Source organism: Streptomyces olivochromogenes, from assembly GCF_001514115.1.
In the GTDB taxonomy this organism is placed as follows: Bacteria; Actinomycetota; Actinomycetes; order Streptomycetales; family Streptomycetaceae; genus Streptomyces; species Streptomyces olivochromogenes.
Genome location: NZ_KQ948451.1, coordinates 1,054,268 through 1,169,610, shown reverse-complemented (window position 1 = coordinate 1,169,610; position 115,343 = coordinate 1,054,268). Strand labels below are relative to the sequence as shown.

89 protein-coding genes and 3 pseudogenes (1 of these 92 cut by a window edge) are annotated in these 115,343 nt (G+C 70.9%); 58 read left to right on the top strand and 34 right to left on the bottom strand.

Translation table 11 applies throughout. The annotated features are described in order from the left end of the window. Window positions 1-257 precede the first annotated feature (257 nt). Together AQJ27_RS05310 and AQJ27_RS05305 are read left to right on the top strand one after the other, a co-directional pair. Window positions 258-1,877, top strand: a complete 1,620-nt coding sequence (locus AQJ27_RS05310; RefSeq protein WP_067362202.1) for an ABC-F family ATP-binding cassette domain-containing protein — start codon at window positions 258-260, stop codon at window positions 1,875-1,877. A gap of 218 nt (window positions 1,878-2,095) precedes the next feature. Continuing rightward, window positions 2,096-2,332 carry a DUF6158 family protein gene (locus AQJ27_RS05305; protein WP_067362199.1) on the top strand — a complete coding sequence of 79 codons (237 nt, stop codon included), beginning with the start codon at window positions 2,096-2,098 and terminating at the stop codon, window positions 2,330-2,332. Window positions 2,333-2,590: 258 nt separating this feature from the next. Here the strand turns inward: AQJ27_RS05305 and AQJ27_RS05300 are convergent. After that, window positions 2,591-2,860, bottom strand: a pseudogene (locus tag AQJ27_RS05300) (DJ-1/PfpI family protein); the annotation flags it as partial. Between the two features lie 143 nt (window positions 2,861-3,003). Here AQJ27_RS05300 and AQJ27_RS05295 point away from each other — a divergent pair. Together AQJ27_RS05295 and AQJ27_RS05290 are read left to right on the top strand one after the other, a co-directional pair. Further along, a complete protein-coding gene (locus AQJ27_RS05295; RefSeq protein ID WP_067362195.1) occupies window positions 3,004-5,016 on the top strand; it encodes a hypothetical protein in 2,013 nt (670 codons plus the stop codon). A gap of 202 nt (window positions 5,017-5,218) precedes the next feature. Continuing rightward, on the top strand, window positions 5,219-6,013 hold the full coding sequence (locus tag AQJ27_RS05290) for an RNA polymerase sigma factor SigF (protein WP_067362192.1): 795 nt from the start codon (window positions 5,219-5,221) through the stop codon (window positions 6,011-6,013). A gap of 45 nt (window positions 6,014-6,058) precedes the next feature. Here the strand turns inward: AQJ27_RS05290 and AQJ27_RS05285 are convergent, their stop codons facing one another. Beyond that, window positions 6,059-7,186: a PAS domain-containing protein gene (locus AQJ27_RS05285; RefSeq protein ID WP_067362190.1), complete on the bottom strand. Its 1,128-nt coding sequence runs from the start codon at window positions 7,184-7,186 to the stop codon at window positions 6,059-6,061. Between the two features lie 311 nt (window positions 7,187-7,497). On the opposite strand from AQJ27_RS05285, the gene AQJ27_RS05280 reads away from it, so the two are divergent. From AQJ27_RS05280 to AQJ27_RS05265, 4 genes are all read left to right on the top strand, one after another. Next, complete coding sequence (locus AQJ27_RS05280) at window positions 7,498-8,085, top strand: ANTAR domain-containing response regulator (protein WP_382007699.1); 588 nt, start codon at window positions 7,498-7,500, stop codon at window positions 8,083-8,085. A gap of 157 nt (window positions 8,086-8,242) precedes the next feature. Next, on the top strand, window positions 8,243-9,286 hold the full coding sequence (locus tag AQJ27_RS05275) for a hypothetical protein (RefSeq protein WP_067362187.1): 1,044 nt from the start codon (window positions 8,243-8,245) through the stop codon (window positions 9,284-9,286). A 94-nt stretch (window positions 9,287-9,380) separates the two neighbouring features. After that, entirely contained in the window at window positions 9,381-10,628 is a 1,248-nt protein-coding gene (locus AQJ27_RS05270) for an aminotransferase class I/II-fold pyridoxal phosphate-dependent enzyme (RefSeq protein ID WP_067362183.1), read from the top strand. Next, on the top strand, window positions 10,625-11,791 hold the full coding sequence (locus AQJ27_RS05265) for an MBL fold metallo-hydrolase (RefSeq protein ID WP_201264220.1): 1,167 nt from the start codon (window positions 10,625-10,627) through the stop codon (window positions 11,789-11,791). Before AQJ27_RS05270 ends, AQJ27_RS05265 begins: the two co-directional genes overlap by 4 nt. A 74-nt stretch (window positions 11,792-11,865) precedes the next feature. Here the strand turns inward: AQJ27_RS05265 and AQJ27_RS05260 are convergent, their stop codons facing one another. Beyond that, on the bottom strand, window positions 11,866-12,540 hold the full coding sequence (locus AQJ27_RS05260) for a DedA family protein (protein ID WP_079064823.1): 675 nt from the start codon (window positions 12,538-12,540) through the stop codon (window positions 11,866-11,868). Window positions 12,541-12,554: 14 nt separating this feature from the next. Next, window positions 12,555-13,328 carry an MBL fold metallo-hydrolase gene (locus AQJ27_RS05255; protein WP_067362180.1) on the bottom strand — a complete coding sequence of 258 codons (774 nt, stop codon included), beginning with the start codon at window positions 13,326-13,328 and terminating at the stop codon, window positions 12,555-12,557. Between the two features lie 85 nt (window positions 13,329-13,413). On the opposite strand from AQJ27_RS05255, the gene AQJ27_RS05250 reads away from it, so the two are divergent. The 6 genes from AQJ27_RS05250 (at window position 13,414) to dnaK (ending at window position 21,596) form a co-directional block, all read left to right on the top strand. Then, a complete protein-coding gene (locus AQJ27_RS05250) occupies window positions 13,414-13,848 on the top strand; it encodes a hypothetical protein (RefSeq protein ID WP_067362177.1) in 435 nt (144 codons plus the stop codon). An 88-nt stretch (window positions 13,849-13,936) separates the two neighbouring features. Continuing rightward, window positions 13,937-16,021, top strand: a complete 2,085-nt coding sequence (locus AQJ27_RS05245) for a phage holin family protein (RefSeq protein ID WP_096239621.1) — start codon at window positions 13,937-13,939, stop codon at window positions 16,019-16,021. A gap of 151 nt (window positions 16,022-16,172) precedes the next feature. After that, on the top strand, window positions 16,173-17,234 hold the full coding sequence (locus AQJ27_RS05240) for an ATP-binding protein (protein ID WP_067362174.1): 1,062 nt from the start codon (window positions 16,173-16,175) through the stop codon (window positions 17,232-17,234). 71 nt (window positions 17,235-17,305) lie between these two features. Further along, on the top strand, window positions 17,306-19,042 hold the full coding sequence (locus tag AQJ27_RS05235) for a vWA domain-containing protein (protein WP_096239689.1): 1,737 nt from the start codon (window positions 17,306-17,308) through the stop codon (window positions 19,040-19,042). A gap of 129 nt (window positions 19,043-19,171) precedes the next feature. Then, on the top strand, window positions 19,172-19,597 hold the full coding sequence (locus AQJ27_RS05230) for an OsmC family protein (RefSeq protein ID WP_060901013.1): 426 nt from the start codon (window positions 19,172-19,174) through the stop codon (window positions 19,595-19,597). Window positions 19,598-19,727: 130 nt separating this feature from the next. Beyond that, a complete protein-coding gene (gene dnaK, locus AQJ27_RS05225) occupies window positions 19,728-21,596 on the top strand; it encodes a molecular chaperone DnaK (protein WP_067362167.1) in 1,869 nt (622 codons plus the stop codon). Window positions 21,597-21,672: 76 nt separating this feature from the next. Here dnaK and AQJ27_RS05220 read toward each other — a convergent pair whose 3' ends face one another. Both AQJ27_RS05220 and AQJ27_RS05215 read right to left on the bottom strand, forming a co-directional pair. Continuing rightward, entirely contained in the window at window positions 21,673-22,539 is an 867-nt protein-coding gene (locus AQJ27_RS05220) for a helix-turn-helix domain-containing protein (RefSeq protein WP_067362164.1), read from the bottom strand. Between the two features lie 55 nt (window positions 22,540-22,594). Continuing rightward, window positions 22,595-23,434 carry a helix-turn-helix domain-containing protein gene (locus AQJ27_RS05215; protein ID WP_067362161.1) on the bottom strand — a complete coding sequence of 280 codons (840 nt, stop codon included), beginning with the start codon at window positions 23,432-23,434 and terminating at the stop codon, window positions 22,595-22,597. Between the two features lie 210 nt (window positions 23,435-23,644). On the opposite strand from AQJ27_RS05215, the gene AQJ27_RS05210 reads away from it, so the two are divergent. Continuing rightward, a complete protein-coding gene (locus AQJ27_RS05210; protein WP_067362158.1) occupies window positions 23,645-23,950 on the top strand; it encodes a 4a-hydroxytetrahydrobiopterin dehydratase in 306 nt (101 codons plus the stop codon). 5 nt (window positions 23,951-23,955) lie between these two features. Then, on the top strand, window positions 23,956-24,714 hold the full coding sequence (locus tag AQJ27_RS05205) for a class I SAM-dependent methyltransferase (protein WP_067362155.1): 759 nt from the start codon (window positions 23,956-23,958) through the stop codon (window positions 24,712-24,714). Here the strand turns inward: AQJ27_RS05205 and AQJ27_RS05200 are convergent. Continuing rightward, on the bottom strand, window positions 24,683-25,153 hold the full coding sequence (locus AQJ27_RS05200; protein ID WP_067362152.1) for a hypothetical protein: 471 nt from the start codon (window positions 25,151-25,153) through the stop codon (window positions 24,683-24,685). The two genes, AQJ27_RS05205 and AQJ27_RS05200, sit on opposite strands and share 32 nt — an antisense overlap. Beyond that, on the bottom strand, window positions 25,150-25,602 hold the full coding sequence (locus AQJ27_RS05195; protein WP_201264247.1) for a hypothetical protein: 453 nt from the start codon (window positions 25,600-25,602) through the stop codon (window positions 25,150-25,152). The genes AQJ27_RS05200 and AQJ27_RS05195 overlap by 4 nt, the downstream gene beginning before the upstream one ends. A 148-nt stretch (window positions 25,603-25,750) precedes the next feature. Here AQJ27_RS05195 and AQJ27_RS05190 point away from each other — a divergent pair, with 148 nt between their 5' ends. After that, on the top strand, window positions 25,751-26,695 hold the full coding sequence (locus AQJ27_RS05190) for a helix-turn-helix transcriptional regulator (RefSeq protein WP_067362149.1): 945 nt from the start codon (window positions 25,751-25,753) through the stop codon (window positions 26,693-26,695). 98 nt (window positions 26,696-26,793) lie between these two features. Continuing rightward, entirely contained in the window at window positions 26,794-28,668 is a 1,875-nt protein-coding gene (locus tag AQJ27_RS05185; RefSeq protein WP_067362146.1) for a rhamnogalacturonan lyase, read from the top strand. A 43-nt stretch (window positions 28,669-28,711) separates the two neighbouring features. On the opposite strand, the gene AQJ27_RS05180 is transcribed toward AQJ27_RS05185, so the two are convergent. Together AQJ27_RS05180 and AQJ27_RS05175 are read right to left on the bottom strand one after the other, a co-directional pair. Continuing rightward, window positions 28,712-31,366 (bottom strand): cellulose binding domain-containing protein, encoded by a 2,655-nt coding sequence (locus tag AQJ27_RS05180; protein WP_067362143.1) that lies wholly within the window; start codon window positions 31,364-31,366, stop codon window positions 28,712-28,714. Between the two features lie 235 nt (window positions 31,367-31,601). After that, window positions 31,602-34,523 (bottom strand): glycoside hydrolase family 48 protein, encoded by a 2,922-nt coding sequence (locus AQJ27_RS05175; protein ID WP_067362140.1) that lies wholly within the window; start codon window positions 34,521-34,523, stop codon window positions 31,602-31,604. Between the two features lie 256 nt (window positions 34,524-34,779). Between AQJ27_RS05175 and AQJ27_RS05170 the strand changes: the two genes are divergently transcribed. Continuing rightward, complete coding sequence (locus AQJ27_RS05170; protein ID WP_079064781.1) at window positions 34,780-36,252, top strand: cellulase family glycosylhydrolase; 1,473 nt, start codon at window positions 34,780-34,782, stop codon at window positions 36,250-36,252. A 123-nt stretch (window positions 36,253-36,375) separates the two neighbouring features. Beyond that, window positions 36,376-38,091: a glycoside hydrolase family 6 protein gene (locus tag AQJ27_RS05165; RefSeq protein WP_067362137.1), complete on the top strand. Its 1,716-nt coding sequence runs from the start codon at window positions 36,376-36,378 to the stop codon at window positions 38,089-38,091. Window positions 38,092-38,119: 28 nt separating this feature from the next. Here the strand turns inward: AQJ27_RS05165 and AQJ27_RS05160 are convergent, their stop codons facing one another. Further along, the gene (locus AQJ27_RS05160; protein WP_201264221.1) at window positions 38,120-38,890 is read right to left on the bottom strand and encodes a phytanoyl-CoA dioxygenase family protein; all 771 of its coding nucleotides are present in this window, start codon (window positions 38,888-38,890) and stop codon (window positions 38,120-38,122) included. A 139-nt stretch (window positions 38,891-39,029) separates the two neighbouring features. Between AQJ27_RS05160 and AQJ27_RS05155 the strand changes: the two genes are divergently transcribed. After that, window positions 39,030-39,926 (top strand): class I SAM-dependent methyltransferase, encoded by an 897-nt coding sequence (locus AQJ27_RS05155; protein ID WP_067362134.1) that lies wholly within the window; start codon window positions 39,030-39,032, stop codon window positions 39,924-39,926. A 10-nt stretch (window positions 39,927-39,936) separates the two neighbouring features. Here AQJ27_RS05155 and AQJ27_RS05150 read toward each other — a convergent pair whose 3' ends face one another. Beyond that, a complete protein-coding gene (locus AQJ27_RS05150) occupies window positions 39,937-41,325 on the bottom strand; it encodes a glycosyltransferase family 39 protein (protein ID WP_235613374.1) in 1,389 nt (462 codons plus the stop codon). A 256-nt stretch (window positions 41,326-41,581) separates the two neighbouring features. Here AQJ27_RS05150 and AQJ27_RS55515 point away from each other — a divergent pair, with 256 nt between their 5' ends. Both AQJ27_RS55515 and AQJ27_RS05140 read left to right on the top strand, forming a co-directional pair. Then, the gene (locus AQJ27_RS55515) at window positions 41,582-45,193 is read left to right on the top strand and encodes an nSTAND1 domain-containing NTPase (RefSeq protein ID WP_159064325.1); all 3,612 of its coding nucleotides are present in this window, start codon (window positions 41,582-41,584) and stop codon (window positions 45,191-45,193) included. Window positions 45,194-45,279: 86 nt separating this feature from the next. Next, the gene (locus AQJ27_RS05140; RefSeq protein WP_067362128.1) at window positions 45,280-45,981 is read left to right on the top strand and encodes an SDR family oxidoreductase; all 702 of its coding nucleotides are present in this window, start codon (window positions 45,280-45,282) and stop codon (window positions 45,979-45,981) included. Window positions 45,982-46,036: 55 nt separating this feature from the next. On the opposite strand, the gene AQJ27_RS05135 is transcribed toward AQJ27_RS05140, so the two are convergent. Both AQJ27_RS05135 and AQJ27_RS05130 read right to left on the bottom strand, forming a co-directional pair. Continuing rightward, on the bottom strand, window positions 46,037-46,732 hold the full coding sequence (locus tag AQJ27_RS05135) for a glycoside hydrolase family 75 protein (protein ID WP_067362125.1): 696 nt from the start codon (window positions 46,730-46,732) through the stop codon (window positions 46,037-46,039). A 236-nt stretch (window positions 46,733-46,968) separates the two neighbouring features. Next, window positions 46,969-47,760, bottom strand: a complete 792-nt coding sequence (locus AQJ27_RS05130) for an aldo/keto reductase (protein ID WP_067362829.1) — start codon at window positions 47,758-47,760, stop codon at window positions 46,969-46,971. A 366-nt stretch (window positions 47,761-48,126) separates the two neighbouring features. Here AQJ27_RS05130 and pqqA point away from each other — a divergent pair. From pqqA to AQJ27_RS05085, 8 genes and pseudogenes are all read left to right on the top strand, one after another. Continuing rightward, a pseudogene (pqqA, locus tag AQJ27_RS60765) lies at window positions 48,127-48,222 on the top strand (pyrroloquinoline quinone precursor peptide PqqA); the annotation flags it as partial. Between the two features lie 75 nt (window positions 48,223-48,297). Beyond that, window positions 48,298-49,008 (top strand): annotated as a pseudogene (pqqC, locus tag AQJ27_RS05120) (pyrroloquinoline-quinone synthase PqqC); the annotation flags it as partial. A gap of 575 nt (window positions 49,009-49,583) precedes the next feature. Then, window positions 49,584-49,838 (top strand): pyrroloquinoline quinone biosynthesis peptide chaperone PqqD, encoded by a 255-nt coding sequence (gene pqqD, locus AQJ27_RS05115; RefSeq protein ID WP_067362120.1) that lies wholly within the window; start codon window positions 49,584-49,586, stop codon window positions 49,836-49,838. After that, on the top strand, window positions 49,835-50,920 hold the full coding sequence (gene pqqE, locus AQJ27_RS05110) for a pyrroloquinoline quinone biosynthesis protein PqqE (RefSeq protein WP_067362117.1): 1,086 nt from the start codon (window positions 49,835-49,837) through the stop codon (window positions 50,918-50,920). Before pqqD ends, pqqE begins: the two co-directional genes overlap by 4 nt. Further along, window positions 50,917-52,116, top strand: a complete 1,200-nt coding sequence (locus AQJ27_RS05105) for a glycoside hydrolase family 88/105 protein (RefSeq protein ID WP_067362114.1) — start codon at window positions 50,917-50,919, stop codon at window positions 52,114-52,116. The genes pqqE and AQJ27_RS05105 overlap by 4 nt, the downstream gene beginning before the upstream one ends. 7 nt (window positions 52,117-52,123) lie before the next feature. Further along, window positions 52,124-52,909 (top strand): heparin lyase I family protein, encoded by a 786-nt coding sequence (locus AQJ27_RS05100; protein ID WP_067362111.1) that lies wholly within the window; start codon window positions 52,124-52,126, stop codon window positions 52,907-52,909. An 11-nt stretch (window positions 52,910-52,920) separates the two neighbouring features. Further along, the gene (locus AQJ27_RS51800) at window positions 52,921-58,416 is read left to right on the top strand and encodes a glycosyl hydrolase family 28 protein (protein ID WP_235613375.1); all 5,496 of its coding nucleotides are present in this window, start codon (window positions 52,921-52,923) and stop codon (window positions 58,414-58,416) included. Window positions 58,417-58,428: 12 nt separating this feature from the next. Next, window positions 58,429-60,456, top strand: coding sequence for a PQQ-dependent sugar dehydrogenase (locus AQJ27_RS05085; RefSeq protein WP_067362109.1), 2,028 nt, complete (start codon window positions 58,429-58,431; stop codon window positions 60,454-60,456). 24 nt (window positions 60,457-60,480) lie between these two features. Here AQJ27_RS05085 and AQJ27_RS05080 read toward each other — a convergent pair whose 3' ends face one another. Then, window positions 60,481-62,307: an AMP-dependent synthetase/ligase gene (locus AQJ27_RS05080; RefSeq protein WP_067362106.1), complete on the bottom strand. Its 1,827-nt coding sequence runs from the start codon at window positions 62,305-62,307 to the stop codon at window positions 60,481-60,483. Between the two features lie 343 nt (window positions 62,308-62,650). Then, on the bottom strand, window positions 62,651-64,135 hold the full coding sequence (locus AQJ27_RS05075) for an MFS transporter (RefSeq protein ID WP_067362103.1): 1,485 nt from the start codon (window positions 64,133-64,135) through the stop codon (window positions 62,651-62,653). A 121-nt stretch (window positions 64,136-64,256) separates the two neighbouring features. On the opposite strand from AQJ27_RS05075, the gene AQJ27_RS05070 reads away from it, so the two are divergent. After that, a complete protein-coding gene (locus AQJ27_RS05070) occupies window positions 64,257-65,237 on the top strand; it encodes an Lrp/AsnC family transcriptional regulator (RefSeq protein WP_067362100.1) in 981 nt (326 codons plus the stop codon). On the opposite strand, the gene AQJ27_RS05065 is transcribed toward AQJ27_RS05070, so the two are convergent. Then, window positions 65,212-66,105, bottom strand: coding sequence for a LysR substrate-binding domain-containing protein (locus AQJ27_RS05065; RefSeq protein WP_067362098.1), 894 nt, complete (start codon window positions 66,103-66,105; stop codon window positions 65,212-65,214). The two genes, AQJ27_RS05070 and AQJ27_RS05065, sit on opposite strands and share 26 nt — an antisense overlap. 180 nt (window positions 66,106-66,285) lie before the next feature. Here AQJ27_RS05065 and AQJ27_RS05060 point away from each other — a divergent pair, with 180 nt between their 5' ends. Continuing rightward, the gene (locus AQJ27_RS05060) at window positions 66,286-67,299 is read left to right on the top strand and encodes a bile acid:sodium symporter family protein (protein WP_067362095.1); all 1,014 of its coding nucleotides are present in this window, start codon (window positions 66,286-66,288) and stop codon (window positions 67,297-67,299) included. On the opposite strand, the gene AQJ27_RS05055 is transcribed toward AQJ27_RS05060, so the two are convergent. From AQJ27_RS05055 to AQJ27_RS05045, 3 genes are all read right to left on the bottom strand, one after another. Next, window positions 67,232-68,476 carry a DUF4185 domain-containing protein gene (locus tag AQJ27_RS05055; RefSeq protein WP_067362091.1) on the bottom strand — a complete coding sequence of 415 codons (1,245 nt, stop codon included), beginning with the start codon at window positions 68,474-68,476 and terminating at the stop codon, window positions 67,232-67,234. The two genes, AQJ27_RS05060 and AQJ27_RS05055, sit on opposite strands and share 68 nt — an antisense overlap. Before the next feature lie 10 nt (window positions 68,477-68,486). Beyond that, window positions 68,487-70,394 carry a sialidase family protein gene (locus AQJ27_RS05050; RefSeq protein ID WP_067362088.1) on the bottom strand — a complete coding sequence of 636 codons (1,908 nt, stop codon included), beginning with the start codon at window positions 70,392-70,394 and terminating at the stop codon, window positions 68,487-68,489. A 162-nt stretch (window positions 70,395-70,556) separates the two neighbouring features. Beyond that, window positions 70,557-71,480: a quinone oxidoreductase family protein gene (locus AQJ27_RS05045; RefSeq protein ID WP_067362084.1), complete on the bottom strand. Its 924-nt coding sequence runs from the start codon at window positions 71,478-71,480 to the stop codon at window positions 70,557-70,559. A gap of 117 nt (window positions 71,481-71,597) precedes the next feature. Here AQJ27_RS05045 and AQJ27_RS05040 point away from each other — a divergent pair, with 117 nt between their 5' ends. Together AQJ27_RS05040 and AQJ27_RS05035 are read left to right on the top strand one after the other, a co-directional pair. Beyond that, the gene (locus AQJ27_RS05040) at window positions 71,598-72,038 is read left to right on the top strand and encodes a MarR family winged helix-turn-helix transcriptional regulator (RefSeq protein ID WP_067362081.1); all 441 of its coding nucleotides are present in this window, start codon (window positions 71,598-71,600) and stop codon (window positions 72,036-72,038) included. Window positions 72,039-72,057: 19 nt separating this feature from the next. Beyond that, the gene (locus AQJ27_RS05035; protein WP_067362078.1) at window positions 72,058-72,600 is read left to right on the top strand and encodes an isochorismatase family protein; all 543 of its coding nucleotides are present in this window, start codon (window positions 72,058-72,060) and stop codon (window positions 72,598-72,600) included. On the opposite strand, the gene AQJ27_RS05030 is transcribed toward AQJ27_RS05035, so the two are convergent. Then, on the bottom strand, window positions 72,587-72,967 hold the full coding sequence (locus AQJ27_RS05030) for an SDR family oxidoreductase (protein ID WP_235613376.1): 381 nt from the start codon (window positions 72,965-72,967) through the stop codon (window positions 72,587-72,589). The genes AQJ27_RS05035 and AQJ27_RS05030 overlap by 14 nt on opposite strands. Window positions 72,968-73,028: 61 nt before the next feature. Between AQJ27_RS05030 and AQJ27_RS05025 the strand changes: the two genes are divergently transcribed. Further along, entirely contained in the window at window positions 73,029-73,865 is an 837-nt protein-coding gene (locus AQJ27_RS05025; protein WP_067362075.1) for a LysR family transcriptional regulator, read from the top strand. Between the two features lie 91 nt (window positions 73,866-73,956). Here the strand turns inward: AQJ27_RS05025 and fdhD are convergent, their stop codons facing one another. The 8 genes from fdhD to AQJ27_RS04985 all read right to left on the bottom strand — a co-directional run bounded on the left by fdhD (window position 73,957) and on the right by AQJ27_RS04985 (window position 82,740). Beyond that, on the bottom strand, window positions 73,957-74,814 hold the full coding sequence (gene fdhD / locus AQJ27_RS05020) for a formate dehydrogenase accessory sulfurtransferase FdhD (protein WP_067362072.1): 858 nt from the start codon (window positions 74,812-74,814) through the stop codon (window positions 73,957-73,959). Window positions 74,815-74,821: 7 nt separating this feature from the next. After that, window positions 74,822-75,682: a 2Fe-2S iron-sulfur cluster-binding protein gene (locus tag AQJ27_RS05015; RefSeq protein WP_067362069.1), complete on the bottom strand. Its 861-nt coding sequence runs from the start codon at window positions 75,680-75,682 to the stop codon at window positions 74,822-74,824. Beyond that, window positions 75,679-77,511 (bottom strand): NADH-ubiquinone oxidoreductase-F iron-sulfur binding region domain-containing protein, encoded by a 1,833-nt coding sequence (locus tag AQJ27_RS05010; RefSeq protein ID WP_067362824.1) that lies wholly within the window; start codon window positions 77,509-77,511, stop codon window positions 75,679-75,681. The genes AQJ27_RS05015 and AQJ27_RS05010 overlap by 4 nt, the downstream gene beginning before the upstream one ends. 4 nt (window positions 77,512-77,515) lie before the next feature. Beyond that, entirely contained in the window at window positions 77,516-79,435 is a 1,920-nt protein-coding gene (locus tag AQJ27_RS05005; RefSeq protein WP_067362066.1) for a molybdopterin oxidoreductase family protein, read from the bottom strand. After that, window positions 79,432-80,403 (bottom strand): 2-dehydropantoate 2-reductase, encoded by a 972-nt coding sequence (locus AQJ27_RS05000; protein WP_067362063.1) that lies wholly within the window; start codon window positions 80,401-80,403, stop codon window positions 79,432-79,434. The genes AQJ27_RS05005 and AQJ27_RS05000 overlap by 4 nt, the downstream gene beginning before the upstream one ends. Before the next feature lie 266 nt (window positions 80,404-80,669). Beyond that, complete coding sequence (locus AQJ27_RS04995; RefSeq protein WP_067362060.1) at window positions 80,670-80,876, bottom strand: hypothetical protein; 207 nt, start codon at window positions 80,874-80,876, stop codon at window positions 80,670-80,672. 259 nt (window positions 80,877-81,135) lie between these two features. Beyond that, window positions 81,136-81,546, bottom strand: a complete 411-nt coding sequence (locus tag AQJ27_RS04990; RefSeq protein WP_067362058.1) for a hypothetical protein — start codon at window positions 81,544-81,546, stop codon at window positions 81,136-81,138. A 90-nt stretch (window positions 81,547-81,636) separates the two neighbouring features. Continuing rightward, window positions 81,637-82,740: a class I SAM-dependent methyltransferase gene (locus AQJ27_RS04985; RefSeq protein ID WP_079064778.1), complete on the bottom strand. Its 1,104-nt coding sequence runs from the start codon at window positions 82,738-82,740 to the stop codon at window positions 81,637-81,639. 289 nt (window positions 82,741-83,029) lie between these two features. Here AQJ27_RS04985 and AQJ27_RS57855 point away from each other — a divergent pair, with 289 nt between their 5' ends. The 22 genes from AQJ27_RS57855 to AQJ27_RS04875 all read left to right on the top strand — a co-directional run bounded on the left by AQJ27_RS57855 (window position 83,030) and on the right by AQJ27_RS04875 (window position 107,858). Beyond that, window positions 83,030-83,320, top strand: a complete 291-nt coding sequence (locus tag AQJ27_RS57855) for a hypothetical protein (protein ID WP_067362052.1) — start codon at window positions 83,030-83,032, stop codon at window positions 83,318-83,320. Between the two features lie 184 nt (window positions 83,321-83,504). Then, on the top strand, window positions 83,505-83,681 hold the full coding sequence (locus AQJ27_RS04970) for a hypothetical protein (RefSeq protein WP_341866060.1): 177 nt from the start codon (window positions 83,505-83,507) through the stop codon (window positions 83,679-83,681). Between the two features lie 417 nt (window positions 83,682-84,098). Next, window positions 84,099-85,436, top strand: coding sequence for an OFA family MFS transporter (locus AQJ27_RS04965; RefSeq protein WP_067362049.1), 1,338 nt, complete (start codon window positions 84,099-84,101; stop codon window positions 85,434-85,436). Beyond that, window positions 85,402-85,575: an MFS transporter small subunit gene (locus AQJ27_RS60760; RefSeq protein ID WP_425275184.1), complete on the top strand. Its 174-nt coding sequence runs from the start codon at window positions 85,402-85,404 to the stop codon at window positions 85,573-85,575. Before AQJ27_RS04965 ends, AQJ27_RS60760 begins: the two co-directional genes overlap by 35 nt. A gap of 180 nt (window positions 85,576-85,755) precedes the next feature. Continuing rightward, a complete protein-coding gene (locus AQJ27_RS04960; protein ID WP_067362046.1) occupies window positions 85,756-86,703 on the top strand; it encodes a beta-ketoacyl-ACP synthase III in 948 nt (315 codons plus the stop codon). A 182-nt stretch (window positions 86,704-86,885) separates the two neighbouring features. Further along, window positions 86,886-87,560, top strand: coding sequence for a GntR family transcriptional regulator (locus AQJ27_RS04955; protein WP_067362043.1), 675 nt, complete (start codon window positions 86,886-86,888; stop codon window positions 87,558-87,560). Window positions 87,561-87,820: 260 nt separating this feature from the next. Further along, window positions 87,821-89,002 carry an ROK family transcriptional regulator gene (locus AQJ27_RS04950; protein ID WP_067362040.1) on the top strand — a complete coding sequence of 394 codons (1,182 nt, stop codon included), beginning with the start codon at window positions 87,821-87,823 and terminating at the stop codon, window positions 89,000-89,002. Window positions 89,003-89,189: 187 nt separating this feature from the next. Continuing rightward, the gene (locus AQJ27_RS04945) at window positions 89,190-90,707 is read left to right on the top strand and encodes a sugar ABC transporter ATP-binding protein (RefSeq protein WP_067362037.1); all 1,518 of its coding nucleotides are present in this window, start codon (window positions 89,190-89,192) and stop codon (window positions 90,705-90,707) included. Next, window positions 90,704-91,726, top strand: a complete 1,023-nt coding sequence (locus tag AQJ27_RS04940; protein ID WP_067362034.1) for an ABC transporter permease — start codon at window positions 90,704-90,706, stop codon at window positions 91,724-91,726. Before AQJ27_RS04945 ends, AQJ27_RS04940 begins: the two co-directional genes overlap by 4 nt. 64 nt (window positions 91,727-91,790) lie before the next feature. Continuing rightward, on the top strand, window positions 91,791-92,849 hold the full coding sequence (locus tag AQJ27_RS04935; RefSeq protein ID WP_067362031.1) for a substrate-binding domain-containing protein: 1,059 nt from the start codon (window positions 91,791-91,793) through the stop codon (window positions 92,847-92,849). 52 nt (window positions 92,850-92,901) lie between these two features. Next, window positions 92,902-94,236, top strand: a complete 1,335-nt coding sequence (locus AQJ27_RS04930) for a Gfo/Idh/MocA family protein (RefSeq protein WP_067362028.1) — start codon at window positions 92,902-92,904, stop codon at window positions 94,234-94,236. A gap of 13 nt (window positions 94,237-94,249) precedes the next feature. Further along, window positions 94,250-95,254 (top strand): sugar phosphate isomerase/epimerase family protein, encoded by a 1,005-nt coding sequence (locus AQJ27_RS04925; RefSeq protein ID WP_067362025.1) that lies wholly within the window; start codon window positions 94,250-94,252, stop codon window positions 95,252-95,254. An 80-nt stretch (window positions 95,255-95,334) separates the two neighbouring features. Further along, window positions 95,335-97,839, top strand: a complete 2,505-nt coding sequence (locus tag AQJ27_RS04920; protein ID WP_067362022.1) for a PQQ-dependent sugar dehydrogenase — start codon at window positions 95,335-95,337, stop codon at window positions 97,837-97,839. 15 nt (window positions 97,840-97,854) lie between these two features. Further along, the gene (locus AQJ27_RS04915) at window positions 97,855-99,198 is read left to right on the top strand and encodes a ThuA domain-containing protein (RefSeq protein WP_067362816.1); all 1,344 of its coding nucleotides are present in this window, start codon (window positions 97,855-97,857) and stop codon (window positions 99,196-99,198) included. 115 nt (window positions 99,199-99,313) lie between these two features. Beyond that, window positions 99,314-100,447, top strand: a complete 1,134-nt coding sequence (locus AQJ27_RS04910; protein ID WP_067362809.1) for an inositol-3-phosphate synthase — start codon at window positions 99,314-99,316, stop codon at window positions 100,445-100,447. Further along, window positions 100,444-101,427: an SCO3242 family prenyltransferase gene (locus tag AQJ27_RS04905; protein ID WP_079064777.1), complete on the top strand. Its 984-nt coding sequence runs from the start codon at window positions 100,444-100,446 to the stop codon at window positions 101,425-101,427. The genes AQJ27_RS04910 and AQJ27_RS04905 overlap by 4 nt, the downstream gene beginning before the upstream one ends. Then, on the top strand, window positions 101,424-102,410 hold the full coding sequence (locus AQJ27_RS04900; RefSeq protein ID WP_067362019.1) for a sugar phosphate isomerase/epimerase family protein: 987 nt from the start codon (window positions 101,424-101,426) through the stop codon (window positions 102,408-102,410). The genes AQJ27_RS04905 and AQJ27_RS04900 overlap by 4 nt, the downstream gene beginning before the upstream one ends. After that, on the top strand, window positions 102,407-103,111 hold the full coding sequence (locus AQJ27_RS04895; protein ID WP_201264222.1) for an EboA domain-containing protein: 705 nt from the start codon (window positions 102,407-102,409) through the stop codon (window positions 103,109-103,111). The genes AQJ27_RS04900 and AQJ27_RS04895 overlap by 4 nt, the downstream gene beginning before the upstream one ends. Beyond that, window positions 103,111-103,959, top strand: coding sequence for a TatD family hydrolase (locus AQJ27_RS04890; protein ID WP_067362016.1), 849 nt, complete (start codon window positions 103,111-103,113; stop codon window positions 103,957-103,959). Before AQJ27_RS04895 ends, AQJ27_RS04890 begins: the two co-directional genes overlap by 1 nt. A gap of 3 nt (window positions 103,960-103,962) precedes the next feature. Further along, window positions 103,963-105,132, top strand: a complete 1,170-nt coding sequence (eboE, locus tag AQJ27_RS04885) for a metabolite traffic protein EboE (RefSeq protein WP_067362013.1) — start codon at window positions 103,963-103,965, stop codon at window positions 105,130-105,132. Then, window positions 105,129-106,529, top strand: a complete 1,401-nt coding sequence (locus AQJ27_RS04880; protein WP_067362010.1) for an alkaline phosphatase family protein — start codon at window positions 105,129-105,131, stop codon at window positions 106,527-106,529. Before eboE ends, AQJ27_RS04880 begins: the two co-directional genes overlap by 4 nt. A 156-nt stretch (window positions 106,530-106,685) precedes the next feature. Next, window positions 106,686-107,858, top strand: a complete 1,173-nt coding sequence (locus tag AQJ27_RS04875) for a sugar phosphate isomerase/epimerase family protein (RefSeq protein ID WP_067362007.1) — start codon at window positions 106,686-106,688, stop codon at window positions 107,856-107,858. 134 nt (window positions 107,859-107,992) lie between these two features. On the opposite strand, the gene AQJ27_RS04870 is transcribed toward AQJ27_RS04875, so the two are convergent. The 5 genes from AQJ27_RS04870 to AQJ27_RS04850 all read right to left on the bottom strand — a co-directional run. Continuing rightward, complete coding sequence (locus tag AQJ27_RS04870; protein ID WP_067362004.1) at window positions 107,993-109,393, bottom strand: OFA family MFS transporter; 1,401 nt, start codon at window positions 109,391-109,393, stop codon at window positions 107,993-107,995. A gap of 1 nt (window position 109,394) precedes the next feature. Then, on the bottom strand, window positions 109,395-110,783 hold the full coding sequence (locus AQJ27_RS04865; protein ID WP_067362001.1) for an OFA family MFS transporter: 1,389 nt from the start codon (window positions 110,781-110,783) through the stop codon (window positions 109,395-109,397). Window positions 110,784-110,907: 124 nt separating this feature from the next. Further along, window positions 110,908-113,052: an acetate--CoA ligase family protein gene (locus tag AQJ27_RS04860; RefSeq protein WP_067362806.1), complete on the bottom strand. Its 2,145-nt coding sequence runs from the start codon at window positions 113,050-113,052 to the stop codon at window positions 110,908-110,910. A gap of 3 nt (window positions 113,053-113,055) precedes the next feature. After that, window positions 113,056-114,315 carry a formyl-CoA transferase gene (gene frc / locus AQJ27_RS04855; protein WP_067361998.1) on the bottom strand — a complete coding sequence of 420 codons (1,260 nt, stop codon included), beginning with the start codon at window positions 114,313-114,315 and terminating at the stop codon, window positions 113,056-113,058. Between the two features lie 10 nt (window positions 114,316-114,325). Continuing rightward, window positions 114,326-115,343, bottom strand: partial view of a thiamine pyrophosphate-binding protein gene (locus AQJ27_RS04850; RefSeq protein WP_067361995.1) — the 3' portion only. The gene runs 668 nt beyond the window's last position; 1,018 of the gene's 1,686 nt are visible here — the last part of the coding sequence; the start codon falls outside the window, past its right edge; its stop codon occupies window positions 114,326-114,328.

Here is a 115,343-nt window from a genome sequence, read left to right as displayed (position 1 = left end):
GCGCCCCTGGGCGGGGGCTTCGCCCCGCGGCCCCCGTCCACCGGATTCGGTTGGCTGCGGGCCGGTGGGGGCTGGTCGCGCAGTTCCCCGCGCCCCTTGAGGGTGCTGGCGCGCGTTTTCAGCCTGTCCGGCGTTTGAGGACGAGCCTTTCGGGCGATCGGGGTCGAAGGGGCGGAGCCCCTGGGGGATGGGGCGGCGGGGGCTCGGTGGGGTTATGCGTTTGCTCCGTGGGCCGGGGGGCCGGAGAATGCCTCCCCATGGGACATCTCGAAGCCGCACATCTTGAGTACTACCTTCCCGACGGGAGGGCGCTGCTCGGCGATGTGTCGTTTCGGGTGGGGGAAGGGTCCGTCGTCGCCCTGGTGGGCCCCAACGGAGCGGGCAAGACCACGCTGCTGCGGCTGATCTCGGGGGAGCTGAAGCCGCACGGGGGCACCGTCACCGTGACCGGCGGCCTGGGCGTGATGCGTCAGTTCGTGGGGTCCGTGAGAGACGAGACGACCGTACGGGAGCTGCTCGTCTCCGTGGCGCCGCCCCGCATACAGGAGGCCGCCAAGGCCGTCGACGCGGCCGAGCACGCCATGATGACCGTGGACGACGAGGCCGCCCAGCTCCGCTACGCGCAGGCACTCTCCGACTGGGCCGAGGTACGCGGATACGAGTCCGAGACGCTCTGGGACATGTGCACGATGGCCGCGCTCGGCGTCCCGTACGAGAAGGCGCAGTGGCGACAGGTACGCACCCTCTCCGGAGGAGAGCAGAAGCGGCTGGTGCTGGAGGCACTGCTGCGCGGCACCGACGAGGTACTGCTCCTCGACGAGCCGGACAACTACCTCGACGTCCCGGGCAAGCGCTGGCTGGAGGAACGGCTCAAGGAGACCCGCAAGACCGTTCTCTTCGTCTCTCACGACCGGGAGCTGCTGTCCCGCGCCGCCGAGAAGATCGTCAGCGTCGAGCCCAGCCCCACCGGCGCCGACGCATGGGTGCACGGCGGCGGCTTCGCGACGTACCACGAGGCGCGACAGGAGCGGTTCGCCCGCTTCGAGGAGCTGCGCAGGCGCTGGGACGAGAAGCACGCCCAGCTGAAGAAGCTCGTGCTGAATCTGCGCCAGGCGGCCTCCATCAGCCATGAGTTGGCGTCCCGGTACGCGGCGGCGCAGACCCGGCTGCGGAAGTTCGAGGAGGCAGGGCCGCCGCCGGAGCCGCCGCGCGAGCAGGACATCAAGATGCGACTGCACGGCGGGCGTACCGGCGTACGGGCCATCACCTGCAAGGGACTTGAGCTCACCGGGCTGATGAACCCGTTCGACCTGGAGGTCTTCTACGGCGAGCGGGTCGCCGTGCTCGGCTCCAACGGCTCCGGCAAGTCGCACTTCCTGCGCCTGCTCGCCGGTGACACCGTCGCGCACACGGGCGAGTGGAAGCTCGGCGCGCGCGTCGTGCCCGGACACTTCGCCCAGACGCACGCCCACCCGGAGCTCCAGGGCCGCATCCTTCTCGACATCCTGTGGAGCGAGCACTCCCAGGACCGGGGCGCCGCCATGTCCCGGCTGCGCCGCTACGAGCTGACCGCCCAGGCCGAGCAGCGCTTCGAGAAGCTCTCCGGCGGCCAGCAGGCACGCTTCCAGATCCTGCTGCTGGAGCTGGAGGGTTCCACGGCCCTGCTGCTGGACGAGCCCACCGACAACCTCGACCTGGAGTCGGCCGAGGCGCTCCAGGAGGGCCTGGAGGCATACGAGGGGACGGTGCTCGCGGTCACCCACGACCGCTGGTTCGCACGCTCCTTCGACCGCTATCTGGTCTTCGGGTCGGACGGCAGGATCCGGGAGACGGCGGAGCCGGTGTGGGACGAGCGGCGCGTCGAGCGGGCCCGGTAGGACTCGGGCCCGGTACGGCTCGGGCCCGCCAGGACTCGGTCCCGGCCCCCGGTCCTCCGGTGCTTCCCGGAGGACCGGGGGCCGGGAAGTTCGTAGAGTGGAGTGAGGACGCGAGATCCACGGCTCCCTCCCGGACGCCGCTCGGGCGCCGCGCACGGCAGCGCCTGCCCGGCGGCCACCCGGACCGCGCCGCAGGACACGACGAGCGGGGTACCACCATGACCGGAGTCGACCCGGACCGACTGGACGACCAGCAGCTGATGAAAGAGCTGGAGACGATCCACCGCACCCGCCACGACACACTGCTGCACGGTTCGAACGAAGCCCTGCGGACCCACAACATGCGCATGGCGCAACTGGAGGGCGAGTACCTGCGCCGCCATCCGCGCCGCCCCATCGCCGCGGGCCGTACGCGCGAGGGGGCCCGGGAGCGGGGCCTCGCGGCGGAGTGCTGAACGACGAGCCGGGGCGACATGACGGGTCGGGGCGACATGACGGGTCGGGGCGTCAGGGAGCGCATGAGTGACGACGTCGTGCGGCGCCGAGCCGGCGACCCGCGGAGCACGCGGCGGTGTCGACGTCGGCTCGAACTCACCCGGCCCGCACACCCGTTGCCGCGCGCACCCGTCGACCTCGGTCCCCGCTGTCCCCGGTGTCGCCGGTGAACCGAGGTGCGCCGGATGGTGCCGGATTCCGCTGGGGCGGACACTCCGTCAGGCGGCCTGCCGCGCGAACGCTTCCAGGAACGCCTCGTCGAACGCCTCGAGGTCACCCGGCTCGCGGCTGGTGATCAGGGTGTTGGGCCCCTGCTCGCACACCTGCACCTGCCGGTCGACCCAGGTGCCGCCCGCGTTGCGGATGTCGGTGCGCAGACTCGGCCAGGACGTGAGGACCCGGCCCGAGACCACGTCCGCCTCGACGAGCATCCAGGGGGCGTGACAGATCGCGGCGACCGGACGGCCGCGCTCGAAGAACGACATGACTCCCTCCAGGGGATCGGGGACGGTGATCGCGTACCCATGGACCCGGGGGCGACACGTCCGTGGGAAAACGGCACGACGAGCTCCACCGCCAGGCGGCATGATGACGGCCGGAGAACCGGTTCTCCGAGGTCATGGGGGTGGCAGTGACGGGGATATCGCTCGAGGCGCTGGACGCGGTGCCGTGGGACCGGCTCGAATCGGCGCTGCCCCGGCACCCGGTCGAGGAGGTGCCCCGCGCGCTGCGGCGGCTGGCGCTCGCGGGCGGGGCCGCGACGGAGGAGCACTTCTACCCGCTGTACTCCTGCCTGTTCGCGGGCAACGGCCGGGTGCCCTCCGCGGCGACCGCCGCACTGCCCTTCCTGGTCGCGCTCGCCGCCGACCCGGGGACGGGCGCGCGCTTCGACCTCGTAGGACTGCTGGTGTCCCTGAAGCGGGCGGCCGAGCAGGCCCGGCCGGACCTGGTGGACGAGGGGTGGCCGGCGCAGTGGAGACGCCACCGCGGCGCGGTCCTGGCGCTGCTCGCGGACCCGGACCCCGATGTGCGGCGGGAGGCCATTCCCCTCGCGGACGGTGTCGTACCGCTCCTGGAGCGGTGGCGGGCCGAGACGGACCCGGCGATGCGTCTGCCGGTGCTGCTGCGGCTGGGATGGGTGGCCGCCGAGGCGGCGGGAGCGGATGCCCGGTCGGTCGAGGAGGTACGGGCGGTGCTCGACGGCGTCCTGCGTGACGGCGAGCCCGTCATGAAGGTCGCGGCCGTGATCGCCTGGGCGCAGCTCGACCCGCAGGAGCCGGTCCGGCGGATCGACCTGCTGGTGGAGACACTCTCCGACCTCGCCGTACGGCCCAGGTTCGAGGAGATCTGGTACGTGTCGGACGTCGAGGAACCCTTCAGCCGTGAAGCGGTCGTCACCTGGGCCGCCGAGCTGTTCGACCACGACCCTCGGACGGCCGCCTCCTTCGTGGTCCGGCTGGCCGACGCGGCGGCCCGCACCGGGGACACCGAACTGTCCGGGGCGGTGCTGGACGAGGCATGGCGGCTGCTGGTGCTCAGGCCGTCCGCGGCGCCCGCGCTGCTGCCGGTGGCGGGCCGGCTGCTGGACGACCCGGCCGACCCCGTGCGTCTGCGGGCGGCACACCTTCTGGCGGTGCTCGGCCGGCAGTCCGCCCGCTACGCCGACCGGCTCGCAACGCTGCTCGACGACCCGGGGGAGGATCCCTGCCTGGAGGGGACCGTCGGTGACTACGCGCGCTGGGCGCTCACCCGGATCGGCGACCCGTGCGCGATGCCGGGGCTCGTCGAGCGCCTCTACGAGCCCTATCGGGAGTTCTACGGACGTGGCTACTGCGTCAGCGACCCGCGACTTCCGGACGTCGACGCCGTGCTGGTCCCGCTGCGGGCGCACGCCGACGTCCTGCTGCCCGCACTGCGGGAGGTGATGCGGCACCACGCGGCGCACAACGGCGACCACGGCCCGCTGACCGGCGCCTTCCTGAAGGTCCTGAAGGCGTGGGGGCCGGACGCGCTGCCCGCGCTGCCGGAGGTACTGGCGCTGATGGACGACGACAGGGGCTCGCTTCCGATCGTCGAGGTGCTGGCCGCGATGGGGCCGGGCGCCGCGTCCGCCGAGGCCGCCCTGCGCGCCTGTCAGCCGCTCAACTGGCCGGGGTACCACTGGAACGCGGCGTGGGCCGCCTCGCAGATGGGCGGAGACCGTACGGCGGCGCTGCGGCTCATCGGCGACGCGGTGCTGACCGAGGAGGGTCCCTACTACGGGCCTGTCCACCTGCTGACCGAGTTCGGTCCCGCGGCCGTGCCGTACGCCGACCGGGTGCGGCACATCATGGAGAACACCGGCGGCCTTCGCCGGATCGAGGCCGCGCTCGCCCTCTGGTCGTGCACGGGCGAGCCCGAGCCGAGCATCTTGGTCCTGGAGGAGTTCGTCCTGCCGATCGCCGACGGCGGCGACGACTATTGGCTCTTCGGAGAGGCGCTGCGAGCGCTGGCCCGGATCGGCACCCTCACTCCCGCGACACGCGCCGCACTGCGGACGGTACGGGGCTTCGACGGCCGCCTGGCACAGGAACGGAACTACGAGGCCTTCCTCCAGGACGAGGAGCTGCGAGCCGTGATCGAGTACCTGCTCGCCCTTCCCTGAGCCCAAGGCGCCGACAGGCGCGGGTGTTTGCCTCGGTGTTTGCCTCGGACAGGCGGGGGCAGGCGGAATTCAAGTGCTTCGGACAGGAGGCACGTCCGTGGGAGCGGGGAAGTCCTCGCCACGGGTGTGCCGTTCGACGCACCCGTGCGCTCCCTCGGTGACCGTCCAACCCAAGGCACCTGCAAGGGAGTTGCGACGCACCATGCGAAACCAAGTGAGCGCGAAACGCCATCCGCACGACGACGCCCCCGACACCACGGAGGCATTCCGCAGGCTCGCCTCGCTCCCTCCGGGCCGGCAGCACGACTCGCTCCGCGAGCAGATCGTCGAGGCCTGGCTGCCGATGGCCAACCGGCTCGCGGGCCGGTTCCGCAACCGCGGTGAGAGCCTGGAGGACCTGCGCCAGGTCGCGGCGCTCGGTCTGGTCAAGGCCGTGGACCGGTACGACCCCGAGCTCGGCAACGCCTTCGAGAGCTACGCCGTGCCGACCGTCACCGGCGAGATCAAACGGCACTTCCGCGACCACATGTGGACCCTGCACGTGCCGCGCCGCGTTCAGGACCTGCGCAACCGTGTGCGGTTCGCCGTCCAGGAACTCTCGGGGACCATCTCGGGCCGCAGGCCCACCGTCGCCGAGATCGCCGAGCACGCCCGGATGAGCGAGGAGGACGTCCGGGCCGGCCTGGAGGCCCTGGAGAGCTTCACCGCGCTCTCCCTGGACGCCGAGGTCTCCGGCAGCGACGACGGCTACTCGCTCGGCGACGTCCTCGGCTCGGCCGACCCCGCGCTCGACGTCGTCATCGACCGCGAGGCCGTCAAGCCCCGGCTGCGGGCCCTGCCCGAGCGTGAACGCACCATCCTCTACATGCGGTTCTTCGGCGACATGACGCAGAGCCGGATCGCCGACGAACTCGGGATCTCGCAGATGCACGTGTCGCGGCTGATCAGCCGGTGCTGCCACCGGCTGCGCGACCAGGTGATGCGCGACGCGGCCTAGTAGGCCCTGTCCGGCGGATCATGTCGCGGACGCGGACTCCAGCCGCTACCGGGGCGTGCTCATCGCAAGGGACAGGTGGCGGGACATCATGTCCATCGCCTGGGCCTCCGCCATCGAGAACGCCCGGCGGGCGCCGCTGCGGAACAGGGTCAGCACGCCTTGTACGGGACCGGGCGCGGTGGTCAGGGGCACGCACAGCAGCGACGTCACGTTCGCGCGTACGAGGATCGGGGCGCCCGAGGTGTCACGGCCGAAGGCGTCCGGATCCTCGGGGCGCACCGGGAGCGCCGTGGATCCGCCCCGGGCCGCCTCGACGACGAGCGGACACACGGCGGGATCCTGAGCGGCCACGTCCCGGGCCCCCTCCCCGCTGTCGGAGGGGGCCAGCACCGTCGTACGGGACAGCCGCGCCGCTCCCGCCACGTCGGCCACCACCCAGTCGGCGAACCGCCCGTGCAGTACCCCGGCCGCCCGCTCCAGTACCCCGGCCGGATCGCCGACCGGACCGCTGAGCAGCGCCGTGGTCATGGCGTCCACCAGGTCCATCAGCGCCGCGTGCCGGGTCGTCTCGGTCAGGGTCGGTACCGGGCCCGGTACGCGCTCGGGGGACGGCACCCGGCTGTCCGCGGGCTGCAGGACGACGAGGACGGCGGTGCGGGGTTCGCCGCTGGGCCGCAGCGCGGTGAGCGTCGCCCGCACCGGCACCGCGGGCTGCTGCTGGAGGTGCACGGTGAGACTGCGGTCGCCCTCGCCGCGCGCCACCGCCGCCGCCTGCGAGCGGAACGCGGCACGGTCGGCGTGCGCGAGGAATCCGGTGAGCGGCCGCCCCGTCGCGTAGCCGGCGCGTACGCCGGTGAACGAGGTCGCCGCGAGGTTCAGCCTGCGCACCACCGTCTCGCGGTCCACCAGCGCGACAGGCACCGGCACCCGCTGGAAGAGCGCCTTGAGGAGCTGTTGCTCCTGGCGGTCGACCGAGGCGACGCCGGACGGGCCCGTCGAGGACAGACTCTCGTACCAGGGCCACAACTTGCCCGCCACGTGGTCGAGTTCGAAGATCGCCGCATCGAGCACCGTCGGCAGGTCGTCGGCCGGTACCGATCGAGCCGCCTTGAGCTCCGCCACGCGGCGCACGAAATCCGCGAGTTCTTCACCGAATTCGTCCGTCTGCGCCATGCGATGAACGTAACCCGAAGGATTGGTTCCGGGTGTGGCGGGGGTGTAACCCGTCGGGCCTGTTTTCCGCGCAGGTGAGCGGGAAGGCGCGGAGGAAGGAGGGGTGAACCATGCTGGATGCGGGGCGACTTGAGCAACGCGGTCAAAACGATCGGCGCGGCGCGGGCGGTCGAGGGGGCCAAGGCGGCCAAGGCGGTCGACTCGGGCACCTGGGAACGCGGTCGCCGGAATCCACGCTTCCGGGCAGGCGGCTGTCGGAGCTCGCCGAGCAGGCCGCCCGCTGCACCACCGACTGCTGCGGCGCCAGCTGCATGGTCTCCGAGGGCGGCCCGGAACGCCCCGCCGCGGTCACCCACCCCGACCTCGCCGCACTCGTCTCGGTCCAACTCCGCTCCGGAGACGGTCCGATCCCCGCCGCGCTGGAACGCGGTGAGCCCGTCGACTCGGCGGACCTGCTGCGCGAGGAGCGCTGGCCGGCGTACCGCGCGATGGCCCTCGACTCGGGTGTCCGCTCCAGTGTCACGATTCCCTTCCGGCGTTCCGGGTTGACCGTGACCCTCAGCCTCTACAGCTTCCGGCCCGGCGCCCTGGAGGACGCCCCGCACGGACCCGCCCGCGCGCTCGGCGACCTCGCCGTCACCTGCCTGGTCCGTGACCGCTCCTACCGGGCCGCGCTCACCGAGCTCGACCAGCTCGGCGCCGCGCTGCGCACCCGGCCCGTCGTCGACCAGGCGTGCGGGATCGTCATGCACGTACTGGGCTGCGACGCGGACGCGGCCTTCGGCGTACTGCGCCGCGTCTCGCAGGCGACCCAGCGCAAACTGTCCGACGTGGCCTCGGCCGTCGTGGACAAGCGCGGCCGCGGCCTGGAACGGGAGCTCGTCTCCCTGGCGAACTGACCCGGTCTGCCGAGCTGCCGCTGTCACCCGCTCGGGCGCCCGTGTCGCGCGAATGGTGTCCGGCCGCGCGCGCCCCGCGCCGGGGCGGGCTGTGATGGGGTGGGGGCGCGACGGCCGTGCCCCCTTCAGACAGTGTCTGTCCGAAGGAGTCCGACCCATGTGCCGTACCGTCCGTGTCCTGTCCGCCACCGCCCTGGCCTGCGCCGCCCTGGGGGCGGCCGCCACGGCCGCGTCCGCGGATCCGGGCGCGGAGGTCGATCCCCGTTCCGTGGGCCCCGGGGGTCTCCTCTCCATCTCCGTCACCTGCGACGCGATCAGCGGCACCCAGCCCGAGTCCATCGACGCCCACTCCCAGGGCTTCGAGGGGGGCAAGGCCCAGCTGCACCGGGTCACCGGCGGCGACGAGAAGACGGGCGGCGCCACCTCGTACCGCGGGACGGCCCGTATCCCGGCGGGTGGGACTGCCGACGCCGGATCCGGAGTGGTTGGTGGATCCGGAGCGGTCGGTGGGTTCGGAGTGGCAGCCGGGGCCGGCGAGCAGTTCAACAGCGATTCCGTCGCCGGGGACCGTGAGGCCCAATGGGGCGTCAACGGCGTGTGTCCCGTCGCGCCGGGCGGCCAGGAGCGGCCGTGGAACGCCTCGTACACCGTGTCCCATGGCGCAGGCGCAGGCGCAGGCATCGGCACAGGAACGGGCGCAGGCACCGGCACCGGCATCGGCTCGGGCGCGGGCATCGGCCCGGGCGCGGGCACAAGTGCCGGACGTGACACGGCTGCGGGGCGCGAGACCGGTGCGCCTCGTGACACCGGTGCGCCACGTGACACGGGCGCGGGTCGTGACACCGGGGCGACCCACGACACCGGTACGGGTCGTGACACGGGTACGGGTCGTGACACCGGGGCGACCCACGACACCGGTACGGGTCGTGACCCCGGTGCGACGCACGACACCGGTACGGGGCATGACACGGGCGCCGGGCGCGAGACCGGTGCGGGTCACGACACCGGCACCGGGCGTGACACCGGCGCGGGTCACGACACCGAGGAGCGCCCCACCGGTGCCCAGTACGGAGTGCAGGGCGGCGAGGGCGGCACCTTCACCGATTCCGTCCCGGCCCTGATCACCGGCGGCGTCCTGATCGTGGGCGCGCTGGGCGCGGCCGCCCACCGGCTGCGCCAAAAGGGCTCCTCCCACCGCTGACGCTGTGACGGGCGCAACCCGGCCGGGCGCCCATGGCGGGGCGGGAGCCCCGGTAACGACAGGGCACGGCACCATGGACTGCACGGAGGCACGTATGCGGCGGACGGTTCCGGAAGGACACGGTCCGGTCCGCTACGGGCCGCCCCTTCCCGATCAGGGCCTGCCGGTACTGGCCGAGTTGCGCGCCGTGCTCGCCGACGCGGCGGGCCACGCCCACGCCGAGCCCTCCGGCGGCGGCCCCGCGCTCCTCGACGCCGCCTGCGGCTACTGGACCCGGCGGGGCCTGGCCGCCGACCGCGACCGGGTGGTCGCCGCCCCCGGCGCCCCGGCGCTGCTCCTCGCGCTGACCGGCGCACTCGGCGGCGACGTCATGGTGCCGCGCCCGTGCGCCGCCTGGTGGGCACCGCAGGTCCGCCTCCTGGGCCGGTCCGTGTTCCACGTGCCGACGCCCGCGGAGTGCGGCGGCCTGCCGGATCCGTACGCACTCCTGGAGACCGTCCGCCGGGTCCGCGCCGAGGGCGGCGACCCGCGCCTGCTCGTGATCTCCGTCGCCGACGACCCCACCGCCACCGTCGCACCGCCCGAGGTGGTGCACGAGACCGTGGAGGCCGCGGTGGGCGAGGGACTGCACGTGGTCAGCGACGAGACGTGGCGCGACACCCTGCACCGGCCGCACGACACCGTGCTGCTCAGCCCTGCCGAGATGCTCCCCGGCGAGGTCACCGTGCTCACGGACCTCGCGGGCGCCTTCCTGCCGCAGGGCTGGCCGGCCGCCGTCGCCCGCTTCCCGGACACCGACGAGGGACTTCGGCTGCGCGCCCGCGTCCTCGACGTGCTCACCGTGCTCGGTGCCCGGGTCGCCGAACCGGTCGCGGCGGCGGCCGCGTACGCCCTCGGGGAGCCGGACGCGGTCACGGAGCGGCTGACCGCCGCGGTACGCCTGCACGCGCGTGTGGCTCTCGCCGCGCACGGCGCGGTGATCGGGTCGGGGGCCCTCGCACGGCCGCCGCAGGCCGGCCGGCATCTGTACGTGGATCTCGGTCCGTTGAGCTCCGCGCTGACCGCCCTCGGCGTCGGAGACGCACAGGAACTGGAGGACTTCCTCACCGCCCGGCTCGGCATGCCCGCGCCGGGCGGCCACCGCTTCGGGGACGACCTCGAGGCGCTGCGCGTGCGGTTGGAGACCGGTGCGCTGCTCGGCACCACCGACGAGGAGCGGGCGGAATGCCTCAGTTCACCCTCACCGTTGGAACTGCCACAGGTGCAACGCGCGTTGACCCTCCTGGGGTCGGCGTTCGACGATCTCCGTGACGACGCTCAGCGATGGGAGCCTCCTCGATGACGCAGCAGTCCCAGTCGACCACGAGCACGAGCACGCGCATATCCCCGAACACGTCCATATCCACGAGCACGTCCATATCCACGAGTACGTCCGTGTCCACGAACACGCAGGACGCCGAGGAGCCGGCGTCCTCCATGGCCCCGCCGGCGGGGCGTTCCCCACTGGTCGGTCCTCTCCGTCCGCCCGTCGAGCCCCCACCTCTCGCCGAACCCCGTCCGCTCGGCGAGCGCCGTGCGTGGCCGCGGTCGTTCGTCGACCGGCTGACCGCGCCGCTGCCGGGACTGCGGGCCTTCGCGCGGTTCGCCCGTGAGGGGGCGCCGCGACCGGGGCCCGAGGGGCTCGCCGACATTCCACTGCTGCCCTTCGAACCGGGGCCGCTGCCTCGGGTGGGCACCCGCACCGTCGCCGTCTCCTGGGCGGGGCACGCGAGTTGGGTGATCCGCATGGGCGGCCTCACCGTCCTCACCGACCCGGTCTGGTCCCGCAAGATCCTCGGCACCCCGGCCAGGATCACCCCGGTCGGCGTGGCCTGGAGCGCGCTGCCGCGCGTCGACGCGGTCGTCATCAGCCACAACCACTACGACCATCTGGACGCGCCGACGCTGCGCCGACTCCCGCGCGACACACCGGTGTTCGTGCCGGCCGGACTCGGGCGCTGGTTCCGGCGCCGCCGGTTCACCCGGGTCACCGAACTGGACTGGTGGGAGGCGGTCGAACTCGCCGGCGTGCGCTTCGACTTCGTCCCCGCCCACCACTGGTCCAAGCGCGGTCTCACCGACACCTGCCGCACGCTGTGGGGCGGCTGGGTGCTGACGGCGCCCGAAGGACAGCGGGTGTACTTCGCGGGGGACACGGGGTACGGGCACTGGTTCGCGGCCATCGGGCAGCGGTACCCGGGGATAGACCTGGCCCTGCTCCCCATCGGGGCGTACGACCCCCGGTGGTGGTTGAGTGACGTCCACTGTGACCCGGAAGAAGCTGTTCGGGCGGCTGTCGACCTGGGGGCTCGTCGGATGGCGCCGATGCACTGGGGGACGTTCGTGCTGTCCGCGGAGCCCGTGCTGGAGCCGTTGACCCGGGTGAAGGCGGCTTGGGAGCGGCTGGGGTTGGAGCGGGGGAATCTGTGGGATCTGGCGGTGGGGGGTTCTCGGGTCCTGGGGTGATGGCGGTGGTGGGGTGCCTGCGGGTGCCGTGGTTGCTCGCGCAGTTCCTCGCGCCCCTTCCAGGGGCGCTGCTGCTATCGCGGCGCGGTTCCGCGTACCCTCCGCCACACCCCCGGCGCCGCACTGATCGCCAGTGTGAGTACGACCGCCGCCACCACGCCCTCCCACGGCTCGTCGAAGAGGGAGCCGCCGAGGATGCCGATGACCTGGTAGGTGGCCGCCCAGGCGAGGCAGGCGGGGATGTCGCCGCGGGCGAAGGTGCGCAGGGGCATCTTCGCCAGCAGGCAGGCGAGCATCACCGGTATGCGGCCCGCCGGGACGAGGCGGGACAGGACGAGGACGGCGACGCCGTGGTCGTCCAGTTTTTCCTGGGCCTGGGTGAGGCGGTCCTCCGGGGCGCGCACCCGGATCGCCTCCAGCCAGCGCGAGCCGTTCTTGGATCCCATGCCGCGCCGGCCGAGCCAGTAGAGCGCCACGTCACCGAGGAACGCCGCGAGCGAGCCCACCGCGAAGACCAGCAGCAGGGCGAACGGCGCCGTCTCGTGAAAGGCCACCACGGCCGCCGAACTGACCAGCGCACCCGTCGGCACCACCGGGACCAGCGCGCCGATCAGCACCAGCACGAACAGCGACGGATAGCCGATCGCCTGCTGCGTGCTCTCCGGTGACACGGCCGCGCCCGTGGCGGACAGGAACAGGGCCGGGGTGGTGCTCTTGGCGGACAGGACTATCGCGGGGGCCGCGCCCATGGCGGTCAGAGGTGTCACCGCGCGACCTCCGGGCGCACGCTCTCGCCGTGTTCGAGCCGGTGCACCGCCACCTGGGGCGCACGCTCCCCAGCCAGGCGCACGAACTCATCACCCGGCGCATGGAATTCATGGGGGCGCACGCTGTCCATGCCGATGGGCCAGTACGTGCCGTAGTGCACCGGCACCGCGCTCCTCGGCATCAGCTGAGCCAGCGCCTCGGCGGCCCGCCCCGCGTCAAGGTGTCCCTCCCCGAGGAACGGGCCCCACCCGCCGACCGGCAGCAGCGCCACGTCGACCGGCCCGACCTCCTCGGCCATCGACTCGAACAGCCCGGTGTCCCCGGCGAAATACGTCCGCGCCTCGCCCTCCACCACGAAGCCGAGCGCGGGGGAGCGGTGCGCTCCGACCGGCAGTCGCCGCCCGTCGTGCCGCGCCGACACCGTACGTACGACCAGGTCACCGACCTCGGTCAGGTCCCCGGGCGCCACCTCGACGAACCGCAGATGGTCCAGCCTGCGCAGCGCCGGCACCACGCGCGGCGCGCCCTTCGGCACCAGTACCACAGTGCCCGGCGCGAGCCGCTGCAACGAGGGCAGATGGAGATGGTCCGCGTGCAGATGCGAGACCAGCGCCACGTCCGCGACCGCCGCCTCGGGAGGGGGCGGCGCCCCGCGCCTGCGCCGCAGGTGCGCGAGCCGGCGCGCGAAGAGCGGATCGGTGAGGACGCGTGTGCCGGAGTCCTCCAGCGTGCAAGTGGCGTGCCCCCACCAGGTGATCTCCACCGGCACTTCTTTGCCTCCTCCGTGCGACTCCCCCCGAGCCTACGTGCAGGAGTAGGGTCGGCGGCGAAACCCGGAGGTGAGGGGGGACGCCATGGGACACGCGCGCAGCGCCTCCGCAGTGCCGACCTTGGTCCGCGTCACGGCCATCGCGAGCCTGACGCCCCTGGAGGAGCTCGACGCGGACCCCTTCCTCGTGGACTCCCGCAGCCAGTACGCGATGTGCGCCCGCTGGGCCGCCGAGCGCGGTTACGTCGTCACCCGCGAGCTCCTCGTCCGCGGTCTGCGCCCTGACCACCGCACCCTGTGGGCGGACGTCGAGGCGGGCCTCGTGGACCTGTTCGTCGCGCCGAGCCACCGCGTCCTGGAGCGCGCCCTCGCCTCCGTGGACGAGTTCAACGCCGAGTGCGCCCGCCGCGGCGTGCGGATCGAGACGGTCGGGTGCGCGGAACCGTCGTACGACGCCCAGATGAAGGCCCGGGTCCACCGCCGCCTGTCGATGCCGACCGCGGGCTACGACGGCCGCTGAGGGGGACACCGGGGGCCGCTCGACCGTTGTGACAGGGTGGGAGCGGGCCTCGCACACCGGGCGGGCCGGGACGTGAGGTGGACAGGGCGTGGGCGGAAGGCGTTGGCGGCGACTTCTCAGCGGAGTGTGGCGGAGCATCGCGGTGTGGGCCGTGTCCACGGTCACCATGCTCGTCCTCGCCGGTGTGCTGCCCGACTTCCAGCTGGAGTCCAGCAACGGCGACAGCGCCACGCGGATCGCCGTCACCGCCGGGGTCGGCGCGGCCGTCTTCGGTCTGCTCTCCTCGCTCGTGTGGCCCCTGCTCGTACGGGCACTGCTCCTGGTGCCCGCCCTCGTGCTCGGTCTGCTCGTCTTCTTCCTGAACGGCTCCTTGCTGCTGATAGCCCTGCGCATCAACCCCTCCGGGCAGGGCGAGGCCGCGCCCGAGACCGCCGTGGTCGTCGCCGCCGTGATGTCCGCGGTCGCCTCGGCCACCGGGGGTGCCCTCGCCGTCCGGGACGACGACGCCTACCGGCGCAGGCTCTACCGGCTCGCCGACCGGCGCCGCAGACGCGGTGACGGGCAGGCCTGGCCCTCGACCCCCGGTGCCGTCTTCCTCCAGCTCGACGGCGTCGGCCACGACGTGCTGGAGGAGGCGGTCGCCAAGGGGCTGATGCCCACCGTCGCGCAGTGGCTGGAGGGCCCCGGGGAGGGCGGCTGCCCCACCCACCGGCTCACCCCGTGGCGCACCGACTGGTCCAGCCAGACCGGCGCCAGCCAGCTCGGCATCCTGCACGGCAGCAACCACGACGTGCCGGCCTTCCGCTGGTACGAGAAGGACACGCATGAGGTCATGGTGTGCAACCGGCCCTCCAGCGCCGCCGAACTCCAGCGCCGGGCCATCGAGTACACCGGCGACGGGGGCCTGCTCACCGTCGACGGCGCCAGCCGCGGCAACCTCTTCAGCGGCGGCGCCGACCAGCTGGCTCTGGTGCTGTCCATGGCCGCGCGAAGGGGCCGGGAGAACCGTTCCCGCTCGGGCTACTTCGCGTACTTCAGCGACCCCGCCAACGCCGTCCGTACGGCCATGTCCTTCGTCGCCGAGGTGCTGCGCGAGATGGGCCAGTCCACGTGGGCCCGGATGAAGAAGCGGCGGCCCCGGGTCAAGCGGGGCGGGCTGTACCCCTTCGTACGCGCCTTCGCGACCGTCGTCGAGCGGGACGTCGTCGTCGCCGCGGTGATCGGCGACATGCTCGCCGGGCGCAACGCGGTCTACGCGGACCTGGTGGCGTACGACGAGGTGGCCCACCACTCCGGGCCGCGCGGCCGGGACGCCGAGAAGGTCCTGGAGCGCCTCGACCGGTCCCTCGCCCTGGTCGCCAAGGTCGCCGAACACGCCCCGCGGCCCTACCGGATCGTGGTGCTGTCGGATCACGGCCAGAGCCCCGGCGAGACCTTCCTCACCCGCTACGGCCTCAGCCTCGGCAACCTGGTCCGGGCCGGCTGCGGGCTGCCCGTGCCGCGCCGGGCGCAGCGAACCCACAGCGGCACCGAGGCGCGGGCGGCGGTGCGGGCCGCGCTGCGCAGACCCGTCGAGGAGCGCGGCGAACGTCACCGCCCCTCGCGCCGCTCCGAGCCCGTCGTGCTGGCCTCGGGCAACCTCGGCCTGGTCTCCTTCCCCGACGTGCCGCACCGGATGAGCCGGGAGGAGATCGACCGCCGCCACCCCGCGCTGCTGTCGACCCTCGCCAACCACCCCGGCGTCGGCTTCGTGCTGGTCCGCAGCGAGGAGTACGGCGGACTCGTGCTGGGCGCGAACGGCGCGGAGGTGCCGGTCGACAAGCTCGACGACGCGCGCCCGGGCCCGCTCGCCGACTTCGGCCCCGGCGCCGCCGACGCCGTGCGACGTACGCACTCCTTCCCGCACGTCGCCGACATCATGGTCAACTCCGCGTACGACCCGAAGGAGGGCGAGGTCCTCGCCTTCGAGGAGCAGATCGGCTCGCACGGCGGACTCGGCGGGGCCCAGGCACGCCCCTTCCTGCTGTCACCGGTGGCCCTGTCCGTGCCGGTCGAGGACGACGCGGATCTCGTGGGCGCCGAGCAGGTGCACCGCGTACTGCGGCGCTGGCTGCGCGAGTGCGACGGCCCCCAAGTGCCGCTGGCGGCGCCCGCGGACGAGCGCGCCGCCTGAGCCACGGCCAGGGGACCGGGCCGGGGCGGCGGAAAACGGCTGCGGTCGGTGGCGGCGGAAAATGGGCTGCGGTCGGCGAGCCCCGCGCACACACTGTTCGCATGGAGCACCGCGCACCCGCGGGGCACTTCCCGACCCCCGAGGATGCTGCGTGCAGGCAGTCGTGACCGTCACCCCCGCCCGTATACCGGAACTGCTGCTCGGTCTCGCGACCGTGCGGCCGGTCTTCCTCTGGGGCGCCCCCGGCATCGGAAAGTCCTCCCTGGTGAGGGAGTTCGCCGAGTCGCTGGGGCTGGAGTGCGTCAGCCTGCTCGGCACCCAGCTCGCACCCGAGGACCTGATCGGCGTCCCGCAGATCCGCGACGGGCGCTCGGTGTTCTGCCCGCCGGAGGCGATCGCCCGGGACGAGCCGTACTGCCTCTTCCTGGACGAGCTGAACGCGGCGACGCCGGATGTGCAGAAGGCGTTCTACTCGCTGATCCTGGACCGCCGCATCGGCAACTACGAGCTGCCCAAGGGCTCGATCGTGATCGGCGCGGGCAACCGCGCCACCGACAACGCGCTGGCCCGCCCGATCGCCTCCGCGCTGATCAACCGCCTCACGCACGTGCACCTGGAGGCCTCCTCCAAGGACTGGCTCGCCTGGGCCGCCGTCAACGGCATTCACCCCTGGGTCGTGGACCACCTCACCGACCGGCCCGACCACCTGTGGTCCAAGCCGCCGAAGACCGAGGAGCCGTTCTCCACGCCCCGCTCCTGGCACATGCTCTCCGACGCGCTGCACTCCTTCGGGCCGGCCCTCGACGAGCCGACCCTGAAGGTGATCGCGCACGGCACCCTGACGCCCGCGCACGCGGTCGCCTTCTGCGGCTATGTGAAGATCGTGCGCAGCCGGTTCGGCATCGAGGCGATCGTCAAGGGCGACGCCCGCTGGCCGCACCGCCCCGAGGACCGCGACCTGCTGTACTACCTCGCCGAGTCCTTCCGCGGCCGGCTCGTCAAGGAGCTGCCCGCCAGCAAGGAGCACCTCTCGGCGAGCGGACAGCAGACCGCGTACCGCGCCAAGTCGCTGCTCGTGCAGCTCGCGGAGATCTCCGTGGAGGTCGCGCAGGGCGTCATCGCCCCGGACACCGACGGCAATCCCCTGCTGCCCGCCTGGTTCCTGGTCGAGGCGGCCCGCGACATGCCCCGGCTGGTCGAGGCGCGGCAGTGAGCCGCACCCCGACGAGCCGCGGCAAGGGACAGCCGAAGAAGGACCTGGCGGCGGAGGCCTTCGCGGAGGGCATGCGGCTGGTGCGGGCCAACCGGGCGCTCGCCGCCATCGGGTTCAGCACCTGCCGCCAGGAGGACTGCCCCGACTCGCCCCGCGACGGTCTCGTCCGCGTCGATTCCAACGGCGTGCTGCACGTCCACCCCACCCGCCGCGCCGAACCCGTCGAGTGGGCCTGGGCGGTCGCGCACGCCGTCATCCACCTGGGCTTCGGCCATGTCCCGGCGGCGCCGAAGACGCGCGAGCAGCCCGACCGCCACGCTCTCGCCGCCCGCTGCGCGGTCGTCAACCGCTTCCTGCTCGGCTTCCCCATCGGCCTCACCCCCGAGGACCTGCCGCCCACGTACCCCGACGGCGACGAGGAGCAACTCGCCGCCCGCTGGCGGCGCGACGGCACTCCGGCCCCGTACGAGCGCTGCGGTACGGCCGGCGGCGAGCCGGACCAGCTGCTGGTGCCGTGGGACACCTGGAAGGGCGGCCGGGCCCCGGACTGGCAGCTCGAGTTCGCGCACGCCCTGACCCGCACCGTGGCCACGGCGATGGACGTGGCCGGCGGCCGCCGCGGTTCGATGCGCGGCGGGCCCACCCGGCTGCAGCCCTGGGAGCGGGCGCTGAGCTGGTTCATCTCCTCCTACCCGCTGCTCGGCGGCATCGCGGCCGGCATCACCCTGGTCGCCGACGCCGAACTGGCCCGCGCCCACGACATCTCCGTCGCCGCCGTGAACGCGGAGGCGGGCGAGATCTACGTCAACCCGCTGCGTCAACTGGACGACGAGGAATGGCGGTTCGTCCTCGCCCACGAGATGCTGCACGCCGCCCTGCGGCACGGCGACCGCTGCGGCCCCCGCGACCCGTACCTCTTCAACATCGCGGCCGACTACGTCATCAACGGCTGGCTGTGCGAGATGCAGGTCGGCACGATGCCCGAAGGGCTCCTGTACGACGCGGAGTTGAAGGATCTGTCGGCGGAGGAGGTGTACGACCGGATCGCCAAGGACCTGCGCCGGATGCGCCGGCTGTCCACGCTGCGCGGCAAGGGCGCGGGTGACATCCTCGGCGCCCCGCTCGGCTCCCCGCGCGACTACGTGGACCTGGACGAGCTCTACCGGCGCGGCCTGAGCCACGGCTTCGACCTGCACCAGCAGCTGGAGCGGGGCTATCTGCCGGGCGGTCTGGTCGAGGAGATCCGCGCGCTCGAACATCCGCCGCTGCCCTGGGACGCCCGCCTGGCCCGCTGGTTCGACGAGTTCGTGCCCCGCCCCGAGCCGGTACGGACGTACGCGCGCCCCTCGCGCCGTCAGGCGTCCACCCCCGACATCCCGCGCGCGGGACGGTACTTCCCGCCCGAGGAGATCGCCCGCTGCACCTTCGGCGTCGTCCTCGACACCTCCGGCTCCATGGACCGCACGCTGCTCGGCAAGGCGCTGGGCGCCATCGCCTCGTACGCCGAGGCCCGGGACGTACCGGCCGCTCGGGTGGTGTTCTGCGACGCGGCGCCGCACGACGCGGGCTATCTTCCGGTCACCGAGATCGCCGGTCGCGTACGGGTGCACGGGCGCGGCGGTACGGTGCTGCAGCCCGGCATCGATCTGCTGCACCGCGCGGACGACTTCCCGCCGGGCGCGCCGCTGCTGGTCATCACGGACGGCTGGTGCGACGTGCTGCGGGTGCGGCGCGAGCACGCGTATCTGATTCCGCAGGGCGCGCGGCTCCCGTTCACGGCGCGGGGACCGGTCTTCCGGGTGCGGTGAACCGTCTTCGCGGTCTCGGTGAGCCGTCTTCGCGGTTCGGTGAGCCGTCATTCTGGGTGAGTCGCGCGCAGGTGTGATCGGATGGTGCGCACGAACCCCGAAAACGGGACCCCATCGAAGGGAATCATCGTGGCAACCACGCGCACCGCGCACACCGTGTGGGAAGGCAACCTGCTCGAGGGCAGCGGCGTCGTCACCTTCGACTCCTCCGGCATCGGCCAGCAGCCGGTGACGTGGGCGTCGCGGGCGCAGGACGCCAACGGCAAGACCAGCCCCGAGGAGCTGATCGCCGCCGCCCACTCCAGCTGCTTCTCCATGGCGCTGTCGCACGCCCTCGCGGGCGCGGGCACCCCGCCCACCAAGCTCGTCACCAACGCCGACGTCACCTTCCAGCCCGGCGAGGGCATCACCGGCATCCACCTGACCGTGGAGGGCACGGTGCCGGGCCTCGACAACGACGGCTTCGTCGCGGCGGCCGAGGACGCGAAGAAGAACTGCCCGGTCAGCGCGGCGCTGACCGGCACGACGATCACCCTGACGGCCAAGCTGGCCTGACGTCCCCGAGTAGTACGGCGCCGCGGTCCCCGCGTAGGGCCCGCGGCGCTGTCATGTCCGCCCCATTGACAAGAGCGCACTCAAGTTTTGTGCTTGAAGGTGGGCAGCGCCCTGGCGGAAGGGGACGGACATGGCACGTGCGGTCGGGATCGACCTCGGTACGACGAACTCGGTGGTGGCCCTCCTGGAAGGCGGCGACCCCACCGTCGTGACCAACGCGGAGGGCGCGCGCACCACCCCTTCCGTGGTGGCCTTCGCCAAGAACGGCGAGGTGCTCGTCGGCGAGGTCGCCAAACGGCAGGCCGTGACGAACGTGGAGCGCACCGCGCGCTCGGTCAAGCGCCACATGGGCGACGCGAGCTGGCGTTTCCCGGAGCAGGGTTCCGTCGACGGCACCCGCTACCGCGCCCAGGAACTGTCGGCGCGCGTCCTGCAGAAGCTGAAGCGGGACGCGGAGGCCTACCTCGGCGAGGACGTCACGGACGCCGTGATCACCGTGCCCGCGTACTTCGACGACGCCCAGCGCCAGGCCACCAAGGAGGCGGGCGAGATCGCGGGCCTGAAGGTGCTGCGGATCATCAACGAGCCGACGGCCGCCGCCCTCGCCTACGGCCTCGACCGGGGCGAGGAGCAGACCGTCCTCGTCTTCGACCTGGGCGGCGGCACCTTCGACGTCTCGCTCCTGGAGATCGGCGACGGCGTCATCGAGGTCAAGGCCACCAACGGCGACACCCGGCTCGGCGGCGACGACTGGGACCAGCGGATCGTCGAACACCTCGCACAGCGCTTCAAGGCCTCGTACGGCATCGATCTCGGCCACGACAAGATGGCGCTGCAACGGCTGCGCGAGGGCGCCGAGAAGGCCAAGATCGAACTGTCCAGCTCCTCCGAGACCACCGTCAACCTGCCCTACATCACCGCCACCGCCGACGGGCCCCTGCACCTGGAGCAGAAACTGACCCGCGCCCAGTTCCAGGAGCTGACCGCCGATCTGCTCGACCGCTGCAAGACCCCCTTCCACCAGGCGGTCAAGGACGCGGGCGTCAAGCTGGCCGCGATCGACCACGTCATCCTGGTCGGCGGCTCGACCCGGATGCCCGCCGTCACGGACCTGGTCAGGGAACTCACCGGCAAGGACCCGCACAAGGGCGTCAACCCGGACGAGGTCGTGGCGCTCGGCGCGGCCCTCCAGGCGGGTGTCATCAGGGGGGACGTGAAGGACGTCCTGCTCCTCGACGTCACCCCGCTGTCCCTCGGCATCGAGACCAAGGGCGGCATCATGACCAGGCTCATCGAGCGCAACACCACGATCCCGACCCGCCGTTCGGAGATCTTCACCACGGCCGCGGACAACCAGCCCTCGGTCGGTATCCAGGTCTACCAGGGCGAACGCGAGATCGCCGCGTACAACAAGAAGCTCGGTGTCTTCGACCTCGCCGGGCTGCCGCCCGCGCCGCGCGGAGTCCCGCAGATCGAGGTCGCCTTCGACATCGACGCCAACGGGATCATGCACGTCTCCGCGAAGGACCTCGCCACCGGGCGCGAACAGAAGATGACTGTCACGGGCGGCTCCGCGCTCGCCAAGAACGACATCGACCGCATGATGCGCGAGGCCGAGCAGTACGCCGAGGAGGACCGCGCGCGCCGCGAGGCCGCCGAGACCCGCAACCAGGCCGAACAACTCGTCTACCAGACCGAGAAGTTCCTCCGCGAGAACGACGAACGCATCCCCGCCGAGACGAAACCCGAGGTCGAGTCCGCCGTCGCCGACCTCAAGCGGCTCCTGGAGGACTCCGCCGGCGACACCACCGCCCTGCGTACCGGCGTCGAGAACCTGGCCTCGGTGAGCCAGAAGATGGGCCAGGCCATGTACGCCCAGGCCCAGCAGACACCCCGGGAGGAGCCGGCCGCCGAGCACACCACGGCGGCGGAGGAGGAGGGTGTGGTGGACGCCGAGATCGTGGACGACGAGAGGGAGACGAGGGGCGGCGCGGCATAAGGACCATCGAGGTGAGGGGCTCTCGGAGAGCCCCTCCCTGGAAACTCCTCGCCAAGAACCCCCCTCCGGGAACCTCTCAGTAGGAGTCCCGGATCTCCCGCAGGATCTCCTTGGTGCGGGGCACGGAGGCGGCGTGGGCGGACATGTGGTCCAGCACTTCCAGGTGCGTGGCCACCTCGGCGCGCGAGTCCAGGTAGATGGCACCGGTCAGGTACTCGCTGTAGACCATGTCGGGCAGCTCCGGCTCCGCGAAGCGGAACAGCGCGAAGGAGGTGTACGTCCCCGGATGCGGGCCGCTCGCGTACTCGGCGACCTGGACGGAGATGTCCTCGCTCTCCATCTCCCGCAGCAGCCGGTCGATCTGGTCCCGCATGACCTCGCCACGGATGCTCACCGGACGCCGCAGCGCGGTCTCGTCCATGATCACCCAGAGGCGGGGCCGGTGCTCGCGCCCCAGCAGCAGCTGCTGCCGCGTCATACGCAGCGTCACATGCCGCTCGATGGCCTCGGGCCCCGTCTGGCCCACCGTTCCCGCCTCCAGCACCGCGCGCGCGTACTCCTCGGTCTGCAGCAGCCCGGGCACGAAGTGCGGCTCGTACGAGCGGATCAGACGGGCGGCGCCCTCCAGGCTGACGTGCATGCTGAACCAGTCCGGCAGCACATCGTGGAACCGCTGCCACCAGCCCGGCTGGTTCGCCTCCTCGGCGAGCGCGACGAAGGCGGCCACCTCGTCGTCGGCCACGCCGTACGTCGTCAGCAGCACCTGGAGGTACGGGATCTTGAGGGCGACCTCGGCCATCTCCATCCGCCGCACCGTCGCCGGGGCGACACGCAGGACACGTGCGGCCTCTTCCCGCCTCAGCCCGGTGGCCTCGCGCAATTCCTGCAGCCGCCGCCCGAGCACCACTTGCCCCACGGTGGGCGCAGCCCGCCGCTCACTCACGCCACGCCCTCCCCAAGCGCCGAAGCCCCCACTCAAACGGATCGGCGACACTCCGTCAAGAGACCAGTGACTGAAGGTATTTGACCGTCGCCGGATCCGCGGGCAGAAACGTCTCGATGGCCAGCTCGGCGACGGTGACGTCCATCGGGGTGTTGAAAGTGGATATGGAGGAGATGAAGGACAGCACGCGCCCGCCGTGCTCGATCTGCAGGGGGAGCGCCAAATAGGGAACGGGCTCGACGCCGCCATCCAGTCCCCCTTCCTGTTCCCGCTCCGGTACGGGGTAGGCCGCCACCTCCTCGTAGAGCGCACGCAGTGGCTCGGAGCGGTCCAGCGCGATCTGCCGTTCCATCTGCGCGAGCAGGTGGTCGCGCCACTCGCGGTGGTTGCGGATCCGCGGCGCCAGGCCCTCCGGGTGGAGGGTCAGCCGCATCGCGTTCAGCGGTGGCGTGAGCAGCGACTCGCGGACGCCCTCCAGGAGCATGGTGATGCCACGGTTGGCGGCGAGCACGGTGTACGTGGCGTCGACCACCAGCGCCGGGTAGGGCTCGTAGCCCTGGATCAACTGCTCCATGCCCTGGCGCAGGGCGTCCATCGAGGGGTCGTCGAGGGGGGTCTCCGGGTAGTGGGGCGCGTAGCCGGCGGCCAGCAGCAGCGCGTTGCGTTCCCGTACGGGGACGTCGAGGTGTTCGGCCAGCCGCAGCACCATCTCCTCGCTCGGGCGCGAGCGGCCGGTCTCGATGAAGCTGATGTGGCGGGCCGAGGAGTCGGCCCGCAGCGCCAGTTCCAGCTGGCTGACCCGGCGCTGCTCCCGCCAGCCGCGCAGCAGCGGGCCGACGCCTTTGCCGGCAGGGGTGGTTGAGGGCCTGGTCGGACCAGCGGCGACGATGGACATACGCCGACCGTAACCGAGGAACGCTCCCGGTGTGGGCCTGGTCCTCGAACGCCGGACGGCCCGGGTTTCCAGGGGCGCGGGGAACTGCGCGACCAGCCCCCACACACCCGCAGTCGAAGACGGGGCGCCGCAGAGCCCTGGTCGGGGGACTGTGGCAGGCTGAGAAACAGTCCCCACCGCACCCCACCGCAAGAAGAACGGAGCGAGGCCATGCCCGTCGAACCCCTGTCGCAGAAAGAGATCGAGGATCAGCTCGCGGAGCTGCCCGGCTGGTCGCTGGACGGCGACCACCTCGCCCGCGCCTACCACCTCCCCTCCCACTTCGCCGCGACCGCGATGGTCGTACACATCGCCCAGGTGCAGGAGGAGCTCGACCACCACTCCGACCTCACCCTCGGCTACAACACGATCTCCCTCACCGTGAACACCCACAGCGTCGGCGGAGCCGTCACCGAGCTCGACCTCAAGCTCGCCCGCAGGGTGGAGGCACTCGCTCCGGGACATGGCGCACACTGATCCGCATGCTGGACTACGACAAGGAAGCCGACGCGTACGACGCCAGCAGGGGCGGTGAGCCCAGAGCGGCCGCTGCCGCGGACGCCGTACTCGGCCTCGTCCCCGACGACGTACAGGCCCTGCTCGACGTCGCCTGCGGCACCGGAATCGTCACCCGCCGCCTCGCCGCCGCCCGCCCGGCACTCCGGGTGACGGGCGCGGACGCCGCGCAGGGCATGGCCCGGATGGCTGCGGCACGGCTCCCGGGCGCGGTGATCCGCGCCGACAGCCGCCGACTGCCCTTCCCCGACGCCTCGTTCGACGCCGTCACCAGCGTCTGGCTGCTCCATCTGGTCGACGGCGCCGAGGACGTCCGCGCCATCGTCGCCGAGTGCGCGCGGGTCCTGCGCCCGGGCGGGGTGTACGTCACCACCGTCGACAAGGCCGCCGCGCACGACGTGGGCAGCGACATCGACGCCGTACTCGCCTCCCGCCCGCGCCGCCCCGCCCAGGACCGCCCCGAGGACGTCGAGGCGTACGCCGTCGAGCACGGCCTCACCCCGGCCGGTCGGGCCCGTTTCCGGGGCCACGGCCAGGGCCGCAGCCCGCGCAGCACGGTGGCGGACCTGCGCCGCGGCTGGTTCACCCGGATCGCCCCGGACGACCCGCTGACCGAGCGTTTCGTCACGCTGCTCGAAGCGCTGCCCGATCAGGAAGTCCCGCGCCCCGACCCGCGGTTCGCGCTCCGCGCGTTCAGGAAGATCCCCGCCGCGCGAACTCCATGACCCAGTTGGTCACCCATGTCTTCTCCTCGTCCACGGAGAAGGCCTGCTCCCAGCGGGCCGTGGTCGGGGAGATCCCCGACCACACGAACCGCACCCGCACGTCCTTCCCGGCGTGCGTGTCGTCGCCGTGGAACTCACCGCGCCCGTCGGACCCGAACCGCCCCACCACCGGCGGAAACAGCTTCCCGCTGCGGCTCGACGACCAGTTCAGCGACCACACCCGCGCCACCGGGTCGAAGAGCCGCAGGGTGAGCCCCTGCCAGCCCTGAGCGGGCACCGTCATCTCGTCGATGTTCGCGGCCCCGTCGAACAGGCTCCAGCAGCGGTTCGTGGACCCGAACTCCTCCCAGGCGCTGGCGGGGTCGAGGAAGTCGGTCAGACGCCTGTGGCGGACGTCCCACTCGCCGTGGAAGAAGTCGAAGTCGTGCGGGCTGCTCATGAGCGGTCTCCAGTCGTGCCCTCGGGGAGGGAATCGGCGAGGTAGGCGTCGAGGTCGGGGGTGTCGGGCACGAGCATGTGCCGCACCCAGGCGTCGCGTTCGTGCAGGATCGGCGGCAGCTCCCAGACGCAGCCGATCCAGGGGAGGTCGGGCGTGACGAAGTGCGTGGGGTCCCGGTCCGGGCAGCCCAGGACCGGCTGGCCCGCCGACGCGCCGCGGAAGTGCAGGACGTTGTCCCACACCCAGCTGTACGCGTTGAGGTAGGCGCCGTCGTCGCCGCCCCGGTGCAGTACGACGAAGGTCGCGGGCGGCGTGCCGTCGGGCTCCGGCAGCAGTTCCGGCAGCATCGCGTACGCCGCCGCCTCGACGTCGGGCGCGATACCGGCCGGGTCCGCGGTGACGTGGTAGCGCTTGATCCGTCGCCCCGCCACCTCGATGGGCGGCGGCACCGTCAGCAGTTTCTCCCTGAACGCGGAGGAGTTCGGTTCGTTCCGTTCGTTCGGGGAGCTCGGGGAGTTCAGGGGGTTCGAGGAGTTCGGCAAGGTCGTGGAAGCCATGCCCCGCACGCTAGGCCGACTTCACTGACATCCTGTGTCAGTGAAGTCCAGCCGGCTCGTCTCGATCCTCCTGCTGCTCCAGACCCGCGGCCGGATGACCGCCGCCGACCTCGCCGAGGAACTCGACGTCTCGGTGCGCACGGTCTACCGGGACGTCGAGGCGCTGAGCGCGGCGGGCGTCCCGCTGTACGGCGACGCGGGGCACGCCGGCGGCTACCGTCTCCTCGACGGCTACCGCACCCGTCTCACCGGCCTCACGGAGGGGGAGGCCGAGGCCCTCTTCCTGGCCGGCGTCCCCGGCCCCGCCGCCGAGCTGGGCCTCGGCCCGGTCCTGGCCGCCGCCCAGCTGAAGGTGCGCGCCGCCCTCCCGCGCGAGCTGCGTACGCACGCCGACCGGATCAGCGGCCGCTTCCACCTGGACGCCCCCGGCTGGTACGCGGACGCCGACGACACCCCGTACCTCCCCGCCGTCGCCGACGCCGTCTGGAACGCGCGGGTGCTGCACGTCCTGTACCGCCGCTGGCGCGAGCCCACGGATGTGCGGCGCCGCCTGGAGTCGTACGGCCTGGTCCTGAAGGCGGGCCGCTGGTACGTCGTCGCGGGCCCCGGTCCGCGCACGTTCCGCGTCGACCAGATTCTCGAACTCACCTCGACGGCAGAGGAGTTCAGTCGCCCGAAGGCGTTCGACCTGGCCGCGTACTGGACGGCGTACCAACAGGAGTTCCACGACCGGCTGCACGGCGCCGAGGCCTTGATCCGGATCGCGCCGGGAACCGTTCTCACCGGCCCGGCGGCCCGGGCCGCCGAGGTCAACGGCCATACAGATACGGATGGTTGGACGCGTGCCACCGTCCCCATCGAGTCCATCGACCAGGCCCACGACGCATTCCTGCGACTGGGCGCGGCGATCGAGGTACTGGAGCCCGCCGAACTGCGGGAGCGCATCGCGCGCACGGTGGCGGCGCTGGCCCGCCTGTACGCGTAGAGAGCGCTTGCGAATGCTTGCCGAAAGGCGGCAACCCACCTGCCCGTCGCGGCAACTGAGGGGACAGAAGCAGTCTGTCCTCTCAGGAGGTAACCATCGTGCAGCACCCGCACAGGCAGCACCGCAGACGCGCCATCGGTTCGGCCCTGGTGGCCTCGGCCGCCCTGATCGCCGCCGGACTCACCGCCCTCGGCACCGGAACGGCCCATGCGGCCACGGCTCGGCAGGTGGAGTCCCTCGACCGGGGCGTCGTCAGTGTCCACACCGACAGCGGCAACCTGGTCAGCTGGCGCTGGCTCGGCACAGACCCGAACGACGTGTCGTTCAACGTCTACCGGGCCGGTACGTTGGTCAACCCGACGCCGATCACCGGCTCCACGAACTACTTCCACTCGGGCGCGCCCGCCCAGGCCGACTACACGGTCCGCGCGATCTTGGACGGCGTCGAGCAGGCCGACTCCGTCCACGCCGTGCAGTTCCGCACCGGATACAAGGACGTGCCCATCACCCCGCCCGCGGGCGGCACCACTCCCGACGGAGTCGCCTACACTTACGAGGCCAACGACGCCTCCGTCGGCGACCTCGACGGGGACGGCCAGCTCGACTTCGTCCTCAAGTGGCAGCCCACCAACGCCAAGGACAACTCCCAGTCCGGCTACACCGGAAACACCGTCATCGACGGCGTCAAGCTCGACGGCACGCGCCTGTGGCGCATCGACCTGGGCAGGAACATCCGCTCGGGCGCGCACTACACGCAGTTCCAGGTGTACGACTACGACGGCGACGGCAAGGCCGAGGTCGCCATGAAGACGGCGGACGGGACGACGGACGGCCGGGGCACGGTGATCGGCAGTTCCTCCGCCGACTACCGGAACTCCAGCGGATACGTGCTGTCCGGGCCCGAGTACCTGACCATGTTCAACGGGCAGACGGGCGCCGCCATGGGCACCGTCGACTATGTCCCGGCGCGCGGCACGGTCTCCTCCTGGGGCGACTCGTACGGCAACCGCGTCGACCGTTTCCTCGCGGGAACGGCCTACCTGGACGGCTCCCGGCCCTCCCTCATCATGGCGCGCGGCTACTACACCCGTACCGTCATCGCCGCCTGGGACTGGCGGGGCGGCGCCTTCACCCGACGCTGGACCTTCGACACCAACTCCTCGACCAACAGCGGCAAGGGCTACGACGGCCAGGGCAACCACCAGTTGTCGGTCGCGGACGTCGACGGGGACGGCAAGGACGAGATCGTGTACGGCTCGATGGCCGTGGACGACAACGGCAACGGCCTGTGGACCACCAAGAACGGGCACGGCGACGCCATGCACGTCGGCGACCTCGACCCCTCCCGTCCCGGTCTGGAGGAGTTCAAGGTCGACGAGGACTCCTCGAAACCGGCGTCCTGGATGGCGGACGCCAGGACGGGCGCGATCCTCTGGTCCACGGCGGCCAACGGTGACAACGGCCGAGGTGTCTCCGGTGACATCTGGGCGGGCAGCGCGGGCGCCGAGTCCTGGTCCTCGCACGCCGACGGCGTCCGCAACCCGCAGGGCACGGTGGTGGCGACCCGCAAGCCGGGCAGCGTCAACTTCCTGTCCTGGTGGGACGGCGACCCCGTCCGGGAACTCCTCGACGACACCCACATCGACAAGTACGGCACCTCGTCCGACACCCGCCTGCTGACCGGCTCGGGCGTCCACTCCAACAACAGCACCAAGGCGACTCCGTCACTGTCCGGCGACATCCTCGGAGACTGGCGCGAGGAGGTCGTCTGGCCGACGACCGACAACACGGCCCTCAGGATCTACTCCACCCCCTACGAGACGACCACAAGGATCACCACCCTCCTCCACGACACCCAGTACCGCACGGCCCTGGCCTGGCAGAACACGGCCTACAACCAGCCCCCGCACCCGAGTTTCTACATCGGCGACGGGATGGCGACGGCGCCCCGGCCGACGGTCTACACCCCGTGAGCAGCGGGGCGCGCGCCGGAGCCGGCGCGCGCCCCCGTTCCCGTCAGCTCACCGTGCAGGTCTGATCGCCCAGTTTGAAGGCCGTGGGTCTGGTGTTGGCCGCCGTCCAGCTTCCCGTGAAGCCGAAGCTCACCGATGAACCCGTCGCCACGTTCGCGTTCCAGCTCACATTCTTCGCCGTGACGCTCGTGCCCGACTGGGTGACATCGGCGTTCCACGCCTGGGTGATCTGCTGTCCGTCCGTGAAGGGCCAGCTCAGGGACCAGCCGCTCCAGGCGGTGGTGCCGGTGTTGGTGAGTGCCACGTCGGCCTGGAAGCCGCCCGACCACTGGTTGGTGATCTTGTACGTCACCGCGCAGGCGCCCGTCGGCGGGGGCGTCGGATCCGTGCCGCCACCCCCGCCACCGGTGTCGGAGCTGTCGCCGTAGATGATTCCGCGCCCGTTGGTCGCGATGTACACGCGTCCGTAGATCCGCGGGTCTCCCGTGATCGCGCTGCCGGTCCAACCCCACTGGTGGGCGTCGTCGTTGATGCGGGTCCAGCTCGCGCCCTTGTCCGTCGAGCGGAAGATGCCACGCACCCCGCCGATCTTCGCGCTGGTGTAGAGCGTCTGGTACGAGGCGCCGGTCGCCGCCTTGCCGAAGCCGATGGTGTCGGCCTGGTCGACGTTCGACAGCTTGGTGAAGCTCGCGCCGCCGTCCGTGGAGTGCCACAGCCCGTACGCGCCGTCGCTCGCGCCACCCGCCAGCCACACGTCGCCCTTCGCGCCGGGCAGCGCCTTGAAGCGCACGCTGTCACCGCTCGGCAGGCCGGTGGCGGCGGAGGCGGAGAAGGTGGCGCCGCCGTCCGAACTGACGTAGAACCGGCCGGACTTGAACCCGTAGAAGGTCTTCGGGTCGACTCGGTCCGACTCCACGATCGCGCCGGACGGGATGCCGCCGGACGCCGACCACGACGTACCGAAGCCGGTCGTGTACTGCACGCCCGCGCCCACCGGGCTCCACACGAAGCGGCTGCCGTCGGACGCCGCCGCGACCGTGCCGCCGCCGCTGACGCCCGAAGGGTCGGTGCCCGCGAACCAGTTGGCGCCGTTGTCCGTGGAGAAGGCGATGTGCGGGCCCGAGTCGAGGTTGCCGACGCGCACCACCGTGTTCGGGTTGGCCTCGCCGTAGTCGAGGCTCGTCGTCGTGGTGAAGTTCGGCGAGGTGTACATCATCGACGGCACCTTGGTGAGGTCCGTGTGCCGGAAGCCGCCGATGTCACCGAGGGCGCTGAGGAGAGGGGCTCCGGAGGGGGGAGAGGCAAGGTCGCTTACCGCCGTCTCCTCCAGGCCCTGGACCATGGGCCGCATCGTGAACTGGCTGTTGCTGTCCCAGTTCGTGAGGTTCTCGGTGCCGTAGATCGTCGCGCCCGTTCCGTACATCATCCGGGCGGAGTCGAACGGGTCGATCTCCAACCCCTCGGTCATCCAGCCGAGTTTGGGGGACTGCTCGGGGGGTGACGGGTTCGCGTTGAAGGTCAGCCAGGGCACGGACGACACGTCCATCGTGTAGCGGTTCGAGCGGTTCGGGTACGAGGTGTAGTCCCAGGCCTTCGTCCAGGTGCCGCCGCTGTCGGTGGACCGGAAGATCTGGGTGTCGGGCCACCACGAGCTGTACGCCGTGGTCATCACCGTGCCCGGATGCTGCCGGTCGACGGTCAGTCCGCTGAATCCGTAGTAGGTGTCGGCCTCCGCGACCGGGCTGATGTTCGTCCAGGTCCCGGTCCTGGTCGCGTACCGCCACAGCTGGCCCTTGCCGCCGTCGTACGGGCCGCCCTTGTCGCTGTAGGCGAGGTAGAGATAGCCGTTCGTGGCGTCGAGGACGCCCTTGTGGGCGAGGTAGCCGGTGGGCTGCCCGGCGAGCCGGGACCAGGTCGCGCCGCCGTCCGTCGAGCGGTAGACCGCGTTGTCCTTGTCGGCGACCCCGACGTAGATCGTCTGTGTGGCGCTTCCGGAGGTGCCGGTGGACTCGTCGAAGGTGACCCAGACGATTCCCTGGTTGTCGGAGGCATAGCCGCTGGTGTCGGTCGCGTCCTGCACGTAGTTGCCGACGTTCGGGAAGTTGGTCACCTGCGACCACGTGACACCCGAGTCCGTGGACCGCCACAGACCCTTGCCGCTGGGCGCACCGAGGTACAGCACGCTGTCCTGGTTGGGGTCGATCGCGAGGCGCTCGCCCATGCCCCGGCCCGGCATGTTCCCGCCCAGCTTGAAGGGCAGATCGGTCCGCTGCCAGCTCGCGCCCCGGTCGGCGGAGCGCAGCACGGCACCGTTGCCGGGATCCCAGCTGTTCGTGTACGTGCCGACCGCCGCGTACACCTTGTTCGGGTCGACGGAGTCGGACGCGAGGCTGACCACCCCGGTGTGGCCCCAACGGTCCCAGCCGATCGAGTCCGTGAGCGGGGTCCAGGTCTTGGTCGACTCCTGCCAGCGGTAGGCGCCGCCGATGTCGGTGCGGGCGTAGGCGAGGTTCTTCTCGGAGCGGTTGAAGACGATGCCGGGGACGAAGCCGCCGCCGTCGATCCGGGCGTTCTTCCAGGTGTACGTGTCGGCGGCGAGCGTCGTTGTCGGGGTGCTCGCGGCGAGGGCGGACGGACTGCCCGCCAGCAGGCCGGCGGCCAGTGCCAGCACGGCCGTGAGGATACGGGTTCTTCGCACGGTGGGGTCCTCTCTGAAGGAGGGCATGACGACCGGGCGGCCCCCAGTGCGGGTGGGGGCCGCCCGGCCAGGTGGCCTCGTCGTCAGGTGACGAGACCGCGCACGCGGAGCTTCGGGCGCCCGGAGAGGCGCGGTGCGGGGCCTCGCGCCCGCCAGGGGCGCGGGGAACTGCGCGACCAGCCACAACCGGCCCGCAGTTCAAGTACCGCCCGACCCGCGGAGCGCCCGGCGGGGACTATTCGAGAAGCTCCGCGTACGAGCCCATGGCCAGGGCGATGTCCGCCTGGGCCCAGAACCGGTGGTACGTGAAGGAGGGCGCGGCTCCGCCCGCCAGATAGGCCTCGATCTTCGACCAGTTCGGGTCGTTCTTGTAGAAGGACCTGAGCGAGCTGAAGGTCGAGGTGGAGTTGATCGTGTCGCCGTTCGGCATCTTGCCGCTCCAGCCGCTCGGTACGTAGACCGTGTCGTCGAAGCGGTTGTAGTCGGCGCGGGTCTCCGGGACGGCGATGCCCAGGCCGTCCTGGTAGTTGCTCCACATGCCGTCGAGGAGTGCCTTCGCCGTCGTCTTCGCCTGGGCGTTGCCGGACTTGGCGGCGTAGTACGACAGGGTCTTGGCGTACGCGGCGGCCACACCGACGTCGTTGGTGTAGTCGGCGACGGTCACGTGAAGTCCGGTGTTGGCGCCGGGACTTGAAGCGTTCCATGTGTCGGGCGTGCCGGACCACTGGAGCGTGGAGGGGATCTGGTAGGTGCCGTCCGGGTTGATCGTGGTCTTGGACAGCGCCCAGGAGACCCACTTGTCGAGGATCGCCTTCGCGCTCGCGTTCCCCGTCTGCTGGTAGTACTCGGCGACCCGCTCCATGGACCAGGCCTGGAAGCCGAACCACTGGTTGGACGGCGGGTCGTGGTACACCGGCTGCTGGTCGTAGTACATGCCGTAGAAGGTCGGCGTCCCGGCCGGCGGGGTCGCGTAACGGCCCGCCCAGCTGTTGGTCGCGCCGCCCGCGATGGCGCCCTCGTTGGACTGCAGCCAGCGGTAGAACTCCAGCTGCCGGGTGAGGGAGGTCCCCCAATCGGTCGCCCCCGTCGAGGACTTGGGCTTCAGGTCGGCGTACGAGCTGAGCGCGTACGCGGCCAGCGGGTTCTGGTAGCCGCCGTGGACATGGCTGGAGCCGATGCGCCAGGCCCAGCCCGCCGAGGTGTCGGTCGCGCCGCCCCAGGCGTAGTACCAGGAGAGCAGATAGTGCGAGGCGTCCTTGCCGGTGCCGGCCGCGCAGGTCGACGGGCCGACACAGTTGCCGATCTTCTTGAAGTACTTGTCGTACATGGCGTAGCGCAGATAGTCACCCATCTTCGCCGCCTTGCCGACGGTCGTGGACACATCGCCGCCCTTGCCCTGCGCCTTGGCCCACACGTCGGCCCAGTACGCGGCCTGCACGGCCCGCGCGTCGGCGTCCGGCGCGTCGGTGTACTTCCACTGCTTGGCGTACGAGGAGTCCCCGGTGAAGAGGTCCAGATAGCCGTTGGTGGAGCCGTACTTGAAGGCGTCGCAGGTCGGCTGCGGCACCGTCTCCCACACCGACTCCTGCGCGCCGCGCTGGAAGGTGTTGAGGTACGACGGTCCGGTCGCGGTCGGTCCGGCCTCGCACGTGCCGGGCTCGTTGCCGTAGCCGTAGACGTTGTCGACGTCCTGGAGCCAGTGCATGCCGTACACGTCGTCCGTGCCGTACGCGCTCTTCAGCTCGGCCGCGATCGGATCCGAACCGACGGAGACACCCGTGTCGAGCTTGGCCGGGTACTCGTTCGGGGTGTCGAGCTCCGGCGCGTAGGTCGCGGGCTTCGAGGCGTTGTAGAAGGAGTTCGTCGGCTGGTCGGCGTGGGTGGGGATCATGTACGTCTCCATGGTCGTCCACGCGGCGTTGAACTTGGACCAGTCGCCGGTGACCTTCCCGTACATCGCCTGCAGCCAGATCAGATAGCTGTACGCCTCCGAGGTCGTCTCATGCCCCTGGTCCGGCGCCTCGACGATCAGCGTCTCCACCGAGTGGTAGGGGATGCCCTCGGGCGAGAAGTAGCCGTTCGCCGGGTTGGTGATCCTGCCGTAGAGGTCCAGGAAACGGGCGTCGTACGCCTTCGACGCGGCCAGCTCCGTCACGGTGACCGTCGCCTTGGCGTACCCGGTCGCCGAGGCCGTGAAGGTCGCGGCGCCGGTCCCGGAGGCGTCGGCGGTGACGGTCACGTTCTGTGCCGTGTTCCAGTTGGCCGGGGTGAAGGTGAGCGAGGCGCCGCCGGTCACGGAAAGGCCCGTATTGCCGTCCGTACGGGCGGTCGTCACCGTCACGTTCGCGGCCGGTTGTTTCGATAGTTGCACGGCAAAGGTGCCCGACTTGCCCTGCTGCACGCCGAGTTGGGTCGGTGAAGCCACCACGGCGGGCCCCGAGGCGACCGTGATGCCGACCGGTGTGGACGCCGCGGAAGCGCCCAGGCTGTCGTACGCCTTGGCCACCAGCGAATGACTGCCCACGGCCAGGCTGGACGTCGACAGCGTGTAGGGGGAGCTGGTGTCCGTGCCCAGCAGGGTCGTGTCGTCGTAGAACTCGACCTTGGCGATCGTCGCGTTGTCGGCGGCCGCCGCGGTCGCGGCCAGCGGGATCGCGTCACCCTGCGTGTAGACCGCGCCCGCGGCCGGGCTGGTCAGCACGGTGACCGGCGGCTGGTGGGCGCCGGTGCAGGTGGTGCCGTTGATCGCGTAGGAGGCGGGCGCCGTGTTGGTGCCGCTGTAGGTGAACTGCGCGCCCGTGGAGACCGCTGCCCCGGCGGCGATCGTCCCGTTCCAGGAGGCGTTCTTCGCGGTGACCGTCCTGCCGGACTGCGACCAGGTGCCGTTCCAGCCGTTGGCCAGCGTCTGGTTGCCCGCGTAGTCGTACGTCAGGGTCCAGCCGTTGATCGGGTCCGTACCCCGGTTGGTGAGCGTGAGATCCGCGGTGAAGCCGGAGCCCCAGTCATTGGTCTTGTAGTCGACACTGCACTGAACTCCCGCTGCTTGAGCGGGAGTTGAACCATTGGCGAGCATCGTGAGCGGAAGCGCGAGGGCGGCCACTACGGCGGTCCACAGCCGCCGGGCCCTCCGGCGTCTGCTTCTGGAACTTGGGTGCATGTCCTGGTTCCTCCTTGCGGCTCGGAGAAGTGGGGGCGGAGCAGCAACAAGCCTTGAACCAGTGGGAGCGCTCCCATATTGGAGAGGGGGGTCGAAGGGGTCAAGGTGCTTGAAGAGTCGAAATTGTTCGATTGATCAACAGTGCGACGCCTCTGTCCTTTACCGGCACTTGGCGCTAACTTCATCCGCACCAGTGGGAGCGGTTCCATCAGTCGACGCGTCCGTCACGACGCGCCCGAGCTGCAAGGAGTCGCTCATGCGACACCCTCCGCGTTCAGGACTTTTAGTGGTCGGCGCCGCGGTCGCCCTCGTGGGCACCGCGATCGCGCCGGTCGTCACGGCTTCAGGAGCCACACCCGCGTGCACGGTGGACTACTCCGTCACGAGCCAGTGGGACACCGGCTTCCAGGGCGCCGTGAAGATCACCAACAACAGGGCCGCGCTCAGCGGTTGGAGTCTCACCTTCGACTTCGCGAACGGTCAGAAGGTCAGTCAGGGCTGGAACGCCAAGTGGTCCCAGTCCGCCACGACGGTCACCGCGGCCAACGAGAGCTGGAACGGCTCGCTGGGCTCAGGGGCCAGTGTCAGCGCCGGGTTCCTCGCCTCGTGGTCGGGGAGCAACACCGTACCCACGACGTTCAAGCTCAACGGGACCACGTGCAACGTGGACACGGAGCCGTCGCCGACCCCGACGGACCCGCCGCCCACGACCGGTACGGCACCCGAGCTGTATGTCTCCGGGAACAGGCTCGTCGACGCCGACGGCACGACGCGGCGGCTGCTCGGAGTCAACCGCTCCGGCGGCGAGTTCATGTGTGTCCAGGGATACGGCATCTTCGACGGCCCCGTCGACGACGCCTCGGTCAAGGCCATCGCCGACTGGAAGGCCAACACGGTCCGCATTCCGCTCAACGAGGAGTGCTGGCTCGGCCTGTCCAACATCAAACCGGAGTACGCGGGCGCCAACTACATCTCCGCCGTCAAGGACCTGGTCGCCAGGGTCGAGGCGCACGGGATGACCCCGCTCGTCGAACTGCACTGGAACTACGGGCAGTACACCGGGAACTCGGCGGGCTGCTCGGACGTGCACGCCACCTGCCAGAAGCCGATGCCGGACGCGCAGTACAGCCCGGCGTTCTGGTCCTCGGTCGCAGGTGCGTTCAAGGACGACCAGGCCGTCGCCTTCGACCTGTTCAACGAGCCCTACCCGGACCGTGCGACCTCCACCACCGCCCAGGCGTGGGCCTGCTGGAAGGACGGCGGCACCTGCCCGGGCATCGGCTACGAGGTCGCCGGGATGCAGGACCTGGTGGACGCGGTGCGCGGTACCGGCGCCAGGAACCTGGTCCTGGCCGGCGGGCTCGCGTACTCCAACGACCTGAGCCAGTGGCTGACGTACAAGCCGAGCGATCCGACGGGCAACCTCGTCGCGGCCTTCCACACGTACAACTTCAACACGTGTGCCAGTGAGAGCTGCTGGAACTCGACGCTCGCCCCGGTGGCGGCCCAAGTCCCGCTCGTGGCGGGGGAGATCGGCGAGAACACCTGCTCCCACGGCTTCGTCGACACCGCGATGAAGTGGTTCGACGACCGGGGGCTCTCCTACCTCGGCTGGACCTGGAACACCTGGGACTGCTCCTCCGGTCCCTCCCTGATCTCCGACTACGACGGCACTCCCACGTCGTACGGAGTCGGGCTGCGTGATCATCTGCGCGCCCTCAACGGATAACCGGCCCAGGAATCAGACGCACATCCGCGCAGGAATCAGACGCTCACCTGCGCAGGAACCAGACGCACACCCGTGCAAGCAGTCAACGGACACCCGCGCAAGAAGAGATGGGAACCCGCACTCATGAGTCGTACCAAATCCGCGCTCTTAGGGGCGCTCGTCCTGCTCGCCGGCGCCTCGGGAACGGCCGTGGCGGCCGTTCCCCCGGACGCCGCCGGGATCGCCGCCATCCCCTGCACCGTCGACTACAAGGTGCAGAACCAGTGGGACACCGGCTTCACCGCCGCCGTCACGGTCACCAACAACAGCGCCGCCAAGTCCTCCTGGGCGGTGAAGTGGGCGTACGCCGGGAACCAGAAAGTGACCTCGGGCTGGAACGCGAAGATCAGCCAGAGCGGCGCCGCCGTCACCGCGGCCAACGAGACCTACAACGGGACGCTGGCGACCGGCGGTTCGGTCAGCTTCGGCTTCAACGCCTCCTACAGCGGCACCAACGCGCTGCCCACCTCCTTCACCCTTGACGGGGTGACCTGCAACGTCGACGACGGAAGCGGTGGCGGAGGCGGCGGAGGGGGCAGTGACCCCTCCGGGAGAGTCGACAACCCGTACGCCGGAGCCAAGGTGTACGTGAACCCGGAGTGGTCCGCGAAGGCGGCGGCGGAGACCGGCGGCAGCCGGATCTCCAACCAGCCCACCGGTGTCTGGCTCGACCGGATCGCCGCGATCAACGGGGCGAGCGGCAGCATGGGCCTGCGCGCCCACCTCGACGCGGCGCTCGCGCAGAAGGGCAGCGGCGAGGAGGTCGTCCAGCTGGTCGTCTACGATCTGCCCGGACGTGACTGCGCGGCCCTCGCCTCCAACGGAGAGCTCGGCCCGACGGAGATCGACAAGTACAAGACGCAGTTCATCGACCCGATCGCGGCGATCCTCGCGGACAGCAAGTACGCCTCGCTGCGGATCGTCACGACCATCGAGATCGACTCGCTGCCCAACCTCGTCACCAACACCGGCAGCCGGGCCACCGCCACCCCGCAGTGCGACACGATGCTCGCCAACGGCAACTACGTGAAGGGCGTGGGCTACGCGCTGGCCAAGCTCGGCGCGATCCCGAACGTCTACAACTACCTCGACGCCGGTCACCACGGCTGGATCGGCTGGGACGACAACTTCGCCCCGTCCGCCACCCTGTTCAAGCAGGCGGCCACCAGCGAGGGCGCCACGGTCGACGACGTCGCCGGGTTCATCACCAACACGGCGAACTACAGCGCCCTGAAGGAGAACAACTTCACCATCAACGACACGGTGAACGGCACCTCCGTCCGCCAGTCCAAGTGGGTCGACTGGAACCGCTATGTCGACGAGCTGTCCTTCGCCCAGGGCTTCCGCAACCAGCTCGTGTCGGTCGGCTTCAACTCCGGCATCGGCATGCTGATCGACACCTCCAGGAACGGCTGGGGCGGCACCGCCCGACCCACCGGTCCCGGCGCGACGACCAGCGTCGACACCTACGTCGACGGCGGGCGCTACGACCGCCGTATCCACGTCGGGAACTGGTGCAACCAGGCCGGTGCCGGTCTCGGTGAGCGCCCGCAGGCCTCCCCGGCCACGGGGATCGACGCCTATGTGTGGATGAAGCCCCCGGGTGAGTCCGACGGCTCCAGCTCCGCCATCGCCAACGACGAGGGCAAGGGCTTCGACCGGATGTGCGACCCGACCTACACGGGCAACCCCCGGAACAACAACAACATGTCCGGCGCGCTGCCGAACGCACCGCTGTCGGGGCACTGGTTCTCGGCGCAGTTCCAGCAGCTGATGACGAACGCGTATCCGCCGCTGTAGGGCGTCCGACCTGGTGATCCGCCGGGGGTCAGGCCTCCTGGGCCAGCCCCCGGCGGATCGCGAACTCCACCGTCGAGTAGTCGCCGTCCGCCCGCTCCAGCTCGTAGGGCACCGCCGGATACAGCGGCGGCTGCGCCATGAAACGCGGGCGCGTGCCGTGGTGCGGCTGCGCCGCGTGCACCAGGAACGGGTGGCAGAGATACACGTCCCCGGGGCGGCCGGTGGCGTGCGCGAGCGGGCGGTGCGCGGAGGCCTCGGCCACCTTCGGACCGAGTTCGAGGAACGAGGCCCCGGCCTCGCCGTACGGCTCCAGGACCGGCGGCACATCGAGGTGCGAGCCGACCCTGATACGGGTCGGGGCGTCGGCCTCGGTCACCTCGCTGAACAGGAAGAGCATCAGCAGGGCCCGGCCCCGCGAGCGGAGATTGGAGTGGTAGAGCGTCTCGCCGTCGGGGAGGTAACTGCCTTCGATGTGCCAGCCCGCGTCGTCCGGCTCCTCCGTGTGCGGGAACCGCAGCGGGAAGCTGCCCAGCGCGTAGCGCGGCTCCCAGCGTCTCTCGCCGACCAGTAGGTCGAAGGCCTGGTGCAGAGCGGGGGAGTTGGCCGCGGCGGCGAACGGGCCCTGCGCCATGCCGCTCACCCAGTGCACGGGGTCCTTCCAGGTGCCGGGGTCGTCCGGGTCGTACCCCGTCTCCTTCCACAGCAGCCGGGCGCAGCTCTCGGCGACGCGCGGCGGGAAGGCGCCCTCGATCTTCACGAACCCGTCCTCGAGGAACCGCTCCACCAAGTCGTCGTCCATGGGGCCATGCTCGGGGACGCGCCGCTTCGCACGCATCAGGTTTTTCTGCCGCCGGGTTTGCCGTTCGAGCAACATCGTTGGCTGTTTCCGGGAGCTGGGGAGCACGCTGTCTACGCACCCGGACGAGAGGCGGACCACCATGGCACACGACCACCACCGCGACCACGAGAGCGACCGGCACGCTCATGACCACACCCACATGGACTTCGCCGAGATGCTCCCCATGCTGGAGCAGGAGGCGGAGCTGTTCAGCCCGCAGTACGCCGAGGCGGCGGGCTGGCTGCGGGACCAGCGGTCCGGGACCGGGCTGATCGTGGACGCGGGCAGCGGCCCCGGTGTCATCTCCTGTCTCCTCGCGGACACCTTCCCCGCGGCGCGGGTCGTGGCCGTGGACGAGGTGGAGCCCCTGCTGGAGCGGGCCCGCGCCCGCGCCGACCGGCTCGGCGTCGGTGACCGCCTCAGCACCTTGCGGGCCGAACTCGGCGAGGGGCTCGGCGACTTGGAGTACCCGGCGGACCTGCTGTGGGCGAGCAGGTCCCTGCACCACGTGGGCGACCAGCGCGCCGCGCTCGCCGGTTTCGCACGCGCCCTGGCGCCCGGAGGCACCCTCGCCCTCATGGAGGGCGGTCTGCCCATGCGCTACTTCCCGCGCGACATCGGCATCGGCCGCCCCGGCCTCCAGTCCCGTATCGACGCGGTCCACGACGAGTGGTTCGGCCGGATGCGGGACGAACTGCCCGGAGCGGTGCGGGAGACGGAGGACTGGCCCGCCCTGCTGACCGCCGTCGGGCTGCGCCACACCGCGAGCCGTACCTTCCTCGTCGACCTGCCCGCCCCGGTCTCGGACGAGACGCGCGCCTTCGTCGTCACCTCGCTCACCCACCGCCGCGACGCCCTCGCGGCCGGCCTCGACGCGGACGACCTCGCCCTCCTCGACCGTCTCCTCGACCCGGACGACAAGGCGAGCGTCCACCACCGGCCGGACGTCTTCCTGTTGGCGGCGCACACCGTGCACGTCGCGGTGAAGCCGGAGTAGTTCCGTCCGGTCAGCACGTGCCCGGGAGTGCGTACACGGTGACCCGGGCGCCCTGGACCCGGTGCGTGCCGCACGTCTCGAAGTACGTGGCCAGGACCCGTCGTTTGACGATCTCGCCCGGGGCCGCGTCGAGCGGCTGTCCCGCGGGATCGCTCACGGCGACGATACGGGCCGCCGTGAGCATGCGGGCGCGGACGACCGGCGCCGGAACCTCGGTGCCGTACAGGGTGTGCGAGGCGGCGGGTGCGTGGTCCAGGGCCAGATCGCGCAGCCCGCGCAGGGATCCGGGGTCGGGCAGGGACCACACCCGGCGTCGCGCCGGCAGGTAGAGGACCCCGTCACCCGGCGCACCGGCCTCGGCGACGGCCCGGGCGATCGCGCCCACGTCGTCGACCCGGCTCTGCGGTGTACGCAGCTGCACGGTGACGGGGAGCAGCGCGAGAACGGCGGCGCCCGCGCAGGTCAGCGCCGCCGCGCGGGTCCGCCGGGCCCGGGTGAGCCGGTCCAGCGCCGCGCCGGTCAACAGGGCGGTGCCGCTCTGGCCGTAGAGCACATAGCGGTCCACGTACAGGGGGCTGACCAGCGAGACCAGCAGGAGCAGCAGGGCGGGCAGGACGAGGAGCCCGAGCGCGAGGGCGGGCAGCCGGACGCCCCGGAGCGCGCGCGAGGTGGGGTATCGGCATATCGCCGCGCAAGCCAGGGCGACGGCGGCCGTTCCCGCGAACCCCGCGAGCGCTCCGGCGCCCGGTCTGCCGATCCACGACACCTGATCCGACTGCCGCGCACTCAGGACGGCGAGCGGCGCCACCGTGACGAGGACCACCGCCGCCGCCCCGGCCCAGGCCCGGCGGGCGGCGCGTGGCACGGCGACCGCGTGCGCGGTGAGCGCCAGTACGGCGAACTCGTGCAGCAGCCCGGCGGCCACCAGCACCGCGCCGTAGGCGATCCAGGTCCGGCCGTCCCGGCCCGCCACCGCCCGCACCAGCAGATACGTCGCCCACACGACCAGCGCGCACACGATCGCGTACGACCGGCCCTCCTGCGCGTACCGCTGGACCTGCGGCAGCAGCGCGAAGACGGACCCCGCGAGGAGACCCGCGCGGGGCCCGGCCAGCCGCTGTCCGAGGAGGGCCAGCGTTCCCGTCGCCGCGGCCGTGGCGAGGACCGACGGGAGCCGGAGCACCAGGAGCGGGTCGAGCCCGCCGGTGACCTCGAACAGCAGGTGCATGAGCAGGTAGTACAGACCGTGTACGGCGTCGGCATCAGCGAGTGTCGACCACAGGTCGGGCAGCGACCGCCGCGCCATGTCGTACGTCACCGCCTCGTCCCGCCACATGCTGCCGCCACGCCGTACGCCCCACAGCCCGAGGGCGAGCGAGAGCAGGGCGGGGGCGAACACCGTCAGCGGGGTGCGTGGGGCGGGCGACGGCAACCGTGCGGGGACGAGTGGCGGTCTGGAAGTGTGTGTGGTGGCGATGGCTGACTCCGGCGCGTGGGCGATGCCTCGCGGTCCCCTCCGACGGGGTCCCGAGGACGTGCACCGCCGAGTCCAGCCGCCGCACGATTGATGGGCAGCCCCGTCGCGGGGCTCCTATCAATGCGGGTGGGGAGCGGTGCCGACGGATCGGGCCGCCGCGGACGGGGGGGAGTCACCGGTGGGACGCCGAGAGAAGCCGTTGGACCCGGCGCAGGGCGCGGCGGCGCGGTTCGCCTTCGAGCTGCGGGGGCTCCGTGACGAGGCGGGCGCTCCGACCTACCGCGCGATGGCCCGTCGGGCGGGCTACTCGGGGCCCACACTGTCCGCCGCGGCGGCGGGCGAGAAACTGCCCACACTGCCGGTGCTCCTGGCGTACGTCAGCGCGTGCGGAGGGGACCCCTCCGTGTGGGAGCGGCGCTGGCGCGCGGCGCTCGCGGACGACGCGGGCACGCCCGCACCGGACGATGCCGAGGGCCCGTACCCGGGACTCGCCCGCTTCGAGCCCGCCGACCGGGACCGCTTCCACGGCCGCGACGACCTGATCGCCGAACTGCTGCGACTCGTCGGCCGCAGCCGGGTGTCGGCCGTCGTCGGCGCCTCGGGCAGCGGCAAGTCGTCCCTCTTACGGGCGGGGCTGATACCGGCGCTGCGCGCATCGGCCGGCGCGAGTGCAGCGGAGCCGGCCGCCCCGGTACGGACGCGCGCAGCGCTCCCCGGACAACGCAGGCCCCCCGTGTCCGAATTCGGGACCACGACCACCGAGCCCGCTCCGTCCGCCGTCCCCTCCCCGCTGTCCGCCCCGCACCCTCCGGCCCCCGCCGCCATCCGCATCCTCACCCCCGGCGCCCACCCGGCCCGCACCCATGACGCGCTGTTCGTCCCGCACGACGCGCCCGGCGACACCCTGCTCGTCGTCGACCAGTTCGAGGAGCTCTTCGCGCTCTGCGGCGACCCCGGTGAACGGGCCCTGTTCATCGAGCGGTTGCTCACGGCACTGGACCCGGACAGCGGACTGCGCGTGATCATCGGGGTCCGCGCCGACTTCTACGGGCGGTGCGCCGAACACGGCCCGCTCGCCGAGGCGCTGCGCGACTCCACCCTGCTCGTCGGGCCGATGACCCCGCAGCGGCTGCGCGAGGCGGTCGTCCGGCCGGCCGCCGCGCGACGGGTCGTCGTCGAACGCGCCCTCACCGCCCGCATCGTGGCGGACGTGGCCGACGAGCCGGGCGGCCTGCCCCTGATGGCCCACGCGCTGCGCGAGATCTGGCGGCGCCGCAGCGCCCGTACCCTCTCGCTGACCGCGTACGAGGCGATCGGCGGCGTCCAGGGCGCCGTCGCGCACACCGCGGAGGAGGTGTACGCGCACTGCACCCCCGTCGAGGCGGCCGCGGTACGGGCGCTGCTGCTGCGGTTGGTGAACCCAGGTGACGGGGCCGAGGACACCCGGCGGCCCGTCCACCGCGACGAACTGGGGGAAGCCGACACCACGGCGCGGGTGCTCGAACAACTGGTGGCGTCACGCCTGTTGACCGTCGACGGCGACACCGTCGACCTCGCGCACGAGGCCCTGATCAGTGCCTGGCCCCGGCTGCGCGGCTGGGTGGACGAGGACCGCGAAAGGCTGCGGCTGCATCGCAGGCTCACCGAGGCGGCGGGCACCTGGCAGCAGCTGGACCGGGACGCCGGAGCCCTCTACCGGGGAGTGCGCCTGACGGCGGCGCGGGAGGAATTCGGCTCCGAACAGGGGGAGTTGAGCCCGCTGGAGCGGGACTTCCTGTCCGCGAGCGTGACGGCGTACGAGTCGGGTGTTCGTGCCGCCGCCCGTGCGGCCCGCCGTCTGCGGAGTCTGACCATGTCCCTCGCCGTGCTGCTCTGCCTCGCCGTCGTGGCCGGTGTGGCCGCCTGGCGGCAGAGCGGGGCCAGCGCACGGCAACGGGACGAGGCGGAGGCCCGCCGGGTCGCCGTCTTCGCGGACACGCTCAGGGCGACGGATCCGCGCACGGCGATGCGCCTCGCGCTCGCGGCCTGGCGCACCGCGGACCTGCCCGAGACACGCGAGGCGGTCCGGACGGCCGCCGCCCAGAGCGACCAGGCCGCCTTCACCCAACCCGCACAGATCCGCGCCCTCAACGCGCCGTACTGGCTCAGCGCGGACGGCCGGATCTACACAACGGTCGTACGGGACAAGGTCGTTCAGTGGGACGTAAGCCGTCAGCGGCAACTGCGTGAGGTCGCGCTGCCCGGTCTTTCGGAGGGGATCACCGACGTCAGCGCCGACGCACGCTGGATCGCGTACCGCGGCCGTGACGGCGCGACGGTCAGGAACCTGTCCCACGGCGAGAGCCACCGCATCGCGCCGGGACCCTGGACCGACACCGACGGGGCGTTCGGGCCGAGCGGACGCACCTTCGTCGTACGGCGCGGAGGGCGGGGGACCGGAGACGAGCGGGCCACGGTCGAGGTGTGGGACGTACGACGGGAGCGGGTCCTCCTCCGGTATCCAGGGGGCGATCCGGACGGACCGCTGCCGGTACTGAGCGCGAACGACCGGTTCCTGGCCTGGTGCACCCACGACGGTGAACAACTGCGCGTCTGGGACGTCGTCGAGCGGCGCCGGGTCGTGACCGATCCGCCCGCGCGGACGCAGCGGCTGCTGTGCCGGTCGGACGAGTTGACCTTCACCCCCGACAACCGCGCGCTGGCCGCGGGAACCACGGACGGCGTCGTCACCTGGGACTTCCATGCCGACCGGGGACGTCCCCTGCTGCCGATGCCCGGCGAGGGCGTCAGCTCGGTGGAGTTCGACCCCACGGGCGCCTACGCCCTCAGCCGGGGTTCGGCCGGCCTGGCCCTGTGGCGTACGGACAGCCCGGCCCCGGCGGACGGCGGGCCGCGCCGACCGCTCATCACGTTCCCCGTCGAGACCCCCGCCGTCACCGACATCCGGCTCGACCCGCGCGAGGGTGTGCTGCGCTACCGCGAAGGTTCCCGGGCGGGAGTCGTACGCACCCTCTCGCTGCACGGGCTCATCAGTACGGCGTGGCGGAAGAAGGCGCGGACCGACGCCGCGTTCGACGCCGACGGGAAGTCGGCCGAACCCGCGGTGCGGCCCGCGGTGCGTGCCGTCGCCGCGGACGGCACGGTGCACACCGCCGTCAGCACCCGCGACGGGATCCGCGTCACCCGTCAGGGCGCGCACCCCGTCTCCCACGTCGTCGGAAGACGGAGCGAAGGCCCCGCCGCGATCGACCCGGCAGGGCGTACGGTCGTGACCGCCGAAGGAGTCCTGATCGATGTCGAGACGGGCAGGCGCAGGAGGGGGTTCGAGGGTGAGGATCTCCTGCGCACCGCGGTCTTCAGCCCCGACGGACGCTTCTTGGCCGCCGCCGACACCCAGGGACGCCTCACCCTGTGGGACGCGGGCGCCCGGCACCGGATCGCCGTCCTCGCAGTCGCCGACTCCACCGTCGAGCGGCCCGCCCTGGCCTTCTCGGCCGACGGCTCGCTGCTGGCCGCGAGCCGGGACGACGGCTCGGTCCATGTGTGGGAGACGGCGTCCCCGCGACTGGCGGGAGCGACCCTGCCGACCGGTGACGGACCCGTCCTCGCGATCGGATTCACCCCGGGTGCAGGGGAGTTGCGCATCGCGACAGCTCATCTTCCTCTGCGTTCGGTGAAGTTGGCGCCGGACCGCGCGGTGGCCGATGTGTGTGCCCGGGCGGGGGGCGGGGCGACCCGGGCCGAGTGGCGCAGATATCTGCCCGACGTGCCCTACCGGAAGACGTGTTGAGGGAGGTCGGCGGTGCCGGCCTTGACTTCGAGGGAGCTCCAAGTGATGTACTCCCGCTGGTCGTCATACAACAAGCGGGGGTATCCATGACCGACTCACCTGTCGCACTCATCACCGGTGGCGGAAGCGGCATCGGCGCCGCGGCCGCGCGGCGACTGCTCGATGCCGGCCACCGGGTCACGGTCACCGGCCGGGGTGCGGATCGGCTGCGTGCCTTTGCCGAGGAACTCGGGAACCCCGAGGGCCTGTTGACGGTCGTCGGGAACGCGGCCGATTACGACCAGGTGCTGGCCGCGGTCGAGCTGACGCTCAAGGAGTTCGGGCGCCTCGACACCGTCGTCGCCAACGCGGGTTTCGCCACGCACGACACCGTCGCCGGCGGTGATCCGGCGGGCTGGTCCGAGATGGTGCTGACCAATGTGCTGGGTCCCGCGCTGCTGATCAGGGCCTCCATCGACGCCCTGAAGGAGACGCGGGGCCGGATCGTGCTGGTCGGGAGTGTGGCGGGCCACGTCCACGGCCCCGGCAACATCTACGGGGCCACCAAGTGGGCCGTGACCGGGCTCGCCGAGAACGCCCGCCGCGAGGTGACCGAGTTCGGTGTCGGCGTGACCCTGATCTCGCCGGGCCGGGTGGAGACCCCGTTCTGGGACAGCTACGGGAGTCTGCCACCCGGTCATCTGCTGACGGCGGACCAGCTCGCCGAGTCGATCGTCTGGGCGATCGGACAGCCGTCGGGCGTCGATGTGAACACCGTGGTGGTACGTCCGATCGGCCAGCCCAACTGACGTCGGACCCGCGGGCACCTCAGTCGTTGCGGAAACCGCAGTTGTTACGGAGACCTCAGTTGTTCTGCAGGAACTGCTTCGCCAACGAGTCCCCGAGCGACACCGCCGCACTGTGACTCTCGATCGGCGACACCTGGGAGTTCTTGAACAGGATGTACGTCACGCCGGAGTCGGCCCCGCCCGTGGCAGGGTCGGGGTCGATACCGAGGGCCTTCGCCGTGGCGTACGACGCCTCACCGATGATCTTCGTGGGCCCGGTGTCGCCGACCACCGCGTACTCGACCTTGTTGTTGTAGATCACGGCGACGACACCGCCGCCCTTGATGCCGTAGCTCGTGTACTTCCAGATGCTGCTGGTGCTGGGCACGACGACATACGGCAGCGACTCGGCGCGCAGCGGCTTCCCGTCGGACTGGTGGAACGCCGTGTCGTCCTGGAACCAGGGGTCGGCGTCGCCGTTGCACTTGCCGGTGACCTGGCCGTCGCAGTCGATGTCCATGTCGGCCTTCCAGAACACCGCGCCGTTCTTGCCGCACACGGGGATGGTGGCCGAGGTCTCGTCGTCGGTCTTGTACTTGCCGTTCGATATCTGCGAACAGGACGTCACCTTGGCGAGCAGGTCGGCCGCGCTGACCGAACCCTCCTGGGCGGAACGGGGGGTGACGGAGCCCGACGCGCTGGCCGGGAGCGCCGCGGTGGCGAGGAGCGCGGCACCGGCGACGGCCGCGAGGGTCAGTGTTCGAGAGCGCACTGTGGGGGACCCTTCTGTTAGGAAAGTTTCCTTACCGGGTTGCGCTACAAGGTGGCCCTCTTGCATGACCGCGTCAAGCCCTCCGGCGGAGTTGGTCCGGTCCAGAGACTGAAACCGCCGTGGAGGGGTGTGGATGCGCGTCGGCGCGTGCGTGGGAAGACGCCGTCGGCCCGGACACGCGGTGCGCGTCCGGGCCGACGGCGGGGTCGGGGCAGGTCAGCCCCTGAGGGTCGGGCTCAGCCCATGTCGAACGTCGCCGGGTCGGGACCCACGCGACGGTCCTCGTTCAGCGCGCTGATCGCCGCGATGTCCTCGGTGTCGAGCGAGAAGTCGAAGACGTCGATGTTCTCCTTGATCCGGGACGGGGTCACGGACTTGGGGATCACGACGTTGCCCAGCTGGATGTGCCAGCGCAGCACGATCTGGGCCGGGGTGCGGTTGTGCTTCTGGGCGATGGCGATGATCGCCGGGACCTCCAGCAGGCCCTTGCCCGAGCCGAGCGGGGACCATGCCTCGGTGGCGATGCCCTGCTGCGCGTGGTACTCGCGGACCGCGTGCTGCTGGAGGTGCGGGTGCAGCTCGATCTGGTTGACGGCCGGGATGACGGACGTCGCCTCGATCAGCTCCTCCAGGTACTCCGGGTAGAAGTTGGAGACGCCGATGGCCTTGATCCGGCCGTCCGAGTAGAGCTTCTCGAAGGCCTTGTACGTGTCGATGTACTTGCCCCGGGTCGGCAGCGGCCAGTGGATCAGGTACAGGTCGAGGTAGTCCAGGCCGAGCTTCTCCAGGGAGGTGTCGAACGCGCGGAGCGTCGAGTCGTACCCCTGGTCGCTGTTCCAGAGCTTGGTGGTGACGAAGAGTTCCTCACGGGCGATGCCGGAGGCGGCGATGGCCTTGCCCGTGCCCTCCTCGTTGCCGTAGATCGCCGCGGTGTCGATGCTGCGGTATCCGGACTCCAGCGCCGTGGCGACGGCCTGCTCCGCCTCGTCGTCCGGGACCTGCCAGACACCGAAGCCCAGCTGCGGCATCTCGACGCCGTTGTTCAGGATGATCGGGGGGACCTTGCTCACGAGCTCTCGATCCTTAAGTCGTCGGTTGGTACTCCCATGGTCAACGATCACCGGCCGTTATGCATTCCTGACCGGCGGATTTGCCGTGGATTCCTGGTGAGGGTCGGAGATTGGCCGGAAATGGATCCGACCTTATCGGTCCGGACCATTGACCGGGTTCCGTCATCCGACCACTCTGTAGGGCGTCACCGAACGGGTTCATGAACTCGGTGCACGCATGTGAACACCAGCACCTGTCTGGGCTCTACACCCCCCACCCATCAGGAAAGCAGGTATGCGCACATGAACAAGAGCGCCCTCGAAGGCCGCCGCGCGGAGCAGGTCATTCGGGAAACATCGGAGGAAAGGGTCTGGGAGACCCCCGGGTATCAAGTCGTCGAGACCGCCCTGGAGGTCACCGCGTACGCCCTCGGCGACCGCCTGGGCCCGGTGGCCGAACCGGCACCCGCCGGGCCGCACCCGGCACGTACGGCCTAGCCCCACGGCTGTCGAACCATGACCGCGACACCGGTGCGCGACGACGGTGGCGCGGCCCCTTGGGGAACCGCCGAGTTCACCGAGCGGCTGCGTGCCGTCGCCGAGGACCGCTACCACGACCGCCATCCCTTCAACGTCCGTATGCGCCAAGGCGAGTTGACCCCGGCCGAGCTGCGCCGCTGGATCATCAACCGCTTCCACTACCAACGCCACATCCCCGTCAAGGACGCCCTGATCCTGGCCAAGTTCGACGATCCCGCACTGCGGCGGGCGTGGGTCCGCAGGATCCAGGACCACGACGGCACGGCCGCCGGTCAGGGCGGCATCGAACGCTGGCTGCGGCTGGGCGAGGCCGCCGGCCTCGAACGGCCGGCGCTGTGGGACACCGCCCGGGTGCTGCCCGGCGTCCGCCTCGCGGTCGAGGGCTACGTCAATTTCTGCCGCCTGCGCCCTGCGCTCGACGCGGTCGCCGCCTCCCTCACGGAGCTGTCCGCACCAGGGCTGATGCGCACGCGGATCGCCGCGTTCGAGCGGTACTACCCCTGGATCGAGGCGGAAGGGCTCGCGTACTTCCGTACCCGCATCGGGCAGGGCGGCCGTGACAGCGAGGAGGCGCTCGCCCTGGTCCAGGGCTGGGCCCGCACCCGTGAACAGCAGGAACGGGCCGTGGCGGCGCTGACGTTCAAGTGCGAGGTGCTGTGGGCGCTCCTGGACGCGGTGGACTCGGCGAGCGACTCCTTGCCGACGGGCACGGCGGACGGGGTGTCGGGGGATGCCTTGTCTGTCGTGTCTGGGGGCGCGCCGGGGGATGCCTCGCGGCTTGTGTCCGAGCGTGTACTGGGGGATGCCTTGTCCCTGGTGTCTGAAGGTGTACCCAGAGATGCTTCGCTCCTCGTGTCTGAGCATGCGTCGGGGGATGTCTCGGCGTTCGTGTCTGAGCGCGCGTCGGGAGATGCCTCACCGCCCGCGTCCGAGCGCGCGCCGGAAGATACCTCGCCCCTCATATCTGAGTCGGCGTCAGGGGATATCCCGCCCGGGGCCGTCTCGCCGGGTCCGTCGGATTCGGTGGCGAGTCCGCGTGTGCGCGGGCCCGCGCAGCGGCGTCCCCGCGCCGCGCGGGACGTGGCCGGCGGCGACGTGGCTTCCGGGGCTTCGGGCGCGGCGGCGCAGGCAGGGACCTCGGGTGCGGCGGCGCAGGCAGGGACCTTGGGTGTGTCGATGCCGGCGAAGGTCCCGGCCCGCCACCCCGGTGCACCCGTGCAGACGGACACCCCGGTGGTGCCCGGCCCCGCAGGGAGCCCGCCATGACCTGGCGTCCCGTTCTCGCCCGCCATGTGATGCTCCGTCGTGATCCCGTCCGCGACACCGACTTGCTGCTCATGCCCGAACGCGTCGTCGTGCTGCGCGGCCATGCAGGGAGTGTCGTCCGGCTCTGTGACGGCAGGCGCGAGGTGCCCGAGATCGTCGCCGCGCTCGCCGAACGGTTCCCCGGCGCGCCGGTCGCCGACGAAGTGCCCCGATTCCTCTCGGCGTTGCACGAGGAAGGCTGGCTGCGATGACCGCGACCGTCGATCCCCCCTGGGCCCTGCTGGCCGAACTCACCCACGGCTGCCCGCTGCGCTGCGCGTATTGCTCCAACCCCGTCGAACTGATCAGTCGGTCAAGAGAGCTGACCGCCGAACAATGGACCGACGTCTTTCGTCAAGCCGCTGACCTGGGTGTTGTCCAGACCCACCTGTCCGGCGGCGAACCCCTCCTCAGGCGCGATCTCGCCCGGATCGTCGCCGCCGCCGACACAGCGGGCCTCTACACCCAGCTCGTCACCAGCGGTGTGGGCCTGCACGAGCGAAGGCTCGCGGAGCTGCTGGAGGCGGGACTGCGCTGCGTCCAGCTCTCCGTGCAGCACACCGATCCCCAGGCCGCCGAACTCATCGCGGGAGCACGCGTGTTCAGCGCCAAGGAGCGCGCCGCACGGCTGGTACGGGCGGCAGGGCTGCCACTCGGTCTGAACGTCGTGCTGCACCGGGCCGACATCGACGCCGTGGACGACCTGATCACGCTCGCCCTCGCCTGGGGCGCCGACCGGATCGAGCTCGCCCACACGCAGTACTACGGCTGGGCCGCCCGCAACCGCACCGCCCTGCTGCCGACCCGGGACCAGGTCGAACGGGCCCGCGTCACCGTGCGCCGCCGCCGCGAACAACTCACCGGTTCCCTGGAGCTGGTCTGGGTCGCCCCCGACCTGCTCGACGCCACCGCGAAACCCTGCATGGGCGGCTGGGGCGCCGTCTCCCTCACCGTCGCCCCGGACGGCACCGCCCTCCCGTGCCCCTCCGCCGCGACACTCCCCGCACTCGACGCGCCCAACGTGCGCGCACACCGGCTCGACTGGATCTGGCGAGAGTCGAAGGCCTTCAACGCCTACCGGGGCGAGACCTGGATGCCGGACCCCTGCCGCGGCTGCGCCCTGCGCACGACCGACTTCGGTGGCTGCCGCTGCCAGGCGTACGCGCTCACCGGCGACGCCTCCCGCACCGACCCGGCCTGCCGCCACGCACCCGACCACCACCTCGTCCGCGCGCTCGTCGACGAGGCCCCGCTCAGGAACTCCGCCTACGCCTACCGAGAGGGAGGAACATGAGACGACGACTGCGGGCAGCGCTGATGGCGGGCGTGCTCACCACCGCCGGCCTGACCACGGTGGCCGCCACCGCACCCCCGGCACCTTTACCCCAAGCGCCTGTGGGAAGGCCCGCCGCCGCCCAGGACTGGTCCGTCGCCCTGATCGACTCGACCATGGCCCGCTACACCCCGAGCACGATCGGCGGCTGGTCGTACCCGGTCGGGCTGTACCTCTACGGCCAGTACCTCACGTACCGGCGCACGCACGACGCCCGCTATCTCACCTACATCAAGAGCTATGTCGACCGCTTCGTGTCGAGCGACGGTTCGATCGGCCAGAGCTTCAACAGCCTCGACAGCATGCAGGCGGGCCGGCTGCTGACGATCCTGCATCACGAGACGGGCCAGGACCGCTACCGCAAGGCGGCCCTGAAGATCCGAAGCCGTCTGAACACCTACCCGCGCACCTCCGACGGAGGCTTCTGGCACGCCGACACCAGCAGCCGGGCCCATCAACTCTGGTCGGACGGCGTCTACATGGTGAACCCGTTCCTCGTCGAGTACGGCAAGGAGTTCGGGGACACGACCTACGCGAACGACGAGGCCGCCAAGCAGCTCTACGTCTACGGCAACCATCTCCAGGTGGCGAACGGCCTGTTGAAGCACGCCTACGACGAGTCGAAGACGGCGGGCTGGGCCGACCCGGCGACCGGTCTCGCCCCGGAGCACTGGTGCCGGGCGGTCGGCTGGTACGCGATGGCGATCGTCAACGTGCTCGACGCGATCCCGGTCAACCACCCCAGACGGCCCCAACTCGTCAGCATTTTCAGGAGGTTGGCCGCAGGTCTGGAGAAGTACCAGGACCCGGCCACCGGCCGCTGGTTCCAGGTGATCGACAAGGGCTCCCGCAGCGACAACTGGACCGAGACGTCCTGCTCCAGCATGTTCACCTACGCCCTCTCACGCGGCGCCCAGCAGGGCTACCTCGACCCGCACTACGCGTCCGTGGCCGGGCGCGGATACCAGGGCGTCCTCGCCAGGATCTCGGTCGGCTCCGACGGCCGCACCAACCTCACCGACATCTCCATCGGCACCAATGTCGGCGACTACGCGTACTACATCGCCCGCGACCGGGCCACGAACGACTTCCACGGCCTCGGCGCCTTTCTGATCATGAACGAACAGCTCACAGCCCACCCACTCAGGACGAGGTGAGTCAGCCATGAGCACCACCAGAAGGACCCTGCTCGGCGCGGCGCTCGGCGGCGCCGCGGTCGGCATCCCGGCGACGGCCACCGCCGCCCACGCCGCCTCCTGGCAGCTGAAGTGGTCCCCGTCGGCGAGCGGCGACAAGCTCGGCGCCTTCGAGACGATCGAGGACGACCGCGCCGACTCGCACCCCGCGGGCCGGCCGCACATCTTCGCCACCGGCGACAACTGGCGCTTCAACATGCACACCGTCGACCGCGACACCTCGACGGACCGCCAGCGCCAGGAAGTCACGGGCCTGCGCAACGGGAGCGGCAGTGACTACCTCAAGTGGACCGTGGGCCAGACCTGGCGGGTCACGTACTCGATGTACATCCCGAGCTCGCTGAAGGCGACCACCACCTTCACCCACATCATGCAGATGAAGCAGCCCGGCACCGGCACCTCGCCGATCGTGGTGCAGTCACTGCGCCGGGTGAACGGGGTGCAGACCATCGAGCTGAAGCTCGCGATCGACGACATCCTCATCGGCCGCACCGATCTGGAGCCGCTGCAGAACAAATGGATCGACGTCGACTTCCAGATCAAGGTCGGCAACGGCTCCGCGGGCACCCTCCGCTGGATCCTCAAGAACGGCTCCACCACCGTCATCGACGCGTCCAAGTCGGGCGTCGACACCTTCCTCGCCGACCGGGTGCGCCCCAAGTGGGGCATCTACCGGTCCCTCGGCGACACCTCCGGGTCCCTGCAGGACTGCTACCTGCTGCTGACCGACCTGCGCGGCTACCAACTGGTATGAGGAGCCGTTCCATGAAACCCCCCATGAGAAAAAGGAGTTGGGCGGCGAGTGTCTTCTTCGCCTTCGCCGTCCTGCTCGGCCTGACCCACCCCGAGGCCCTCGCGGCCCCCCGAACCGCCACCTCACCCATGTCCACGTCCACGTCCACGTCCACGTCCACCCAAACGCCCCACGCCGCCGTCTTCGACGTCCACGGCTACGGAGCCAAGGGCGACGGCTCCACCAACGACACCCCCGCCATCAACAAGGCCATCACCGCCGCCAACGCGGCGGGCGGCGGCACCGTCCGCTTCCCCGCCGGCCAGTACAAGTCCAAGAACACCATCCACATGAAGAGCGAGGTCACTCTTCAGGTGGACAAGGGCGCGACGATCCAGGGCTCCAGCGCGGACACCTACGACCCGCCCGAGGCCAACCCCAACGACGCCTACCAGGACTACGGGCACAGCCACTTCCACAACGCGATGATCTACGGCGACCGGCTGACACACATCGGCTTCGTCGGTGAGGGCGTCATCGACGGCCTCGGCAACCTCATCACCGGCAACCCCAAGTCCGGCGAGGCCGACAAGATCCTCTCGCTGACCCGCTGCGACGGCCTGCGCCTCGGCGACGGCCTCACCCTGCGGCGCGGCGGCCACTTCGCGGCCCTCATCAACGGCTGTACGAACGTCACCTCGGACCACCTGACCATCGACACGGCGAGCGACCGCGACGGCTGGAACATCATCAGCACGACCGACGTCACGGTCACGAATGCCAATATCAAGGCCAACGACGACGCCCTCGTCTTCAAGAGCGACTACGCGCTCGGCGCCAAGCTCCCCAACGGCCATGTGCGGGTCAGCGATTCGTATCTGTCGGCGGTGTGCTGCAACGCCCTGATGTTCGGGTCCGAGACCTGCGGAGACTTCTCCGACTACCAGTTCGCCAAGATCCGCATCGAGGGCTCCAACAAGTCCGGGCTCGGCATGGTCTCCATGGACGGCGCGAAGATCTCCGACGTCCACTACCGCGACATCACCATGACCGGCGTCCACTCGCCCATCATGCAGAAGATCGGTACCCGAAAGCGCTGCGGCAACAGTCCCGGCATCGGGTCGATCAGCAACGTCACGTACGACAACATCACGGCGACCGGGGTGAGTCCGTCCTTCAGCCCGACGCTGTGGGGCGAGAGCGGCCACCGGATCAACGGGGTCACCTTCACCAACGTCGACATCACCGTCCCCGGCGGCAACGGCACCATGTCCACCGCCGTGCCGAGCAATGACCCGGGCGACTACAACCCGAAGGCCATCGGCACGCGGCCCGCCTACGGCTGGTACGTCCACAACGCCGACAACGTCACCTTCACGGACAGCTCGGTGAAGTACGCGGCCGACGACGGACGCCCGGCCGTCATCGCGAACGCCGCGAACGGGATCAGGCTCACCCGGTTCACGGCCCAGCGGGGGAGCGACTCACCCCACGACATGGGCTTCCAGAACGTCACCGGCTACTGCCTGACGGACAGTCACAACACCTCGGGCGGCGCGCTGCGGGTCTCCGCCGGCGGCTCCAGTGAGAACTGTGATACGGCGGCCAAGAGCACGGCGACGGCGACCACCGCCGTGCAGCGGCCGCACACAGGTCTGAAGCCGCTCGACCTCGAAAACCCCCGCCAGACCTTCCTGCGCGGCTCCGTCGGCGGACTCTTCCTGCACTGGGGCGAACGCACCGCCCCCGCCCACACCAGCTGCACCGCCTGGGAGAACGACGTCACCAACGGCGGCTGGACTCCCGACTACTGGGTGAACGAGGCCCAGAAACTGCACACCCAGTACCTCGTCCTCGCCACCTTCCACAGCCGCCTCGGCTACGCCCGCCCCTGGCCCTCGAAGATCCCCGGCAGCTGCTCCACCAAGCGGGACTTCCTCGGCGAACTCATCACCGCCGCCAAGGCCAAGGCCCTCAAGGTCATCCTCTACATGACCGACGACCCCCAGTGGCACGACGAGGGCGGCCACGAGTGGCTCGACTCGGCCGCGTACTCCGCCTACAAGGGCACCGACGTCGACCTCACCACCCGCGACGGCTTCGGCCGCTTCAGCTACGACAACTTCTTCGAGGTCATGGACCGCTATCCGGACCTCGGCGGCTTCTGGATCGACAACGACAACGCGTACTGGGAGAGCCACGACCTCTACGCGCAGATCCAGCAGAAGCGCCCGAACTACACGCTCAGCAACAACAACGAAGACACGCCAATCATGGACATGATCAGCAATGAGCAGAAGACGGGCATGACCCCGTCCTACGACTATCCCCAGGCCGTCTACACGGCCGGGCCCCGCCTCACCGAAGCCGACTTCAAGCTGCCGTCGAGCGGGGCGTGGTGGTACGACGGCTCCAACCCGTCCGTCGACAAGATGCTCACCCTCGGCAGGCTGATCACCAACGCGGGCTCCTCCGTGAAGGCCCTGATGGCCGAGACCGCGCAGGTCAACGGCAAGTTCCCGACGAACCAGGAGGCCTTCAACAACTTCGCCAACTCCTATCTCGGCCCCATCTGGCAGTCACTGCACGGCACCGAGGGCGGCGGTTACATGTACGGCGGCCTCAAGCCCGGCTTCTGGAACGACGGGGCCCACGGTGTCACCACGGTCAGCAAGACCGACCCCGGCCTCCAGTACATCCACGTACTGACCCCGCCCAGCACCAGCACCCTGCGCATCCGCGACAACGGCTACCGCATCGCCTCCGTCACCAACCTCCGTACGGGCGCGGCTGTTTCGTGGTCCCAGTCGGGAGGCGTGCTCACCCTGAACGGACTGGCGAACTGGGACCCGTACGACACCGTCTTCAAGGTCACCACGGCCGGCCGCCAGGGCATCGCGTCCGGCGTCACGATGTCCGCGAGCGCCTCGGCGAGCGGTCACGGCGCGGCGGCCGCGGGCGACGGCGACTACCTCACCTACTGGGACAGCAACAAGACGCTGCCCGTCAACCTCACCTTCGACCTCGGCAGCGCGAAGAAGGTCCAGTACATCGGCCTCAACCAGCGCGAGGACTCCGTCGCCTACGCGCGCTCCGACACCGAGCAGTCCGCACGTATCAAGGACTACAAGGTGTTCCTCAGCAACGACGGGTCCACCTGGGGCAGCGCGGTCAAGACCGGTCAGCTCGCCAGCAGGCGGGGGATCCAGGGCATCGACCTGACCGCCGCCAACGCCCGTTACGTACGCCTCGAAGTCGACACCACCTGGGCCGCGTCCACCGACACCACCCGCTACAAGCGGCTGCGGATCGACGAGGCCTGGATCGGCACGTCGTACGCCACCCCGGCGGCCACCGTCCACACGTACTCGGACAACGGCCAGGCCCTGCGCCCCGCCATGGGCTGGAGCAGCTGGAGCTTCGTGCGCCGGTGGCCGACCGAGGCGAAGATCAAGGCCCAGGCCGACGCGCTCGTCGCGAGCGGGCTCAAGGACCACGGCTTCGTGTACATCAACCTCGACGACTTCTGGCAGAAGTGCGACGCGAACGGATTCGTCGTCGACTCCTACGGGCGCTGGACCGTCGACACCGCCAAATTCCCCGCCGGGATCAAGGCGCTGGCCGACTACATCCACTCCAAGGGCCTGAAGTTCGGCTTCTATGTGACGCCGGGCATCGCCAAGAACGCCGTCACCAGGAACACACCGATCGAGGGGACCTCGTACCACGCGGCCGACATCGCGGACACCTCGAAGACCGAGAAGAACTACAACTGCAAGAACATGTACTACATCGACTACGGGAAGCCCGGCGCCCAGGAGTTCGTGAACTCATGGGCCAAGCAGTTCGCCTCCTGGGGAGTCGACTACCTGAAGATCGACGGGGTGGGCAGCGCCGACATCCCCGACGTCCAGACCTGGGACAAGGCGCTGCGGGCCACGGGCCGACCCATCACCTTCGCCCTCTCCAACAACCTGCCGATCGCCCAGGCCTCCACCTGGAAGTCACTGGCGAACAGCTGGCGCACCCAGGGCGACGTCGAGTGCTACTGCGGCTCCGGCGACAACGGCAGCGGCTATCCGCTGACCGACTGGTCGCATGTGTCCGCCCGCTTCACCTCGGCCGCCAACTGGCAGCAGTACGCAGGTCCTGGTGGCTGGAACGACCTTGACTCCCTGGAGATCGGCAACGGCGACCAGGCGGGCCTCACCGCGGACCAGCGCCGCTCGCACCTCACCCTGTGGGCGATGGCGGGCGCGCCCCTGCTGCTCGGCACGGACCTGACCAACCTCGACTCCGTCGACAAACCGATGCTGACCAACGACCGCCTCATCGGTGTCGACCAGGACGGCGTCGCCGCGAAGCGGATCGTGAGCAGTGGCGTCAGGCAGGTCTGGAGCAAGAAGGAGAGCGACGGCCAGTATGTCGTCGCCCTCTTCAACACCGGTACGTCCGGCAACTCCACGGTGAGTGTGAACTGGTCGCAGGTGGGCTTCACCGGCTCCGGTGACGTCACGGACCTGTGGTCGGGCTCCCACAAGGGCACGATCGCCGACTCGTACAGCGCGACCCTGCGCCCCGGGGAGACGCGCCTGATCCGGGTGAAGCCGGTGAGCACCGCCCGGAAGGCCGCCGCGGCCTCACCGGGCATGGCGGTGGCGCCCTACGAGTACCTCGGCTGGGGCAGCCCGCAGAACCCGACGTCGGTCATGTCGGCCACCGGGGTGAAATGGTTCACGCTCGCGTTCGTCCTCTCCGACGGCTCCTGCAACCCGAAGTGGGACGGCTCGCGCCCGCTGACCGGCGGCAACGACCAGTCGAAGATCAACGCGATCCGTGCGGCCGGCGGTGACGTCGTCGTCTCCATCGGCGGCTGGAGCGGCGCCAAACTCGGCGAGAAGTGCTCCAGCGCCTCGGCGCTCGCGGGCGCCTACCAGAAGGTCATCAACGCCTACGGCCTCAAGGTCATCGACATCGACATCGAGAACACCGAGTGGAGCAACGCCACCGTCCGGCAGCGCGTGATCGACGCACTGAAGATCGTGAAGGCCGGCAACTCCGGACTCAAGACGATCATCACCTTCGGCACGACGACCAGCGGCCCGGACTCCACCGGCGTCGACATGATCAAGCGCGGCGCCGCCTCGGGCCTCGCGAACGACATCTGGTGCATCATGCCGTTCGACTTCGGCGGCGGCACCACGAACATGGGCACGCTCACCACCCGGGCCATGGAGGGCCTGAAGGCACGGGTCAAGTCGGCTTATGGATACAGCGACGCGACGGCGTACGCGCACATCGGCCTGTCGTCCATGAACGGCAAGACCGACGACTCCGGCGAACTGGTCCGCCTCGCCGACTTCAAGACCATGCTCGCCTACGCCCAGCAGCACCACATCGGGCGCCTCACCTACTGGTCCGTGAACCGCGACCGGGCCTGCGGCTCCGGCTCCGACGGTGACTCCTGCAGCGGCGTGTCTCAGCAGCCGTACGACTACCTCAAAGTCTTCGCCCAGTACACGGGCTGAGGGGACGAACCCATGAAACCCAACAGAGCGCTGCCCTGGTGCCTCTCGCTCCTCCTGGCCGTGCCGCTCGTCGCACTGACCGGCACGGCGGCGCAGGCGGCAACCGACTACCAGGCCGAGGACGCCACGATCTCGCAGGGCGCCGTCGCCACCAACCACACCGGCTACACGGGCACCGGCTTCGTCGACTACACCAACATCACCGGCTCGTACGTGGAGTTCACGGTGAGCGCGGCCACGGCCGGCACCTCCTCGCTGGCCCTGCGCTACGCCAACGGCACGAGCGTCGACCGCCCGATGGACCTGTCCGTCAACGGCACGAGCGTCGCCTCCGGAGTCTCCTTCCCGGCCACCACCGACTGGAACAGCTGGGCGACGAAGAGTGTGAACATCCAGCTCAACGCGGGTTCCAACAAGATCCGCGCGACCGCCACCACGGCGAACGGCGGCCCCAACCTCGACCGCGTCAGCGTTGCTGCGGCGGCGGACACCCAGGCCCCGTCTCGACCCGGCCAGCCGAGCTGCTCGGCCATCGGCGAAGACGCCCTCACCCTCTCCTGGGGCGCCTCCACGGACAACGTCGGCGTGGCCGCGTACGACCTCTACGAGCACGGCAACAAGCTCGGCGAGGCGGCCGGCGACGCGACCTCCAAGGTGCTCACCGGCCTGAGTCCGAACACCACCTACAACCTCACCGTCATCGCCCGCGACGCGGCCGGCAACGCCTCCCAGGCCAGTCCGGTCGTCGACTGCACGACCCGGACCAGCTCCGACACCACCCCACCCACCAAGCCCGGCACCCTCACCTCGTCGAACGTCACGGCCACCAGCGCCGACCTGAGCTGGGGAGCCTCGACCGACGACAAGGCGGTCGTCGGCTACGACGTGCGCAGCGACACGACGGTCTACAAGAGCGTCACCGCTACGTCGACCACGCTCACCGGGCTCGCCTGCAACAGCCCGTACACGCTCAACGTGGTGGCGCGCGACGCGGCCGGCAACGTGTCACCGCAGAGCAACACGGTCACCTTCACGACCAAGGCCTGCGCCACCGACGGCGGGGTCCCCTCGTCCATCGGGACCGTCTCCAGCGGCTGGACGATCCCCTGGGGCACGTACTGGATGCCCGACGGGCAGACGGCGCTGGTCACCGAGCGGGACGACTTCCGTGTCTGGAAGGTCACCAAGGACGGCACGAGAACCCAGGTCGGAACCGTGCCGAACGCCGTGACCACGAACGGCGAGGGCGGACTGCTGGGCGTGGCCGTCGACCCGAAATGGGCCACCAACCACTACGTGTACTTCATGCACACGGCCTCCGAGGGCAACCGCGTCGTCCGCATGACCTACGACGGCAGCACCCTCACCGACTACACGGTCCTCCTCCAGGGCATCAAGAAGAACCGCTACCACAACGGCGGACGCCTCGCCTTCGGTCCCGACGGCTATCTGTACGTCTCCACCGGCGAGGCCCAGACACCCGAACTGGCCCAGGACAAGACGTCGTTGAACGGCAAGATCCTGCGGATGACGACGGAAGGCAAGGCCGCCCCCGGCAACCCGTTCGGCAACTACGTCTACAGCTACGGGCACCGCAACCCGCAGGGCCTCGCCTTCGACCGCAACGGCCGCCTGTGGGAGGCGGAGTTCGGCAACAGCTCCAAGGACGAACTCAACCTCATCAAACCGGGCGCCAACTACGGCTGGCCGACCTGCGAGGGCAGTTGCAGTGTCTCCGGGATGACCAACCCGAAGGCGACCTGGAACGTCTCCGAGGCGTCACCCAGCGGCATCGCGATCGTCCGCAACGTCGTCTACATGGCGTCCCTGCGCGGCGAACGGCTGTGGCGCGTCCCCATCACCGGCGACACGGAGAACGTCGGCACGCCGACGGCGTACTACGTCGGCACCTACGGCCGCCTGCGCACGGTCACCAAGGTGCCCGGCGCCGACCAGCTCTGGCTCTCCACCACCAACTGCGACAACAACGGAGGAGCGGCGGACGGCTCGGACAAGATCTTCAAGGTGAGCATCAACTAGCCGGACCGAGGCGTTGCGGCGGGCTCACGCCCGGTACAACGCCTCCACCTCCGTCGCGTACGCGTTCTCGATCGCCTTCCGCTTCAACTTCAGCGAAGGCGTCAGCAAGCCGTGCTCCTCGGTGAACTGGTTCGCCAGTATCCGGAACGTACGGATCGACTCGGCCTGCGAGACCAGGGTGTTCGCGGCGACCACCGCCCGCCGCACCTCGGTCTCCAGGTCCGGGTCGCGCACCAGGTCGGACGGGGACAGCCGCGTCTTGCCCCGCATCTGGAGCCAGTGATCGACGGCCTCGGAGTCGAGGGTGACGAGCGCCGCGATGTACGGCCGGTCGTTGCCGACCACGATGCACTGGGCGACCAGCGGATGGTCGCGCACACGCTCCTCCAGGACGCCCGGCGAGACGCTCTTGCCGCCGGAGGTCACCAGGATCTCCTTCTTGCGCCCGGTGATGGTGAGATAGCCGTCCTCGTCGAGGGACCCCAGGTCGCCGGTGGCCAGCCAGCCGTCGTGCAGGGTGGCGTCGGTGGCCTTGGGGTCGTTCAGATAGCCCTGGAAGACGTTCGCGCCGCGCAGCCAGACCTCGCCGTCGTCCGCGATGTGCACGGTGGTCCCGGGGATCGCCTGGCCGACGGTGCCGAACCGGGTCTGCTCGGGCGGGTTGGCGGTCGCGGCGGCCGTGGATTCCGTGAGCCCGTACCCCTCGTAGATGACGACACCGGCGCCCGCGAAGAACAGTCCGAGCCGGCGGTCCATCGCCGAACCGCCCGACATCGCGTGCCTCACCCGGCCGCCCATGGCGCCCCGGACCTTGGAGTAGACGACCTTGTCGAAGAACTGGTGCTGCATCCGCAGGCTCGCCGAAGGGCCGGGCCCGATGCCCCAGGCCTTCTCCTCGACGGCGTCCGCGTAGCGCACGGCGACGTCGACGGCCTTCTCGAACGGGCCCGACTTGCCCTCCTTCTCGGCCTTGCGGCGGGCGGCGTTGAAGACCTTCTCGAAGATGTACGGCACCGCGAGGAAGAACGTCGGCTTGAACGCGGCCAGGTCCGGCAGCAGCGCCGCCGCGTTGAGCTGCGGCTGATGCCCGAACTTGACCTTCCCGCGGACCGCGGCGACCTGCACCATCCGCCCGAAGACATGGGCGAGCGGCAGGAACAGCAGGGTGGCCGCCTCGTCACCGCGCTTGGAGTGGAAGACCGGCTCCCAGCGCTCGATGACGGTGTCCGCCTCGAACATGAAGTTCGCGTGGGAGATGACACAGCCCTTGGGGCGCCCGGTGGTGCCCGAGGTGTAGATGATCGTCGCGATCGACTCCGGGGTGACCGCGCGCCGGTGCCGGTGCACCACCTCGTCGTCGAGGTGCGCGCCCGCCTCGTACAGCTCCTGCACGGCGCCCACGTCGAGCTGCCACAGTTTGTGCAGCTGCGGCAGCCGGTCGACGACCGTGGCGATCGTCATCGCGTGGTCCTCGTGCTCCACCATGATCGCCGACACCTGGGCGTCGTACAGCATCCAGAAGACCTGCTCGGCGGAGGAGGTCGGATAGACGGGCACGACCTGTGCGCCGATCGTCCACAATGCGTAGTCGAAGAGCGTCCACTCGTAGCGCGTGGGGCACATGATCGCGACGCGGTCCCCGAACCGGATCCCCTGGGCGAGCAGCCCCTTGGCAAGGGCGAGAACCTCGTCGCGGAACTCGGCGGACGTCACGTCGCGCCATTGACCCTGCTCGTCCTTGCGGCCGAGCGCGATGTGCAGCGGGTCCTCCTGGGCATGGTCGAACACGACGTCGGCCAGGCCGCCCACCGGCGGCGCCGACGCCGACGGAGGGTTGGTGAACTCGCGCAATCCCGCTCCTAGTGGCGCTCCGCACAGCGCCGTGAAAGCTACCCCACCGCGCCGTCGGGCGGGAGGGGGGCCGGAACAGGGGCCGGCCGGGGTGTGTGCGGCATATGCACAGGTCAGCCGAGAAAATGCCCGCACATGGGGAAGGGCCGGACAGAATCCCTTACGGTTCCGTAGGTTTCGATCCCGTAATCTCCACGGAATCTGTACGACCCTCCTACGGGGCACGGGGCGCCGGATACCGGACACGGAATTTTCGATTCCGTGCTCCGCGGCTACCGCCGGAGCCGGTCCCGGTGGTTCCGGGACCGGCTCCGCCGGTGTCATGACCGGGCCCTCACCGGTGTCATGCGCGGGACGCCGTCGCCCGCTCCGCCGGTGCCTCGGCCGTGTCCGTCACAGCGCGCGGCGTCCGCACCAACACCAGTACCAGCGCACCGGCGACCATCCCCGTCACGCCCGCCGCCACCGACGCCGTATCGAGCCCCGAGGCGAACGCGGCCCGCAGGGTGTGTTCGGAGAGAGGGCCGCGCAGTGCCCCGGCGCCGCCGCCGGCCAGGGTGTGGGCCGCGTCGTGCGAGAGCGTGTCCTGCATGCGGGAGGTCAGCACCGTGCCGAAGACGGCGACCCCGAGCGCGTACCCCAGCTGGCGGACCGTGTTCACCGCGCCGCCCGCCATGCCCGCCCGCTCCGGCGGTACGGCGGCGAGGGCGGCGCCCGCGATGGCGGGGGACACCAAGCCCGTGCCGATGCCGACCAGGACGAGGCCCGGCACCAGCACCGTCCAGCTCGTACCCGCGTCCAGCACGGCCTGGCAGAACGCGCCCGAGCCGACCAGGAGCAGCCCGCCGCCTATCGTCAGCCGCGCCGGAACCCCGTGCAACAGCTTCCCTGCGAGGATCGCGACCACCATCGTCGCGCCGGTCAGCGGGAGCAGGGTGAGCCCGCCGCGCACCGGGCTCATGCCCAGCACGGTCTGCATCCAGATGGACAGGTACGGGATCACACCGAACGCCACCCCGTTGAAGGCGAGCGCGCCCGCCATCACGCCCACGAACGCCGGCTTGCGCAGCAGCGACAGGTCCAGGAGCGGGTGGGCGACCCGCCGCTCGACGAGGACGAACGCGACCAGCGCCAGCGCCGCCGTCCCGAACGAGCCCGTCACCACCCCCGACGTCCAGCCGTCCGCCCCGGCCCGCACCACCCCGTACGTCGTCGCCCCCGCGAAGCAGGCGAAGGCGACCGTGCCCGCCCAGTCGATGCGCATCCCCCGCGGTCCGCGCGACTCCGGCACCACCCGCAGCGTCAGCCACACCGACGCCACGCTCACCGGCAGGTTCACGAAGAAGATCCACCGCCAGCCCGGCCCCTCGGTGAGCAGCCCGCCGAGCACCGGCCCGACCGCCGCCGCGCCGCCGCTGACCGCGCCCCACACCCCGAGCGCCGTCGACCGCTGCCGCCCCTGGTAGACCGAGCCGAGCAGCGGCAGGGTCGTCGCGAACATCGCCGCCGCGCCCACCCCCTGCAGCCCACGCGCGGCCACCAGCATCCCGGGCCCGGACGCCAGCCCGCACAGCAGCGACGCCACCGCGAACAGCACCACGCCCGCCACGTGCACCCGGCGCCGTCCCAGGATGTCGGCGGCGGCCCCCACTCCCAGCAGCAGCGCGGCGAGCGCGAGCGCGTACCCGTCGATCACCCACTGCAGATCACTCAGCGACGCGTGCAGCGCCCGTGCCATGTCCGGCAGCGCGACGACCGCGATCGTCACGTCCAGCAACAACATGAACGTCCCCAGGCACACCGCCGTGAGCGGCCCCCATGTACGCATGTCCTCAACTCCTCCAGAACCCCGTGCCGCGGATGCGAATGCCTCCGTACGATGAGCTCCCGAGGGGTGATCGCGGTGGCCTCAGGCGCCGGATCGCCGGAATCCGACAAGGACGGCCCCCATGGAGATGGAATCCCACACCTTCGACAAGCTCGATCTGCAACTGGTGGCCGCGCTGGAACTGGACGCCCGCGCGCCCTTCAGCCGGATCGCGGCGGTGCTGGGCGTCTCCGACCAGACCATCGCGCGCCGCTTCCGCAGACTCTCCGCCGAGGGCGGCCTGCGGGTGGTCGCGGTGCGCGACGCCGAACGGCTCGGCCAGAGCCAGTGGATGCTACGGCTGCGCTGCGCGCCCGACAGCGCGGAGACGATCGCCGAGGCGCTGGCCAAGCGGCCGGACACCGCGTGGATCGGACTGGCCTCGGGCGGCACCGAGGTGGTCTGCATGACCCGGCCGCGCAGCCCCGGCGACCACGACGACCTGCTGCTCGGCAAGTTGCCGCGCACCCCGAGCATCATGGAGATCCGCGCCCACCAGATCCTGAACCGCTTCTTCGGCGGTCCGACGGGCTGGATCAGCAGGTTCGACGCACTGACGGACGAGCAGATCGCCGCGCTGCGGCCGCGACTGCCCGACCCCTCGGGGCCCGTCCGGATCGACCCCGAGGACGAGCCGCTGGTCGCCGCGCTCGAACGCGACGGACGCGCCACCTATCCGGAACTCCAGCGCGCCACCGGCCGTTCCGAGTCCGTCGTCAAGCGCCGCCTCGCCGCACTTCTCGCCTCCGGCGCCGTGTACGTCGACGTCGAGTACCACGCCGAGACCCTCGGCTACGCCTGCGCCGCCGTCCTGTGGATCACCGCGGCCCCGGCAGCCCTGCACTCCGTCGGAGAGGCCCTCGCCACCCACGACGAGATCGCCTTCGCCGCGGCGACGGCCGGTCCCTCCAACATCGTCGTCACCGCCGTCGCCCGTGACACGGCGGGCCTCTACGCCTACCTGAGCGGCCGCCTCGGCACCCTCGAAGGGGTCCAGCACGTCGAGACGACCCCGTTCCTGCGCCGCATCAAGCAACTCACGTACGCGAGACCGACCCGCTAGGCCCGCCGCCCCCGAGCAGCCGGTCCCCGCCTCCCAGGATCGCGGACGCGAGGGCGTCCGCCGCCCCCTGCGCGGACGTCCGCCGCTGCCCGTGCACCAGGACGAAGTCGACCTCGCCCAGTTCCGGCAGGCCCGCGCGGTCGGGGACGCGGACGAGGCCCGGGGGGATCAGCCCGCGCGAGTGGGCCATCACGCCGAGGCCCGCGCGGGCCGCCGCGACGAGGGCGTTCAGACTGCCGCTGGTGCAGGCGATGCGCCACGCGCGGCCCTGGCGCTCCAGGGCTTCGAAGGCGAGGGCGCGGGTGATGCCCGGGGGCGGGTAGACGATCAGGGGGACCGGACGGTCGGGGTCGAGCCGCAGGCGTTCCGCGCCGATCCACACCAGGCGGTCGTGCCAGACCAGCTCGCCGCGCGGGTCCTCGGGCCGCCGCTTCGCCAGCACCAGGTCCAGCCTGCCCGCCGCGAGCTGTTCGTGCAGCGTGCCGGACAGCTCGACCGTCAGCTCCAGGTCCACCTCCGGATGGTCGTACCGGAAGCCCTCCAGGATCTCCGGGAGCCGGGTCAGCACGAAGTCCTCGGAGGCGCCGAAGCGCAGCCGGCCACGCAGCCGGGTACCCGTGAAGAAGGCGGTCGCCTGCTCGTGCACCGCCAGGATGCGGCGCGCGAAGCCGAGCATCGCCTCGCCGTCCTCGGTGAGCTCCACGGAGTGCGTGTCCCGCGAGAACAGTTGCCGTCCCACCGCGTCCTCCAGGCGGCGTACGTGCTGGCTGACGGTCGACTGGCGCAGCCCGAGCCGCCGTGCGGCCTGCGTGAAGCTCAGGGTCTGGGCCACCGCGAGGAAGGTACGCAGCTGGGAGGGGTCGTACACACCCCCACGTTATCGCGAATCGCGATGACAGTCAGAACGGTATGACGGATTCCCGATCGCGGGCCGGAAGAGGACGATGGAGAGGGCACGACCCGCCCGGGGACCATCCTTGCCCCGGGGCCGCACCGTACGACGTCTGAGCAGTGGAGCACCGTGAAACGCCTGCAGTGGCCGAGTTGGATGCCGATCGACCCCTACATCCTGCTGTTGCTCGGGACAGTGGGCCTGGCGGCCCTGCTCCCGGCACGGGGTACGGGCGCCGACGTCGCGTCGGGCGCGTCCACGGCCGCCATCGCCTTCCTCTTCTTCCTCTACGGGGCCCGGCTCTCCACCCGTGAGGCCGTCGAGGGCCTCAAGCACTGGCGGCTCCACGTCACCGTCCTGGCCTGCACCTTCGTCGTCTTCCCGCTGCTCGGCCTGGCCGCCCGCGGCCTCGAACCGGTGCTCCTGACACACAACCTCTACACCGGTCTGCTCTTCCTCACGCTCGTCCCCTCGACCATCCAGTCGTCGATCGCCTTCACCTCCATGGCCCGCGGCAACGTGCCCGCCGCGATCTGCGCCGGCTCCTTCTCCTCCCTCGCTGGCATCGTCGTCACCCCGCTGCTCGCCGCGGCACTGCTGGGCAGCAGCGGCGGCGGTTTCTCCGCGGACTCGCTGGTCAAGATCGTGCTCCAACTGCTGGTGCCGTTCCTCGCCGGGCAGGTGCTGCGCCGCTGGATCGGCGGGTTCATCACGCGCCACAAGAAGGTCCTCGGGTACGTCGACCGCGGCTCGATCCTGCTGGTCGTCTACACCGCGTTCAGCGAGGGCATGGTGCAGGGCATATGGCACCAGGTCAGCGCGGTACGACTGGCGGGACTGCTCGCGGTCGAGGCCGTGCTGCTCGCGGTGATGCTGACGCTCACCTGGTACGGCGGGAAGGCGCTGGGCTTCCACCGCGAGGACCGCATCGCGATCCAGTTCGCCGGGTCGAAGAAGTCCCTCGCCTCGGGGCTTCCCATGGCCAGCGTGCTGTTCGGCGCGCACGCCTCGCTCGCCGTGCTGCCGCTGATGCTCTTCCACCAGATGCAGCTGATGGTGTGCGCGGTGATCGCCAAGCGCCGCGCCCACGACCCCGAGGCGGCTACGACCCCGGTGCCCCCAGTCGCAGCGTCACGAATCGAGGTCGGTACAGCGCCACGTTCCGACTGAGGTTCGCCTGCGCCGAGACACCGCCCGTCGTGTCCAGCCAGTTCACGTCATAGCTCAGGACGAGCCGGTCGCCGTCGCTCAGCGCCGCGTGCACCTGCGGGTTGTACGCGGCGACCTGCCCCTGCGGCAGGGGCGGACCGAAACTCCGGGTGGGCCCCCGCCAGGGGCCGGTCGGCGCGCACGCCCAGTACGAGGTGATCGTCGTCAGGCCCGCGGTGCCCGCCGCCATCGTGAACAGGACGTACGTCCCGCCGTCCCGCACCACCGTGAACGCGCTGCCGACCCCCGTGCGCCGCTCGTCCCCGAGTACCGGCCCCGGCCGTGCCCGCACCGCCCATCCGCCGCCGTCCCAGTACTCCCAGGCCGCCGGCTGCCCGAGCCGGCCGCGCGGCACCCGCGCCACGTACGCCTGCGAGGCGGGGCGCGAGGCGGCCTGGCCGTCGTCGCCGCCGAAGACGTACGTCCACGCGCCCGCGTCGACCGTCGAGGTGCCGAACAGCACCCGCCGGGAGGGATCCGTCACGGAACTCTGGTCCAGGACCGTGGTGACGCCTTCCAGTCGCAGGTCGGGCAGCGAGAGGGTGGCGACCTCGGTGGACGTGGGCACGCCGTAGATCCAGGGAGCCTGGCCGGCGGTACGCGTCCACAGCAGGACGCGGACGACCTGCTCGGAGGAGCCGGGGGAGCGGGGCTCGACACGGGCCGCGACCGGCCACCGCCACCGCCCCGGCCCGGGGTCGGGGAACACCGGCGTCGGCAGCGTCGTCTCCAGCCGCCCGTCCTTCGACATCACCACGGCCGAGTTCCGTACCAGGGGCGCACTCGTGTCGCGCCACGCGTACGACTCGCCGACCGGGTTCGGAGGCCCGTGCACCTGGCCCAGATACGTGTCCGAGAACAGCCACAGCACCCGCCCGTCCGGCAGCCGCACCGAGTGCGTGCCGTCGCCGCCGGTCCAGTCGTCGACACGGCTCGCGTCGTCGCCGTACCGCGCGAACTCGGCCGTGAGCCGCGCGTCCGCGCTCCAGGACCGCAGCGTACGGGCCGTGCACGCGCCGCCGCCCTCCCGGTCGTGGTCGGGGAGGGCGGTGAGCAGCACGGCCGCGCAGACCAGGGCGAGCAGGACACCGAGGCCGGCCCCGGTCCGCCGTCGTCGTGCTCGTGAGTCGTCGGGCACGGACGGGACGTTAGTGGCCGCCGCGTACCCGGTCCATGGGCAGATACAGGACGGTGTCCCGGGTCACTTCCCCGGAGGGCGGCGCGGACAACTCGTCGTCGCTCAACGCCCGGTCGTAGACGCGCACTTCGTCGATCGCTCCCGTGAAGTACGCCCGGCTGTCCATCCGTTGCCCGACATGGACCCCGAACGGCGAGTTGCGGCTGACCGACCCGGGCACGTCCGCGGCGCCGACCGCCGTACCGTCGACGGAGAGCGTGAGCAGTCCGTCGCCCCGTCGCAGGGCCAGATGATGCCACTGTCCGTCGTTGTAGGCGCTCGCGGTGCGCACGGAGACGGAGGTCGGGGCCGCGGCTCCGTTCCTCGTGGTGATCAGCGCGGTGATCCGGTGGGACGCGGGCTCGGCACGCATCCACACCTGCGGCTGCGTCGTCCCGATCCCGCCCATCCACAGCAGCGGCTGCTCCCCGCCGGTGGCCGTGTAGCGGAACCACAGCGACGCGGTGAAGTCCTTCGTCCCGAGCGGGAGCCGGTCCTGATACGGCAGCCGTACGGCGTCGTCGGCGCCGTCGAACTCCAGCGCGCCGCCGCGCACGCCCGCCGTCTCCCCGGCGCCGCCGAGGACCGCGGCCGGTTCGGCGTGCCGGGCGAGGTCGGCGGTCGTCGGGTCGGGGCCGCGCCGCGGGGTGAGCCAGTCCTCGGTGAAGCGGGCGAAGCGGACCTCGTCGCGTGCGTCGACCGCGCCGCCCTCGTACAGCAGCCCCACCGCGCCGCCGCCGATCCCGACCAGGTCGGAGTAGCCCGACCAGTCGGTGGTCACGACCGTGCCGCGGTCCACGCTGTCCCAGGTGCGCCCGCCGTCGTACGAGGAGCGGATCATCATGGTCCGGCGGCGGTCGGGGTCGCCGGGGCAGGCCAGCAGGATGCGGTCGCCGAGGCGGAGTACGGAGCCCTGGACCTGGGGCGCGTAGAGGCCGGGGAGGTCGCGGAAGGGCGCAGTGAAACTGTCGCCGCCGTCGCGGCTGACGGTCTGGGTGCGGTGGCCGAGGTCGGTGCCGTCCTGCTCGCGCCCGCTGACGAGGACGGACCCGTCGGCGCGTTCCGTGAGCGTCAGTTCGGACGGCTTCTGACGGAAGGTGCCGTCGTCCGCGATCGGCCAGGAGTCGCTCGCGCCGATCCGCCAGTGATCGCCGCCGTCGTCACTGGTGATGAGGGCGGCGTTGTTGGCGGTGACCCGACTGTCGCTCCAGGTCTCGGTGTTGACGCCGAAGACGAGCCGCCCGGCGTGCCTGCCACGGGTCAGCTGGATGCCGTGCACGGGGCCGGTGGCGTACCAGGAGTTCCAGTTCGGCGGGAGGATCTCGGCGCTCAGGTCGCGCGGTGCGGACCAGCTGAGGCCGTCGTCGTCGCTGTACTGGAGATGCGGGGTGCGGTCGCAGGGGACGTCGCAACCGCGCCCGTCGGTGCGGCCCGTGTTGTACGTCTCCGCCAGCACGATGCGACCGGTCTCGTGGTCCACGATCGGGGCGGGGTTGCCGTGGGTGTCGCCCGCCCCCTCGTTGACGACCTGGAGCGGTCCCCAGGTCCGGCCGCCGTCGGTCGACCGTTTGACGACGATGTCGATGTCACCCGCGTCGCCGCAGTCGTGCACGCGCCCCTCGGCGAACGCCAGCAGGGTGCCGTGGGTGCTCCGCACCACGGCCGGGATGCGGAAGCAGGCGTAGCCGGGATCCTGGGAGGCCCTGAAGAGCACCTGTTGCTCGAACGACGCACCGGACGCACCGGACGCACCGGATACACCGGATGCGTCCGCCGCGTCGGCCCTCGCGGGGCTCGGCAGCGCGAGCACGCACAGTGCGGCGGCCGTGAGGACTGCGGTCAGGGTGGATCTGAGACGTGCGCGCAGACGTGCCGACATGGTGCGACCTGCCCTTCGTGTGTCTGGGCAACCAGGGTGATCTGGACATCCGACATCCGACATCCGACGTCCAATGTGTGTGCCACAGACGCTACTTGGGCCCTCAGCGGCCCCACAAGAAGCGAGCACCGGTCGTGTTCACGCCAAATCTGAACTTGTCTGTCAGGGGCGCAGCACCACCTTCCCCAGGTTGCTCCGTGACGCGATCGCCGCGTGCGCCTCCGCCGCGTCCTCCAGGGCGAACTCCCCGTGCACGGCGGGCCGCAGCGCTCCCTCCGCGAACAGCCGCCACAGTTCCTCGCGCCACCGCTCGTACCGCCCCGGCTCGTTCCGTGCGATCCGGGCCATCTGGAAGCCGATCACGGACTTGGCGCCCACCAGCAGGTCGTACGCCCGCACGCTCCCGCCGCCCGAGCTGTACGCGACGAGCCGCCCGCCCGGGGCGAGGGCGGCGACGCCCGGGGTGAGCAGGTCGCCGCCGACCGCGTCGAGAACGTAGTCGACGGGCTCGCCCCAGTCCTCGGAGTCGTACGCGATCACCTCGTCCGCGCCGAGACCTCGCACGAACTCCGCCTTGCCGAGGGCGAGCGCGGACACGGCCCCGACGACACGTGACGCGCCCCGCAGCCGGGCGAGTTGGACGGCGAGATGGCCGACCCCGCTCGCCGCGCCGGTGATCAGCGCCGCCTCGCCGGGTGCGGGGCGCGCGGCCTCCAGGGCGCCGAGCGCGACCAGCCCGCTGCGGACGAGGGCGACGGCGTCGACCGCGCTCGCACCCGCCGGGACGGGGGAGGCCATGGTCTCGTGCAGCAGGGCATGGTCGGCGTACCCGTGCCCGAAGCAGAGTCCGGTGACGCGGTCGCCCACCGCGAAACGGGTGACGCCCGCCCCGACGGCGACGATGTCGCCCGCGATCTCACCGCCGAGCGGGATCGGCTCCGCGGCCTCGGTGACCTTGCGGACGACGGGGAGGGTGACGCCGATCGCCTCGGTGCGCACCAGCAGTTCGCCGGGTCCGGCGGCGGGTACGGGGACGTCCTCCAGGAACAGGGGGCCGCCGGTGTGCTCGTATCGGACGCGACGCATCGCACCTCCAGGGGTGAGTGGTGAGGGGATGAGGGGATGAGTCCTCGGGTCGTTGGGATTCCCAACGGTATCCGAGATTCGTTGGGATGCCCAACGGTTATTCGCTAGGCTGGCCCCATGTCCGCCTCCGCCCCCCTGCCCGCCATCCGCTCCCTCCCCAGCTGGCTCCTCGGCCGCACCGCCGCCCGCGGCCGTGCCCTCGTCGCCGAGGCCCTGGCGGCCGAGGGCCTGAAGATGTGGGATCACGTGGTGCTCTCCGCCGTCTCCGACCTCGGCCCCGTCGCCCAGGCCGAACTGGGCCGCAGCATCCGGCTCGACCCCAAGGACCTGGTCGGTGTTCTCAACGACCTCCAGGGCGCGGGCCTGGTCCTGCGCGAACCCGACCCCAGGGACCGGCGCAAGAACGCGGTGTCCATCACCGAGGAGGGCGCACGCCTCCTCGCGCGCTGCGAGCGGGTGGCGCGCGAGGCCAACGACGCGCTCCTCTCGCCACTCTCGGAGGCCGAGCGGAAGCAGTTCATGGGCCTGTTGATCCGGATTTCCGGTACGGACGGCTGATGAAGGCTAACGTTCCGTCATGACCGCACCCGAAACCGAACCCCGGCTCGCCCTCGACCCCGCGCGCACCGCCCTGGTGCTCGTGGATCTGATGGAGCGCATCGTCGGACTGCCCGTGGAACCTCGCAAGGGCACCGAAGTCCTCGCCGCCGCCGAGGAGTTGGCGGCCACCTTCCGCAAGGCGGGCGCGCTCGTCGTGCTCGTCCGGGGCGAACGGCCCGGGCTGCCCGAGCAGCCGCCCGGCAGCGGACTCGTCGCCGGGCTCGCGGTGGAGGGTGACCTCGAGGTCGTGAAGCGGACCATCGGCGGGTTCCAGGGCAGCGGTCTCGACGAGCGACTGCGGGAGCGCGGCATCTCCACCCTCGTCTTCGGCGGGATCGCCACCAACCTCGGCGTCGAGTCCACCGCCCGCGCCGCCGGCGACCTCGGCTACGACCTCGTGTTCGCCGAGGACGCGATGGCGGCCCTCACCGCGCCCGAACACGAGGCGTCGGTCCGCCTCGACTTCCCACGCCTGGGCACGGTCGTGACCACCGCGCAGGTGCACTTCAGCGCGGGCTGAGGCGCGGAGCGGGGCAGGGGATTTTGCGCGGTCGCACCAGCACCGTGCCGCCGTCCACGACGACGGTCGAACCGGTGCTGTACCGGCCGCGCATCAGGCAGAGGTACGCCTCCGCCCCGTCCTCGGGCTCCCCGACCCGCCCGACCGGCAGTGACTGCGCGGCGGATGAGAATAGGCCCTCGCGGTCGGCCTCCGGCAGCTCCCGCCACAGTTCGGTGCGGACCACGCCGGGGGAGACCACGTCGGCCCGGATCGGCGCCGGCTCCAGTGCCAGTGCGCGGGAGAGGTTCCTTCCGGCCTCCGCCACCGCGAGCCCGATGCCCGCCGTGCCGCCGACGGCCACGACCCGCTCTCCTCGCAGACTCATCCTCTTTCGCCAGGGGCGATACCCTGAAGGCATCGCCACCGCGACGACGGAAGGGGCGGCCATGGACCTCGACCTGCGGAAGGTCCGCTACTTCGTGGCGGTCGCCGAGCTGCTCCACTTCGGCCGCGCGGCGGAGCGACTGCACATCGCTCAGCCGGTCCTGAGCCGCCAGATCCGCGCCCTGGAGAAGGACTTGGGCGCACCGCTCCTCGAACGCGACAGTCATGGTGTGACCCTGACGGCGGCCGGGCGCCAACTCCTTGACGACGCCCGGCAGTTGCTCGCCACCGCGGACGCCACCAGGCTCCGGGTGCGCCGGGCCGCCGGCGGCCCGCGCCGGCTGGTCGTCGGCTTCCGGGCAGGCGTCGTCGTGACCCGCGCCCTGCGCGCCTTCGGGGCCGCCCACCCGGACGTCGAGGCGCTCGCCCGCCGCGTCGAATGGGACGACCAGGAGCGGCTCATCCTCGACGGAACCGTCGACCTCGCCTACGTACGCCGCCCGATCCGCGAGCAGGGCCTCACGCTGCTGCCGCTGTTCAGCGAGGCGCGCGTGGCGATGCTCCCCGCCGACCACCGGCTCGCGGGCAAACCGGAGCTCGCCCTGGCCGACCTGGCGGACGAACCGCGCCTGAGGTACGCCGACCCCCGACCCGGCGAGCTGCCGATCCGCACCATCGAAGAGAAGTTCGAGTCCGTGGCGAGCGGGGCCGGCATCACGCTCGTACCCGAGTCCGTCGCCGAGCAGTACTCGCGCCCGGACATCACCTACGTACCGGTGCCGGACGCGGAGCGCGACGAGGTGCTGCTCGCCTGGGAGGCGAGCCGGCACTCGCCTCTGATCACCGCCTTCGCCCTGCTCGCCCCCCTCGCCGACCCGGCGCGGGCCGAGGAGTCGTGAGCCCGGTCGCGGCGGGCTGAGGCGGGGCCCCTACGGCGCAGGGGGCGCTCCCCGCCGGTCGGGGCCCCGCCGCCGTGCCGCGGGGAGCCGGTCAGCCCTGGGCGGCCGCGGCCCGCAGGGCGATGCGGTGCTCGCCCGCGTACACGTTCATGGAGGGGCCGCGCAGGAAGCCCACCAGGGTCAGCCCGGTCTCGGCGGCCAGGTCCACCGCCAGCGAGGACGGTGCCGAGACCGCCGCCAGTACGGGGATGCCCGCCATGACCGCCTTCTGCGCCAGCTCGAAGGAGGCCCGGCCCGACACCAGCAGGATCATGCGGGAGAGCGGCAGGTCGCCGCGTTGCAGGGCGCGCCCGACCAGCTTGTCGACCGCGTTGTGCCGGCCCACGTCCTCCCGTACGTCGAGCATCTCCCCGTCCTCCGTGAACAGGGCCGCGGCGTGCAGACCCCCGGTCCGGTCGAAGACCCGCTGGGCCTCGCGCAGCCGGTCGGGGAGGCCGGCGAGGAGAGCGGGCTCCAGCCGGACCGGGGGAGCGTCGGCGCCGTCGTCGATGGCCCAGCGGGCCGTCGTACGGACCGCGTCCAGGCTCGCCTTGCCGCACAGGCCGCAGGACGAGGTCGTGTAGACGTTGCGCTCCAGGGTGATGTCGGGCAGCACGACTCCGGGTGCCGTCCGGACGTCCACGACGTTGTACGTGTTGGAGCCGTCGACCGTGGCGCCCGCGCAGTAGACGATGTTCTGCAGTTCGTCGGCCCGGCCGAAGACCCCCTCGCTGACGAGGAAGCCCGCCGCGAGCGCGAAGTCGTCGCCCGGGGTGCGCATGGTGATCGCGAGCGGTTTCCCGTTGAGGCGGATCTCCAGTGGCTCCTCGGCGACGAGCGTGTCCGGGCGGGTGGAGATGGCCCCGTCCCGGATGCGGATCACCTTGCGTCGTTCCGTGACTCGTCCCATGTCCTGATCAGTCCCGGTTCTGTACGTGCTGGTAGCCGAAGCGGCCCTTGATGCAGAGATTGCCGTGGGTCACCGGGTTGTCGTGCGGGGAGGTGACCTTCACGATCTCATTGTCCTGCACGTGCAGGGTGAGGTTGCAGCCCACACCGCAGTACGCGCACACCGTCGTCGTCTCGGTCTGCGCCGACTCGTCCCATGTACCCGCCGCGCGCATGTCGAACTCCGACTTGAAGGACAGTGCTCCCGTCGGGCACACCTCGATGCAGTTGCCGCAGTACACGCACGCCGAGTCGGTCAGCGGGGCGTCGTGCTCGACAGCGATCCGGGCGTCGAATCCGCGCCCGGAGACCGAGATCGCGAACGTGTTCTGCCACTGGTCGCCACACGCGTCGACGCACTTGTAGCAGAGGATGCACTTGTCGTAGTCGCGGACGTAGAGGCCGTTGTCGATCTTCGGCTCCTCGTCGAGGCGCGCCGCGTCGGGGCCGAAGCGGTCCGGTTTCGCCTCGTACTCCTTGATCCACCCGGCCACCTCCGGAGTGGTCGACAAGTCGACCGAGGAGGCGAGGAGCTCGATGACGAGCTTGCGGCTGTGGCGGGCGCGCTCGGTGTCCGTCCGCACCTCCATGCCCGCCTCCGCCTTGCGCGAGCAGGCCGGGACGAGGGTACGGGCGCCCTCGAGCTCGACGACACAGACCCGGCAGGCGTTCTTGGGGGTGAGCGTGTCGCCCTGGCAGAGGGTGGGGACCTCCTTGCCCGCCGCCCGGCAGGCGTCGAGGATCGTCGAGCCCTCCGGAACCCGGACCTCCTGCCCGTCGAGGGTGAACTCGACGAGCCGACGCGGCACTCCCAGCGGTATCGCGGTCATTCGTAGGCCCCCAAGCGGTCGATCGCGGATTCCACGGCGTTCCACGCGGTCTGCCCGAGACCGCAGATCGAGGCGTCCCGCATCGCGCGGCCCACCTCCCTGAGCAGGGCGAGGTCGTCGGCCGCCGCAGCGCCCCTCCGCTCGGCGATCCGGTGCAGCGCCTCCTCCTGCCGTACGGTCCCGACCCGGCACGGCACGCACTGCCCGCACGACTCGTCGCGGAAGAACTCGGCGATGCGCAGCAGGAGGCGGGGGAGCGGGACCGTGTCGTCGAAGGCCATGACCACGCCCGAGCCGAGGGTCGTGCCCGCCGCCCGGGTGCCCTCGAAGGTGAGCGGGATGTCGAGTTCGTCGGGCCGTACGAAGCCGCCCGCCGCGCCGCCCAGCAGCACCGCGCGCAGCCGTTCACGCACGCCCGCCAGCGCCAGCAGCTCGCCCAGCGTCGCCCCGAACGGCAGTTCGTAGATTCCGGGCCGGTCCACGCTGCCCGACACGCAGTACAGCTTCGGGCCGGTGGAGCCCGGGGTGCCGATCGCCGCGTACGCCTCGGCCCCCCTCGTCAGGATCGGCAGGACGTTCACCAGGGTCTCGACGTTGTTCTCGGCAGTGGGTCTGCCGAACAGACCCTTCTCCACAGGGAAGGGCGGCTTGGAACGCGGCTCTCCTCTGTACCCCTCGATCGAGTTGAACAGGGCGGTCTCCTCGCCGCAGATGTACGCGCCCGCGCCCCGCCGGATCTCGATGTCGAAGGCGTACCCCTGGCCGAGGACGTCCTCGCCGAGCAGACCACGCGCGCGTGCCTGCCCGATGGCGTGCTCCATGCGGCGCAGGGCGCGCGGGTACTCGCCGCGCAGATAGAGGTAACCCTTGTGCGCCCCGACGGCGTACGCCGCGATGGTCATCGCCTCGACGAGGGCGTACGGGTCGCCCTCCATGACGACCCGGTCCTTGAAGGTGCCCGGCTCGGACTCGTCGGCGTTGCACACCAGGTAGTGCGGACGGTCGGGCTGGGACGCCGTGGCCTGCCATTTGCGGCCGGTGGGGAAGGCGGCGCCGCCGCGCCCGACCAGGCCCGCGTCGGTGACCTCGCGGATGACCCCGGCCGGCCCGAGGGCGAAGGCCTGCCGCAGGGCCGCGTACCCGCCGTGTGCCCGGTAGTCGTCGAGCGAGGCGGGGTCGACCACACCGACACGGCTCAGCAGCACGAGGGAGGGATCGCCCGACTGAGGCACCGCGAAGGCCGCGGGCGGCTCCTCGGGCGCCGAGTCGGGGGCGCTCGCCGCCTCCGCCGCCCGCGCGACGGTGGCGGGCGCCGACACGGCCGTACGCACCGGATCGCCCGCCCTGACCGCGAGGGCCGCCGGAGCGCGCTCGCACAACCCCAGGCAGGGGCTGCGCTGGACGCCGACGCCGCTGCCGGGCCCGAGGCGGGCCTCGACCCCGGCGCACAGCTCCGCCGCGCCCGCCGCCGCGCACGCGAGGTCCGTGCACACATGGAGCACGGTCGCGGGGCGCGGTCTCACCGAGAACATCGCGTAGAAGGTCGCGACCCCGTAGGCCTCCGCAGGCGGCACGGTCAGCCGGCGGCACAGGTAGTCGAGCGCACCCTCGCTGACCCAGCCGATCCGGTCGTTGACGGCGTGCAGCCCCGGCAACAGCAGGTCGCGGCGCTCGCGCGCCTCCCGGCCGCCGCGGGCCCACCTGAGGTCGGCGGCCCTCATCTCATCGCGGGCGGCGCCCTCCCACGAGGACTCCGGAGGACCGAGCAGCGCGTCGATCGCCGCCCGCTCCTCGTCCGTCGGCTTGCTGTCACCGAAGTGCAGATCCACCACATCACCTCACTTGAGTCGCGACCGGCAGCTTCTCGATCCGGATGGCCGACGCCTTGAACTCCGCCGTCCCCGCGATCGGGCAGTTCGCCTCGATCGTCAGCTGGTTGGTGTCCACCTCGTCGGGAAAGTGCATGGTCATGAACGCAAGGCCGGGCCGCAGCGCGGTGTCGATCCACACGGGTGCCACGACGGATCCCCGGCGCGAGGAGACCTGGACCTCCTCGCCCACCACGACCCCGTAGTGCTCGGCGTCCTCCGGGCAGAGCTCGACATACTCGCCGCGCCGCAACGGCGAGGCGAAACCACCGCTCTGCACACCGGTGTTGTACGAGTCGAGCCGCCGTCCGGTGGTGAGCCGGATCGGATACTCCTCGTCCGTCAGATCCACGGGCGGGTCGTGCTGGACGATCCCGAACGGCGCGGGCCGCCCCCGCTCGGCGGGGTCCGAGGCCCACAACCTGCCGTGCAGATAGGTGGGTTCGAGGCGCGCGGTGTCGGGGCAGGGCCACTGGATGCCCTGGTGCTCCGCCAGACGTTCGTACGTCATCCCGTAGTGGTCCGGCGACACCGACCGCAGCTCGTTCCAGACGGCCTCGGCGTCGGTGTACTTCCAGTCGTGCCCGAGACGCGTGGCGAGGTCGCAGAGGATGTCGATGTCCTCGCGGGCCTCACCGGGCGGTGTGACCGCCGCGCGTACGCGCTGCACGCGCCGCTCGCTGTTGGTGGTGGTGCCCTCCGTCTCCGCCCAGCCGGCGGTCGCGGGCAGGACCACGTCCGCCAACTGGGCCGTCTTCGTGAGGAAGATGTCCTGGACGACGAGGAAGTCGAGGGCGCCGAGCCGCCGTACCGCCTGCTCGCTGTCGGCCTCCGACTGCGCCGGGTTCTCGCCGATGCAGTAGACCGCCTTGAGCGTGCCCTCCTCCATGGCCTCGAACATCTCCGTCAGGTTCAGCCCGTAGTGCGGCTGGATGACGGTGTCCCAGGCGGACTCGAACTTCAGCCGAGCCGCGGGGTCGAGGATGTCCTGGAAGCCGGGGAGGCGGTTGGGGATGGCGCCCATGTCGCCGCCGCCCTGCACGTTGTTCTGCCCGCGCAGGGGCTGGAGCCCGGAGCCGTGGCGGCCCACGTGCCCGGTCAGCAGGGTCAGGTTGATCAGCGCGCGGACGTTGTCGGTCCCGTTGTGGTGCTCGGTGATGCCGAGGGTCCAGCACAGCTGGGCGCGCTCGGCGCGGGCGTACGCGTGCGCCAACTGCCGTATCGCCGCCGCCGGTACGCCCGTCACCTTCTCGGCGAGCGACAGCGTCCAGGGCTCGACGAGCGCCTGGTACTCCTCGAAGCCGCTGGTGGCCCGCTCGATGAAGGCGTGGTTGGCGAGGCCCGCGTGGATGATCTCGCGGCCGATCGCGTGGGCCATCGGGATGTCGGTGCCGACGTTCAGACCGAGCCAGCTCTCCGCCCACTCGGCCGTGGACGTACGGCGCGGGTCGACCGCGTACATCCGGGCGCCGTTCCTGATCCCCCTCAGCACGTGCTGGAAGAAGATCGGGTGGGCGAAGCGGGCGTTGGAGCCCCACATCACGATGAGGTCGGTCTCCTCGACCTCCGCGTACGAGGAGGTGCCGCCGCCGGAACCGAAGGCGGCGCTCAGGCCCGCGACGCTCGGGGCATGACAGGTGCGGTTGCAGGAGTCGACGTTGTTCGTGCCCATCACGACCCGGGCGAACTTCTGGGCCACGTAGTTCATCTCGTTGGTCGCGCGGGCGCAGGAGAACAGGCCGAAGGCGCCGCGGGCGGCGCTCAGTCCCGCCGCCGCGCGGGTCAGGGCCTCGTCCCAGGTGGCCCGCCGGAAGGGCTCGTCGCGCGCGTCACGGACCAGGGGGTGCGTGAGCCGGGCGTAGATCTTCGATTCCCGTTTCCTCATGCGGCGCTCCTCAGCGCGAGCAGGTCCGAGATGGCGTGGACGGTGCGCAGGGTGGGCACCTCGACGCCGGTGATGTCCGCCAACTCGACGACCGCCGACAGCAGCACGTCCAGTTCGAGCGGCTTGCCGCGTTCCAGGTCCTGGAGAGTGGAGGTGCGGTGGTCGCCGACGCGCTCGGCGCCGGCCAGCCGCCGTTCGATGGAGACGCCCACCTCGCAGCCGAGCGCCTCGGCGACCGCGAGCGTCTCGGTCATCATGATCTCGATGACCTTGCGGGTGCCGCCGTGCAGGCACATCTGCCGCATCGTCGCGCGGGACAGCGCGCTGATCGGGTTGAAGGAGATGTTGCCGAGCAGCTTGAGCCAGATGTCGTTGCGCAGATCCCGTTCGACCGGGCACTTGAGGCCGCCGGCCGTCATGGCCTCGCTGAACGCATTGCACCGCCCGGAGAGGGTGCGGTCGGGCTCGCCGACGGAGAACCGGGTGCCTTCCAAGTGCCGTACGACGCCCGGCCCTTCCAGCTCGGTCGCGGCGTACACGACACACCCGATGGCCCGTTCGGGCGCGAGCACCGCACTGACCGCGCCGTCCGGGTCCACGCTCTCCACACGGTGGCCGTCGTGCGGGCCGCCGTGCCGGTGGAAATACCACCAGGGGATGCCGTTCTGGGCGGCGATCACCGCCGTGGTCTCGTGCAGCAAAGGCTCGATCAGCGGCCCGCACGCCGCGTACGAGTTGGCCTTCAGGCCGAGCAGGACGTAGTCGACCGGGCCGACCTCGGCCGGGTCGTCGGTGGCATGGGCGCGCGCGGTGAAGTCGCCACGCGGACTGAGGACTTGGACTCCGTGCCGCCTCATGGCCGCAAGATGCGGTCCACGGGCGATGAGGTGCACATCGGCGCCTGCGCGGTGCAGCGCGGCGCCGACGTAGGCGCCGATCGCACCGGCGCCGAGAACGGCGACTTTCACTGTGGCTCGCTCCGTTCGGTCGAGGGTACCGAGGAACTGCCGAACTCTGTCGACGAAATATTGTCTACAGTATGGAACTTCGGGCGGCAAGGTTTCGCGCAGCACCTCGACGGACCACGTTCGGGGACGCCGAGGAGGTATGCGGCTTCCTCAAACAGCATGCCCGTGGCCATCTGGATGACCTGGACTCACTCGGAGCCGGCGATGCGGCTCAGAATGGGCTGGTGAGCCGGCCGGAGCGCGCGGCCGCCGCCGGTCGGCAGTGGTCAGTACGTCGACGGGTGTGGGCTGTCGAGTCGGATGCCGCAGACCAGGCCGAAGCAGGCGTCAGCGGGGAAGAAGCGTCCGCGTTGCAGCACCCGCGGGAGGTGCTCAGCGTCGAATGGGGCGACGATCGGCTCCGGGCTGGTGCGGTCACCCTGCGGGTGGTCATCTCGGCCTATAAGGGCCGGGGAGAAGTGAAGAACGGTCACGAGGGGTGTTCTCCTCTCGGGGATTCCCGGAGAGGAGAGCGGCTCTGTCCGGTCCTCCGTGCTGCCCCCAATCCGTGCGGGGGGCCGTGACGGCTCTTGGCCGGATGCGGCGGCCGCCCCGGATGTCAAAGCCACACCCGACGCTCCTGAGTGGTCCAACCACACGAAGGGCTCGCCCAGTCCCGTGGAAGAACGTAGGAAACGTAGGGAAGTGATCGCGACGCGGTGGGCCTGTCCGAGCGGAGGCCGGAGTCACCCCCTACCCGCGGGACCGGGCGTCACCAGCTCGCGCGGCGGCCGCCGCCTCCAGCAGGGGCCAGCCGTCGACCTCAACCGCCCACAGCTCTCCCGGCTGCCACCCGCGGGCCGACGCCGCATCGAGCAGGGCCCGGACGGCGCCCGGTTCGTGCAGGTTCAGGGAGCCGCCCCGGACGTACCCCACGTCCCCGGAGCCCATGGGGAACCCGCCCGGGACGTATCGGCCAGGGCCCTCCGCGAAGACGATGCGCAGCGGGCCGCCGGTGCCGACCGGCTGCGGGTACAGCGTGAGCGTCTCGCGGCAGTCCGCGGATAGGCCGCTGTCCAGCACGTGGTGGCTGTGGCGGAGCGTCCACAGGTACGCCCGCCCGTCGACGACCAGCCGGCGGGGCTTCTTCGTATGGCGGGGCATGGAGCCGAGAGTACGCGGCCTGCCGGGCCCGGTGCGTGGTCGCGCCGGGCCCCGCAGCAGGGCGTCGCAGGACGGTACGGGTCGCGAGGGTCAGTCCCGGCGGGCCACCAGCCGGTAGGCATTGGAAAGACCCAGGGGCCGGGCCACGCGTTTGACGACGAGGCGGTCCAGCAGCCTGCCCAGGAGCAAGGCCGGGATGCCGGCGATCACTGTCATGGCGCGCAGTATGCGCTGAAGGCGGGACGGCGGAACCGGCAGCCAGGGCAGGTCGTCACGCGGTGCGACCGCGTCCAGGGCAAACCAGACGGCGGCCAGCAGGTCGACGGGGTCGTGGGGTTCGGCGTGCTGCTCCGCGACCACCGTGAAGCCGAGATCCGTGAGACGAGCACGCAGGTTCTCGACCGGGACGAAGTGCAGGTGCTGCGGCTGCAGCCAGGGCAGCCACCAGCGGCCGAGAAGGCGGGCATAGCGGCTGTCGGGGTCCGGGACCTCGATCAGCAGGTGGCCGCCGGGTCGGACGGCCCGGTACGCCGCCTGAAGTTCGCGGGCCGGTTCCGTGCTGTGCTCCAGGTAGTGGAACATGCTGACGACGTCGTAGCCGTCGGCGAGTTGCTCAGCCAGCTCGGGAAAGCTGCTCCGGTGGCCGTGGTCCACGCGTCCGGCGCGCTCGGCGAGTTCGGCGCCGTCGGTGAAGTCGAGGCCGTCGAAGCTCGTGTCCGGGAAGACAGTGCGGGCCGCCTCACAGAAGTGGCCGTGACCGGTGCCGACGTCCAGCCAGTCCTTGGGCGTGGGGGCGAAGGGGACCAGGGACTCGGCACGCTGCACGTACATTTTCGTCCGGCTCGCGAAGGTCATGGCGAGCTGCTTCTCGCCCAGGCCGTCATAGAAATCGCGGTAATAGAACTCCAGGCCGGCCTCGCTGAGCTGCGGGTTCTGGAAGGTGTGCCGACATCCCTCACACCGGTCGAGGACGAAGCGGCCTGGCTTGTGCTGGATCAGGTCCGAGGTGCGCAGCCGCGTCGCCAACCGGGTCGAGCCGCACCACGGGCAGGTGTCGCGCGGGGGTTCGAAGAAGCGGTCCAGGCCTTCGGCGAGGTCTGCCCGGTAGACCGGGCGCAGCGCGGCGACCTGCTCGGCTCGGCCCGGGGACGCGGGCTCGTGCTCGTGGGTGCGGTTCTTGCGGTCGTTGCTCACTGGTCCTCCTTGGGAGCGCGCATTGACCGCTCCAGGTGGGTCGCGGCCGCCCCGCTGCCGCCGGCCGCGCGGAACGCCGTGCGGATCCGGACGGCTGCCGCGCGATGGGCGGGATCGTGAAGTACGGCGTCCAGAGCGGTGCCCAGCCGCCCGGCGTTGACTGGCCGAACCGGACCCTGACGCCCGCGCCCGCGTCGGTCACCTGTCCGGCCACGACCGGCTGGTCATCGCGGATGGGAGCTACGACGAGGGGGACGGCGTGCCAGAGGGCCTCGCACATGGTGTTGTTGTGACTGGCGTGGCAGGTTACCGCGTCCACCCGTTCCAGGAGCGGGAGTTGAGGGACCGAGGGGAGAACGAGGACGTCCTTGTCGTGGGTGTCGGCGCCGAGCGCGCGGCCCGGGTCGACGATCACCTCCTGCAGCCGGTCGGTCCGTTCACGCACGGATGCCAGGCACCCGCCCAGGAAGCGCGCCCCCACATCGGTGTCGGCGGCGCCGAGCGGTACGAGGACGCGGGAACGAGAGTCGTCGAGTCAGTCCTAGGGGAAGTCGGATCCGGCGGGACGGTCCACGCTTGAGGGGCCGACATAGCGGATCTGCCCGTCCCGCCGGGCTCCGGTCCCACGAACTTCGGGGTGCTGAAGACGGGTACCAGGTCCGGGGAGAAACGGGGGTCGGCAGTGCCGGACGGGTCTCCGTCAGTACCGCAGCCTGCTCCCGGCTGGCGGATTCGACGATGTCACGGTCGAGGTGCACACCGGCGTGTTCACCGACCCCGCGATGCTGCCGCTGCTCGCGAGGCTCGCCGAGCCGGCCTGCGCCGGCGGCGCCGTCGGCCGTGACCAGGCGGACGAGTGGCTCGCCGAACAGCGCCGACGCGCCGAGGCCGGCCGCTTCCTCGTCGCCATTCCGTTCTTCGTGGCCTCCGCCTCCGCCTGAAGTACCGTCCGACCGCCTGCATCGGAAGCCGTGCGAGAACTTCGTGGAACCAATGTCTTGAGTCGGTGCCAGGGCCGCACCTCGACGCGGGACCGGTCGAACACGCGCGGGCCGTGGGCACCGCACCCACGAGCAACGAGCCGGACACCAGGGCCCGTCACCCACCCGAGCCCGCATCACGTCCCCGCTCGCCAACTACCCATCGGCATAGTCGCCAACAAGGAATCGGCCCGGCGCCAAGACCCGGACTCATCAACGCTTGGCTCGCCGACTACCGCTCGTGGCCGCACCAACGTGGACCACCGTGAGGGCCCGCCGACCGTTCGTCGCGCGATGGATACCGCTCACCGCATACCGTCGACGAGTTGGTGTCGAACGGCTTCACAACCGGGCAACCGCTTCCTATCGTCCGGGATCATGAGTCCCCCTGTCGCGCCACCCGGCTGGAGCCGCTGGCTCGTCCCGCCCGCCGCACTGTCCGTCCACCTCTCCATCGGCCAGGCGTACGCCTGGAGCGTCTTCAAGCCGCCGCTCGAATCCGCGCTCGGCCTCAGCGGGACCCAGAGCGCGCTGCCCTTCCAGCTCGGCATCGTCATGCTCGGACTGTCCGCCGCGTTCGGCGGCACCCTCGTCGAGCGCAACGGACCGCGCTGGGCGATGACCGTCGCCCTGGTCTGCTTCTCCACCGGCTTCCTGATCGCCTCGCTCGGCGCCGCCACCGAGCAGTACTGGCTGATCGTGTTCGGCTACGGCTTCGTCGGCGGGATCGGCCTCGGCATCGGCTACATCTCACCCGTGTCGACCCTGATCAAGTGGTTCCCGGACCGGCCCGGCATGGCCACCGGCATCGCGATCATGGGCTTCGGCGGCGGTGCGCTCATCGCCTCGCCATGGTCCGCGCAGATGCTGAAGTCCTTCGGTTCCGACTCCTCCGGCATCGCGCTCGCCTTCCTCGTACACGGGCTGTCGTACGCCGTCTTCATGACGCTCGGCGTCCTGCTGGTGCGGGTGCCGCGCGGCGACAAACCGCCGGTCAAGGCCGGACCCGCGCCGCTCGACGGGGTGCAGGTGTCCGCGAACAGCGCCGTGCGCACCCCGCAGTTCTGGTGCCTGTGGGTCGTGCTCTGCATGAACGTGACCGCGGGCATCGGCATCCTGGAGAAGGCCGCCCCGATGATCACGGACTTCTTCGCGGACACCTCCACCCCGGTGTCGGTGTCCGCCGCCGCGGGCTTCGTGGCGCTGCTCTCGGCCGCGAACATGGCGGGCCGGATCGGCTGGTCCTCCACGTCCGACCTGATCGGCCGCAAGAACATCTACCGCGTCTACCTCGGCGTGGGCGCGATCATGTATCTGCTGATCTCGCAGTTCGGGGACTCCTCCAAGCCCCTGTTCATCGTCTGCGCCCTGGTGATCCTCTCCTTCTACGGCGGCGGCTTCGCGACGATTCCCGCCTACCTGAAGGACCTCTTCGGCACCTACCAGGTCGGCGCCATCCACGGCCGGCTGCTCACCGCCTGGTCCACGGCCGGCGTCCTCGGCCCGCTGATCGTCAACTGGATCGCGGACCACCAGAAGGAGGCGGGCAAACACGGTGCGCAGCTCTACGACACCTCGTTCCTGATCATGATCGGACTGCTGGTCATCGGGTTCGTCGCCAATGAGCTGGTGCGACCCGTCCACGCCCGCCACCACATCCCCGCCCCGAGGGAGGCCGCCGATGACGACTCCGTCCAGCCCCAGCAGTCCGCCTGACCTCCCCCACTCTCGGCTTCGCACGAGCGGGGGGACCCCCATTCCACTGATCGCCTTCGCCTGGCTGTGGGTGGGGGCGCCGCTCTGCTACGGCCTGTACGAGCTCGTCCTGAAGGCCAAGCAACTGTTCACGGGGTGACGCCCGGCGTACGGACCGTGCAACCGGGCGTGTGTGCGGACGTTGGCAGGGCGTCCGAAGGTCTGACAGAAGCCGACAAGCCTGACGCCGCTTTCCTGTGGCAACACCTGCCGTCGTACCCGCGAGTCACTGATCAGACTGGAGGATCCCCCTACCCAAGGCAACGAGGGAGACCCCCCAATGAACGGCTCACGCATCGCGGCCGTCGGCCATTACCAGCCCGCCAAGGTACTCACCAACGAGGACCTGGCGGGCCTGGTCGACACCAGTGACGAGTGGATCACCAGCCGGGTGGGCATCCGCACGCGCCACATCGCCGGTCCCGACGAGCCCGTCGACGAGCTGGCCGCGCACGCCGCGGCCAAAGCCCTCGCGGCCGCCGGTCTGACCGCGGGCGACATCGACCTGGTGCTGGTCGCGACCTCCACGGCGATCGACCGCTCCCCGAACATGGCGGCCCGGGTCGCCGCCCGCCTCGGCGTGCCCTCCCCGGCCGCGATGGACGTCAACGTGGTCTGCGCGGGCTTCACGCACGCGCTCGCCACCGCCGACCACGCCGTGCGCGCGGGGGCGGCGACCCGCGCCCTCGTCATCGGCGCGGACAAGATGTCCGAGGTCACGGACTGGAGCGACCGTACGACCTGTGTCCTGGTCGGGGACGGGGCGGGGGCCGCGGTGGTCGAGGCCGCCGCTCCCGGCACCGAGCCCGGGATCGGGCCGGTGCTGTGGGGATCGGTGCCCGAGATGGGGCACGCCGTACGCATCGAGGGCACGCCCCCGCGGTTCGCGCAGGAGGGTCAGAGCGTCTACCGCTGGGCGACGACACGGCTCCCGGCGATCGCCCGGCAGGCCTGCGAGCGGGCCGGTCTCGCGCCCGAGGACCTCGCCGGGGTCGTCCTGCACCAGGCGAACCTGCGCATCATCGAACCCCTCGCCGCGAAGATCGGCGCCGTGAACGCCGTCGTCGCGCGCGATGTCGTCGACTCCGGGAACACCTCCGCCGCCAGCATCCCGCTCGCCTTCTCCAAGCTCGTCGAACGCGGCGAGATCAGCACCGGCGACCCGGTGCTCCTGTTCGGCTTCGGCGGCAACCTCTCGTACGCGGGACAGGTCGTCCGCTGCCCCTGACGTGGGCGGACAACCGGGTGTGACGCGTTCGACTCTCCCCGGGCCTGGCCATGGTGCGCCGTAGACTGTAGACGAAAGACAATCGATACTGGCTTTTGATTACTGTCTTTTGACACGTGCTTTCCGGTGACGGCGACGGTGACGGTGACGGTGACGGGATGGCTCGGCAGGAGGGGACCCCGATGTTGTCGACAGGACTGCCGCCAGGAGCGGTGCCCAGGCTCGAACGGCCAGGCCCGCTGCGCGACCGCGTCTACGAGGCGCTGCTCGAACTCATCACGACCCGCGCCCTCCAGCCGGGCCAGCACCTGGTCGAGAGCGAGCTCGCCGGGCATCTCGGCGTCTCCCGGCAGCCGGTCCGCGAGGCGCTCCAGCGGTTGAACACGGAGGGGTGGGTCGATCTTCGGCCCGCCCAGGGCGCCTTCGTGCACGAGCCGACCGAGGAGGAGGCCGACCAGCTCCTCACGGTCCGTACGCTGCTGGAGGCCGAGGCCGCCCGGCTCGCCGCCGCCAACGCGGGCACCGCCGGCATCACCGCGCTCGAGGAGCTGTGCGCCGAGGGCGAGCGCGCGGTGGCCGCCGACGACGTGGACGGCGCGGTCGCGATGAACGCCCGCTTCCACGCGAAGGTCATGGAGCTCGCGGGCAACGCGGTCCTCGCCGAGCTGGCCGCCCAGGTCGACCGCCGGGTCCGCTGGTACTACACCCCGGTCGCCCGGCAGCGCGGCCACCAGTCGTGGATCGAGCACCGCGACCTCATCGCGGCCATCGCCGCCCGCGACGAACCCCGCGCCACCCAGGTCATGCGCGCCCACACGGAGCACACGCGCAAGACGTACCACGAGCGCGAGAAGTAACCCACCGGGACGCAGCCCATCGTGAAGCAGCCCGTCTGAGAAGTAACCCACCTCATTCGTGAGCTCCCCCTGTGACCCGGACGGGCTACGTCCGGGTCTCTCTTTGTCCACTCAGTGGAGAAAGTTGACGGCAATCTCTGCGCAACTTCTTCCCACTCCCGGCAGCCACTGCTACGTTCCCATCGAAAGCAAGCCACGGTGATGTGGCCAAAACCCGTTGGACACTGGCCGATTGAGGCGGGGAGGGGCTCGTGAGACGCATGACGGCACGACCCGCGAACGCGCACCAGGCGCGACTGCTGCGCCTGCTGCGCGACGGCGGCCCCAACTCCCGGGCCCAGCTCGGCGACCAGATCGACCTCTCCCGGTCGAAACTGGCCGTCGAGGTGGAACGGCTCCTGGAGACCGGGCTTGTGGTAGCCGACGGCCTCGCCGCATCCCGCGGCGGCCGCCGCTCCCACAACATCCGGCTCGCCCCGGCGCTGCGCTTCCTCGGCGTCGACATCGGGGCCACCTCGATCGACGTGGCCGTCACCAACGCGGAACTGGAGGTCCTGGGGCACATCAACCAGCCCATGGACGTCCGCGAGGGGCCGGTCGCCGTCTTCGAGCAAGTCCTGTCCATGGCCGCCAAGTTGAGGTCGTCCGGGCTCGCGGAGGAATTCGACGGCGCCGGGATCGGCGTCCCGGGTCCGGTCCGCTTCCCCGAGGGCGTTCCGGTCGCACCGCCGATCATGCCCGGCTGGGACGGCTTCCCGGTCCGCGAGGCGCTCAGCCAGGACCTGGGCTGCCCCGTCATGGTCGACAACGACGTGAACCTGATGGCGATGGGGGAACAGCACGCGGGCGTCGCACGCTCCGTGGGCGACTTCCTCTGCGTCAAGATCGGCACCGGCATCGGCTGCGGCATCGTCGTCGGCGGTGAGGTCTACCGCGGTACGACGGGCAGCGCCGGCGACATCGGGCACATCCAGGCCGTGCCCGACGGACGTCCGTGCGCCTGCGGCAACCGGGGCTGCCTGGAGGCCCACTTCAGCGGGGCCGCGCTCGCCCGGGACGCCACGGAGGCCGCCCAGCAGGGGCTTTCGGCGGAGCTTGCCGCGCGGCTGGAGGCGGCGGGCACGCTGAGCGCCGTCGACGTCGCCGCCGCGGCCGCCGCGGGCGACGCCACCGCCCTCGCCCTGATCCGCGAGGGCGGCAACCGCACCGGGCAGGTCATCGCCGGCCTCGTCTCGTTCTTCAACCCCGGCCTGGTGGTGATCGGCGGCGGCGTCACCGGCCTCGGCCACACGCTGCTCGCCGCGATCCGCACCCAGGTGTACCGCCAGTCGCTGCCGCTGGCGACGGGCAATCTACCCATCGTGCTCGGGGAGTTGGGGCCGACCGCCGGGGTCATCGGCGCGGCCCGACTCATCAGCGACCACCTGTTCTCGCCCGCGTAACTCTTCCAGAGCCGCACGAAGCACTCCTGTCAGAGCCGCACGAAGCACTCTTTCCAGAGCCGCACCAAAGGTCATCTCACCCAAGCACCCCACCTGTACAGCGCCCTGCTCTGCCCTGCCCGAAAACGCCCGCTCCGCGAGCGCACCGCCCTGAAACCGGCCCGCACGCCCGCCAAGGGGAACCGTCATGGCACCAGAACCACCGCTGCTCACCATGTCCGGCATCACCAAGTCGTTCCCCGGAGTCCGGGCCCTCGACGGCGTCGACCTCGACGTCCAGGCCGGCGAGGTCCACTGTCTGCTCGGCCAGAACGGGGCCGGAAAGTCCACCCTCATCAAGGTCCTGGCCGGCGCCCACCAGCCCGACGGCGGCACCATCGGCTGGCGCGGCGAACCCGTCACGCTCCGCTCCCCGATCGCCGCCATGCGCCTCGGCATCGCCACCATCTACCAGGAACTGGACCTGGTGGAGGGCCTGTCTGTGGCCGAGAACGTCCACCTCGGCCATGAACCCACCGCCGCCGGTTTCGTCGTACGGGGAAAGGCGGCCAAGGCGTCAACGGCGCAGCTGCTACGCCGGCTCGGCCATCCGGAGATCGACCCGGCGCGCCTCGTCGGTGAGCTGTCGGCCGCCCAGCAGCAGATCGTCTCCATGGCGCGGGCACTCTCCCACGACGTACGCCTCATCGTCATGGACGAACCGTCCGCCGCCCTCGACCCCGACGAGGTCGACAACCTCTTCCGTATCGTCGGCGACCTCACCGCGGACGGCGTCGCCGTCGTCTACATCTCGCACCGGCTGGAGGAGATCCGTCGCATCGGCGACCGGGTGACCGTACTGAAGGACGGCCGCGCGGTGGCGGGCGGACTGCCCGCGAAGTCCACCCCGACGCGTGAGGTGGTGGCGCTGATGACGGGCCGCAACGTCGAGTACGTCTTCCCGGAACGGCCCACGCGAGGGCCCTCGTCCGAGCCGGTGCTCAGGGTCCAAGGGCTCGCACGCGCGGGTGAGTTCGAGCCCCTCGACCTAGAACTGCGCCCCGGCGAGATCGTCGGCCTCGCCGGGCTCGTCGGCTCCGGGCGCTCCGAGATCCTGGAGACGATCTACGGAGCCCGCAAACCGACGGCCGGTCAAGTCAGTGTGGATGGCCGGACGTTGCGGACCGGCAGCGTACGCGCCGCCGTCCGCGCCGGACTCGGACTCGCCCCCGAGGAGCGCAAGGCGCAGGCCCTGCTGATGTTGGAGTCCGTCACCCGCAATGTGTCCGTGTCCTCCATGTCCCGCTTCTCACGCGGGGGTTGGATCGACCGCGGCGCTGAGCGAGGCGCCGCCCGGGCCGCGACACGCGAGCTGTCGCTGCGTCCCGACAACCCGTCCGTCCCGATCCGGACGCTGTCCGGCGGCAATCAGCAAAAGGCCGTCCTGGCCCGCTGGCTGCTGCGCGGCTGCCGTGTCCTGCTGCTCGACGAACCCACCCGCGGTGTCGACGTCGGCGCCCGCGCCGAGCTGTACGCGGTCATCCGTCGCCTCGCCGACGAAGGCCTCGCCGTCCTGCTCGTGTCGAGCGAGGTGCCCGAGGTGCTGGGACTCGCCGACCGCGTGCTGGTGCTCCGGGAGGGCCGTGTCGTGCACACGGCGCCCGCCCGGGAGCTCGACGAACACCGCGTACTCGACCTTGTCATGGAAGGAAGCCCGGCGTCATGACGCAGCCCGTGTCCCCGCCCCGGGGCAGCACCGACAAAGTGCCGCCGATGAGCGAACTCCCCGCGTGGCGCACCCTCGCGGCCCGCGCCGACGTCCGCACCCTCTCGCTGCTCGGCGTGCTCGTCGCCCTGATCGTCATCGGCGGTATCACCAAGCCCGACGAGTTCCTCGACACCCGTAACCTCCAACTCGTCCTCACCCAGGCCTCGGTGATCGGCGTCGTCACCGTCGGCATGACCTTCGTCATCACCTCCGGTGGCATCGACCTGTCCGTCGGCGCGATCGTCGCGCTGTCCTCGGTGTGGGCCACGACGGTCGCCACCCAGGAGTACGGCTTCGCGGGCATCCTCTTCACCGCGGTGCTCGTCGGTGTGGGCTGCGGCCTGGTCAACGGCCTGCTCATCGCGTACGGCGGGATGGTCCCGTTCATCGCGACGCTCGCCATGCTCGCCTCGGCCCGCGGCCTCGCCCTCCAGATCACCGACGGCAAGACCCAGATCGTCACCATCGACGGGATCCTGAAACTCGGCGAACGCGACTCGTACATTCTCGGCATCCCACCGCTGGTCCTGGTCTTCGCCGTCGTCACGATCATCGGCTGGCTGATTCTCAACCGCACCACCTTCGGCCGCCGCACGGTCGCCGTCGGTGGCAACGCGGAGGCGGCCCGGCTCGCCGGCATCGACGTACGGCGCCAGCGGCTGTACCTCTACCTGCTCTCCGGACTGTGCTGCGGCATCGCCGCCTTCCTGTTGATCATCCTGTCCGGCTCCGGCCAGAACACCAACGGAAACCTGTACGAACTCGACGCCATCGCCGCCGCGATCATCGGCGGGACCCTGCTCAGCGGGGGCCGCGGCACCATCACGGGTTCGGTGCTCGGTGTCCTGATCTTCACCACGATCACCAACATCTTCGCGCTGAACAACCTGCAGAGCGACGTCCAGCAGATCGCCAAGGGCGCGATCATCGTCGCCGCGGTCCTGGTCCAGCGGCGTACGGCAGCACACAGCACCTGACACGGCAGCAATCAGCACCTGACACGGGAGCAAGCAGCACCTGACACGGGAAGGGCCCACCGCCATGCCAGAATCCACGAGCTCCACCAGCTTCACGAGCCGCAGAGGGCTCCTCTTCGGGACCGCCGCCGCCTCGGCCGGCGCCCTCCTGGTCGGCTGCACCAGCAACGACACCAAGGACGAGAAGCCGGCCGCGGACAGCCGGCCGGCCGCCGACGACAAGCCCGGCAAGCACGTCACCATCGGCTTCGCGGGTCCGCAGGCCGACCATGGCTGGCTCAACGCGATCAACGACAACGCCAAGAGCCGGGCCAAGAAGTACTCGGACGTTACGCTGGAGATCACCGAGGGCTCCAACGACACGGCCGCGCAGATCGGCCAGATCGAGACACTGATCAACAAGAAGGTCGACGTCCTGGTGGTGCTGCCCGCCGACGGCAAGGCGCTCACCCAGGTCGGCCTGAAGGCGATGCGCGCGGGCATCCCGGTCGTCAACCTGGACCGGATCTTCAACACCCCGCAGGCGTACCGCTGTTGGATCGGCGGTGACAACTACGGCATGGGCCTCAGCGCCGGCCACTACATCGGCGAGAAGCTGAAGGACAAGCAGGACGCCAAGGTCATCGAACTCGCCGGGCTCGACAACCTGGAACTCACCAAGCAGCGCACCCAGGGCTTCGACGCGGCCCTGAAGAACTACCCCAACATCAAGAAGGTCGCCCGCCAGGCCGCCGACTTCACCGTCGAGTCCGGACAGGCCAAGATGGCCCAACTCCTCCAGGCCCAGCCGAAGTTCGACGCCCTGTGGAACCACGACGACGACCAGGGCGTGGGCGCGCTGCGTGCCATCAAGCAGGCCGGGCGCGAGGACTTCCTGATGGTCGGCGGCGCGGGCGCGCTCTCCGCCTTCCAGGCCATCCAGGCCGACAACAGCGTCCTGAAGGCGACCGTCCTCTACCCGCCGACCATGGCGGCCTCCGCGATCGACCTCGCTCGCGCGCTCGGTCAGGGCAAGGCGATCGGCGGGCTCGCCGAGTTCGAGATCCCGGTCTCGCTCACGCTCTACTCGGCCGTCGTCGACAAGGACAACGTCGGCCAGTACATGGCCACCGGCTTCAGGTGATCCGCCCCGCTCACACCCCCCACAGCGTCACGACGACGAGGAGGACATCCGTATGGGACAGCCGCACCAGGGCGAGGCAGCCGGGGTGGAGGCGGGGTTCGTTGCCGGGCCCGGGGCCGAAGCGGGGCTCGCTTCCGGGCCCCGGCTGGAGGCGGGGCTCGCTTCCGGGCCCGGGGCCGAGGCGGCCGGGGCGACGGCGGACAAGCCGACGCTCGGGGTGGGCATGGTCGGTTACGCCTTCATGGGCGCCGCCCACTCCCAGGGCTGGCGCACCGTGGGCCGCGTCTTCGACCTGCCGCGCAGCCCGGTCCTCGCCGCCGTCTGCGGCCGTGACGCGAGCGCGGTGCGGGCCATGGCCGACCGGCACGGCTGGGCGGCGGCCGAGACCGACTGGCGGGCCCTGATCGCCCGGGACGACGTCGACCTCGTCGACATCTGCACCCCCGGCGACAGCCATGCCGAGATCGCCCTCGCCGCCCTGGCCGCCGGCAAACACGTACTGTGCGAGAAGCCCCTCGCGAACACGGTCGAGGAGGCGGAGGCGATGACGGAGGCCGCCGAGGCAGCCTTCGCCCGCGGTCAGATGTCCATGGTCGGCTTCAACTACCGCCGACTGCCCGCGACTTCACTCGCCCGGAAGATGGTCACCGAGGGGCGGCTCGGAGCCCTGCGGCACGTACGGGTGACGTACCTTCAGGACTGGCTGGTCGACCCGGAGTTCCCGCTCACCTGGCGACTGCGCAAGGAACTCGCCGGATCGGGCGCGCTCGGCGACCTCGGGGCCCACATCGTGGACCTCGCCCAGTACCTGGCGGGCGAGCCGGTCGTCGGGGTCTCCGCGCTCACCGAGACGTTCGTACGGGAGCGCCCGCTGCCCGGCGGAGCGTCGAGTGGACTGAGCGCCGTATCGGAGACGAGCCCGCGGGCCGGGGGTGTCGGCACGGTCACCGTCGACGACGCCGCCCTGTTCACCGGCCGCTTCGCCTCCGGCGCCCTCGCCTCCTTCGAGGCCTCCCGCTTCGCGACCGGGCGCAAGAACTCCCTGCGCATCGAACTCAACGGCGAGCGCGGCTCGCTCGCCTTCGACCTGGAACGGCTCAACGAGCTCTCGTACCACGACCACACCGAACCCGGGACGCACGCGGGCTTCCGCCGGATCCTCGTCACCGAGCCCGACCACCCCTACCTGGAAGCCTGGTGGCCGCCGGGCCACGGCCTCGGCTACGAGCACACCTTCACCCACCAGGCCCGCGACCTGGTGCGGGCCATCGCCGCCGGCCGGCGCCCCGAACCGTCCTTCGCCGACGGGCTGCGGGTGCAGCGCGTCCTCGCGGCGGTGGAGGAGAGCGCCGAGAAGAACTCCGTCTACACACCCATCGCGGTCTGAGGAGGCCCCGGACATGCCGCGCACCTTCACACTCTTCACCGGCCAGTGGGCCGACCTGCCCCTCGAAGAAGTCTGCCGCCTCGCCCGCGACTTCGGCTATGACGGCCTGGAACTCGCCTGCTGGGGCGACCACTTCGAGGTCGACAAGGCGCTCGCGGACCCCTCGTACATCGACTCCCGGCACGCGCTCCTCGACAAGTACGGCCTCAAGTGCTGGGCGATCTCCAACCACCTGGTCGGCCAGGCCGTCTGCGACGCCATCATCGACGAGCGGCACCGGGCGATCCTGCCCGCCCGGATCTGGGGCGACGCAGAACCCGAGGGCGTACGGCAGCGAGCCGCCGCCGAGATCGCCGACACCGCGCGCGCCGCGGCGGCCTTCGGCGTCGACACGGTCGTCGGCTTCACCGGCTCGGCGATCTGGCACCTGGTCGCGATGTTCCCGCCCGCCCCCGAGTCGATGATCGCGCGCGGCTACGAGGACTTCGCGACGCGCTGGAACCCCATCCTGGACGTCTTCGACGAGCAGGGCGTGCGGTTCGCACACGAGGTCCACCCGAGCGAGATCGCCTACGACTACTGGACGACACAGCTCGCGCTCAAGGCGGTCGACCACCGACCGGCGTTCGGACTGAACTTCGACCCCTCGCACTTCGTCTGGCAGGACCTTGACCCGGTCGGCTTCCTCTACGACTTCCGCGACCGCATCTACCACGTCGACTGTAAGGAAGCCCGCAAGCGGCTCGACGGCCGAGGCGGCCGCCTCGGCTCGCACCTGCCCTGGGGAGATCCCCGGCGCGGCTGGGACTTCGTGTCGGCCGGGCACGGCGACGTCCCCTGGGAGGACGTCTTCCGCATGCTCCGCTCCATCGACTACACGGGCCCCATCTCGGTCGAGTGGGAGGACGCCGGCATGGACCGGCTCCAGGGCGCACCAGAGGCCCTGACCCGTCTCAAGGCGTACGACTTCGAGCCGCCGTCGGCATCCTTCGACGCGGCGTTCGGCGGCAACGACTGACTTCTCCTGTGTCTCCGGGGTGACGGCGCACCCCGGCGCAAGCACCCGCTCGTACAACCAGCCCCTTTCTGGAGGCATTCGTGCACGGGAAAGACCGCGCCACCCGCACCGACAGAACCGAGACCCACAGACGACGCCCCGCATACCGGCGAGCGCTCGCCCTGCTGAGCGGCGCGTTGCTCGCGGCCGCCTCGCTCACCCTCACCGCACCCCCGGCCGGCGCAGCCGTCGCCGACCCGGGGAACACGGCAGCGGCGGAGGACTTCCAGCAGGTCACCCTCGCCAAGGGCGAGCCCGAGGTCGGCGAGCCCATGTCGCTCGCCGTGCTCCCCGACCGCTCGGTCCTGCACACCTCGCGCGACGGCGAACTCCGCCTCACCGACGCGGCCGGAAACACCAGGATCGCGGGCAAACTCGACGTCTACACGCACGACGAGGAAGGCCTGCAAGGCGTCGGCATAGACCCGGGCTTCGCCGACAACCGCTTCATCTACCTCTACTACGCGCCGCCCCTGAACACCCCGGCGGGCGACGCCCCCGAGACGGGCACGGCGGCCGACTTCGCACCCTTCGACGGCGTCAACCGCCTCTCCCGCTTCGTCCTCAAGACGGACGGCACCCTCGACACCGCGAGCGAGAAGAACGTCCTCGAGGTCAAGACCACCCGCGGCATCTGCTGCCACGTCGGCGGCGACATCGACTTCGACGCGGCGGGGAACCTGTACCTGTCGACCGGGGACGACACCAACCCCTTCCAGTCCGACGGCTTCACGCCCATCGACGAGCGCCCCGACCGCAACCCGGTCTTCGACGCCCAGCGCTCAGCCGGCAACACCAACGACCTGCGCGGCAAGATCCTGCGCATCAAGGTGAACGCCGACGGCTCGTACTCCATCCCCGACGGCAACCTCTTCCCGCCCGGCACGGACAAGACGCGGCCCGAGATCTACGCGATGGGCTTCCGCAACCCGTTCCGCTTCAGCGTCGACAAGGCGACAGGCATCGTCTACGTCGGTGACTACGGCCCCGACGCCGGCGCGGCCGACCCGGCACGCGGCCCCGGCGGCCAGGTCGAGTTCGCCCGCGTCACCGGCCCCGGCAACTTCGGCTGGCCGTACTGCACGGGCAAGAACGACGCCTACGTGGACTACGACTTCGCGACGAAGACCTCCGGCGCCGCCTTCGACTGCAACGCCCCGAAGAACACCTCCCCGCACAACACGGGACTGACGGACCTGCCCCCGGCCCAGCCCGCCTGGATCCCCTACGACGGCGCTTCCGTCCCGGAGTTCGGCAGCGGCTCGGAGTCCCCGATGGGCGGCCCGGTCTACCACTACGACGCCTCGCTCGACTCGCCCGTGAAGTTCCCGCAGGCGTACGACGGGAACTTCTTCGCCGGAGAGTTCGGCCGCCGCTGGATCAAGCGGATCGCGAGCGATTCCGCCGGCACGGTGCAGTCCATCAACTCCGTCCCGTGGACCGGCACGCAGGTGATGGACATGGCCTTCGGACCGGACGGCGCCTTGTACGTCCTCGACTACGGCACCGCCTGGTTCGGCGGCGACGAGAACTCGGGCCTCTACCGCATCGAGAACGCCACCGACGGCCACTCGCCGGTCGCGCAGGCCGCGGCCGACCGCACCTCGGGGCAGGCCGCGCTCAAGGTGAGCTTCTCCTCGGCCGGTTCGTCCGACGCGGACGGCGACGCCCTCACCTACAGCTGGGACTTCGGTGACGGCGGTACGTCGACGGCGGCGAACCCCTCTCACAAGTACAAGGCGAACGGCACCTACACGGCGACGGTGACCGCCAAGGACGCGACCGGCCGCACCGGCAGCGCGAGCGTGCGGATCGTGGTCGGCAACACCGCACCCAAGGTCGTGATCGAACAACCGCGTGACGGCCAGCTGTTCAGCTTCGGCGACCCCGTGCCGTTCAAGGTGAAGGTCACCGACCCCGAGGACGGCCGAGCGATCGACTGCGCCAAGGTGAAGGTCACCTTCATCCTCGGCCACGACAGCCACGGCCACCCGCTCACCTCGGCGAACGGCTGCTCCGGCACCCTCCAGACCAGCGCCGACGGCGGCCACGACCAGGACGCCAACATCTTCGGAGTCCTCGACGCCGAGTACACCGACGGCGGAGGCGGCGGCCAGGCACCGCTGACCACCCACGACCAGAACGTGCTCCAGCCCAAGCACCGCCAGGCCGAGCACTACGGCAAGGCCTCCGGCATCACCGTCCAGTCGAAGACCACCGCGCACGGCGGCAGGACCGTCGGTGACATCGACAACGGTGACTGGATCTCCTTCACGCCCTACTCCCTGAGCGACGCCCAGAAGATCACGGCACGCGTCGCCTCCGCCGGCGCGGGCGGCACCCTCGAGATCCGCGCGGGCTCCCCGACCGGCCGCACGCTGGGCCGGGCGACCGTACCGGTGACGGGCGGCTGGGACACCTTCCAGGACGTGAGCGCCGATCTCGCGCACGCCCCGCGCGGCACCACCACGCTCTACCTCGTCTTCAAGGGAAGCGGCACCGGAGCGCTCTACGACGTGGACGACTTCACCTTCACGACGAGCTGACGGGGGGTGATGGTCATGCGCACATCGCTACGCATGCTGACCGTGGGTGCCGCTGCCGCCCTGCTCCTCGGGTGTGTGTCGGGACCGGCGGCGTCGAAGGGCGCGGACGGCCTCGACAGGAGCCGGGTGCTGGTCTTCTCGAAGACCGCGGGCTTCCGGCACGACTCGATCCCCGAGGGGATCGCGGCCGTACGGGAGCTCGGGGCCACGGGCGGCTTCGCGGTCGACGCCACGGAGGACGCGGGCGCCTTCACGCCACGCAACCTGGCGCGGTACGACGCCGTCGTCTTCCTCTCGACGACCGGTGACGTCCTCGACACCACCGAACAGGCCGCCTTCGAGCGGTACATCAAGCGGGGCGGCGGCTATGTGGGCATCCACGCGGCCGCCGACACCGAGTACGACTGGGCCTTCTACGGCGGCCTCGCGGGCGCGTACTTCCAGTCGCACCCCGCGATCCAGCCCGCGACGGTCACCGTCGAGGACCGCTCCCATCCGGCGACCTCGGGGCTCCCGAGATCCTGGGAGCGCACGGACGAGTGGTACAACTACCGCTCGAACCCACGCGACAGGGCCCACGTCCTCGCCTCGCTCGACGAGTCCTCGTACACCGGCGGCACGATGAGCGGCGACCATCCGATCGCCTGGTGCCAGGAGTACCGGGGCGGCCGCGCCTTCTACACCGGGGGCGGCCACACCAAGGAGTCGTACGCCGAACCCGCCTTCCGGCAGCACCTGCTGGGCGGCATCCGGTACGCCATCGGCGCCGCCCAGGCCGACTGCCGCCCGGAGAACGGCTACCGGCCGCTCTTCGACGGCACGGCTCAGTCGCTGGCGGCGTGGAAACAGGCGGGCCCGGGCTCGTTCTCGCTGAGCGACGACGGCACGCTGACGTCGCACGACGGCCTGGGGATGCTCTGGTACGCCGGTTCCGAGTTCGGCTCGTACTCGCTGAAGCTGGACTGGCGGGTGGCCGGGGACGACAACTCCGGAGTGTTCGTCGGGTTTCCGGAGTCCGACGACCCCTGGTCGGCCGTCAACAACGGCTATGAGGTCCAGATCGACGCGACCGACGCCCCCGACCGCACCACCGGGGCCGTGTACAGCTTCCAGTCCGCCGACCTGAAGAAGCGCGACCGCGCGCTGAACCCGCCGGGGGAGTGGAACACGTACGAGATCCGCGTGGAGGGCGAGCACCTCCGCGTCTGGCTCAACGGCGTGAAGATCAACGACTTCACCAACACCGATCCGGTACGAAGCCTGCGCGACGGACACATCGGCCTCCAGAACCACGGAGCCTACGACCAGGTGTCCTTCCGTGACGTCCGGATCAAGGAACTGCCCACGAAGGGCGACTGACCGGCGGCGGGCGGGGGACGCCGGACCCCCGCCCGCCGTCTCGCCCACCTCTCTTCTTTCTCTCTCCTCTCCCCTGTGTGGCTGACGTACGACAAGGAGGCTGCCCATGTCCCCCATGCCCGCGTCCCTTTCCGAACCTCGGGTGGGGGTGTGGCTGATCGGAGCCCGCGGCTCCGTCGCCACCACCGTCATCGCGGGCTGCGCGGCCCTCACCGCCGGCCTGCACCCCCCGACGGGCATGGTCACCGAGACATCCCTCTTCGCCGAGTGCGGCCTGCCCACCCTGTCCTCCCTCGTCTTCGGCGGTCACGACACCGTGGACTGCCCACTGCCGAAACGGGCCGAGGCCCTGGCCGCCGGTGGTGTGCTGCCACCCGGACTCCCCTCGGCGATCGCGGCCGAACTGGAAGCCGCCGACGCGGAGATCCGCCCCGGCGGCCCCGCCCCCGGCGACACACGGGACGACTCCGAGCTCGTGGACGCCTTCGCGGCCGATCTGCGCGACTTCGTACGACGACGGGGCCTGACCCGCGTGGTCGTGCTGAACGTGGCCTCCACCGAACCCGCGCCCGTGGGCTCCGCCCTGCCCCCGAGCTCGCTGTACGCGGCGGCAGCGCTGGCGGCCGGCTGCCCCTACGTGAACTTCACCCCGTCCACCGGCCTGCACCACCCCGCGCTCGCCTCGGCGGCACGCGCCGCCCGTCTCCCTTACGCCGGCCGCGACGGCAAGACGGGCCAGACCCTGCTGCGGTCGGTGCTCGGCCCGATGTTCGCGCAGCGCGCCCTGGCGATCCGCGCCTGGTCCGGCACCAATCTGCTCGGCGGCGGCGACGGTGCGTCCCTCGCCGACCCGGCCGCCGCCGCGGCCAAGAACGCGGGCAAGGAACGGGTCCTCGCGGACACCCTGGGCGCGGCCCCGCAGGGCGAGGTCCACATCGACGACGTACCGGCCCTCGGCGACTGGAAGACCGCCTGGGACCACATCGCCTTCGACGGCTTCCTCGGCACCCGGATGATCCTGCAGACCACCTGGCAGGGCTGCGACTCCGCACTGGCGGCGCCCCTGGTCCTCGACCTCGCGCGCCTGGTGTCCCGGGCACACGAGGCCGGTCTCTCGGGCCCCCTGAGCGAACTCGGCTTCTACTTCAAGGACCCGGTGGGCGACGGGCCCGCGGCGCTGGGTGAGCAGTACGCCGCCCTGGCGGGGTTCGCGCTACGGCTCCGCGCACTCCCCGGGGAGACCCGATGACGCCGCGCTCGCCCAGGCCGGACCGACCCACCACCACGAACCTGAGCCCGATTCCGAGCCCGCCGACAGGTACGAAGGCCAGGGCTTGGGCCGAACTCCTCCGTCTCCCTGCCCTGTTCACCGTCCCGGGCGACGCTCTCGCCGGCGCCGCCACCACCGGCAACCGTCCCAACCCCCGCACCCTGCTCGCCATCGCCTCCTCCCTCTGTCTGTACGAGGCGGGCATGGCCCTCAACGACTGGGCCGACCAGACCGAGGACGCCCTCGAACGCCCCCACCGCCCACTGCCCTCCGGACGCATCCACCCGTCCGGGGCCCTCGTCGCCGCAGGCGCCCTCACGGCGGCGGGCCTGGCCCTGGCAGCACGCGCCGGACGCCCGGCCCTCGCCGTCGCGGCCCCCCTCGCAGCCACCGTCTGGGCATACGACCTCGCGCTCAAGCGAACCCCCGCCGGGCCGGCGGCGATGGCCACCGCGCGGGGCCTGGACCTGCTCCTCGGCGCGACGGCCACCGGCGGCAGCGCCCGCCCCGCCCTGCCCTCCGCCCTGACCCTGGCCACCCACACCCTCGCGGTGACCACGGTGTCCCGCGGCGAGACCCGGGGCGGTTCGCCGCTCGCACCGCTCGCCGCGCTCACCACGACGGGCATGCTGGCCTGGAGGCTGACGAGAACCCCGGGGGCCTCGGGCGCGGCCCCCTCCCGACACCCCGCCGCGGACCCTTCCCGGCACCCCGCCGCGGACCCCCTACGCACCGTCCTTGCCGCCGCCTTCCTCACCACCTCGGGCCGCCCCCTCCTCCACGCCACCCTCAACCCCTCACCCCCGCTCACCCAGCGAGCCGTCGGCGGCGGAATCCGCGCGATGATCCCCCTCCAGGCCGCGCTCGCGGCCCGCTCCGGCGCCCTCGCCTCCGCCCTTCTCACGGCCGCCCTCGCCCCGGCGGCCCGCAGATTCGCGAGGAAGGTGAGCGTCACATGACCCCGACACCCCACCGCACGAACCCCCGGCCCCACGCCACGAACGCCCACCCCCTCCGCTTCGGCTACGGCACCAACGGTCTCGCCGACCTCCGCCTCGACGACGCCCTCGCCCTCCTCGCGGACCTCGGCTACGACGGCGTCGGCCTGACCCTCGACCACATGCACCTGGACCCGCTGGCCCCGGACGTCGCCGCCCGCACCCGGAAGGTGGCTCGCAGGCTGGACACCCTCGGACTCGGCGTCACCGTCGAGACCGGCGCCCGCTATGTGCTCGACCCGCGCCGCAAGCACGGCCCCTCTCTCCTCGACCCGGACCCGGCCGACCGGGCCCGCCGCGTCGACCTCCTCATCCGCGCAGTCCGCATCGCCGCCGACCTCGGCGCCCACGCCGTCCACTGCTTCAGCGGCGTACTCCCGGCGCACCTGGCCGACAGGGCCAACCCGCCCACCCCAGCCGACCCGGCCAATCCGGCCGCCACGGCCGCCACAGCCGAGGACACCGCCTGGAAGCGCCTCGCCGAGGCACTCACCCCCGTGCTGGACGCGGCCACCCACGCCGGCATCCCGCTCGCCGTCGAACCCGAACCAGGCCATCTCCTCGCCACCCTCGCCGACTTCCACCACCTGCGCCGCATCCTCGGCGACCCGCCCGCCCTCGGCCTCACCCTCGACATCGGCCACTGCCAGTGCCTGGAACCCCTGCCACCCGCCGACTGCGTCCGCGCCGCCGCCCCCTGGCTGCGGCACGTCCAGATCGAGGACATGCGCCGCGGCCACCACGAACACCTCCCGTTCGGGGACGGGGAGATCGACTTCCCGCCCGTACTCGAAGCCCTGGCCGCCACCGGCTACCAGGCGCTGACCGTCGTCGAACTGCCCCGCCACTCCCACGCGGGCCCCCACTTCGCCGCACGGTCCCTCCCGTTCCTCCACCGCGCGGCCCGGGCGATCCCCGCAGGCGCCGAAGGGAGCACCCCGTGAACCACCACCCGCACGCGTCCCACGGCAGCACGGCGAACCACCCGGCCGAACCCACCCTCGCCGCCCTGCACGCCCGCCTGAACACCTCCCTCGCCCCGCCCGCCCGCGCCTGGCTGGACCAGGCCCTCGACGAGGCCGCCGACCATCCCGGCACCCACGGACCCATCTCCGTCTGGGAGTTGCGCATCGCGGAGGCGGCCCGCCGCTGCGGCCCCGAGCACGCCGACGCCGCCCGCGTGCTCCTCCTGCACGCCGCCCACGCCGACCCGGACGCACTCGCCCGCGTCTACCGGCAGGGCACGGCCGCCGAACGCCGGGCCGTCCTGCACGCCCTGCCCCACCTCGTGCCCGGCCCCGACGCGCTGCCCCTCGTCGAGGACGCCCTGCGCACCAACGACACCCGGCTCGTCGCCGCCGCCCTCGGCCCGTACGCCGCCCGCCACCTGGACGCCCACACCTGGCGGCACGCCGTCCTCAAATGCCTGTTCACCGGCGTACCCGTGGACGTCGTGGCCGACCTGGCGCCGCGCGCCCACGCGGACGCCGAACTCGCCCGGATGCTCGGCGACTACGCGCGGGAACGCACCGCCGCGGACCGTCCCGTCCCCGAGGACCTGCACCGCGTCCTGGCCCTGACCGAGCCCACCGCCGCCCCCGCAGGCCCGTGCGGTACCGACCGCACATCCGGCAAGGAGTCCTGATGCGCATCTTCGACCCCCACATCCACATGACGTCACGGACCACCGACGACTACGAGGCCATGCACACCGCGGGTGTCCGCGCCCTCGTCGAGCCCTCCTTCTGGCTCGGCCAGCCCCGCACCTCGGTCGCCTCCTTCCTCGACTACTTCGACTCCCTCCTCGGCTGGGAACCCTTCCGCGCCGCCCAGTACGGCATCGCCCACCACTGCGCGCTCGCCCTCAACCCCAAGGAGGCGAACGACCCCCGCTGTGTCCCCGTCCTCGACGAACTGCCGCGCTATCTCGTCAAGGACCAGGTCGTGGCCGTGGGCGAGATCGGCTACGACTCGATGACCCCCGCCGAGGACACCGCCCTCGCCGCCCAGCTGCAACTCGCCGCCGACCACGAGCTCCCCGCGCTCGTCCACACCCCGCACCGCGACAAGCAGGCCGGCCTGCGCCGCACCCTCGACGTCGTCCGGGAGTCCGCCCTGTCCCCGGACCGCGTCCTGGTCGACCACCTCAACGAGAACACCGTCAAGGAGGCCAAGGACAGCGGCTGCTGGCTGGGCTTCTCCGTCTATCCCGACACCAAGATGGACGAGGAACGCATGGTCGCCGTCCTGGCGGAGTACGGGCCGGAGCGGGTGCTCGTCAACTCGGCCGCGGACTGGGGCAGAAGCGACCCCCTCAAGACCCGCCGCGTCGCCGACGCCCTGCTGGCCGCCGGGTTCACCGAGGACGACGTCGACCAAGTGCTGTGGCGCAACCCCGTCGCCTTCTACGGCCTCAGCGGACGGCTGAGCCTCGCCGTCACCACCCCCGACGTCACCCACGAAGGCAACTCCATCCTGCGCGGCGGGGAGTGAGCGATGCGCTTCCGCCACCCCGACGGCTCCACCGTCCACCTCGCCTACTGCACCAACGTCCACCCGGCCGAAACCCTCGACGGCGTCCTGGCCCAACTCCGCGACCACTGCGAACCCGTCCGCCGCCGCCTCGGCCGCGACCGCCTCGGCATCGGCCTGTGGCTGGCAAGGGACGCCGCCCACGCCCTCGTCACCGACCCCTCCGCGCTGCGCGGACTGCGCACCGAACTCGAACGCCGCGGCCTCGAAGTCGTCACCCTCAACGGCTTCCCCTACGAAGGCTTCGGAGCCGAAGAGGTCAAGTACCGCGTCTACCAGCCGGACTGGGCCGACCCCGAACGCCTCGCCCACACCACCGATCTGGCCCGAGTCCTCGCCCAGCTCCTGCCCGACGACGTCACCGAAGGCAGCATCTCCACCCTGCCCCTCGCCTGGCGCACCGCATACGACCAGGAGCGGGCGACGGCAGCGCACACCGCGCTGACCACGCTCGCCGAACGCCTCGACGCCCTCAACGAACTCACCGGCCGCTCCCTGCGCATCGGCCTGGAACCGGAACCCGGCTGCACCGTCGAGACCACCCGTGACGCCCTCGCCCCACTCACCGCGATCGGTCACGACCGCATCGGCATCTGCGTCGACACCTGCCATCTCGCCACCTCCTTCGAAGACCCGCACACCGCCCTGGACGCGCTCACACAGGCCCGCGTCCCCATCGTCAAATCCCAGCTCTCAGCCGCCCTGCACGCCGAACACCCCCATCTCCCCGAAGTCCGCGCGGCCCTCGCCGCCTTCGACGAACCCCGCTTCCTGCACCAGACCCGCACCCTCACCGCCGCCGGCCTGCGCGGCACCGACGACCTCGGCCAGGCCCTCGCCGGTGACGCCCTGCCCGACGCCTCCCCGTGGCGCGCCCACTTCCACGTCCCGCTGCACGCGGCCCCCGCCGCACCCCTCACCTCTACACTCCCCGTCCTGCGGGCCGCACTGACCCGCCTCGTCGGCGGCCCGCATCCCCTCACCCACCACCTGGAGGTCGAGACCTACACCTGGCAGGCACTCCCGCCGGAGCTGCGCCCCCGTGCCCGCGCCCAGCTCGCCGACGGCATCGCCGCCGAACTCACCCTCGCCCGGGACCTGTTGACGGACCTCGGCCTCAAGGAGCTGCCGTGACCCCACCACCACAGGAGCCGGCCGGCCCCACTCCTCTCCTTGTCCTGGACGTCGTCGGCCTCACCCCCCGTCTCCTCGACCACATGCCCCACCTCAAGGCCCTCGGCCAGTCCGGCTTCCGCGCCCCGCTCGGCACCGTCCTGCCCGCCGTCACCTGCGCTGCCCAGTCCACCTTCCTCACCGGCACCCATCCGTCCGAGCACGGCATCGTCGGCAACGGCTGGTACTTCCGCGAGCTCGGCGACGTACTGCTGTGGCGGCAGCACAACGGCCTGGTGTCAGGCGACAAGCTGTGGGACGCCGCCCGGCGCGCGCATCCCGGCTACACGGTCGCCAATATCTGCTGGTGGTACGCCATGGGCGCCGGCACCGACATCACCGTCACTCCCCGTCCCGTCTACTACGCCGACGGCCGCAAGGAACCCGACTGCTACACCCGGCCCCCGGCCCTGCACGACGAACTCACCCAGAAGTTCGGCACGTTCCCCCTGTTCCACTTCTGGGGTCCCGGCGCCGACCTCGTCTCCAGCCGCTGGATCATCGACGCGACCCGCCACATCAACCGCACCCGCCGGCCGGACCTGACCCTCTGCTACCTCCCTCACCTCGACTACGACCTCCAGCGCTTCGGCCCCGACGACCCGCGCTCCCTTCAGGCGGCCGCGGACCTCGACGCGGCCATGGCTCCCCTCCTCGACGACGCGAAGGCGGAAGGCCGCACCGTCGTCGCGCTCTCCGAGTACGGCATCACCCGCGCGGACCGCCCCGTCGACATCAACCGCGCCCTGCGCCGCGCCGGACTCCTCGAAGTGCACACGCAGGACGGCATGGAGTACCTCGATCCGATGGCCTCCCGGGCCTTCGCGGTCGCCGACCACCAGATCGCCCATGTCTACGTGCGCCGCCCCGAGGACCTGGAGGCCACCAAGGCAGCCCTCGCCGGCCTGCCCGGCATCGAGCGGCTCCTCGACGACGAGGGCAAGAAGACCCACCACCTCGACCATCCGCGCTCCGGCGAACTCGTCGCCGTCGCGGAGCCGGACGCCTGGTTCACGTACTACTACTGGCTCGACGACGCCCGCGCGCCCGACTTCGCGCAGCTCGTCGAGATCCACCGCAAACCCGGCTACGACCCGGTCGAACTCTTCATGGATCCCCTCGACCCCTACGTCAAGGTGAAGGCGGCCACGGCACTGGCCCGCAAGAAGCTCGGACTGCGCTACCGCATGGCGGTCGTGCCGCTGGACCCCTCACCTATTCGCGGCAGCCATGGCCGCCTTCCCACGAGCGACGACGAAGGTCCGCTCCTCATCTGCTCCACCCCCCACATCGCTCCCGGCCGCATCGCGGCCACCGAAGTGAAATCCCTGCTGCTCGACCTGGCCGGCCTCACCTGACGAGACCTGACAGGGCGTGACGAGCAACTACGGAAAGTGAAGCACGCGCCACTGACAACGGGTCCGGTGAGCGCTTCGCACACCTCTGACCTGCGCACGAGCAGCAGACCCAACGGCACCCGTCAAAGCCGTACACCGATCCGAAAGAGAGAAACCGTGACCGCCTTCAACGACGAACCCGCCACCGGCGAAGCCCTGCGCCGCGCGCTCGGCCTCAACCGCCGCCGTTTTCTGAGCACCTGCACCGCCGCCGCGACCGCGGCGATCGCCGCCCCTGTCCTCGGCGCCTCACCAGCCTTCGCCCAGGACCGCGGCAGAGGCCACGACCATGGCCACGACCACGGCGGTGACGTGCTCGTCCCCGCGAACAAGCGCGGCATCATCCTCTACACCGTCCGGGACGCCACGGGCCGCGACCCGCTCGCCACCGACCTGCCCTCCGGATTCCGCGAGGTCTTCAAGCAGCTCTCGCGCTTCGGGTACCGGCAGGTGGAGTTCGCCGGATACGGCCAGCACGCCAACGCTCCCGGCGGCGCGAGCCTGGAGTCCGTGCAGGGCGCCAAGCTGCTGCGTTCCTGGCTCGACGAGTACGGGCTGCGGGCGCAGGGCAACCACGGCTTCATACCCCCGTCCTGGCCCCTCACCACGGCCGACCTGGACACCTTCAAGAAGCACCTGGAGATCGCCAACATCCTCGGCATGGCGCACATGGGTACCGGTGGCGACCCCACGGGCAGCGCCTACCGTGCCGACTGGGACGTGGCCGCCGACAAGTGGAACGCGCTCGGCCAGATCGCCCGCCGCGAGGGCCTCAAGCTGTACACCCACAACCACGACGCGGCGTACGGCTTCCTGCTCGACGGAGGCCCGCTGGACGCCCAGGGCAACCCGACCCGCAGCTCCGGCATCCGCAAGCTGGAGTACTTCCTGAAGATCACCGACCCGAAGGTGGTCTGGCTGGAGATGGACATCTTCTGGGCGCACGTGGCCCAGTACAAGTTCCACACGTACACGGCCCACGACGGCTCCACCCAGGAGAAGGTGTTCGATCCCGCCGGGCTCGTCGTCCGCAACAACAAGCGTTACCCGCTCTTCCACGCCAAGGACGGCGTCGTCAACACGACGAACGGCATGGGCTACGACATGGTGCCGTTCGGCACCGGCGTCATCGACTACACGACGTTCTTCTCGCGCGTCGGTGACCGGAACTACCACAACCCGATGGTCGAGCAGGACAACGCCCCGAGCGCCACGGACGCCGGGCAGTCACTCACGCACGCGAAGATCGGCTACGACAACCTCGCGGCCCTCCGCAAGCGGCGTCACTAGCTTCGCGGCAGTGCACCGGGCGGCCCTCCCCACAACGCGCCACGTGGGGAGGGCCGCCCGATCGGTGCTCTGTGCTCTGTGCTTGGTGCTCTGTGCCGGTAGGAGACCTTTCAGTCCGTTGACCAGGAGATCTCTCAGCTCGCGGGCTGCGGCTGAGGAGTGCGCACGTCGCTGTCGCGCCCCGGCTGCTTCAGCAGCAACGCGATCGCCGCCGCCAGCATCGAGATACCGCCGGCCAGTGCGTACGCGCCGTTGTAGCCCCAGGCCGCGACCACCATCGAGCCGAGACCGCCGCCGAACAGGCCGCTGATCAGCTTGCCGCTGTACACCAGGCCGTAGTTGGTGGCGTTGTAGTTCTCGCCGAAGTAGTCCGGGGTCAGGGCCGCGAACATCGGGTAGAACGCGCCGCCGCCGAACCCGGAGAGGAAGGCGAAGAACAGGAACAGCCACTCGCTCTTGATGTCACCGGCCCAGATCACTCCGAACTGCGCGAGCCCCAGCACGACGATGACGAACACCAGGGTCAGCTTGCGGCCCCAGGTGTCGGACAGCCAGCCCACCACGGCCCGGCCGATGCCGTTGATGACGGCCATGATGCCCATGGAGGACGCCGCCACCAGCGGGCCGAATCCCACCTCCTTGGCGAAGTCGACCTGGAAGGAGATCCCGAAGATCGACACGCCCGCGGTCATGACCAGCGTGATCCACATCAGGGGCAGCACCCCCGTCCTGACGGCCTCCTTGGGCGTGTACTGCTTCACCGCGGGAGGGTTCTTGGCGAGGGCGGCGGAGGTCTTGCTGTCGCCGCCGTACGTCAGCGGGTCGATGTCCGCGGGCCACCAGTTCTTCGGCGGGTCCTTGAAGAAGAACGCGCAGGACAGCACGACGATCATCACGTAGCAGCCGATGAGGTCCAGGACACGGTGGTAGTTCCCGGTGTCGAACGCGTAGTTGAAGATGAAGATGAACGGCAGGGAGCCGTACGCGAATCCGCCGTTGACGAATCCGGTCCGCGCGCCCCGGCGCTCGGGGAACCACTTGCCGACCATGTTGATGCACGTCGCGTACACCAGGCCGGAACCGAGGCCGCCGATGACGCCGAAGCCCAGGATGGCCAGCAGCACGTTGCTCAGGTGCGAGAGGGCCAGGAAGCCGATCACACACATGACCGCGCCGATGTACATGGCCCTGCGGGCGGTGAGGATGCCCCGCTCCCGCAGCCAGCCCGCCGGGAAGGCTATGCCGGCCTGGAAGAAGACCCAGACGCTCAATATCCAGAAGGTGTTGCTCTGCGTCCAGCCGTGGGCGTGGGACAGGGTGTCCTCGGCCGAGCCGTACGCGTATTCGAAGACGCTGATGGCCATCATGGCGATCCACGGCAGATACACCATGAACTTGCGGGAGTGGCCGAGGATGTCGCGGTCCGTCTCACCGATCCGGTAGACACGGCCCCGGGCGTCGGTGACTTCGCGGTACGAGCGGTTCGAGGCGCCGGCGGTGGCCGCGCCCTGGGTGGCGATGGGTTCTGTCGTCATGTCACGCCATCTCCTCGCCGAGCGGTTGCGGGTTGGGGACGATCCTTTGGGCCTTGGGCCGGTCCGGTGATTTGAGGAACAGCGCCAGCACGGCGGAGGCGAGGCCGATGGAGCCCGCGAGCACGAAGGCCCCGTGGTAGTCCCACGCGCCGACGACGACCGCGCCCATGCCCGAGCCCACGAGGCCCGAGATCAGCTTCGAGCTGTAGACCATGCCGTAGTTGGACGCGTTGTTGTTCTCGCCGAAGTAGTCCGCCGTCATGGCCGCGAACAGCGGGAAGATCGCCCCGCCGCCGAATCCGGAGACCATGGAGCAGAACAGGAAGAACGGCATGCTGCCCATCTGGCCGGAGACCAGCACCCCGAACTGAGCGGAGCCCAGCACCAGACAGACGATGATCAGTGTGTTGCGGCGTCCGAAGCGGTCGGAGATCCAGCCGATCACGCCGCGCCCCGTGCCGTTGACGATTGCCTTCAGGGACATCGCGGTGGCCACGATTCCACCTGCGAACCCCATGTCCTTGCCGAACGGCACCTGGAAGGCGATGCCGAAGATGTTGATCCCGGCGGTGCACAGTAGACAGAACCACATCATCCAGAGAACGGGCGTACGGGCGGCCTCCTTGGGGGTGTACTGCTTCGCCGCCGGCGGGTTCTTCTCCAGCGCCCGGCGGATCCTCGGGTCGTCGGACACCTTCAGCGGGTCCACGTGCGGGGGCCACCAGCCCTTGGGCGGGTCCTTGAAGAACCAGCCCGCGAAGGCGACCACGGCACAGCAGACCAGGCCCACCGTCACCAGGACGCCCTGGTAGTTGCCGAGGTCCATGTACGAGGTGAACAGGAAGACGAAGGGCACCGAGCCATAGGCGAAACCGCCGTTGACCAGGCCCGTCTTGCCGCCCTTGCGCTCCGGATACCACTTGCCGACCATGTTCACGCAGGTCGCGTAGACCAGGCCGGCGCCGATACCGCTGAACATGCCGAAGCCGATGTACGCGACGGTCACATGCGGCGCGAACGCGAGCGAGAGGTACCCCAGGACCGTGCCCAGCGCGCCGAGCATCATGGCGTACCGCGCGGGCAGCCGTCCGCTCTCACGCAGTTGCCCGGCCGGGAAGGCGACGGCGGCCTGGAAGAATATCCAGACGCCCATCAGCCAGAAGATGTGCCCACTGCCCCAGAGATGGGCGTCGTGCAGGGTGTCCTCGGCGGAGGTGAACGCGTACTCCGAGGAGCTGATGCCCAGCATCCCCATCCAGGGGAAGAGCACCATGGTCCAGCGTGGTCGCCCCATGATGTCCCGATCGGTCTCACCGATGCGGTACAGGCGGCCGTTGCGATCCGTCACCTCCCTGTAGGGGACGGATGTCGATAGGTCGGTGGTTGTCATGTCGGTTCAGCACCCCTTGCGTCGAAAGATCTGGCCAGCGCCCCCTGTCCAAATGCCTTTCGTGTGCGCACGGGTCCTGGGGGCGGCCGACGCGCACCGTCGGCCGCCCCCGCCCTGGTTCACCTCATGAACCGCCCCCCAAAAGGCCCGCCGCCCGCGCCCAGCGATACTTCGCGCCGAGCACGGCCACCGGCTTCTCCGTCGTGTACGGGTACGCCACGACCCCCCGCTCGTAGAGGTACTGGCAGGCCTCCTCGACCTCGACGTCACCCGCGAGCGACGCCACCACGGGCTTCTCGACGCCGCGCTCACGGAATTCGGCCACCACACGCGCGGTGAGCTCGGCGAAGACCATGGGCGGGGTCACGATGGTGTGCCAGTAGCCGAGGACGAGCGCGTGGATGCGCGGATCCTCCAGGCCCAGCCGGATCGTCGCCTCGTACGTCGACGGCGGCTCACCCCCGGTGATGTCCACCGGGTTGCCCGCGGCCCCGAAGGGCGGGATGAACGCCCTGAAGGACGCGTCCAGGTCCGGCGGGATCTCCATCAGGGACAGGCCGTTGTCCGTCACCGCGTCGGACAGGAGCACACCGCTGCCGCCCGCGCCCGTGATGATGACGATGTTGTCGCCCTTGGGGGTGGGAAGTACGGGCAACGCGCGCGCGTACTCCAGCATTTCGTTCAGCCCGGGGGCCCGGATGACGCCGGCCTGCTTCAGGATGTCCTCGTACACGGCGTCGTCGCCCGCGAGCGCGCCGGTGTGCGAGCCGGCGGCCTTCGCCCCGGCGGCCGTACGCCCCGCCTTCAGGACGACGACCGGCTTCTTCGGGACCGTCGCGCGCGCCGCCTCCACGAAGGCACGGCCGTCCTTCAGGTCCTCCAGGTGCATCGCGATGCACTGGGTGTGCGGGTCCTCACCGAACCAGGTGAGCAGGTCGTCCTCGTCCAGGTCCGACTTGTTGCCGAGCCCGACGATCGCGGAAACACCCGTCTTCGTAGTGCGCGCGAAGCCCAGGATGGCCATTCCTATGCCACCGGACTGCGAGGTGAGCGCGACTCCGCCCTTCACGTCGTACGGTGTGCAGAACGTGGCACACAGGTCCTGCCACGTCGAGTAGTAGCCGTAGATGTTCGGCCCGAGCAGCCGGATGCCGTGCCGTTCGGCGATGGCCACGATCTCGTCCTGGAGCTCGTGCTCGCCGGTCTCCGCGAACCCGGAGGGGATCAGTACCGCGTTGGGGATCCCCTTGCGTCCCACCTCCTCCAGGGCCGAGGCCACGAACTTGGCGGGGATCGCGAAGACCGCCACATCCACCTCACCGGGAACGTCGGTGACACTCTTGTACGCCTTGCGGCCCTGAATGTCATCGGCCTTGGGGTTCACCGGGTGGATCTCGCCGGCGAAGCCCCCGTCGACGAGGTTGCGCATGACCGAATTGCCGATCTTGCCCTGCTCGTTGGAGGCACCGATCACGGCCACGGACGAGGGCTCCATGAGCCGCCGCATCGACGTGAGGATCTCCTCGCGCGTGTACCTGCGCCGCTCCTTGGGGACCGAGTCCGCGAGGATCACGCGGATGTCCGCGGCGACCGCGCCCTCCGGAGTGGCGATCACCGGGTTGAGGTCCACCTCGGCGATCTCGGGGAAGTCCGCCACGAGTTCGGACACCCTGCGGATCTGCTCGGCGATCGCCCACCGGTCCACCGGCGGCGCGCCACGCACCCCGCGCAGGATCTCGGCCGCCCTGATCGAGTCCAGCATCGACAGCGCCTCGTCGGCGTCAACGGGGGCGAGCCGGAAGGTGACGTCCTTCAGGACCTCCACCAGCACCCCACCGAGCCCGAAGGCGACGACCTTCCCGAACGTCGGGTCGGTCACCGCGCCGACGATGACCTCCTGCCCCTGCGGGAGCAGTTCCTGGACCTGGACGCCCTCGATGCGGGCCCCCGGGTCGTAGGCCCGCGCGTTCTCGACGATCTTGTGGAAGGCGGCGCGTACGTCCGCCGCGCCCTCGACGCCCACGATCACGCCGCCGGCGTCGGTCTTGTGCAGGATGTCCGGCGAGACGATCTTCATCACGACGGGCCCGCCGAAGCGCGCCGCGTACGCCACCGCCTCGTCGACGTCCGTCGCCAGCTCCTCGCCGGGGACGGCGATCGCGTACGCGTCGGCGATCACCTTTCCCTCGGGCGCGGTGAGCGCGGTCCGCCCCTCGGCCCGCACGGCGTCGAGGAGCGTGCGCACCCTCAGCATCCGGTCTTCGGCCATCACTCAGATCACCCCGTTCGACTTGAGCAGGCGAAGTTCCTCGTCGCCGAGGCCGAGCTCGCCGATGTAGACCTCTTCGTTGTGCTCGCCGAGCAGTGGCGAACTGGTCACGTCCACGGGGGAGTCGGAGAGCTTCAGCGGGCTGCCCACGGTCACGAACTCGCCCCGCTCGGGGTGCGGCACCGACACGACCATCTCGTTGGCGACCAGCGACTCGTCCTCGATGATCTCCTTGGTGGACAGGATCGGGCCGCACGGGATGTTGTGGGCGTTGAGCTTCTCCAGCACCTCCCACTTGGGGAGCGTGGCCGACCACTCCTCGATGAGCTGGAACATCTTGGTGAGCTGTGGCAGCCGGGCCTCAGGAGTCGCCCAGTCGGGGTCGTCCGCCAGCTCCGGCCGTCCGATGAGCTCGGTGATCGGCTTCCAGCCGACGGGCTGCACGATGACGTACACGTAGTCGTTGGGGCCGCCCGGAGCGCACTTGACCGCCCAGCCCGGCTGGCCGCCGCCGGACGCGTTGCCGGAGCGGGGAACCTCGACGCCGAAGTCGTCGTTGGGATATTCAGCGAGCGGGCCATGTGTCAGTCGCTGCTGATCGCGCAACTTCACCCGGCAGAGGTTGAGCACGGCATGCTGCATGGCCACGTTGACCCGCTGCCCGCGCCCGGTGTTCTCCCGCTGGTACAGCGCCGCGAGAATCCCCGCCACGGCGTGCACGCCCGTGCCCGAGTCACCGATCTGGGCTCCCGTCGCCAGCGGCGGCCCGTCCTCGAAACCGGTGGTCGACATCGACCCGCCCATGGCCTGCGCGACGACCTCGTACGCCTTGAAGTTGGTGTACGGGCCGTCCCCGAACCCCTTGATGGAGGCATAGACGATCCGCGGATTGATCTCCTGGATGCGGTCCCAGGTGAAGCCCATGCGGTCGACCGCGCCCGGTCCGAAGTTCTCGACCATGACGTCGGAGCGCCGGATCAGTTCGGTGAGGATCTCCTTGCCACGCTCGGTCTTGGTGTTGAGGGTGATGCTCCGCTTGTTGCAGTTGAGCATCGTGAAGTAGAGGGAGTCGACGTCGGGGAGGTCGCGCAGCTGCTTGCGGGTGATGTCACCGGTCGGCGCCTCCAGCTTGACGACGTCCGCGCCCAGCCACGCCAGCAACTGCGTGGCGGACGGACCCGACTGGACGTGCGTCATGTCGAGGACACGGACGCCTTCGAGAGCCTTGGTCGACGTTCCTGTGATCGGGGTGATCGGGGTCATCGGGGGCACCTCACTTGTACATCGTCTGGTTCATGGTTCCGGGGGCGTACGCGTCCGGGTCGACCCAGACGTTGATCAGCGACGGCTTGCCCGACTCCCGGGCACGCTGGAGCGCCGGGCCGATGTCGGCGGGGTCGCGGACCTCCTCGCCGTAGCCGCCCAGCATCTGCGCGAACTTGTCGTAGTGGACGTCGCCGAGGGTGTTGCCGACCCGCTCGCGCTCCAGGCCGTACTTCTGGGCCTGGCCGTAACGGATCTGGTTCATGGAGGAGTTGTTGCCGACGATGCCGACGAAGGGGAGGTTGTAGCGGACGAGGGTCTCGAAGTCCCAGCCGGTGAGGGAGAAGGCGCCGTCCCCGAAGAGGGCGACGACCTCTTTGTCGGGCCGTGCCTGCTTGGCCGCGAGCACGAACGGGACGCCGACGCCGAGCGTCCCGAGCGGGCCCGGGTCCATCCAGTGCCCGGGTGACTTGGGCTGGACGACCTGCCCGGAGAAGGTGACGATGTCGCCGCCGTCCCCGATGTAGATCGAGTCCTCGGTGAGGAAGTCGTTGATCTCGCTGACCAGGCGGTACGGGTGGATCGGCGAGGCGTCCGACTTCAGGCTGGGCAGCCGCTTCTCGATGGCCGTCTGCTCGGCGGCCCGCAGCTCGTCCAGCCACTCCTTGCGCTTCGACGCGCCGCCGTTGAGGCGCCCGGAGGCCGCCTCGGTGACCGACTTCAGGATCAGGCCCGCGTCGCCGACGATGCCGAGGTCGATGTCCCGGTTCTTGCCGACGGTCCGGTAGTCGAGGTCGATCTGCACGACGGTCGCGTCCGGGGAGAGGCGCTTGCCGTAGCCCATGCGGAAGTCGAAGGGCGTACCCACGATGACGATGACATCGGCGTTGGAGAAGGCGTACCGGCGCGAGAGCTGGAAGTGGTGCGGGTCCCCGGGCGGCAGCGTGCCGCGCCCCGCGCCGTTCATGTACGCCGGGATGTTGAGGGTGCGGACGAGCTCGATGGCGGACGCGGTGCCGCGCGTCGTC

Coding starts and splice junctions, on each gene's coding strand:
- AQJ27_RS05310 (WP_067362202.1), top strand. CDS start 258: ATGGGACATCTCGAAGCCGCACATCTTGAGTACTACCTTCCCGACGGG.
- AQJ27_RS05305 (WP_067362199.1), top strand. CDS start 2,096: ATGACCGGAGTCGACCCGGACCGACTGGACGACCAGCAGCTGATGAAA.
- AQJ27_RS05290 (WP_067362192.1), top strand. CDS start 5,219: ATGCGAAACCAAGTGAGCGCGAAACGCCATCCGCACGACGACGCCCCC.
- AQJ27_RS05285 (WP_067362190.1), bottom strand. CDS start 7,186: ATGGCGCAGACGGACGAATTCGGTGAAGAACTCGCGGATTTCGTGCGC.
- AQJ27_RS05280 (WP_382007699.1), top strand. CDS start 7,498: ATGGTCTCCGAGGGCGGCCCGGAACGCCCCGCCGCGGTCACCCACCCC.
- AQJ27_RS05275 (WP_067362187.1), top strand. CDS start 8,243: ATGTGCCGTACCGTCCGTGTCCTGTCCGCCACCGCCCTGGCCTGCGCC.
- AQJ27_RS05270 (WP_067362183.1), top strand. CDS start 9,381: ATGCGGCGGACGGTTCCGGAAGGACACGGTCCGGTCCGCTACGGGCCG.
- AQJ27_RS05265 (WP_201264220.1), top strand. CDS start 10,625: ATGACGCAGCAGTCCCAGTCGACCACGAGCACGAGCACGCGCATATCC.
- AQJ27_RS05260 (WP_079064823.1), bottom strand. CDS start 12,540: ATGGGCGCGGCCCCCGCGATAGTCCTGTCCGCCAAGAGCACCACCCCG.
- AQJ27_RS05250 (WP_067362177.1), top strand. CDS start 13,414: ATGGGACACGCGCGCAGCGCCTCCGCAGTGCCGACCTTGGTCCGCGTC.
- AQJ27_RS05235 (WP_096239689.1), top strand. CDS start 17,306: ATGCGGCTGGTGCGGGCCAACCGGGCGCTCGCCGCCATCGGGTTCAGC.
- dnaK (WP_067362167.1), top strand. CDS start 19,728: ATGGCACGTGCGGTCGGGATCGACCTCGGTACGACGAACTCGGTGGTG.
- AQJ27_RS05215 (WP_067362161.1), bottom strand. CDS start 23,434: ATGTCCATCGTCGCCGCTGGTCCGACCAGGCCCTCAACCACCCCTGCC.
- AQJ27_RS05210 (WP_067362158.1), top strand. CDS start 23,645: ATGCCCGTCGAACCCCTGTCGCAGAAAGAGATCGAGGATCAGCTCGCG.
- AQJ27_RS05205 (WP_067362155.1), top strand. CDS start 23,956: ATGCTGGACTACGACAAGGAAGCCGACGCGTACGACGCCAGCAGGGGC.
- AQJ27_RS05200 (WP_067362152.1), bottom strand. CDS start 25,153: ATGAGCAGCCCGCACGACTTCGACTTCTTCCACGGCGAGTGGGACGTC.
- AQJ27_RS05175 (WP_067362140.1), bottom strand. CDS start 34,523: ATGCACCCAAGTTCCAGAAGCAGACGCCGGAGGGCCCGGCGGCTGTGG.
- AQJ27_RS05170 (WP_079064781.1), top strand. CDS start 34,780: ATGCGACACCCTCCGCGTTCAGGACTTTTAGTGGTCGGCGCCGCGGTC.
- AQJ27_RS05165 (WP_067362137.1), top strand. CDS start 36,376: ATGAGTCGTACCAAATCCGCGCTCTTAGGGGCGCTCGTCCTGCTCGCC.
- AQJ27_RS05160 (WP_201264221.1), bottom strand. CDS start 38,890: ATGGACGACGACTTGGTGGAGCGGTTCCTCGAGGACGGGTTCGTGAAG.
- AQJ27_RS05155 (WP_067362134.1), top strand. CDS start 39,030: ATGGCACACGACCACCACCGCGACCACGAGAGCGACCGGCACGCTCAT.
- AQJ27_RS05140 (WP_067362128.1), top strand. CDS start 45,280: ATGACCGACTCACCTGTCGCACTCATCACCGGTGGCGGAAGCGGCATC.
- AQJ27_RS05130 (WP_067362829.1), bottom strand. CDS start 47,760: ATGCCGCAGCTGGGCTTCGGTGTCTGGCAGGTCCCGGACGACGAGGCG.
- pqqD (WP_067362120.1), top strand. CDS start 49,584: ATGACCTGGCGTCCCGTTCTCGCCCGCCATGTGATGCTCCGTCGTGAT.
- pqqE (WP_067362117.1), top strand. CDS start 49,835: ATGACCGCGACCGTCGATCCCCCCTGGGCCCTGCTGGCCGAACTCACC.
- AQJ27_RS05105 (WP_067362114.1), top strand. CDS start 50,917: ATGAGACGACGACTGCGGGCAGCGCTGATGGCGGGCGTGCTCACCACC.
- AQJ27_RS05100 (WP_067362111.1), top strand. CDS start 52,124: ATGAGCACCACCAGAAGGACCCTGCTCGGCGCGGCGCTCGGCGGCGCC.
- AQJ27_RS51800 (WP_235613375.1), top strand. CDS start 52,921: ATGAAACCCCCCATGAGAAAAAGGAGTTGGGCGGCGAGTGTCTTCTTC.
- AQJ27_RS05085 (WP_067362109.1), top strand. CDS start 58,429: ATGAAACCCAACAGAGCGCTGCCCTGGTGCCTCTCGCTCCTCCTGGCC.
- AQJ27_RS05075 (WP_067362103.1), bottom strand. CDS start 64,135: ATGCGTACATGGGGGCCGCTCACGGCGGTGTGCCTGGGGACGTTCATG.
- AQJ27_RS05070 (WP_067362100.1), top strand. CDS start 64,257: ATGGAGATGGAATCCCACACCTTCGACAAGCTCGATCTGCAACTGGTG.
- AQJ27_RS05060 (WP_067362095.1), top strand. CDS start 66,286: ATGCCGATCGACCCCTACATCCTGCTGTTGCTCGGGACAGTGGGCCTG.
- AQJ27_RS05050 (WP_067362088.1), bottom strand. CDS start 70,394: ATGTCGGCACGTCTGCGCGCACGTCTCAGATCCACCCTGACCGCAGTC.
- AQJ27_RS05045 (WP_067362084.1), bottom strand. CDS start 71,480: ATGCGTCGCGTCCGATACGAGCACACCGGCGGCCCCCTGTTCCTGGAG.
- AQJ27_RS05040 (WP_067362081.1), top strand. CDS start 71,598: ATGTCCGCCTCCGCCCCCCTGCCCGCCATCCGCTCCCTCCCCAGCTGG.
- AQJ27_RS05035 (WP_067362078.1), top strand. CDS start 72,058: ATGACCGCACCCGAAACCGAACCCCGGCTCGCCCTCGACCCCGCGCGC.
- AQJ27_RS05030 (WP_235613376.1), bottom strand. CDS start 72,967: ATGAGTCTGCGAGGAGAGCGGGTCGTGGCCGTCGGCGGCACGGCGGGC.
- AQJ27_RS05025 (WP_067362075.1), top strand. CDS start 73,029: ATGGACCTCGACCTGCGGAAGGTCCGCTACTTCGTGGCGGTCGCCGAG.
- fdhD (WP_067362072.1), bottom strand. CDS start 74,814: ATGGGACGAGTCACGGAACGACGCAAGGTGATCCGCATCCGGGACGGG.
- AQJ27_RS05015 (WP_067362069.1), bottom strand. CDS start 75,682: ATGACCGCGATACCGCTGGGAGTGCCGCGTCGGCTCGTCGAGTTCACC.
- AQJ27_RS05005 (WP_067362066.1), bottom strand. CDS start 79,435: ATGAGGAAACGGGAATCGAAGATCTACGCCCGGCTCACGCACCCCCTG.
- AQJ27_RS04990 (WP_067362058.1), bottom strand. CDS start 81,546: ATGCCCCGCCATACGAAGAAGCCCCGCCGGCTGGTCGTCGACGGGCGG.
- AQJ27_RS04965 (WP_067362049.1), top strand. CDS start 84,099: ATGAGTCCCCCTGTCGCGCCACCCGGCTGGAGCCGCTGGCTCGTCCCG.
- AQJ27_RS60760 (WP_425275184.1), top strand. CDS start 85,402: ATGACGACTCCGTCCAGCCCCAGCAGTCCGCCTGACCTCCCCCACTCT.
- AQJ27_RS04960 (WP_067362046.1), top strand. CDS start 85,756: ATGAACGGCTCACGCATCGCGGCCGTCGGCCATTACCAGCCCGCCAAG.
- AQJ27_RS04955 (WP_067362043.1), top strand. CDS start 86,886: ATGTTGTCGACAGGACTGCCGCCAGGAGCGGTGCCCAGGCTCGAACGG.
- AQJ27_RS04950 (WP_067362040.1), top strand. CDS start 87,821: ATGACGGCACGACCCGCGAACGCGCACCAGGCGCGACTGCTGCGCCTG.
- AQJ27_RS04945 (WP_067362037.1), top strand. CDS start 89,190: ATGGCACCAGAACCACCGCTGCTCACCATGTCCGGCATCACCAAGTCG.
- AQJ27_RS04940 (WP_067362034.1), top strand. CDS start 90,704: ATGACGCAGCCCGTGTCCCCGCCCCGGGGCAGCACCGACAAAGTGCCG.
- AQJ27_RS04935 (WP_067362031.1), top strand. CDS start 91,791: ATGCCAGAATCCACGAGCTCCACCAGCTTCACGAGCCGCAGAGGGCTC.
- AQJ27_RS04930 (WP_067362028.1), top strand. CDS start 92,902: ATGGGACAGCCGCACCAGGGCGAGGCAGCCGGGGTGGAGGCGGGGTTC.
- AQJ27_RS04925 (WP_067362025.1), top strand. CDS start 94,250: ATGCCGCGCACCTTCACACTCTTCACCGGCCAGTGGGCCGACCTGCCC.
- AQJ27_RS04915 (WP_067362816.1), top strand. CDS start 97,855: ATGCGCACATCGCTACGCATGCTGACCGTGGGTGCCGCTGCCGCCCTG.
- AQJ27_RS04910 (WP_067362809.1), top strand. CDS start 99,314: ATGCCCGCGTCCCTTTCCGAACCTCGGGTGGGGGTGTGGCTGATCGGA.
- AQJ27_RS04905 (WP_079064777.1), top strand. CDS start 100,444: ATGACGCCGCGCTCGCCCAGGCCGGACCGACCCACCACCACGAACCTG.
- AQJ27_RS04900 (WP_067362019.1), top strand. CDS start 101,424: ATGACCCCGACACCCCACCGCACGAACCCCCGGCCCCACGCCACGAAC.
- AQJ27_RS04890 (WP_067362016.1), top strand. CDS start 103,111: ATGCGCATCTTCGACCCCCACATCCACATGACGTCACGGACCACCGAC.
- eboE (WP_067362013.1), top strand. CDS start 103,963: ATGCGCTTCCGCCACCCCGACGGCTCCACCGTCCACCTCGCCTACTGC.
- AQJ27_RS04870 (WP_067362004.1), bottom strand. CDS start 109,393: ATGACGACAGAACCCATCGCCACCCAGGGCGCGGCCACCGCCGGCGCC.
- AQJ27_RS04865 (WP_067362001.1), bottom strand. CDS start 110,783: ATGACAACCACCGACCTATCGACATCCGTCCCCTACAGGGAGGTGACG.
- AQJ27_RS04860 (WP_067362806.1), bottom strand. CDS start 113,052: ATGGCCGAAGACCGGATGCTGAGGGTGCGCACGCTCCTCGACGCCGTG.
- frc (WP_067361998.1), bottom strand. CDS start 114,315: ATGACCCCGATCACCCCGATCACAGGAACGTCGACCAAGGCTCTCGAA.